This is a genomic window from Actinosynnema sp. CS-041913 (assembly GCF_050942485.1).
Taxonomy (GTDB): Bacteria; Actinomycetota; Actinomycetes; order Mycobacteriales; family Pseudonocardiaceae; genus Actinosynnema.
In genome coordinates, this window is record NZ_CP192037.1 from 9,148,986 (window position 1) to 9,263,500 (window position 114,515).

Sequence of the window (114,515 nt, forward strand, 5' to 3'; positions counted from 1 at the left end):
CACCAGGTAGGTCGCGGTGGCGACCTCGGCGTCCACGGGCGACAGGCCCGGCGTCGCCAGCAGGGCGTTGACCAGCGAGCTCTTGCCGCGGTTGGTCTCGCCCACGACGACCACCGACGCCGGGCCGCCGCGCCGCGTCTCGACGAACGACGCCGCCTGCGGGTCGATGCCCCGGACGAGCGTGATCAGCCGTTCCCGGGTCTGCCGGACGGTCTGCGGGAGGGTGCTCATCGCGTCGTGTACACGGTCACGATCGGCGCGCGCAGCGTCCGGCCGCGGTCCACGAAGCCGACCACCTCGGTCTCCGCCACCACACCGTCCAGCGACGCGTCGTCCGTCGGCGCCGTGCCGCCCGCCTCGTGCACGGACGGGTCGAACCGCTCGCCGTCCGGCCGCCACGCGGTCACCCCGATGCCGGCCAGGCCCTCTTCGAGCCGTTCGACCACGCCGGAACTGCGGGCGCGGTCCAGCGCGTACAGGCAGAGCTGCACCAGGGCGCGCCGCTCCGCCAAAGCCTGGTCCAGCAGCTCGCCGGCGATGGTCTCCACGTCCGGCTCCGACGTGTTCGACGCGAATTCCGTTCCGTCTGTCATCGCCGCCCCCGGAGTTGTTGCCAGATCAGGAAGTACGCCCGGTGCACCACGTGCGCCACCCGGCTCTGCGCGGGCGTGGCGCCGAACGACGCGAAGGAGCGCCACCAGCCCGCACGTTCCAGCGCGTAGGCGACCAGCTCCTGCGGCGGCCGGCCGCGCAGGCCGAGCTGCTCGGCCACGTCGGGCGACGTGCCGAACCGGAGCACCTCCTCGGCCAGGTCCACGGGCATCGCCACCGCGCCGGACGCCACCAGCGTCAACGCCTCCAGCAGGCGTAGCTGGTGCGCCTCGGGCTTGGCCAGCAGCACCTCGATGGCGTCGTGGACGCGCTGCCGCTCGTTCGGGTCACCGGAGGCGGCGGCCAGCGCGGTGACGGACGCGAGCGCCGCGGCGGCCTTGATGCCGTCCGCGCGGGACCGGAAGACGGCGTTCAGCTTGCCGCGCACGCCGTCCAGGCCGGACGCGTCGAGCAGCTTGCGCCGCAACGCGCCCGCCGTGATCGCCGGCTCGGCGTCCACCGCGGCGAGCGCGCGGCGGATCCCGTACAGGTCGAGCTTCTCCAGCAGCCGGGTGCGGACGCCCACCGGGACGTCGCAGTCCCAGCCGACGAACAGGTCCGCCGAGATCAGCATCGTCTCGCGGGTCGCCTCGTCCAGCTCGGCGAGCCTGCGCAGGGCGTCGGCGTCGGCCGAGGTGAAGCCGCCGGTCTCGACGGACTCGGCGACCAGGCCGATCACCGGCAGCACGTCCGCGACCCGCGGCTTGAGCGTGTGCGCCTGCCGCTCGGCGAGCAGGACCGCCGCCTGCCACGTGTCGCCGTCGGCACCCTCGACGGTCTCGGCGGCGATCGTGTCGGCCTTGTTCAGGACCGCGATCGCGTTCACCGGACCGGCTTCGCGGCTCGCGGTGGCGGCGGTGAACGCGGCCAGCGCCTGCTGGTCGTCGCCGCGCACGCCCTGCGTCACGACGTAGAGGACGGCCTCCGCGCCCGCGACCGCGTTGCGGGACACCGGGTCCAGCTCGCCGCCGAGCAGCGCTTCGGTGCGGGCGACCGACGCCGCGTCCAGCGAGCCCAGGCCGGGCGTGTCGATCACCGTCAGGTCCCGCAGCACGGCGTTGGTCAGGTAGGCCTCGACGTGCGAGACCTCCTCGATGTCGACGCCGAGGTCGGCCGGGATGCTGCCGCCCGCGTCGAACGGCAGCACCTGCTTGCGGCCGTCGGTGAACACGACCTCGATCCGGTCCACCGTGCCGTACTGGAACCGCGTCACCAGGCGCGTGCACTCGCCGACGTCCGTCGGGGCCACGCGCCGGCCGATCAAAGCGTTGACGAGGGTCGACTTGCCCGACTTGATCCGGCCCGCGACGGCCACCTGGAGCGGGGCGGAGAGCCGGCGCAGGACTTCGCCGAGGCCGGCCGCCGTGGTCGGCGACACCTGCTGCCGCAGCCCGGCGCACAGGTTCGCCACGGCGGCCGAGAGCGGGCCGGCGAGCTGCTGGGCCTGGGCTGTCACGACGGAGATCGTGCCACGCCAGGGTGTGCGGCGGTTTGCGAACGGCCGCGGAGGGGTATTCCGCGGGCCGAGAGGGAGGTCACGTCATGGAACAGGGTTATGCCGTTTTCCTGCTGCTCGGCGTGGTGCTGGTGCTGATCGACGGCCAGCTCATCTACCGGAGCGGACGGGCCTACATGAACCGGGCGTATGGCGACCCGGAGGCGGCCAGGTCCATGACCGCGCTCGCCACCGTGCTGTTCCACCTCGTGGTGCTCGGCCTGCTGGCGATCGTGTCGATCGTCTCCGTCGACACCGGTGACGCGGTCAAGAACGTGGTCGTCAAGCTCGGCATCGTGCTCCTGCTGCTGGCCCTGGTGCACGCGCTGACCATGATGATCCTCGGCCGCATCCGGGACCGCCAGCTCCAGCAGCAGCTCGCCGACGAGATGACCGAGGACCACCGGCAGTTCGAGCGGGAGCACGGCGTCCCTTCGCAGTCGCCGCGCATCGAGCCCGTGCAGCCGTCCGAGACGACCCCGCCGCAGATCAAGACGACGCGCTGAGCCGCCATCCGTCCGGAGGACTAGACCGAGGTCAGACCGTGGCGCGACGCGCGCCGGACGGACCGCTGCCTAACCTGGTCACGTGCGGCGGCTGAGCCTGTGGATGCGAGCGCACCCGGCGTTCGGGGATTCCCTGATCGCCGGGTTCCTCGCCCTGTTCGACCTGGTCGCGACGGCCGCCGCGACCGAGGTGGTGTCCGCGTCCACGATCTTCTTCGTCGGCCTGCTGCTCGTCGTGCCGGTGGTGTTCCGGCGCAAGTACCCGATGGGCAGCAGCTACACGATCCTCGCCGGCGGCATCATCCAGCTCCTCACGCACGGCGACCTGGACAGCGGCTACCCGATCCGGCCGGCGGACTTCGCGCTCGCCGTGGCGCTGTACACGATGGTGGCGTTCGTCGGGCGGCGGCGGGCCCTGCTGTACGCGATCTGGCTGGCGATCGGGACGTTCGCGTGGGCGGTGTGGCGGGTCGGGCCGTCCGTCGACGCGGTCTTCTCGGTGTTCGTCATCGCCGTGGTCTTCGGGTTTAGCTGGGCGCTGGGCGAGTTCGTCGGCGCGCGGCGGGCGTACCACTCGGAGCTGGAGCAGCGGCTGAAGCTGCTGGAGACCGAGCGGGACCAGCAGGCGCGGATCGCGGTGGGCGAGGAGCGGTCGCGGATCGCGCGGGAGCTGCACGACGTGGTCGCGCACGCCGTGTCCGTGATGGTCGTGCAGGCCGACGGGGCCGGGTACGCGATCAAGTCGAGCCCCGAGCTGGCCGAGGCCGCCATGCGGACCATCGCCGACACCGGGCGGCAGGCGCTGACCGAGCTGCGCCGGCTGCTGGGCGTGCTGCGGTCGGAGGACCAGTCGGGGACGCAGTGGGCCCCGCAGCCGGGGGCGGCCGACCTGGCGGACCTCGCGGAGAACCTGCGGGCGGCCGGGCTGCCGGTGCGCCTGGAGACCGCCGGCGACCTCGGTGCGCTGCCCGCCGGGCTGGGGCTGGGGATCTACCGGATCGTGCAGGAGGCGCTGACGAACACGTTGAAGCACGCCGGATCGGGCGCCTCGGCCGTGGTGCGGGTCGCCCAGGGGGAGGACCGGGTCGAGCTGGAGGTGTCCGACGACGGGTTCGGGACGCCGCACGACCTGGTGGCGGTGTCGGGTGGCAACGGGTTGATCGGGATGCGTGAGCGGGCGGGCGTGCTGGGCGGCAAGCTGGAGGCCGGGCCGAACCCCGGCGGCGGCTGGCGGGTCCGCGCCGTCCTCCCGCTGGTGCCGTCATAGGGTGGGAAACGTGATCCGAGTACTGCTGGTGGACGATCAGGAGCTCATGCGGATGGGCTTCCGGATGGTGCTCGGCGCCCAGGAGGACGTCGACGTGGTGGGCGAGGCCGGGGACGGTCTCGACGCCGTGCACATGGCGGCCTCGCTGCGGCCGGACGTGGTGCTGATGGACGTCCGGATGCCCGTGCTGGACGGGGTGGAGGCGACCAAGCGGATCGCCGCGGCCGGGACGGCGAAGGTGCTCGTCATGACCACCTTCGACATGGACGAGTACGCGTTGTCGGCGTTGCGCAACGGTGCTTCGGGTTTCCTGCTGAAGGACACGCCGCCGGGTGACCTGGTGTCCGCGCTGCGGGCGGTGGCGTCCGGGGACGCCGTGGTGTCGCCCTCGGTGACCAAGCGGCTGTTGAGCCGGTTCCTCGGGGAGAGCGGCGGCGAGCTGCGGGACGCCGCCGTGCTGGACGCGTTGACCGAGCGCGAGCGCGAGGTGCTGGTGCTGATCGCCAAGGGGCTGTCGAACACCGAGATCGCGCGGAAGCTGTTCCTGTCCGAGGCGACGGTGAAGACGCACGTGGGCCGCATCCTGGCGAAGCTGGAGCTGCGGGACCGGGTGCAGGCCGTGGTGCTGGCCTACGAGACCGGTCTGGTCCGGCCCGGCGACGTGTGACCGGGCCGGTTGCCGCGGCTCCCGGGCTCAGGACGGTTCGGTTGCCGCGGCTCCCGGGCTCAGGGCCGGCCGGTTGCCGCGGCTCCCGGGCTCAGGACGTGACGACGAGGCCTTCCGGCTGTGAGCCGACGGGCACGGTCCCGACCAGCTTCGCCGTCACCGCGTCCAGGATCGACATCGAGTCGGCCCCGTTGTTGGTGACGTAGACGAAGCTGTCGTCGGGGCTGGCGGCGGAACCCTCCGGGCGCTTCGGCACCTGGACGGCGGGCCCGGTCGGATCGCCGGAGGGGTCGAGGACCGAGACGGTGTCGTCGCGCGCGTTGGCCACGTACACCCGGCCGCCCGGCGTGACCGACACCCCGATCGGCGCCCGGCCGACCGGGACGGTCGCGATCGGCTTGTTGCGGCGGGCGTCGATCACGGTCACCGAGTTCGACCCGGTGTTGGCCACGTAGACCCGCTTGCCGTCCGGGCTGACGGCGATGCCGGCCGGGAAGCGGCCGACGGGGATGGTGGCGACCGGCTTCTGACCGGCGGCGTCGATGACCGTCACGGACTGCGAGCCGTTGTTGGTGACGTAGACGCGGCTGCCGTCCGGGTTCGTCGCCGGCGTGTGCGGGAACCGGCCGACCTGGATGTCGCGGACGGGTTTGTTCGTGGCGACGTCGATGACGGTGACCGAGTTCGAGCTGAAGTTCGTCACGTACGCGTGCCTCGGGGTCGCCGTGACGCCGAACGGGTGCCGCCCGACCGGCACGGTGGCCACCACGGCGAGGGGCCGGGGGTCGATCACCGAGACGGTGTCGGCCTGCTCGTTCGTGACGTACACCCGGTCACCGCCCGGCGCGGCGCCCACACCCACCGGCGTGGCGCCCACCGGAATAGTGCCGACCACCTCACCCATTCGCGTGTCGAAAACGGTCACCGAGTTGGAGCCGCTGTTCGCGACGAACACCTGAACGCGTGGCGGGTAAGGCGCCGCCGAGGCGGGCATCGACGTGAGGAGAATCGCGACCACTATCGCGATAACACCTGGACGAGCGACACCGACCCGTTCGTAGGTGCCACGGGACAATCGACTGCGAAATCTCGACCTGCCGGCGAACTCCATCATCGACTTCCCTCGATTCTCAGCGCGAGTTTCCATTACCCGCCTCGATCCCCCGGCGCGGCTGACGCGGGTGACGATTGCATGAAAAAACCCTCTGACCTGCCCGGTTGCGACTGCCCCGGTGGCGACGTGCCTTTCCGCGATCACGCCTCCACCGTTCGGCTTCCCACCCTAAGGACCGGTCAATCAATGTCGCCGAGCGAGGAAGGGGTCCATACCACGTCGGTGCGGGGAATTCGCGCGAAAGTGTTTCAGGGCCGAGTTCCGTCACGTCGCCGGCGCAGCAGCGACTACCCCTGCCAGGCGCGTTCCATGCGTGCGGGACTCGGCGGACTCAAGAATCAGGCGGAAGTGCGCGGCGGTACACCGTTGTACTGAAGGGGCTGACCGAGCGTGAGCGAAGACAATGCGGGAGAAATATGCGCTGTGGTGGTGTTCCGGCCCTGCGGAACACCACCACACCCAGCGGGACGACCGGCGGCCGTCAGCGGTACTTCGACGCGTCCACCGTCGACGGGTCCAGCCCCGGCCGCACGACCTCCTCGTACCAGCGGCCCCAGTCCGGCCGGGAACCGTCCACGTCGGTGAAGCCGTACTCCCGCATGAGGGTCCACGACGCCAGCGCCCGGCCGGTGAACCGCTCGCGCTCCGGGTCGGCGGCGAGCGCGGCCACCGCGCGGCCCACGTACCGGGGCGTCTCGGACATCGCGTAGTGCGGCGACTGCGCGATCGCGTCCCGCCAGTTCTCCTCGGTCACGCCGAAGTGGTCCAGCATCTGCTCCGACCGGAGGAACCCCGGCGTCACGGCGACCGAGGTCGTGCCGAACTTCCCGAGGTCCTGCGCCAGCACCGTGCCGAACCGCCGGATCGCGACCTTCACCGAGTCGTAGGCCAGCATCCCCGAGTACGGCGTTTCGTCGTCGCCGTCGGTCACCTCCACCAGCAGCCCGCCCGGCCGCCGGATCAGCACCGGGATCAACCGGTGCAGCGTGACCAGGTGGGCCTGGACGCTGTTGCGCCACATGGCGAGCTGCCGCTCCAGGTCCTGCTCCCAGAACGGCTTGAAGTCGGTGTCCGCCTCACCGCCCCACACGTCGTCCACCAGCACGTCGAGCTGTCCGTCCACTTCGGACTCGACGCGCGCCCGGAACGCGTCGACGTCCGCGGGCACGGTGAAGTCGCACCGCACCGGGATGCCCCGGCCGCCGGCGGCGGTGACCAGCTCGGCGGTCTCCTCGATCGTCTCGTCCCGGCCGATCGGCGACTTCCGCTCCCGCGTCGAACGACCCCCGACGAACACCGTCGCGCCCGCCGCGCCCAACTCCACCGCGATGGCGCGCCCCGCGCCCCGCGTCGCCCCCGTGACCGCGGCCACCTTGCCCCGCAACGACACTCAGTTCTCCTTCCACGCGTCCAACACCGCGTCCAAGTCCTGCGCCAGCCGGTCGGCCAGCACCCCGCGCGGCCGGACCGACCAGTCCAACGCCACCCCGTGGAGCAGCGCCATGAGCACCCGCGCCGCCCGTTCCGGTGACGGGGCCCGCGGCAGCTCCACCCGCCGGGTGAGCGCGAGCACCGTGCGCCCGGTCCGCTCGTAGAGGTCGCCGAGCAGCACGCGCAGCTCCGGGTCGATCAGGTCGACCCCGAGCTGGGCGAGGTGGTTGCCCGCCGCCACCGGGTCGGTCATGCCCTCGAACCACGCCAGCAACGCCGCCCGCAGGCCGGCCAACGGCTCGACGCCCTCGGCCGCCGCGTGCATCCGGCGTTCGACGTCGACCGTGGTCTGCCTGGTCAGCGCCTGGAGCAGACCGCTCTTCGAGCCGAACCGCTGCGCCACGGTGCCCACCGACACGCCCGCCTCGGCGGCCACGTCGGCGATGGTGAAACCCGGCCCCTTGCGGCCGATCACCACGCCGGCGGCGGTCAGCAGGCGCTCGTCGGCGATGGTCTTCGGTCTGGCCACGCAGTTATTGAACCACGATTCATTAATGTCGTCCATTAGGTTGACACCAGTGAGTTGGAGACCACGCCTCATCGCCCTGGACATCGACGGCACCATCACCCGCGTCGGGGAGGAGGAGGTGGCGCCCGCCGTGCGCGCGGCCATCCACCGCGCGGTCGACCACGGCGCGCACGTGGTGCTCTCCACCGGCCGCAGCCTCATCGGCACCCGGCCGATCGTCGACGACCTGGAGCTGCGCGGCACCACCGCGATCTGCTCCAACGGCGCGGTGTGGTGGGACACGACGACCCGCGAGGTGATCCGCAAGCTCGGCTTCGACGCCGGGCCCACCGTCGCGGCGCTGCGCGACCTGTTCCCCGGCGCGGTGTTCGCCACCGAGGTGACCGGCGTGGGCAACCTGTCGCTCGGCCGGTTCCCCGAGGGCGACCTGTGGGGCGAGGTGCGCGAGGTGTCCGCCGAGGAGCTGGCCGCCGACCCCACGTCCCGGCTGGTCATGCGGTGGCCGGCCCGGACGCCCGACGAGGTGGCGCTGCGGATGCTGGACGTCGAGCTGCCCGGCGTCACGTGGTGGGTGGACAACACCGAGCCGTGGCTGACCGTCTCACCCGCCGGTGTGACCAAGGGTTCGGCGCTGGAGGACCTGCGGCGGCTGCTCGGGGTGTCGGAAGAGGACACCCTGGCGATCGGCGACGGGCACAACGACGTCGAGATGCTCCGGTGGGCGGCGCACGGCGTCGCCATGGGCCAGGCCCCCGCGACCGTGCGGGAGGTCGCGGACGCCGTGACCGGAACCGTGCTGGAGGACGGGGCAGCCCACGAACTCGACCGCTGGTTCGCCGCCTAGCCGCCGGCCCGGCTCCTTCCCGCCGGGCCGGCGGCGCTAGCCGCAGAGGCGCGGCGGCGCGGCGGCGCGGTCGAGGTCGTATCGGGCTGCCTCACGGCCCGCCGGTGCCCGCACGACCCGTCCCCGGCGGTGAGACCCGCCGGCCGCGCGGGCACCTCGCGCTTGACCTTGAGCAGCGCTTCCTCGACATCGATCGTGGCCGCGACAGCGGCGGTCAACGCCTCGTCGGCACGAATCAGTCGGTCGACATCTTCGGTCACCGGGCACTCCTCCTCTCGGCCACCGCCGCCAAGTCGGCCAACTGCGGGTGGGTCTTCAGCCGTTTCCGCGCATTGTGCAGGTGGGAACGCGCCGTCGCCGGGGCGATCCCGATGTGGGCGGCGATCTCCACCGAAGTGAAGCCATCCATGGACAAAACCATCACCACCCGTTCCTGTGGGCTCAACTGCTCCAGGATCCCGGCCAGCCACAGCACGTCCTCGACCACGTCCGCCCGCTCGTCGGGCGCCACCCGCGACCGGCGGGCGAGCACCTCGCGGGCCGACCGTTCGACATCGCGTCGGGCGAACCGGAGGACGTGGCGACGGGCAACGAGCCGAACCCACGCTCGGGGCTGCTCGACCGAGGCCCAGTTCGCATACAGCGAGGCCATGGCCTCGCCGGCGGCGTCCTCCGCGTCCTGGGACCGGTAGCCGAGCTTGACCAGGAAGGCGATGAGCCGCGCGAAGTCCGCCCGGAAGAACTCGTCGAACCCGTCGTGCCCGGCTGTCACGTCCGCCTCCGCAACACGACGAGTCCCAACGCCACCGACAGCCCGGCGGCCACCAGCGTGACCGCGATCGACCCGGTGGCTCCGTACAGCCCGCCCACGCCGGCGACGACGGCGTTCACCACGACCACCGCCGCGCCGGCGTCCGAAGCGGGCGACCAGCGCTCCGGCGACTTCTCCTGCTCCATGCCGGTAAGTGCGCCGAGCGGAACGGAACGTGCAGTCCCGCGCGGCCTTATTCCGCGACGCCCACCTTGGCGACGATCCGGGCCTCCCGGATGCGGACCACGACCTCGCCCTCGACCCCGTTGCGCTCCGCGTACTCGTCGGCCCGCTCCGCGCCCATGTACCGACCGCCGATGCGGCCGGTCCAGTAGCGGACCTGCTCGGGATCGTCCACGATCTCCGCACGGCCGGAGATCGTGACGAAGGCGAACGGGGGCTGCTCGTCGTCCAGGCAGATCGAGATGCGGCCGTCGCGCGCGATCGACCTGCCCTTGATCGACTCCAGGTGGGTGGTGAAGACGATGGTGCTCCCGTCGAGGTCCACCCAGACGGGCGAGACGTGCGGGGAGCCGTCCTTGCGGACGACGGCGAGCTTGCCGGTTCGTGCCGGGGTGGCCGAGACGAACTCGCGCCACCAGCCCTCGGGGGCTTCGGTGTAACCCATGACGCCACCGTAGAACGACCCGTTCCCTGAGAGTCACGCGGTAACGTCCCAGGGTACGACTCAGGGTAATCACGGATTACTACAACCGAGGTAGCGAACACGATAAGACTGAAGTCGCACCGACGAGTCAACTACAGACCGATGTGGTCGACCCCTGGCACCAGGCAGAGTTCAGGCCGAAATCGGGGGATGTGCCGTCCAGGGGAGAAACCATGATCGAGGCGATCGGCCTCACCAAGCGCTACGGGAACACAGTGGCGGTGGACAACCTGTCGTTCACCATCGCGCCGGGTCGGGTCACCGGCTTCCTCGGTCCCAACGGCGCGGGCAAGTCCACCACCATGCGGATGATCCTCGGCCTCGACCGGCCGACGTCCGGGAAGGTGCTCGTCGACGGCAAGCCGTACGCGCAGCTCGACCGTCCCCTGCGGACCGTCGGCGCGCTGCTGGACGCCAAGTGGGTGCACCCGAACCGGTCCGCGAAGGCCCACCTCCAGTGGCTGGCCAAGTCCAACGGGCTGCCCGGCAGCCGCGTGGACGACGTGCTCGACCTGGTCGGCCTGACCAAGGTCGCGAAGCGCCGCGCCGGCGGCTTCTCGCTGGGCATGTCGCAGCGCCTGGGCATCGCGGGCGCGCTGCTCGGCGACCCGAAGGTGCTGCTGTTCGACGAGCCGGTGAACGGCCTGGACCCGGAGGGCATCCTCTGGATCCGCCAGTTCATGCAGGGCCTGGCCGCCGAGGGCCGCACGGTGCTGGTGTCCAGCCACCTGCTGTCCGAGATGGCGGTCACCGCCACCGACCTGGTGGTCATCGGCCGGGGCAAGCTGATCTCGCAGTCCTCCACCACCGAGTTCGTGGAGCGGTCCACCGAGAACACCGTGCGGGTGCGCAGCCCGCACGCGGACAAGCTCGGCGCGCTGCTCGTGGACAAGGGCTTCACGGTCCGCGAGGACGCCGACTCGTCGTTGAGCGTGTCGGGCGCCTCCAGTGACCAGATCGGTGACATCGCGGCGTCGAGCGGCGTGGTGCTGCACGAGCTGAGCCCCCAGCGCGGTTCGCTGGAAGAGGCCTTCATGCAGCTCACCGGTGATTCTGTCGAGTACCACGCGGCCGAGACGGGAAAGTGACATGACTCTGCTCGCTGTTGAACGGATCAAGCTCTTCACCACGCGCTCGCCGTGGTGGTGCATGGTGCTCGCCCTCGGCCTGACCGTCGGCATCACCGCGATCATCGCGGCCAACTGGAACAACTCGCCGATGCCGGTGCTCGGCGCGGTGTTCACCCACACGTTCGGCCTCTACGTGATCATGGTGATGGCCGCCCTGGCGGTGACCACGGAGTACCGCTTCGGGACCATCAAGTCCACGTTCCAGGCGGTGCCCGACCGCATCTCGCCGATGGTGGCGAAGGCGGTCGTGGTGACCGTGCTGGCCGGCCTGGTCGGCCTGGCTGCGGCGTTCGGGTCGTGGGGCATCAGCATGCTGCTGGCGGACGACACCTCGGAACTCGCCCTGAACTCCGCCAACGACTGGCGGCACGTGGCCGGCGTCGGCCTGGTCTACGCGGCGGGCGCGGTGCTGGCGCTCGGCATCGGCGCGCTGGTCCGGCAGACCGCCGGCGCGGTGTCGATCATCCTGGTGTTCGCGCTGGTGCTGGAGAGCGTCGTCGGCTTCATCCCGAACATCGGCGACGACATCCAGAAGTGGATGCCGTTCACCGTGGTCAGCAAGTTCATCTTCGGCGACCCGGACCCGAGCGCCATGCCGAACGGCGCGGGCCCGCCCACCGTCGGCGACCTGTCGCCGTGGGGCTCGTTCGGCTACTTCGCGGGGATCGCCCTGGCGATCTACATCATCTCGCTGGTGGTCGTGAAGCGCCGCGACGCCTGAGGAAGTCCGCCCGGCAGGCCGGAATCGGGGCCGGCCCGCCGGGCGACAGGGGGAGGAGGGGAGCTCGGGTCACCTTTCGGGGGGTGGCCCGAGCTCTCGTCGTTTACGTTCGGACCTGGCGGATCAGACGGGAGAAGTCATGATCGAAGCGACCGGACTCACCAAGCACTACGGCCGGACGGTAGCCGTGGACGACCTGTCGTTCACGGTGGACGCGGGCCGGGTGACGGGCTTCCTGGGCCCCAACGGCGCGGGCAAGTCCACGACCATGCGCATGATCCTCGGCCTGGACCGCCCGACCGGCGGCAAGGTGCTCATCAACGGCAAGCACTACCACGAGCTGAACCGTCCACTGAGGACGGTCGGCGCCCTGCTGGACGCGAAGTGGGTCCACCCCAACCGCTCGGCGAGGGCCCACCTCCAGTGGCTGGCGAAGTCCAACAACCTCCCGGCCAAGCGCGTGGACGAGGTGCTGGAGCTGGTGGGCCTGACCCAGGTGGCCAAACGCCGGGCAGGCGGCTTCTCGCTGGGCATGTCGCAGCGCCTGGGCATCGCCGGCACCCTGCTGGGCGACCCGCAGGTCCTGCTGTTCGACGAGCCGGTGAACGGCCTGGACCCGGAGGGCATCCTCTGGATCCGCCAGTTCATGCACCGGCTGGCCGACCAGGGGCGGACGGTCTTCGTCTCCAGCCACCTGCTCTCCGAGATGGCGCAGACGGCACAGGACCTGATCGTCATCGGCAAGGGCAGGCTGATCGCCCAGACCAGCACCGCGCAGTTCATCAAGGACGCGACCGAGGACACCGTCAAGGTGCGGTCGCCCCAGCTTGCCCGACTGCGCGACCTGCTGACGGGCCAGACAGCCCACGTCACCGACTCGGCGGCCGACAACGCCCTGGTCGTGCACGGTGTGGAGGCCGCCCGCATCGGCGAGCTGGCCGCCGCACACGGCATCACCCTCCACGAACTGAGCCCGCAGCTCGGCTCCCTGGAGGAAGCCTTCATGCAGCTAACCAAGGAGTCCGTCGAATACCACTCCCACGAGTGACGCCCACGCCGAGACGCGCTTCGACAAGATCGACGCCGCGCTACGGGGCAGGCCGCCAGAAGTCGTCGGAAGGCGGCGGCAACTCGGCTACCCGAGGCCCCCGGACCACCACCGGCCGCCGACGCCGCCCCAACAGCAGCGCAGCCACCACGACGAACACCACCACCAACAACAACCCGCCGAACGCCACCGCGAACCGACCACCCGACCCGACCGGAGGCCCGGGAACCCCGGATTCCCCTTCCGCGGCCACCGGCGGCGCCGAAGAAGCCGAAGGAATCGGGGACGGCGGAGCCGAACTGCGCGGAGGCGGGGCCAGCGGATTCCGCTCCACCGACGGCACCGAATCCCCAACGGCCCCGACCGGGTTGACGAGCCCGAACCCGGTGGCGGAATCGCGTCCCCCGCCCACCAGATCAACCGCCGTGACGATCAACCGATTGACCACGTTCCCGGCGGACATCTCCGGATACCGAGCCCGCACCAGCGCCGCCGCCCCGGAAACCAACGCGGTGGCGGCGGAAGTCCCATCCACCGAGGCGAACCCGGTATCCGAAACCGACAACGGCATAGCGGTGACGATCGACTTGGCAGGCGCGGCCAACACGGTCTCCGGCCCGACATTGGAAGAAGCCCACGGAATTCCACCGGGCTCGGTCCCGGCCACCGCGATCACCCCGCGGATGTTCGCCGGCGCCCCCACGTGCTCGACCCCGTCGTTCCCGGTCCCGGCCACCACCACGATGTCGTGGTCGAACGCGTAGTTCACCGCCCGCAGCAGGTCAGGGGTCAGCGTGGCGGCCGAGGTCAGGGACAGGTTGATCACGTCCGCCCCGTTGTCCACCGCCCAGGTGATCCCGGCCGCCACCGCCGTGGTGGTGAACTTCTCCCCGTCCGAACCCACCGAAACGGGGAGGATCCGGACACCGGGAGCCACTCCCAGCGCCCCACCGTCCACCCCGCGCCCGGCGATCAGCGCCGCCATCGCGGTGCCGTGCCCGTCGTTGTCCTCGGTGCCGTCGGTGCCCTGGGCCGACCCGAACCCGGCGCCCGGCAGCAACGCACCCACCAGGTCGGGCACGGTGTCGTCCACCCCGGAATCCACCACGGCCACCACCACGCCGTCCCCGCGCACGACGTCGTGCACCGCCCGCACCCGCAACTCGTCCAAATGCCACTGCTGCTCCGTGATCGTCTGCGCCCACGCCGTCCCGGGGCCCACCCCGAATAGCGCGATCACCAGCACGACCAGCCCCGCCCGGACCATCCCTCGAAAACCCCCTGTGGTCGAGGTCACAAATATTCCAAGCCGTACACGTTTCGACCGCCGACTGTCTGGCAATCGGAGTAAGGGCCTTGTTAAGACCGGGTGAACTCCCGCACAGCACCATGACAAGTCCGGCTGAACCAGGTCAGATGGAAAGCAACGAATCGTGAGGCGGCGACCGGTCGCACACGAATTCGGATACCACCCGTCAAGGAACCCACCGGAGGTGAACCCGTGACGGTGCTTGATCCGGACCTGAACGCCGACTCGTCGGCCACCGGGTCGAAGGAGTTGCCACGACAACGCGACCACGCCCTTCGCGTCGAACCGATGATGGCGTTGGAATGGTCGCACGCTATCGAACCCAATGGCGCGGCCGGCATCGCCACCGCGCCCGCGCAGGCCCGCCGGGCCTGGATCCACCGGGCCGACGAGCGGCAGGTGCTCGCGCTGTACCGGGCGGTGGGCGCGGAGGCCCCGGCTCCCTGGTGGCTCAGAGCCCTCGACCGCGGCCGGCTGGCCTCCCGCGCGGCCGGCTTCGCCGTCGAGGACGAGGTGTCCGACCTGCTGGCCGACCGGCCGGGCTGGGTCTTCGTGCCGTGGGCGGCCGAGGGCGAGGTCGGCTACTGGGAGTTCGTGCCGTCGGAGAGCGGCGTGTACGGCCCCGCCGAGCCGACCACCGTGCAGTTCACCGACCGGCATACCGGCTGGGTGGACCTGCTCCCCGCGCACCGGGGCCCCGGTGCGCGTCAACCCATCGAGTTCACCCCGGCCCACCTGCGCGAGCAGATCGAGGACCTGGAGAACATCGCCTGACCGACCGCTTAGGCTGTGCGCCCGTGATGACGTCCAGCCAGCGCCCGCCGCACCACCGTTCCGTCGTGAGCTACGTGCAACGCGGTGAACGGATGACCGTCGGGCAGCAGCGGGCCTGGGACCGCCACTGGGAGCGCTTGGGCCGTGAGGTCAAGGCGCTCCCGGCCGGTCCCGTCGACTTCGCAAGCTGGTTCGGGCGGGACGCCCCGGTGCTGCTGGAGATCGGTTCCGGCATGGGCGAGACGACCGCGCAGTTGGTCGCGGCGGCCCCCGAGGTCAACTACGTGGCCGTGGAGGTCTACAAGCCGGGCCTGGCGCAACTCCTGATGCGCGCGGAAGCGCTCGGAGCCACCAACCTGCGCGTCCTGCGCGGCGACGCGGTGGACCTGCTGACCGACCACGTCGAGCCGGGCACCCTGGCCGGCGTGCGGATCTTCTTCCCCGACCCGTGGCCCAAGAAGAAGCACCACAAGCGCCGCCTCGTGCAGCCGGAGTTCGTGCGCCTGCTCGCGACCCGCCTCCGCCCCGGCGGCACGCTGCACCTGGCCACCGACTGGGAGCACTACGCGGAGCAGATGCTGGAGGTCTGCTCGGCCGAGCCGCTGCTGCGCAACCGGCACGAGACGTGGGCCCCGCGCCCCGACTGGCGGCCGGTGACGAAGTTCGAGCAGCGCGCGGTCGAAGAGGACCGGATCAGCCACGACCTGGTGTTCGACCGGATCGAACTCACCTGACCGTGTCATAAAGTCACCACGCCGACCAGCCGACGCGGCGACGCAGGGTCGATTCGTCACCTGATCGAGTGGGACGTGTTGATCACCCGGTGTGCCCCGTCCGGCAGTGACGCGTCACCGCGATCCGGAACTACGGTTGCCGCCCGTGACCGCCATCGACAACGAACCGATAACGCTCGGCGCGGCGGAGGGCTTCCTCCGCATGTTCCACATCGCGCACCCCGAGGCCGGCCCGGTCGGCCCCCGCCTGACGCAGGTCCGCGACGAGATCGCGGAGACCGGCACCTACCGGCACACCACCCACGAGCTGTCGTACGGCACGCGCGTCGCGCTGCGCGACAGCGGCTGGTGCACCAGCGGCGTGCCGTGGCGGCGGCTCAAGGTCCGCGACCTGCGCGGCTTCCGCAACGCCGCCGCCGTGGCCGCCGAGTGCGTGGAGCACCTGCGGCTGGCCACGAACGGCGGCGAGATCCGCCCCCTGGTCACGGTGTTCGCGCCGGACGCCCCGGCCGCGCCCGGTCCGGTCATCTGGAACGAGCAATTGGTCCGCTACGCGGGGCACGCCGACGGCACCGGGGACCGCCGCTACCGCGAGTTCACCGAAGCCGTGCTGGGCATGGGCTGGCGACCACCCGGGACGCCGACGCCGTTCGACGTCCTGCCGCTCGTCGTGGAGACCGCCCACGAGGGGCCGAAGCTGTTCGCCATCCCGCCCGACGTGGTGCACGAGGTGTGCCTGGAGCACCCCGACCTGCCCTGGTTCGGGGCGATGGACCTGCGCTGGCACGCCGTGCCGCTGATCACCAACCTGCGGCTGTCCATCGGCGGCGTCGACTACCCGGCCGCGCCGTTCAACACCTGGTTCGTCGGCTCCGAGATCGGCGCGCGCAGCCTCGCCGACGAGAACGCCTACGGCGCGGCGCGGCCGGTCGCCGAGGCACTCGGCCTCGACACGTCCGCCGAGCGCTCACTGTGGCGCGACCGCGCCGTGGTCGAGCTGAACCGGGCCGTGCTGCACTCGTTCGACCTCGCCGGGGTCACCGTCACCGACCACCACGCCGAGTCGCTGCACCGGCTGTCCTGGCTGCGGTCCCGGCAGAAGCACGCCGGGATCCGCCCCGCGTTCCGACTCGACCCGATGGCCGCCCGCCGGGCCCGCGCCGGCGGCCCGGCCCGCTTTTCCGGCGGCCCCGCGGAAACCACCCGGCCGCATTCCCGAGGACGTCTTGCCGAACTTCTCCGACGCCCCGCGGAGAGATGATCGAATCACCGTTGCGAATCGACCAGCACACCCGCCAACGCCATCAGGACCAGCACCAACAGCCCGAGCACCGCGCCCGCCCAAGTTGCCACCACACTCAGCATCACGTTCCTCCGTTCCCCGACTGCCACTCCAGAGTCACCCCCGAAAACGTCCTCCGGCATCGGCCAGCGGGGTATTTCCGGTAGCGTTCGGGTCAGTCCTCCGGATGACGGCCCGCGCGACCCCGGACGGACGCGGCATCAACCTGGAGGACATACGGTGACGTGTCGTGGAGAGCACTCACCTCGGCTGGCGCACCCTGGCGCGCCGCCAGTGGCCACTGGCCTGCGCCCTGCTCTTCTTCATCGGCACCGAAACACTCGCCGCCGACACGTGGTGGCAACTGCCCGGCACGCTGGTGGTCGGCGCGCTGGCGGTGCTCGCCCCGCGCCGCCCGCTCGACGCGGCGCTGGCGGTCGCGACGGCCCTGCTGGGCGGTTCCGCGCTGCTGCGCCTGGCGGACGAGCCGCCGACCGTGCCGCTGATCTCGGGGATGGCGATGTCCGAGTGCTCGGCCGTGATGGCGGTCGTCGCGGTCGTGGTGCGGCAGGAGTCGGTCAAGCGGGCGCTCATCGGGATCGTGGCGCTGGTCGCGGCGGCGTCCGTGACGCAGGCCGCCCGGCCGTCGTACTGGCACCGGCACTACACGGAAATCCCCTACGACGGGCCGGGGACCTCGGAGCAGTTGATCGGCGGGACGGTGCTGCTGGTGCTGTCCGTGGGCACCGGTCTGTACTTCCGGGCCCGTGACCGGGAACGCGCGACCCTGGTGCGGTCCGAGGTCGCGGCGGCGCAGCACGCCGAGCGGATGGCGCTGGCGCGGGAGCTGCACGACGTGGTGGCGCACTACGTGACCGGGATCGTCGTGCACGCGCAGGCGGGGCAGGCCGTGCCGGCGGCGGCGCAGGAGGTGCTGCCGATCATCGCGCGGAGCGGCAACGAGGCGCTGACCGCGATGCGGCGGCTGGTGGGCACGCTGCGCGGGTCGGAAACCGACGCGCCCGCCGCCACCAGCGACCTGGCGGACGACGTGCGGCAGGTGGTCGCGCAGTCCGGGCAGCCGGTGCGGCTGAGCCTGGACCTGCCGTCCGGGGTGCCGCCGTCGTTGGCGCGGTCGGTGCTGCGGCTGGTGCAGGAATCCCTGACCAACACCCGGAAGCACGCCGAGGGGGTGTCCCTGGTGGACGTCTCGGTGGCGGTCGTGGCCGATGTGGTGCACGTCGTGATCGCCGACGACGGGCGTGCGCCGAAGACCGCCCCGGTCGGCGGGTCGGGCGGGTTCGGGCTGGTCGGGATGCGGGAACGGGTCGAGCTGCTGGGCGGCCGGTTCACCGCCGGGCGGCGGGCGTCCGGCGGCTGGGAGGTCCGGGCGGAGCTGCCGATCGCGGAGTGAGGCAGGATCGGGCGCATGTCGCCGCGCCTGGCGCAACCGCCCGTCGCCGGGTGAGGCAGGATCGGGCGCATGTCGCTGCGCCTGCACGCTCCCGTGGTCCTGCCGTGCGATCCGTCCTGCGCCGTGCTGCGGGACGCGGTGGTCGACGTCGTCGACGGTCGGGTCGCCCACGTCGGCCCGTTCGCCGACGCGCCCGCGTTCGACGGGGAGGTCCGCGAGCTGACCGGAATCCTGTTGCCCGGCTTGGTGAACGCCCACGCGCACAGCCCGATGGTGGTGCTCCGCGGCCTGGGCGGCGACCTGCCGCTGCTGCGCTGGCTGCGCGAGGCGATGTGGCCGGCCGAGGCGCGGATGAAGCCGTCGGACATCGGCGCGGGCATGCTGCTCGGCACGGTGGAGATGCTGCGCAACGGCGTGACGACGAGCGCGGAGATGTACTTCCACGGCGCGGAGCTGACCGACGCCGTGCTGAAGGCCGGGTCGCGGGTGCTGTTCGGCGCGGCGATCATGGACCTGCCGGGGATGCCGTGGCGGCCGATGACGGACGAGATCACGCGGTGGATCGACGCCGACGGCCTGCGGTTCGGGCCGCACGAGCGGATCGAGCTGTCCTACGGTCCGCACTCCGCCTACCTGCTGACGCCGGACGCGTTGGCGCAGGTCGCGGGCGAGGCGCGGGACCGCGGGGCGCTGGTGCAGATCCACGTCGCCGAAGCGCCCGACGAGGACGGGGCGCAGCGGGCGTCGCACGGTTCGGTGCCGCGGCTGCTGGAGCAGGCCGGGGTGCTCGGTGGGCGGGTGCTGTCGGCGCACTCCGTGCACTTGTCGGCGGAGGACATCGCCATCTACGCCGAGCACCGGGTCGGGGTCGCGCACTGCCCCGGGTCGAACACCAAGCTGGCGTCCGGGATCGCGCCGCTGCGCGGGTACCTGGACGCCGGGGTGCCGGTCGGGCTGGGCACCGACGGGCCGGCGTCCAACGACGACCTGGACCTGTTCGAGGAGGCCCGGTTGGCGGCGTTGCTGGCGCGGGTGACGTCGATGGACGCGACGGCGATGCGGGCGGCGGACGCGCTTTTGCTGGCCACGCGCGGTGGTGCGGAGGCGTTGGGGCGGGACGACCTGGGCGCGCTGGAGGTCGGGCGCTGGGGCGACGTCGTGCACGTGGACGTCGACGACCCGGCTTTCGCCACCGGGTTGGACGCGCCGGACGAGCAGGTGCTGGCGAACCTCGTGTGGGCGTCCGGCACGCGTCGGGTCAAGGACGTGTGGGTGGCCGGGGAGCAGGTCGTGGCGGACGGCGAGACCACCCGCGTGGACCGGCGTGAGGCCCAGGCGGGGGTCGCGGCGGTGTCCCGGCGGTTGCGTTGACGGACACGCGGGTGAGTTGACGGACGCGCGGGTGCGTTTAGCGGGCGCGCGGGCGGACGACGATCTCGGTGACGTGGGCGTCCTCGTCGGCCTGGACGGCGGCGAGGACGGCCTTGGCGACCGAGTCGGCGGTGAGGTACTGGTCCGGCTGGTAGTCGCCGTTCTCCTGGGTGCGGACGCCGCGCTGCATGTCGGTGTCCACCCGGCCGGGGTGGATCGAGGTGACGCGGACCGGCTCCTCGGCGCGCAGGACGTCGGCGTAGGCGCGGAGGGCGAACTTGCTCGCGGCGTAGACGCCCCAGTCGGGGTTCGCGCGCAGCCCGGCGCCGGAGTTGATCAGGACCACGTGGCCGTCGGCCGCGCGGAGCAGGGGCAGCGTGAGGCGGGTCAGCTCGGCGACCGCGATCACGTTGATGTCCAGGGTGCGTCGCCAGGTGTCGGCGGTGGCTTCGGCCAGCGGACCGAGTTCGGCGATGCCCGCGCTGTGGACGAGGACGTCCAGGCGGTCGAGCTTCGCGGTGGCCTCTCGCAGGGCTTCGGCGTCGGTCAGCTCCACCGGCCAGGGCGTTGAGCCGGGGATCTTCGCGGCTTCCGTGAGGGCTTCGGTGTTCCGGCCGCCCAGCAGGAGGTCGTGGGTGGGTGCGAGCTTGCGGGCGATGGCCAGGCCGATGCCTCGGGACGCGCCGGTGATCAGTGCAACGGGTCGATCGGTCATGGGGTGGACCTTAGGGAGCACGACCGGTGCTCGCCGCTCCGGCACGGTCCGCCACGTGATCAACGTGCTCGCGCGAGCGGGGGTACCCCTGACGTGCCGGCCCTCGATACACCGCGAGCGGAGGTACCCCGACGTGTATGCCCTCGACCCACCGCAAGCGGGGGTACCCCTGACGTGAGGGCCCCCGATACACAGCCAACCACGGGGGTACGACAGAAGAGCCGGACAGGTCTTGGCCTGCCCGGCTCTTCGGGTGCCTTCAGCGGCCGGTGCTCGGCGTGGTCAGCCGCAGATGCGGCCCTTGTCCTTCTTCCACGCCACGACCACCGACGGCCGGGGCTGGGTGGCGCCGCCGTCCGGCCAGTGGGAGAGCGGGTTGTTCGCCGACGCGCCGTCGATCTCGCCGGGGTGCTGGACCGAGACCAGGACGAAGTCGTCCTCCACGACCGGGCCGCAGGTCTCGGCGCCCTTCGGCACCGTCAGGAACTGCTTGACCCGACCTCGGTACCGGCCCTCGACCGGCACGGCGAAGAGGCCGTCGTTGGACTTGAGGGCGTTGCCGTCGGTCGAGATCCACAGGTTGCCGTGGGAGTCGAAGGCCACGTTGTCCGGGCACGAGATCGGCGACACCTGGGTCTTGTCGTAGCCGCCGAAGTACGTGTCGGGGGACGTCGGGTCGCCGCAGACCAGCAGCAGCTTCCACGAGAACGTCAACGCGGTGTTGTCGCCGCGGCGCTCCTCCAGCTCCAGCACGTGGCCGTGCCGGTTGTTCACCCGCGGGTTGGGTTCGGTCGGGCCTTCCTTGCCGGCCTTGCCGCGGTCCGTGTTGTTCGTCAGGGCCGCGTAGACACGGCGGTTGCGCGGGTTCGGCTCGACGTCCTCCGGGCGGTCCATCTTGGTCGCCCCGACCTTGTCCGCCGCCTGGCGGGTGAAGATGTAGACCTCTTCCGCCGTAAAACCGTCCACAAAGGACTTGTCGCCCGCCGCCAGCGGGATCCACTGGCCGGCGCCGTCGAACTCGCCGTCGGCCGGGAGCTTGCCGGTGCCGTCGATCTCCGCCGCGGGGCTGTCGCCGGTGAACTTCGCGACGTACAGCGTGCCGCGGTCGAGCAGCTTCTTGTTGTGCTCGCGGGCGTAGCGGCTGTTGCCCGGCTTGTACCGCTCGTCCGAGACGAACTTGTACATGTAGTCGAACCGCTCGTCGTCACCCATGTACGCGACGACCCGGCCGTCGCGGGCGATGATGACGTTCGCGCCCTCGTGCTTGAAGCGGCCCAGCGCCGTGTGCTTGACCGGCGTCGACTTCGGGTCCAGCGGGTCGATCTCGACGACCCAGCCGAAGCGGTTGACCTCGTTGGGCTCCTGCGCCACGTCGAAGCGCTTGTCGAACCGCTCCCACTTGCGGGTGGACGCCGCGCCGCCCAGGCCGTAGCGCGCGAGCCGCGCCTTCTGCACCGGGTCGGTGACGCTGCCCGCGTTGGCGAAGTACTGGTTGAAATTCTCCTCGCCGGACAGGATCGTGCCCCACGGGGTCACGCCGCCCGCGCAGTTGTTCAGCGTTCCCAACACCTTCGTGCCGGTCGGGTCGGCCGACGTCTTCAGGTGCTTCGAGCCGGCCGCCGGCCCGGTCACCTTGAACTCCGTGGTGGCGGTGATCCGGCGGTTGTAGTGGCGGTCCACCTTCGGCACCAGCTTGCCGCTGCGGTGCTCGCGCTCCACCAGCACCACGGACAGGCCGTGCGCGGCCCACGCGATCTCGGTCTGCTCGCGGGTCGGGTTGGCGGCGTCCCAGTCCTTGAACAGGAACTCCTCGGTCGTGTACTCGTGGTTGCTCACCATGAGCCAGCGGTTCCAGTGGTTCAGCGGAACCAGACCGCAGAAGTCGTTGTTGTAGCCGAACTGCCTCGCCTGCGCGGCGGGCGTCTGCCGGTCGAAGTCGAACGCGGGCGCGCCGGGCAGCACCGGGTCGCCCCAGCGGATCACGACGGCCGACTCGTAGCCCTCGGGCGTGACGATCCGGTCCTCGGTGTTCGGCGCGACGGCGGTGAAGTTGAGGCCGTCGCGGCGGCGGCCACCGCCCAGGTCGCGGTCGGCCTCCACGGCCTCCGCGGCCTCCGGCGCGGCGGCGGCCGTGCCCGCACCGACGAGCCCGACGCCCGCGCCCGCGACGGCGAGCACCGCGCCCGCCTTGAGCAGGCCGCGCCGGCGCACGACCTCGCCCACGACGTCGCCGAAGTAGGCGTTGTCGGACGTGTTGGGAGCCTCGTGCGCGCAGGCGTCGCCGCAGCGGTACTTGCAGGTGATCGCCGACCGCCCAAGGGGGTGGTTGGGCAACAGGGGCAGCAGACGCCGGCCCCGATCGGTGGATGAGGACACGCGGACCTCCGAGATCGCTCAGTGGGAACTGGGCGACCGTAGGTCGGCAACGCCTCTTCCAGCGGACGTCAAGGTGAACGACAGGCGAACACCTCGCCCCTTCGCCGACCGGAACCGGCTGGTCACGGCACGTGTCAGCACACGTCTCAGCGCGATGTCGACGCACGTCTCAGCGCACGTCTCAGCGCACGGCGTCAGCGCACGTCTCAGCGCACGGCGTCAGCCGCCGACGAACCCGTCGCGCCACACCGCCACGACGGACGGCCTGGGCTGGGCGTCGCCGCCGTCCGGCCAGTGCGACGCGGGGCGGTCCGCACTGGCCCCGTCCACCTCGCCCGGGTGCTGCACGCAGACCGTGACGAACCGCTCCCCGATCACCGGCCCGCACGTCTCCGCGCCCCGCGGCACGGTGAGGAAGAGCTTGAGGTGACCGCGTTCCGGCCCGTGCACGGGCACCGCGTACAGGCCGTCGTTGCAGCCGTTCAGCGCGCCCGCCGAGTCGGTGGAGAGCCACAGGTTGCCGTGCCGGTCGAACGCCACGTTGTCCGGGCTGGAGATCGGCGAGACCCGCGACTTGTCGTAGCCCGCGAAGTAGGTGCTCGGGTCCTCCGGGTCGCCGCACACCAGCAGCAGGCTCCAGGTGAACGCCGTCGCGAGCGCGTCGCCGCCGCGTTCGGTGAGCTCCAGCACCTGGCCGTGCTTGTTGGCCACGCGCGGGTTCGGCTCGGTGGCGCCTTCCTTGCCGGGCTTGCCCCGCTCGACGTTGTTGCTCAGCGCGCAGTACACCGTGCCGGTGTGCGGGTGGGTCTGGATGTCCTCCGGACGGTCCATCCTGGTCGCGCCCACCTTGTCGGCGGCCAGGCGTGTGAACACGTAGACCTCTTCGGCGGTCATGCCGTCGACGAACGAGCGGTGGCCCCGCGCGAGCGGGATCCACTCGCCACGCCCGTCGAACTCCTTGTCGCGCGGCAGTTTCCCGGTGCCGTCGATCTCCTCGGGCGCGCTGTCGCCGGTGAACCGGGCGACGTGGAGCGTGCCGTCGTCCAGCAGCGTCATGTTGTGCCGGCGGGCGGATTTGCTGTTGCCGCGACGGACTCTGCCGGTGGAGACGAACTTGTAGATGTACTCGAAGCGCTCGTCGTCACCGGAGTACGCGACCACGCGGCCGTCGCGCGCGATGCGGACGTTGGCGCACTCGTGCTTGAAGCGGCCCAGCGCGGTGTGCTTGACCGGCGTGGCGTCCGGGTCGTGCGGGTCCAGCTCGACCACCCAGCCGAACCTGTTGGCCTCGTTGGGTTCCCGGGCGAGGTCGAAGCGCTGGTCGAACCGCTCCCACTTGCGCGTGGTGGCGCCGGGGGTGATGCCGTAGCGGGCGTGGCGCGGGTCCGTGCCCGCGTTGGCGAAGTACTGGTTGAAGTTCTCCTCGCCGGACAGGATCGTGCCCCACGGCGTGACGCCGCCCGCGCAGTTGTTCAGCGTGCCGAGAACCCTCGTGCCGGTCGGGTCGGCGCTGGTCCTGAGGAACTGCGAGCCGGCGGCCGGGCCGCGCACCTCGAACGGCGTGGTGGCCGTGACGCGGCGGTTGTAGTGGGAGAACTTCGGCTTGAGGCGGCCGTTCTCCTGCTGCACGAGGACGACGGACAGGCCGTGCGCGGCCCACGCGATCTCGACCTGCTCGCGCGTGGGGTGGTCCCGGTCGTAGCCGCGGAACATGAAGCTCTCGCTGGTGTACTCGTGGTTGGTGACCAGGAGGTTGGTGCGCCCCAACGAATCCAGCGGCAGCAGCGCGGCGAAGTCGCAGTTGAACCCGAACTGGCGGGCCTGCGCGGCGGGCGTCTGGTGGTCGAAGTCGAACCCGGGTGCGTCAGGGAACAACGGGTCGCCCCAGCGGATCACGATCGCCTGCCGGTAGCCGTCCGGGACGACCACGGCGTCCTCGGTGTTCAGGCGGACCGGCGTGAAGTCGAGGCCACGCGCCTTCCCGTGCCCGGCAGTGCTCGCTTCGGCGGCGGCTGTACCCGCGGCGGGGGACGCGGCGGCGGCCGGCGGTGCGGATTGGGCCGCCGCGCCGAGGGCGACGACGACGCCGGCCCTGATCGCCGTGCGGCGGGTGAGCAGGTCGCCGAAGTACGGGTTGGCCGACGTGTTCGGCGCATCGTGGAAGCACGCGTCGCCGCAGCGGTATTCGCACGTCACGGCGGCACGGCCGGGCGAGTGGTCGGCCAGTAGGGGAAGGTGTCGCACGTCCGCGCCTCCTACGGTCAGTTCGGCTCAACTGACCGTAGGCCGGCGTTCACTCGTTGTTAACCCATTACTTCTTCACCGACGACCACGTCCTGAGCGGTGATCGGCCGTTCGCGGGTCCGCCCGACCGCCAGCAGCCCGGCGGCCAGCACGCAGCAGACCGCGGCGACCACGAACGGCTGGGCGAGGTGGCTGACGAACGTCGCCGCGAGCGCTCCGCCGAGCCAGCGCAGGAAGTTGTAGCCGGCGCTCGCGACCGGCCGCGGCGCGGGGCTGACGCTCATCGCCGTGCCGGTGAACAAGGTGTTCAGCAGCCCGCTCACCACGCCGCTGACGACCACCGCGACCACCAGCAGCGGCTTGTTCGGGACCGCCATGACCAGCATCAACACCGCGAACGCGAGGACGGCGACGATGGTCGTGCGGCGTTCGCCCCAGCGGCCGGCCAGCTTCGGCGCGAGCCACACGCTGGACACCGCGACGCCGACGCCCCAGCCGAAGAAGATCAGTCCGATCGCCACCGCGTCCCACTCCAGCACGAACGGCGACCAGGCCAGGACCGTGAAGAAGGCGGCGGTGTAGAGGGCGGAGCCGACGGCGGTGCGCAGCAGGCCGGGATGCCGGAGGGCCTTGAGCGGGTCGAGCAGGCGGATCGAGTGCTGCGGCTTGTCGTTGGCGAGGAAGACCGAGCACAGCACGACGGCGACGGCCATCAGCACCGCCGTGCCGATGAACGGTCCGCGCCAGGAGAAGCTGCCCAGCAGCGCGCCGAGCAGCGGACCGACCGAGAGACCGAGGCCGAGGGCGGCTTCGTAGAGCAGGATCGCCTTGCCCTGCCCGCCGGAGGCCGCGCCGACGATGACGCTGAGGGCGGTGGCGATGAAGAACGCGTTGCCCAGGCCCCAGACGGCGCGCAGGCCGACGAGCTGGGTGATGTCCGACGCGAGCGAGCAGAGGGCGGTCGCGACGACGATCAAAGCCAGACCGGCGACCAGCGTGCGCTTCGCGCCGTACTTCGCGCCGGCCGCGCCGGTGAAGAGCATGGCGACGACCTGGACGCCGAGGTAGGAGGAGAACAGCAGGGTGACTTGCGATGGCGTGGCGTGCAGGCCTTCCGCGATCGACAGCAGGATCGGGTCGACGAGCCCGATGCCCATGAACGCGATCACCGCGGCGAACGCCGTGACCCACACCTGACGGGGTTGGTCGAGGAAATTCACTTAGCTACCCTAACAGAAATCAGTTAGGGTAGCTAAGTAAATTGGCTCGCACGTGGTGTGCCCGGGTCGTGCGCACGTCGATCAGGGGATGCCGATGCACCGCACTTCCTCGTTCATCGGAGCCCCACCGGCGTAGTCACTCCGCTGGCCCGGCTGCAACGTGAAGCTCGGCCTCGCGCAGCCGTTCCGGGCCTTCCACCGGTAGAAGGTGACGACCTTGGACGTCCGGTTCTGCACCGAGTGCGCAACGATGTCCAGGTGATGTTTGCCGGACTGGTTCTGGTGGATCTTCACCGGCGTACCGCCACCCTTCTTCTGCGGGAACGCGCAGACGTAGGCAGCCGGACACTCCTTGTAGTCCCGCTCCGTCGGCGCCGATATCTCGACGGGCGACGCGGGGTCGTTCTGCGCGTGAGCGGCGGGTGCGAGCAGGGCGGCGGCCAGCGCCGCGATCGGCACGACGAGTGCCAGGCGGAGAGTGGTGAAGGCCATCAGGGGAATCCCTTCCGAGCGGAGGAACGAGTCCCGGGGCCGATCGAACCCCGGCAACCGCTGTGTCTACCGCCGCCTGGAGAACCTCGCTGACCAGTGCGAATACCGATCATCACGGGACGCAGCGGCCCGTGACGACCACCGCCACCCACACCGACACCACCACCGCTGTGAGTGGTACCGACACCGCGCTTGTGGGGGACGGATTCGGTGGCGCCGGGCCACCGTCCGGGCAGCGACAGCGGCACACCCCCCGTCCGGGTGGAACGCCCGGCCTCGCCCCGTCGATCACCGGACTCCGGGGACCGGCCGTTCGGATCTCGCCCCGGGTGAGCAGCGCGACCTAGCCTCGCGGGCATGGAGCAGCGGGTTGCGGTGGTGAGCGGGGCGGCTCAGGGGATCGGGTCGCGGATTTCCGAGGTGTTGCGGGAGGCCGGGTACTCCGTGGTCGGGTTCGACCTGAGGGAGACACCCGGCGGTGTGGTCGGGGATGTGTCGTCCGAGGCGGACGTCGCGCGGTTGGCGGCGGGGCTCGAACGGGTGGACGTGGTGGTCAACAACGCGGGGATCGCGGGTATCCGGGCGTTCGAGGACACCTCGGTCGAGCAGTGGCAGCGGATGCTCGCCGTCAACCTCACCGGGCCGTTCCTGCTGACCAGGGCGTTGGGCAGGCTCATGCTGGCGCAGGGGTCCGGGGCCGTGGTGAACATCGCGTCCGTCGCCGGCCTGCGCGGTGTCGCCGACCGGGCCGCCTACAACGCCACCAAGCACGGGCTGATCGGCCTGACCCGCACGCTCGCCGTCGAGTGGGGCGGGCGGGGTGTGCGGGTCAACGCCGTCTGCCCCGGGTGGGTGAAGACGGAGATGGACGTCGAGTCGCAGGCCGGCGGGCACTACGGCGACGCCGACATCACCGATCACGTGCCGGTCGGGCGGTTCGCGTACCCGGACGACATCGCGCAGGCCGTCGCGTTCCTCGCGGACCCGGCGAGGAGCGGCTTCATCAACGGTGTCGCGCTGCCCGTGGACGGCGGGTGGACCGCCGACGGCTCTTGGCAGTCCCTCCGCCTGTCCAAGCGTTAGCGCACGCACATGGCAAACCCCCTTGGCCGCCGGGCCAGGGCCCCGCGGGCAAGGGGGTGATCACCCGATGGTGGTCAGCGGTCCACGTCGCCGCGGATGAACGCCTCCACGGCCTCGTGCGCCGCCGAGTCCGAGTACTGCACCGGCGGGGACTTCATGAAGTACGACGACGCCGACAGGATCGGCCCGCCGATGCCCCGGTCCAGCGCGATCTTCGCCGCGCGCACCGCGTCGATGATGATCCCCGCCGAGTTCGGCGAGTCCCACACCTCCAGCTTGTACTCCAGGTTCAGCGGCACGTCGCCGAACGCCCGGCCCTCCAGCCGCACGTACGCCCACTTGCGGTCGTCCAGCCAGGCCACGTAGTCCGACGGGCCGATGTGCACGTTCCGCTTGCCCAGCTCCCGGTCCACCTGCGAGGTGACCGCCTGCGTCTTGGAGACCTTCTTGGACTCCAGGCGCTCCAGCTCCTTCATGTTCAGGAAGTCCATGTTGCCGCCCACGTTGAGCTGCATGGTGCGGTCGAGCTGGACGCCCCGGTCCTCGAACAGCTTGGCCAGCACGCGGTGCGTGATGGTCGCGCCGACCTGGGACTTGATGTCGTCCCCGACGATCGGGACGCCGGCCTCCTCGAACTTGCGCGCCCACTCCGGGTCGGACGCGATGAACACCGGCAGCGCGTTGACGAACGCCACCCGCGCGTCGATCGCGGCCTGCGCGTAGTGGCGGTCCGCCTCCTCCGAGCCCACCGGGAGGTACGAGACGAGCACGTCGACCTCGGCGTCGCGCAGCGCCTGCGCCACGTCCACCGGCTGCTCGTCGGACTCCTCGATGGTCTCCCGGTAGAACCGGCCCAGGCCGTCCAGCGTGTGGCCGCGCTGCACGGTGACGCCCAGCGGCGGCACGTCGGCGATCTTGATCGTGTTGTTCTCGCTGGCCACGATCGCCTCGGACAGGTCGACGCCGACCTTCTTGGCGTCCACGTCGAACGCGGCCACGAACTCCACGTCACGCACGTGGTAGTCGCCGAACTCGACGTGCATCAGACCGGGCACCCGGGTCTTCGGGTCGGCGTCGCGGTAGTAGTGGACGCCTTGCACCAGCGACGCCGCGCAGTTGCCGACCCCGACAATGGCCACTCGAACGGTGCGGCGGTTGTCGCCCATGCCGAGTCCTCCTTCTTGTTTCCGTCAGTGCCCAGTGGGCTATTCGTCCCGTTCGCGCTGTTCCGCCTGCTCGTGCGCGATCAGCTCGTTGAGCCACCGCACCTCGCGCTCGGTGCTGTCCAACCCCATGCGGTGCAGCTCGCGCGTGTAGCGGTCGATCCGCTCGCTCGCGCTCGATAACGTCGTCCGCAGCCCTTCCCGCCGCTCCTCGACCCGCCGGCGCCGCCCTTCGAGGATCCGCATCCTGATCTCGGCGGGCGTGCGGGAGAAGAACGCCAGGTGGACGCCGAACGAGTCGTCGTCCCACGTCTGGGGGCCCGCGTTGGCCAGCAGGTCGGCGAACCGCTCCTTGCCCTCCGCGGTCAGCCGGTAGACCTTGCGCGCCCGGCGGCCCCAGGACCGGACCTCCTCCGGCGCCTCCTCGACGATCCAGCCCTCGCGTTGCAACCGGCGCAGCGTGGGGTACAGGGTGCCGTAGGAGAACGCGCGGAACGCGCCCAACAGCTCGTGCAACCGCTTGCGCAGCTCGTAGCCGTGCATCGGCGCCTCGTGCAGCAGGCCGAGGATCGCGAACTCCAGCATTGCGACACCTCCTCGCACGGGCACGCCGATGGGTGTGCTCAGTATATCGGTGCGATACATCCGCCCACGACTTGAGATGTGGCGTGCCGCACAAGGTCACACCGTGATCACGACCACTGCCCTGAACGGCCCAACGTAGGGGTCGGGCCGCCACGTACTCTGGTCCCGTGCTGACCCAACGGCAGGTGGTGGACTACGCGCTACAGCGCCGCGCGCTGCTGGCGGAGGTCTACGCGGGCCGGGTGGGCACCATGGAGGTCTGCGACGCCAGCCCGTACCTGCTGCGAGCTGCGAAGTTCCACGGCCGGCCGAGCGACGTCACGTGCCCGGTGTGCCGCAAGGAACCCCTGACCCTGGTGTCCTGGGTCTACGGCGACGAGCTCAAGCACGCGGCCGGCTCCGCGCGCACCGTCGAGGAGCTCACCCGCATGGCGAACCTTTTCGAGGAGTTCACCGTGTATGTGGTGGAAGTTTGCCGCACCTGTAGTTGGAACCACCTGGTGCAGTCATACGTCCTGGGAACACGTGGCCTGAACTCTCGGAAGCCGCGGAGGAGGACCGCGGCGGAGTGAACGTTCTCCGACCACGGGCGCCGCTCACCCCCGAGCGGCGGCGTACGACCACCGAACCGCGTGCGACGGCACGCCGGTCTGGGAGGCTTTTTCGTGAACGACCAGCATGACGACAGGCACCGTGGCGCGGAGCCGCAGTGGCCGACCGGGGAAGACCCGGACGGCGGCGCGCACACCCGTGGAGCCGGGGATCGGCCGGAGCGTCCGAACACCCCACCCGGTGGATTCGCGCGTCCCCAGGGCGCCCCGCGCCACGGCACGCCCTCCGGCGGCATCCCGCGCGCCGCACGCCCCGGTGGCCCCGGTGGCCCCGGTCACGGTGCCCCGAACCAGGGCGGTCCCGGTCCGGGGCAAGGCGGTCCGGCCCAGGGCGGCCGGCCACCGGGCACCCCGCCGGGCGGCATCCCGCAGGGCACCCCGCCCGGTGGGATCTCCCACGGCACCCCACCGGGCGGCATCCCACAGGGCACTCCGCCGGGTGGGATCTCCCAAGGCACTCCACCGGGCGGCGTCCCGCAGGGCGGTCGACGCCGCCTGCCCGAGCCGGGTGGTCCCGGTGCTCAGGGCGGCAGGCCCGGCGGCCCAGGAGTGCCCGGCCCAGGAGTGCCCAGCCCAGGCGGCCCGAACGCGGGCGGCCCAGGCGTGCCCGGCGCGGCCAACGCCGACCCCAACGCCACGCGGCAGGTTCCCAGGGGCGCGGCACGGCCCAACACGCCTCCCGGCGGCATCCGCCGGCCCGGACCCAACGGCCCCGGCGCGCCCGGCCGACCCCCGGCGGGCGGTCCCGGCGGCCCCCGACGGCCCGGCGAAGAGCCGACCGACCTCCTCCCCCCGGTGCACCAGACCGTGGCCCGCGAGCCCGAACTCCTCACGCACCGCGAGGACGACATCGCGATCGAGCCGTTCTACGAGGACGAGTACGAAGACGACGACGAACCCACCCCGGAGGAGGCCAAGGCCTTGCGCCGGAAGAAGATCTGGCGCCGGGTGCGCCGCGTGTCCTACGTCGGCCTGTTCCTGATGATCCTCGGGCCGATCGTCGCGTTCGCCATCGCCTACCAGCTCGTGGACGTCCCGAACCCGGAGCAGGTGGCCTTCGAGCAGAACAAGGCCGTCACCATCCTGTACGCCGACGAATCGGTGATGACCAAGATCGCCCCGTCCGGCGCGAACCGGACCCTCGTCAAGTACGAGGACCTGCCCGACCACCTGAAGAAGGCCGTGTTCGCGGTCGAGGACCCGACGTTCGAGACGAACCCGGGCTTCGACTTCACGGCCATCGCGCGCGCGGTCTGGTACCAGGTGACCGACCGGAACAGCGGTGGCTCGGGCCTCACCCAGCAGTACGTGAAGCAGGCCAGCCAGCAGGACCAGAACACGCTGAGCCGGAAGTTCACCGAGCTGGTCAAGTCGTACAAGATGTCCGAGCAGCAGGACAAGGACGACATCCTCACCGCCTACCTGAACACCATCTACCTGGGTCGTTCGGCGTACGGCGTGAAGGAGGCCGCGAAGGTCTACTTCAACAAGGACAACCTGAACGACCTGACGCCGGCCGAGTCCGCCCTCATCGCGGGCATGATCCAGAGCCCAAGCCTGTCCGAGGACGCCGAGTACGTCTCGTTCCGCTGGAACCACGCGATGGACCAGATGCTCCGGTTCGGCTGGATCACCCAGGAATACCGGGACTCGCAGCCGCAGCCGCAGCTCCGGCCGGCGGCCGAGGCCCTGCAGAACGGCCTGGAGGGCACGCGGCTGCTGATCCAGAACCAGATCATCGCCGAGATGGCCGAGGACATGGACTGGACCATGGAGCAGGCCCACCAGTCCGGCGTCACGATCCACACCACCATCGACCCGAAGATGCAGCTCGCCGCGGAGCAAGCGGTCAGCGAGGTGATGGAGGGCCAGACCGAGGGCCTCCAGCAGTCGCTGACCGCGATCGACCCGAACTCGGGCGCCGTGCGGGCGTACCACGCGGGGCTGGACGGCAACGGCATCGACTACGCGCGCGGCACCGTCCAGGAGGCCGGGTCGTCGTTCAAGCCGTTCGACCTGGTGGCCGCGCTGCACCGGGGCAAGGGCCTCGGCTCGACCTACGACGGCGTCTCGCCGAAGACCTTCCCCGGTGGTCCCGGCCCGCAGGACGACGTGGTCATCCGCAACGCGACCGCCAGCAACTGCGGCAAGGAATGCTCGTTGCGCAAGGCCATGGAGTTGTCGCTGAACACGGTGTTCTACGACCTGGTCGCCAACGAGATCGGCCCGCAGGCGGTGGCCGACGCGGCGTTCGAGGCGGGCATCCCGAGGTCGGTGAAGGTCGAAGGCAAGGAGAAGCAGCTCCTGGTCGGCGAGAACGGCGGCGCGCCCGGCACCGGTATCGCCATCGGCGGTGGCGAGGCGCAGGTGCGGCCGTTCGACATGGCCTCGGCCTACGCGACGTTCGCGGCGCGCGGCGTCTACCACAAGCCGTTCTTCATCTCGAAGATCACCGACGCCGACGGCCAGACGATCAAGCAGCACGTGGACGAGTCGCGCAGCGCGTTCGACAGCGACCCGCAGAAGAGCCAGGACATCGCGGACAACGTGACGGAGTCGCTGAAGCCCGTCATCTCGTTCTCGAAGCTCGACTGCGCGGGCAAGCGGGAGTGCGCGGGCAAGACCGGCACGCACGAGCTGCCCGGCTCGACCGACCAGAACTCGAAGGCGTGGATGGTCGGCTACACGCCGTCGCTCGCGACGTCGGTCTGGATGGGCCGCAACCGGGGTGACGAGCCGCTGGTGAACGCCAAGGGCAAGGCGATCTTCGGCTCCGGCCTGCCGGGCGAGATCTGGAAGAAGTTCATGGACAAGGCCCTGGAGGGAACGCCGCAGGAGAAGTTCCCGAAGGCCAGGCCGATGGGCGAGTACGAGGACCGCAAGGTGACGCCCACGGGCACCACCACGACCACGCCCAAGGACGACGACAACAACAAGACGACGACCTCGACCAGGCCGACGACGACTCGCGACGACCCGACGACGACCACCACGACCCGCACGACGCCGTGCGTCGGCCTGCGGTGCCCGACGACGACCACGTCCGAGCCGGAGCCGAATCCGAACCCCGACCCGATCGGGGGCGGCGGCGGCAGTCCACCGACCAGGTAGGTCAGGTCGGCTCTTTCCTTCGGCGAGGCGTGCTCCGGCACGCCTCGCCGCTTTGTCGGCACCCCGGATCCGGCACCGACCTGCGGAAAGCCGCTGCCGTCCCGGAATCGTGCCGAGCCGGACGGGACTTCTTCACCACCGCTGTGGACCTCTGCCCGTAGCATCCGGCACGTGGCCAGCCCTTCGCAGCACACAACGGCGAACGCCGACGACACCGATTCGCTCAGCCCCGAAGAGCGCGTGCGCCCCACGTGGACCGAGCCGTTGGCCCGAGCGGCGGCCAAGCCGTTCGGCGGCCCGGTCGGCAGGCACGCCTCGGTCGGCAGGCAGTGGTTCTGGACGCCGTTGCGAGTGGTGCTGCTGCTGGCCGTGGTGACGCTGGCGTTCGCCTGGCTGCAGAAGTCGCCGTGCGTGCAGCAGTACGTCGACAGCAACGGTGTCGTGCAGCTCGACTGGCGGGGCAGCAAGCAGTTCACCGCCATGTGCTACTCGGACACCGTGCCGCTGTACACGGCGGAGCGCCTGGACAAGCCCGAGACGTTCCCCTACCGGACGTCCTGGATCGACGACGAGGGCAAGGCGACCGCGCACGTCCGCTACATGGAGTACCCGGTGCTGACCGGCATGTTCCAGTGGCTGAACGCGCGGATGGCGCAGGGCTGGACGCGGATCGCGGAGACCGGCTGGCTGCCGAACCCGATGACCGTGATCGTGTACTTCAACATCACCGCGCTGTGGCTGGCGCTGGCGTGGCTGGTGACCACGTGGGCGGTGCTGCGGCTGGCCCGGCGGCGGCCGTGGGACGCCGCGATGGTGGCCGTGTCGCCGTTGGTCGTGGTGCACGCGTTCACGAACTTCGACACGCTGGCGACGGCGTTCGCGACGGCGGGCATGTTGGCGTGGGCGCGGAAGAAACCCGTGCTGGCCGGTGTGCTGCTCGGGCTGGGCGGCGCGGCGAAGCTGTACCCGCTGTTCCTGCTCGGGCCGCTGCTGCTGTTGTGCTGGCGGTCGGACCGGATGCGCGCCGGGCTGACGACGCTGGGCGCGACGCTGGCGACCTGGGTGGTGGTGAACGCGCCGATCGCCTACCTGTACCCGGCGGGGTGGCGGGAGTTCTTCCGGCTCAACACCGAGCGCGGGGTGGACCCGGACTCGCTGTACAACGTGCTGGCGCAGTGGACCGACTGGCGCGGCTTCGACCCCGGCCTCGTGCAGGGGCAGGCGCCCGAGGTGCTGAACACGGTGAGCGCGGTGTTGTTCCTGGTGTGCTGCGCGGCGATCGGGCTGGTGGCGCTGTCCGCCCCGACCAGGCCGCGGCTGGCGCAGCTCGGGTTCCTGGTGGTGGCGGCGTTCCTGCTGACGAACAAGGTGTGGAGCCCGCAGTACTCGCTGTGGCTGGTGCCGCTGGCCGTGCTGGCGCTGCCGCGCTGGCGGCTGCTGCTGGCGTGGATGGCGGTGGACGCGCTGGTCTGGGTGCCCCGGATGTACTTCTACCTGGGCACCGAGAACAAGGGCCTGCCGATCGACTGGTTCCTCGGCGCGGTGCTGCTGCGGGACGTCGCGGTGGTCGTGCTGTGCGTGTTCATCGTGCGGGAGATCTACCGGCCGTCGCTGGACCTGGTGCGGCGGTCGGGCGACGACGACCCGTGCGGCGGGTTCCTGGACGGCGCGCCGGACCGGCGGGTGCTGCGGCTGGGTCGACGCGCGGAGCCGGTCGGGTCGGTCTGACCCGGCTGCGGTGACCCGGCTGCGGTCATCCCGGCTGCGGTCATCCCGGCTTGCGGGCCAGCAGGTAGGCCTGGGGTGTCTTCTCGTTCGGCGGCTCCGGCGCGCGGACCAGCGTGGCGTGCGGTTCGAAACCGGCTTCGACTAGCTGTGCGGTGACCCGCTCCGGCGGCAGGCGGTAACCGGTCAGGGTGATCCGGTGCCCGTAGCCCTCGGTGTGGTCGCGGCGCTCGTCACCCGTCTGGAACGCCAGCAGCAGGCGTCCGCCGGGCGCGAGGACGCGGTGGAACTCGGCGAACACGGCAGGCTGGAGGTCCGGCGGGATGTGGATCACCGAGTACCACGCCACCACGCCGCCCAGCCCGCCGTCGGGCAGCTCAAGGCCGGTCATCGAGCCCACCTCGAACCGCAGGTCCGGGTGCCGGTCGCGGGCGACGGCGACCATCTCGGGGGACAGGTCGACGCCGAACACGGCCAGGCCGAGGGCCGCGAGGTGGGCGGTGATCCGGCCGGGGCCGCAGCCGATGTCGGCGACCTCGCCCTCGGCCAGTTCCGCGAACGCCGCGAGCACCACCCGGTCCATGGTGTTGCCGGCGAGGTCGTCCCTCAGCAGCGCCTCGTAGTCGGCCGCCACCGTGTCGTAGGCGGTCCGGGTCGTGGTCAGGAACGACGGCTCGGTCACCGCTTCGCCTTCTCGTCCGACGTGACGGGGAGGAACCGGTCCAGCGGCCGGTCCCGGAACGCGACCTGGGCTCTCAGGAACACGAAGAACAGCGCCACGAGCAGCGCCGCGCGCCCCCACACCCCGATCACCACGGCCTGCGCGGAGAGGCCGTCGTAGATGCCGGACGGCTGCCCGAACTCGATCGCGTAGTACCAGCGGAAGATCCCGACGCCCATCGCGATGTCCGCCGCGAAGTACGCGAACACCCACCCCAGCGGGATGCGCAGCAGCACGAACATCGGCACCAGCCACAGCGTGTACTGCGGCGAGTGCACCTTGTGCAGCAGCAGGAACCCGCACAGCATGGCCGCCGACACCGGCACCCACGGGTAGACGCCTTCCCGCCGGCACCGCCGCCAGCCGAGCCAGCAGGCCAGCGCGAACGACCCGAGGATGCCCACCGGCGACAGGACGCCCACCACGGCCTGCATCGACTCGTCCGGCATGAACGGCCGCATCGACCAGAACCAGATCGAGTTGGTGGTGATGTCCACCCGCCGCAACTGCTGGAACGTGAACGACGCCTGCCAGCCCGCGAACCCGAGCACCGCGAACGGCAGGTTGACCAGCACCACCGTCACGGCCGACGCCAGGGCGACCTTCACCGCGCCCGGCCAGTCGTACTTGCCCCCCGCCAGGCCCTCGCGCCCGCCGGTCAGCACGTACAGGCACAGCGGCAGCACGAACGCCGCCGGGTAGATCTTGAACGCGAACCCGAGGCCCAGCAGCACGGCCGCGACCACGGCCCGGTCGACCAGCGGTCTCGGCGTGCGCCCCCAACCCCGGTGCACGACGTACACCGCCGCCACCGAGCAGAACGCCACCGGCAGGTCCCAGTTGTGGAACGCGTAGAGCACCATCGGCGGCCCGATCGCCCACAGCAGCGCCCGCCACCCGCTGAGCTTCCCCAGCAGCCACGCCGTGGCCAGCCCGAACGGGGCCATCAGCAGCGCAGAGAACAGCAGGAACGCCGCGTCGGTGTGCGCGAAGACCGCCCCGGCCCAGATCAGCAGGCCGGTCAGCACCGGGTACTCGACCGTGCCGCCGGTCAGCACGCCCTTGCTGTCGATGCCGCCGTCGACGTACGGGAACACGTGCCGGTCGATGTCCCGGCCGATCCACAGGTGCTGGATGTCCGAGTAGCAGACCTCGGACTTGTTGCGCTTCTCGTAGTCCGGCGCGCTGCGGCCCCACTGGTCGAACGTCGGCCCCGTGCAGCGGTCCTTGTTCGCGAACCCGAGCAGCAGCGTCAGCCCGCACAGGAGGATCAGCGCGGCCAGCGCGAACCGGCCGAACCGCCGCGGCCGTCGCCCCACCACCCGTGCGGGCAAGGCCGCCACCTCCCGCGTGCGGCTCATCGACCCAGGTGCTCGCGGAGGAACGCGATGTCCTCCGCCTGCCCTTCGTCCGGTGTCTCGACCAGCGCCGGCGCGCCCGCCGCGGCGACCACCGCGACGAGCTGCTCCGGGTCGATCGTGCCCGACGCGATGTTGGCGTGCCGGTCGCGGCCGGAGCCGAACTCGTCCCGCGAGCTGTTCAGGTGCACCAGGTCGATGCGCCCGGTGATCGCCTTCACCCGGTCGACGATGCCGACCAGGTCCTCACCCGAGGCGAACGCGTGGCAGGTGTCCAGGCAGAACCCGGCGCCGAACTCGCCGACCGCGTCCCACAGCTTGCCGAGCATGTCGAACGTGCGGGCCATGGCGTTGTCGCCGCCCGCGGTGTTCTCGATCAGGATCGGGACCGCGAAGCCGCCTTCCTTCGCCTGCCGCTCGAACATCTTGCGCCAGTTCGCGATGCCGTCGGCCGCGTCCTCGCCCTTGGCGACGTGGCCGCCGTGCACGATCAGGCCCTTCGCGCCGACCCCGGCCGCGCCCTCGGCGTGCTGGAGGACCATCTTGCGGGACGGGATGCGGATCCGGTTGTTCAGCGACGCCACGTTCGCCAGGTACGGCGCGTGGATGAAGACGTCCAGGTCGGAGGCCAGCAGCCGGTCGGTCTGCGGGTGCGGCTTGGGCGCCTTCCACCCCTGGGGGTCGGCGAGGAAGAACTGGACGACCTCGGCCCCGCGAGCGGCTGCGGCGCCCAAGGGGTCATCGTCCCGGACGTGGGCTCCGATGCGCATGGAAGTGGAGAGTAGTCGGGTACTACGACAAAGACGGCCGGGACCGGTGGCGCGGGAATTGTGAAAAGAAGACATGACTCACGTCACCACTAGGCCTTACGCTCGTTACTTGTAAGTAGGAAACGGTGCGGAGGCAGGCCAGGGAGGCCAGACATGCGGACCCGACTCACCCGGCTGGCGGGCGCGGTAGCCGTGGTGTTCGCGGTCGGCGCGGTGGGCGCGATCGGAGCCGGCCCGGCCTCCGCCGCCGAACCCGTGGTGGTCGGCGACTGCGCCACCACCGTGCAGGGCGCTCCCGGCACCCCGGTGTCGCTGAGCCCCGCGGCCGTCGTGCAGCCGGTGGTCGACCTGATCCGGGCCGTGCCGCTGCTCGGGCCGCCGCTCGCCGAACCGTTCCGGGCGACGTTCAACGCCCTGCCGCCCATCCCGATCGGCGCGATCCCGACCGGGAGCGGCGTCATCACGGGCGGCGACATCGCGCACAAGGTCGTCGCGGAGCTGGACAAGATCCCGTTGCTGGGCCCGATCATCACCACGTTGACGCACAGCGTGCAGGCCACCCTGACCAAGCTCTGCGGCGTGACGGTGACCGGCGTGAACACGGCCGTCGCGCCCGTGCAGGACGGTTCGAAGGCGGTCGCGGACGCGTCCCAGCAGGCCACCGGCCAACTGCCGGGCCTGCCCGGCGGCAAGCCGACCCCGAACCCCGGCACCCCGCCGACCACCGGTCAGCCCGGTGGCACGCCCGGCACCGCTCAGCCGGGGAACGGCCAGTCGGGCTTCACACCGGTCGGCGGCGTCGGCGCGCTGGACCTCCCGCTCTACGGCTCGAACCCGTTCAGCGGCAACTTCGGCCGCGTGCCGCTGTTCAGCTACGGCTCCCTGCCGTTCGCGATGCCCGGCCAGTTCTCCCCGTCGCCGGGTGTGCGGTACGGCGGCAACGTCCCGGGCTACCGGCCCGGCTACGGAATGCCCGGCGCGGACACCGACGGCGTGCAGACCGCGGGCCACGCCCAAGCCCTGCCCGGCACCGGCCGGATGGGCGGCGGCGTGGCGGTGCCCGTGCTGCTGGCCGTGCTCGCGCTGTCCTGCGTGACGGGAGCCCTGGTCCGCACCTGGGTCCTGCGCCGCGCACTCGCCTAGCTTCCGGCTTCCCGCCTGGCCGCGCCCGGTCCCGCCTAGCCGCTCCCGCCTGGCGCCTGACTCCTCCCGCCTGACGCCACCGCCCCCGACTGACGAGCGTGACCAGCCGGAAGAGGCCCCGGTGCGCGGCGCTCGCCCGGTCCGCTGCTACCCTCTCCGGGTTGCTGACGCGACGACCCTCCTGCCACGGAAAGTCCGTGGCCGTTGAGCCCACAGGAGGTGAGTGGTCTTCATGCGTCATTACGAAGTGATGGTCATCCTGGACCCCAGTCTCGACGAGCGCACCATCGCGCCCTCGCTCGACACGTTCCTCAACGTCATCCGCACCACGGGCGGCAACGTCGAGAAGGTCGAGGTGTGGGGCAAGCGCCGGTTGAGCTTCGAGATCAACAAGAACACCGAGGGCATCTACGCGGTGCTCGACCTGACCTCGACCCCGGACGCGGTGAAGGAGCTGGACCGCCAGCTCGGGCTGCAGGAGACGGTGCTCCGGACCAAGGTGCTGCGTCGCGAGCCCGCCAAGGCCGCCAAGCCCGCGGCCGCCAAGGCTTAGGAGCCTCCCGACATGGCCGGCGAGACGACGATCACGGTGGTCGGCAACCTGACCGCCGATCCCGAACTGCGCTTCACCCAGTCCGGCGCCGCGGTGGCGAGCTTCACGGTCGCCTCCACGCCCCGGACCTTCGACCGCCAGAGCGGCGAGTGGAAGGACGGGGAAGCGCTCTTCCTGCGGTGCAACGTGTGGCGGCAGGTCGCGGAGAACGTGGCCGAGTCCCTCACCCGCGGTTCGCGAGTGCTCGTGAGCGGGCGGCTGCGCCAGCGTTCCTTCGAGACGAAGGAAGGCGAGAAGCGCACCGTCATCGAGCTTGAGGTCGACGAGATCGGCCCCTCGCTGCGGTACGCGACCGCGAAGGTCAACAAGGTGAGCCGTGGAGACGGCGGCGGCGGCTTCGGCGCCGGCAACCAGTCTCGCGGCGGCGGTGGCGGCGCGCCGGCCGACGACCCGTGGGGCTCCGCGCCCCCGGCGGGTTCCGGCGGCGGCTTCTCCGACGAGCCCCCCTTCTAGACCGCACCCCATACTTCACCGCGTTATCCCAGGAGTGACCCCACATGGCCAAGCCGCCTGTGCGCAAGCCCAAGAAGAAGGTCTGCGCGTTCTGCAAGGACCGCAACGCCAACATGATCGACTACAAGGACACCACCCTGCTCCGGAAGTACATCTCGGACCGGGGCAAGATCCGTGCCCGCCGGGTGACCGGCAACTGCAGCCAGCACCAGCGCGACGTCGCCGTCGCGGTCAAGAACGCCCGCGAGATGGCGCTGCTGCCCTACACCTCGACCGCTCGCTGAGAAAGGGGAGACACCGTGAAGCTCATCCTCACCGCTGACGTCAGCGGCCTCGGTGGCCCCGGCGACATCGTCGAGGTCAAGGACGGCTACGGCCGCAACTACCTGCTGCCCCGCGGCCTGGCGATCCTCGCCACCAAGGGCGCGGCCAAGCAGGTCGAGGTCATCCGCCGCGCGCAGGAGACCCGCCGGGTCCGCGACCTGGACCACGCCAAGGAGATCAAGGCCTCGCTGGAGGGCCTGGGCTCCGTGACGCTCAAGGCGAAGGCCGCCGTCGGCTCGAAGAAGCTGTTCGGCTCGGTCACCTCGTCCGACGTCGTGTCCGCCGTGCGCAGCGCGGGCGGCCCGACGCTGGACAAGCGCGCGGTCGAGATCGGCGGCCACATCAAGACCCTCGGCAAGCACACCGTCTCGGTGCGCCTGCACCCCGAGGTCACCGTGTCGCTGGCCGTCGAGGTCGCCGCCGCGGTCTGAGCCACACCCGCGATTCGACGCCGAGAGCGCCGTCCGGCCGGATACTCCGGTCGGGCGGCGCTTTCGCACTTCCGGCTGTGGACAACCCGGTGTGACGGGTCGGCCGCGACACGCCGTGCGAGCGGTCACACGCGACACGCCGAGGGTGTGACGAAGGACTTTTCCACACAGTTATCCACAGGGCTTGAGCTGCGGAAACTTCTGTCATGGCCCAAGTTGTACCCAGGTTGTCCACAGCTTTCCAGGGTGCTGTGGCCAACCGGCGGGAACCATCCCCAGGCTGTCCACCGGTCTATCCCCAGGCGTGTTTGCCTGCGCCATCCGGGGGGCTCTAGCGTCCGCGAGGTAGCTGAGTGTGCCGCACGGAATTGTCGTACCCGCGAGGTAGAACTTGGGGCCACGAGCAGATTGGGGTGAGTTCGCGTTGGCGCTGGTGGACGACCGGGGCATGGCCGAGCCCGGTTTCGAACGGCAGCCGCCACAGGACCTGGCGGCGGAGCAGTCCGTGCTCGGCGGCATGCTGCTGAGCAAGGACGCCATCGCCGACGTCGTCGAAGTCCTGGCCCCCAACGACTTCTACCGCCCCGCGCACCAGGCCGTGTACGACTGCGTCCTCGACCTGTACGGGCGGGGCGAGCCGGCCGACCCGATCACCGTGTCGGCGGAGCTCGAACGCCGCGGCGAGCTGCTCCGCGTCGGCGGCGCGCCGTACCTGCACACCCTGATCGCGACCGTGCCGACCGCCGCCAACGCCTCCTACTACGCCGAGATCGTGGCGGAGAAGGCCGTGCTGCGGCGCCTGGTGGAGGCGGGCACGAGGATCGTGCAGCTCGGCTACAACGGCGCGGAGGGCGCCGACGTGGACGAGGTGGTGGACCGGGCGCAGGCCGCGATCTACGAGGTCACCGAGCGGCGCACGACGGAGGACTACGTCGTGCTGGAGGAGCTGCTCCAGCCGACCATGGACGAGATCGACGCGATCGCGTCCCGGGGCGGCTCGTCCCTGGGCATCCCGACGGGCTTCGCCGACCTGGACGAGCTGACCAACGGCCTGCACCCCGGCCAGATGATCATCGTGGCCGCCCGGCCGGGTGTCGGCAAGTCCACGCTGGGCCTGGACTTCGCGCGGTCGTGCTCGGTGAAGCACGGTCTGACCAGCGCGATCTTCTCCCTGGAGATGAGCCGCACCGAGATCGTCATGCGCATGCTGTCCGCCGAGGCGAGGATCCGCCTGGGCGACATGCGCGGCGGCCGGATGAGCGACGACGACTGGACCAGGCTGGCCAGGCGGATGAGCGAGATCAGCGAGGCGCCGCTGTTCGTCGACGACTCGCCCAACCTGACCATGATGGAGATCAGGGCGAAGGCGAGGCGCCTCAAGCAGCGCCACGACCTGCGGCTGGTGGTGGTCGACTACCTCCAGCTCATGTCGTCGGGCAAGCGCAGCGAGTCCCGCCAGCAGGAGGTCTCGGAGTTCTCCCGGAACCTGAAGCTCATCGCGAAGGAACTGGAAGTCCCGGTCATCGCGATCAGCCAGCTCAACCGCGGCCCGGAACAGCGGACCGACAAGCGCCCGCAGCTCTCCGACCTCCGTGAGTCCGGCTCCCTGGAACAGGACGCCGACATGGTGATCCTGATCAACCGCCCGGACGCGTGGGAACGCGACGACCCGAGGGCCGGCGAGGCGGACCTGATCATCGCCAAGCACCGCGCCGGCCCCACCGCGACCATCACGGTGGCGCACCAACTGCACTACAGCCGCTTCGCCGACCTCGCCCAGGGCTGAGCCGCCGCCGGCGTAGGGTCAAATTTCCTGTTTCATTTTCTCGTCAACCACTTCATCTCAACGTGCTCAACGGTGGCTCCGCGCCAAGGAACTGAGCGCGTCGAGCGTGGACTGGTGCGGCTGGTCGATGACGGCCTTCGACTCGTCGACCAGGCCGGTCAGGCGGGCCACCTCGGCGTCGGTCAGGTTCTCCGCGACCTCGGCCGCGGCGATGTTGGCGCGTAGGTGATCGGGGTTGCTCGTGCCGGGGATGACGACCACGGCGGGGGAACGGCGCAGCAGCCAGGCCAGCGCGACCTGCGCCGGCGTCGCACCGAGGCGCTGCGCGGGGCCGGTCAGCTCGTCGTAACCGGTGAGCCGTCCGGAGGCCAGCGGGTAGTAGGGGACGAACATGATGCCCTGCGCCTCGCAGTCGGCGAGGACCTGGACACCGCTGCGGTCGAGCAGGTTGAAACGGTTCTGCACGGCCGCGATCGGCGTCATCTCCTGTGCGCGGGCCAGCACCTGTGGCGACGCGCCGGACAGCCCGATGCGGCGGATGAACCCCTGGTCGCGCAGCTCGACGAGTACGCCGAGCGAGTCCTCCAGCGGCACGTCGGTGGGCGGTGCCGGACCGTCGCCGCCGAGCCGCAGGTACGTCAGCTCGCTCACCTGCGTACCCAGGTCGGCCAGCGCCTCGTGGACCTGCCGGCGGACCGTGTCCGGGTGGTCGGCGATGATCCACGACCCGTCCGGACCGCGCCCGGCGCCGACCTTGTTGCCGACGATCACCCCCTCCGGGAACGGTCGCAGCGCCTCTCCGATCAGCCGGTTCACCGTACGCGGCCCATACGCGTTCGCGGTGTCGAAGAAGGTGACTCCCAGCTCCACCGCCAGGCGCAGCACCCGCCGCGCCGACTCGGGATCCTCCGGCGGCCCCCACACGTTCGGCCCGGCGAGCTGCATGGCGCCGTATCCAACCCGATTCACTGGTTCTCCCTCGATGTATCACTGCTACGCCTATCCGCGTAGCACTGCCTGTCTCAGTGATACCGCAAGTGCCGTAGCATTGCAACGGTGGACGACGCGAAGACCCGTACCCGGCGGCATATCCTTGAGGTGGCGGCCGGCATCCTGGAACGGGAGGGCGCCCAGGCTGTCTCCACCCGCTCGGTAGCCGCAGCGGCCGGTATCCGCGCCGCTTCCCTCTACCAGCTCTTCGGCGACAAGGACGGACTCCTCGCGGCCCTGGCCATCCACGCCTTCGAGCGCTACCTGGCCGAGAAACACACTCTGGTGCCCACCGACGACCCGGTCGGCGACATGCGCCGCGGCTGGGACATCCACGTCGACTTCGGCCTGCGCCACCCCGCCTTCTACCTGCTGATGTTCGGCGCCGATCGCCCCGGCCGCCGCCCACCCGCCGCCGACGAGGCCCACGACCTCCTGCTCAAGTTCCTCGACCGCGCCGCCGCAGCCGGCCGCCTCCGGGTTCCGCCCGCCCTCGCCGCCCGCCTGTGCCTGGCCGCCGTCACCGGCGTCACCCTCTCGCTGATCAGCGCCCCCGCCCAGGACCGCGACCCGGAGATCTCCGCGAGAATGCGCGACACCCTCATCGGCTCCCTCACCACCGACCCACCCCCGCCCTCGCCGGAGGGCCCCGGCCTCGCGTCCCGGGCCCTCGCCCTCGATGCCGCCCTCACCGCCGTGGACCGGGACGCCCTCCCGATGCGCCCGACGGAGACCGCCCTGCTGCGCGACTGGCTCCACCAGCTCGCCCGCTGACCCGGACAGGCAGCCGGCTTTCGACATGCGCGATCGCGTCCCGGCCGGACGCGTGGGAGCACGACGACCCGAGGGCCGGCGATCGGGTGTCCCGAGGCGTGCCTAGACCACGCAGAACTCATTGCCCTCCGGGTCCTGGAGGACGACGCCGTAGTACTCCATGTCGGGCTCGTCCATGATCCGCAGCACGGTGGCCCCGGCCTCGGTCAGCCGTTCCACCTTGCTCGTGACCCGCTGCGTGCGGGTCGCCAACGGGACCTCCCGTCCACCGCCCACCTTCAGGTCGAGGTGGACGCGGTTCTTCGCGACCTTGGGCTCCGGGACCTGCTGGAACCAGATCCGCGGGCCTTGACCCGCCGGGTCGACGATCGACTCCGGGGTCTCCCCGGCGCCGACGGGCAGCTCCTCCTCGGGCACCCCGGTCCCCGCCCAGTAGTCGCGCCACGTGGCGTGCCCGCCCGGCGGAGGCTCGGGCACGTACCCCAGCGCGTCGGTCCAGAAGGCCACCAGCCGCTGCGGGTCGGCGCAGTCGATCGTGAGCTGCAACGTCATCTCCACACCCGCAGCCTCCCAGACAGGTACGACAATCCCGTGCCGAGGAACCAGGCGAGTGGGACCGCCAGGCGATCGTTCAGGGCATCCGCGCCCAGAAGTCGAGGCAGTGGTCGGTCCGGTAGTCCGTGCCGCCGATCCGGTCGGGCGCCAGGGACTGGACGTGGCCGGCACCGAAGTCGGGCCAGGCCGGCAGGTCGGCGTGGGCGGGATCGCCGTGGGTGGCGAAGGCCGCCCAGTACCGGCGCATCCGGTCGGCGAGTTCGCGTTGTGCCGCCGACAGGGACGGGCCGCCGGGGAAGTCGAACAGGTACACCAGTTCGCTGGAGTGCTGCGCGCCGGTCGGGAAGCCCGGGAGCGGCACGAGCGGTGGGGCGTCCTGGTCGGCGAACTCGTAGAACCACGTTCTGGTGTGTGCGGCGAGGGCTCGGCCCAGGTCCCAGGCCGGTCGCGCCCAGGCCCGGTCCGTGCAGACCTGCGCCCAGGCGAGGCTCGGTGTCGGGAAGTGGTCGAGCGGGTAGCGCGTGGCGACCTCGTCCGCCGCGTCACCGAACGCCTCGGCCAGCAGGCGCGGGTAGCTCTCGGCGGTGACCGGGTGGCCGGCGACGTCCGCGAAGAGACCGACGAAGAACCGCGCCTCGTCCCGGGTGGCGCCCAGCACCAGCGGTACCCGGTGGAAGCGTCCGGCGGGCAGCGCCTCCGCGGGCGATTCGGGCAGGGTGGGTCCGCCGAAGGCCGGCCGGATGAAGGCGGCCGACGACTGGAGCAGGTCCTCCACCGGAACCCGCCGGAGCTGCGCGAGCGCCGACCCGGGGTCGCTGCCCGGCGTGATCCAGCCGTGCTCGGCGGCGGTGGCGGCGCCGAGCCGTTCCAGCTCGGCGGCCGGCGACCACATCGGTGGGAGCGTCGGGACGCCGGGGATGAAGGTGTGCGCCGGCGTCGGGCCCATGACCCCGAACGCGCTCTGCAGGACCGCGCGGTGGAACAGGCCAGCCGAGGTGGGCGACACCAGGTGCGCCGCGATCGTCAGTGCCCCGTAGGACTCCCCGACCAGGGTCACGTTCGCCGGGTCGCCGCCGAAGCGCGTGATCTCCCGCTGGACCCAGCGCAGTGCGGCCTGCTGGTCCAGCAGGCCGAAGGTCCCCCCGTCGGGGAGACCCGGGTAGCCGAAGCACCCGAGCACGCCGAGCCGGAAGTTCGGCGCCACGACCACGACGTCGCCGGTGACGGCGAGCCGCCGGGGATCGGAGGTGGCAGCGGTGCCGTTCGTCCCGCCGCCGCCGTGCAGCCAGACCACCACCGGACGCCCTGCGCGGGCCGCCGCCGGCACGGTGACGTCCAGCGTCAGGCAGTCCTCGTCGACGGAGGTGACGTCGGCGAACGACTGGGCCACCTGCGGCGCGGGGTTGCCCGGCTCGGTCGCGTCCCGGACTCCGGACCAGGGCGCGACCGGCGCGGGCGACCGCCAGCGCCGGTCTCCGACCGGGGGCGCGGCGTAGGGGATGCCGCGGAACGAGAGGTGTCCGTCGAACCGGAGGCCGCGGACGGCGCCGGTGCTCAGCCGCACGGTCACGTGGTCGGTCATCGCCTTCGCTCCCCGGCCGACCCTCTTGGCAATACGATCATATGGCTACGGTAGCCGTACGGCCTCAGTGTTGTCGCGGAGCTTTCGCGGGCGTCACAGCGAGGGATCGCGATGCCCGGTGAACACCGCGGCGACGGCCCGGCGGAGCACGTCCCGTGCCGGGAAAGCGTCCGCGCCCGAGAGCGCGAGCTGATCGGCCAGACCCTGTGCGGTCGCGAGGATCATGCGGGCGGCGGGCCCGGCGTCGACACCGGGGTCGACCTCACCGCGCTCCACGCCGCTCTCGACCACCATCGCGACGTACCCGAGGAGGTCTCGACCCGCCCGCCGCGCGACCTCGGCCAGACCGGGGTGATGCAGCGCCTGGGCCTGGAGACCTTGCCGGACGCGGTACTCGACGTCCCGCTCCGGGTCGAGCGGCAGCAGTTCGACCAGGCTGTCGAGCAGCACCTCCTCGATCGGGAGGCGGGCGGCCTCGCCGTTGCGGACCCGGACCCGCACCCGCTCGCTCAGCCGGCTCACGGCGTCGTCGTAGGCGAAGCGGAGCAGCGCGTCCTTGCCGGGGAAGTAGTGCTGGATCAGCCCGACCGACACGCCGGCCCCGGCCGCCACCCGCGAGAACGACACGCCGGCGAACCCCTCCGCGGCGAGCAGCCGCTGGAACGCCCGCGCGATCTGGGCACGACGCTGATCATGATCGGCAACCCGTGGCACCTCAGTACCATATACGCGTACCGCTACCGCAGCTCAGGAGAAGTCGTAGCCGGCGAAGTCGGTGACCGGGACGTAGCCGATGCGCTGGTAGAGGGCGTTGCTGGTGGGGTTGGCGGGGTCCGCGAACAGCACCACGTCCGTCGCGCCCGCGGCCAGCGCGGCCCGGCTCACCTCGACCGTGACGGCACCCGCGTAGCCGCGTCCCCGCAGGTGGGCCGGGGTGTAGACAGGGTCCACCCGGACCATGCCGGCGACCACCGACGTCGAGCCCGCCATCGAGACGGGCGTGCCGTCCGGGGTCTCCCAGAACGTGTACCGCTTGTCGGCGTAGCGCGAGGCGGCCCAGGAGGCGGCGTCCATGGAGGGCGCCTCTCCGACGGCGGCGACGAACTCGCTGCACCAGCGGATGACCTGCTCGCGGTCCCGCGCGTCCTCCACGCGAACCCGGCCCGTCGGGACCGGCTCCGGCGGGGTGAGCGTGCCGAGACGATAGAGACGGACCCGCAGCCGGTGTTCCCGCGCCGCGCCGGTGTGCCGCCGCCACGCCTCGGCGAAAGCGGTGGCGGTGTCGTGGTCCGCGGTGACGCCGGCGAGGGGGTGGCCGAGGTCGGCCAGGTGGGCGGCGAGGGTGTCGGCCTGCTCGGGGGAGAGGCGGGTGGGGTTCAGGCGGCGGGTCGGCCGCCGGTAGAAGATGGCGTGGACCTCGCCCCTGCACTCCAGCAGGCCGAACACGGTGGCTTCGGCGTCCGTCCGGCGGGTGCGCAGTTTCTCGACCACCGTCAACGGCATGGTGTGCAGGGCTGGACGTGAGCGCAGGAAGTCCCCGGCCCGGCTGAGGAAGTCGTCGACGTCTTCGGTGATGTGCCAGCCGTCCGCGCGCATGCTTCATGATCCATGATCTGGCAGCACCCGGCGCGGCCGAGCGAGGTGGGCGGGCCGTCCTGACAGCGCCTAACCTGCGGAGTCCCGGCGCGACAGCGCCGCCGCGTGGGAGGCAAGGCCGTCGGCCATCTCCTGCGTGACGCGCTGCATGACGCCCTTCATCAGCTTGCCCATCCCCCAACGGGCGGAACAGGTGCCGTGCCAGTGGATGACCGTGCCGCCGTCCGAGGTGGGCGTGAGGTCGACCCGCAGCCGGGTGAGGAACCGGTGGGGCGTCTCACCGGTCGCCGCCCGGAAGACGCGGATGAAGTGGTACACGCTCAAGTGCACTTCGGCGGCGATGTCGGCCGGCGCCAACGGCTCCGCCAGCCGGTCCCGCATGACCGCGATGCCCGCGCGGACCGCCGCGTGCTCGGGCCCCGGCAGGCGTTCGCCCCGGCCCCGGGTCGGCAGGTGCGTCGCGAGGAACGCCGCGGCGGACTCCGCGTAGAGATCGTCCGCGTCGCCGGCCTCCGGCAGTGCGCGGACGAGCTGTTCGACCACCGGATCACCCACCGCGGCCGACAGCGCTTCGAAGTCCGGCTCCGCCCCGCCCAGTCGAGCGCGGTCCGGTCGACGGTCTGGCCGGGTGGTTCGGTGTGAGCGGTGTGAACGTCCGCAAAATGGCGCATACGATCACGGGATGCCACCCGACGCGGCGCGGCGCAGCGACCGTTCGAGGCGGGCCATTCTCGCCGCCGCTCTGGAGCTGGTCGAGGCGCTGGGCTACGCGAAGCTGACCATCGAGGCCGTCGCCGCGCGGGCGGGGGTGGGGAAGCAGACGATCTACCGGTGGTGGCCTTCCAAGGGGCCGCTGTTGTTCGACGCGTTCGTCGAGCTGGGCGGGTCGGGGCGGGTGATCCGGCCGTGGGGCGAGTTGGGGGACGACCTGCGGGCGGAGTTGCGGGACGCCATCGACGAGTTGGCCGAGCGGCGGTTCGACCAGGTCTGCCGGTTGTTGGTGCACGAGGCGCGGACGGATCTCGTCACGTTGTTGTTGACGCCTCGGCGGGTGGTCCTGGAGCAGCGGCTGGCGGCTGCTCAGCGGGCCGGGGAGATCCGGGGGGACGTCGACGTGCCGGCTGCGGCGGAGCTGTTGTTAGGTCCCGTGTACCAGCGGTGGTTGCTGCGTACGGGGCCGTTGACCGGGACGTTCTCCGACACGGTCGTCGATCTCACGCTCCGGGCGCTGCGGGGGTGAGCTTGATCGGTAAGGTCTGCCGATCATGGGGTATGCCGTGGTCGACGTCGAGACGACCGGGTTCGCGGCGGGGCGGTCCGACCGGGTGGTCGAGATCGCCGTGGTGCAGTTGGACGACCTCGGCCGGCAGACCGGTGAGTGGTGCACGCTGCTGAACCCCGGTCGGGATCTCGGGCCGCAGCACGTGCACCGGATCAGCGCGGCCGACGTGTGGGACGCGCCCACGTTCGCCCAGGCGGCCGGTGCGTTGGCGCGGCAGTTCGCCGGGCGGGTGCTGGTCGCGCACAACCTCGCCTTCGACGCCCGGTTCCTCGCCGCCGAGTTCCGGCGCCTGGGGGTCGACCTCGCGCTGGACGGGCTGTGCACGATGCGTCTCGCGGCGCGGTTCCTGCCCGGCGCCAAGCGGTCGTTGCAGGCTTGCTGTGACGCTGCGGGGATCGTGCTGGACGACGCGCACTCCGCCTTGCACGACGCGCGCGCCACCGGGCGGCTGTCCGCGCACTACCTGCGGCACGGCACGGTGGACGGGCCCGCCGTCCCGTGGCCGCGGCTGCCCGGCGACGACGTCGGCGAGGTGCGGCGGGGGCACGCGGTGGTGCGGGCGCGGACCGAGCAGGTCCCGTTGCGGCGGGGTGACCTGGTCGTGTTCACCGGGCAGATGACCGAGCCGCGCGACGTGTGGATCTCCCGCGCGCACGCCGCCGGTCTGGTCAGCCAGGGGTACGTGACCCGGTCTACGCGGGTGCTGGTGGCCGCCGACACGTTCACGCTGTCGGGCAAGGCGCGGCGGGCTCGGGCGTACCGGGTGCCGATCGTGTCCGAAGAGGACTTCGGGGCGATGGTCGGGGCGTTACAGCGGTGACCAAAGATCACCGGACCGGGTGGTGTCGGGCCTATTGAAAAGGCCGATACCTGCGGGGAGGCTTTTCACGGACAGGCCTGCACCCGGCGGAGGGCTCGAGTCCTATGAGTACCGTGCAGACAACGACTTCCCGTGCGGTGTGGGACGAACTCGTCTCCGAACTCCCCGTCGGGATGCTGCTCCAGGACGAGACCGGCACGGTGCTCGCGGGCAACCGGCTCGCCGCCACGCTGATGGACGTGCCCTCGTCGGCGTTGCCCGGTCTGCGGCAGCCGCAGGCTTGGGACGCTTCCGGCGCGCCGCTGCCGTCGTGCGCGGAACTGGCGTCGCAGGTGCTGCGGACCGGGTCGTCGCTGACCATTCCGATGGTCCTGCCGCACGCGCAGGTGTGGGCCGAGTACCACCCGCTCGAACTGCGGGGGCAGGTGCTGGTGGTGCTGCGGCCGGTGCAGTCGGACGTGCCGCACAGCGCTCGCCTGCTGGACGGGCTGACCGGGCTGCCGGGGCGGGCGCTGCTGCTGGACCGGCTCGACCAGGCGTTGATCCGGGCTCGGACGCACGGGACGTTGGCGTCTTTGGTGCTGGTGGACGTGCACCGGTTGGCGGCGGTGAACCGGAAGCACGGGTTCGAGCGGGGGGATGAGCTGCTGGCTGTGATCGCGGGGCGGTTGCGGGAGGGGCTGCGGGACGATTACACGGTGGCCCGGTATGGCGGGGACGAGTTCGCCGTGGTGGCCGAGCACCCGAACGGGAGTGGCGAGGCGGTGGCGGCTCGGGTGCGGGAGTTGGCCGGGCGGGCGGTGCGGATCGGCGGGGCGCGGGTGCAGCCCGGGGTGCGGGTGTGCTGGGTGACCAGTGACGGCGATGCGCCGGTGCACTCGGTGCTCGCTCATGTGGAGGAACGGCTGCGGCCCTGAGATCGAGCCGCGCTGATCTGAGTCGCACTGACCGAGTCGCACTGACCGAGTCGCACTGAACTGAGCCGCACTGGTCTGGGCCGCGCTGACCGAGCCGCAGTGACCGAGCTGCACTGAACTGAGCAGCCCCCGACTTCCATTCTTCCAGGTGGGTACGACAGAAAGCCTCGGGTTGGCGGCCGGGCTTGGGGTGAATGGACCGTTCAACAGAAGTTCGCTGGATGGGAGGGGCCGGAACAGGGCTGAGCCCCTGGCACGGGTGCCAGGGGCTCAGCGCGGAAGGGTGTTGCGGTTGTGGGTGTTGCGGTCAGATGCGCGGCATGACGGTGGTGTCTTCCAGGGCTCCGAAGACCGTCCGGGCGTCCAGGCCGGCCAGGGCCGGGGCGTAGGTGCGCTCGGTTTCGGGCTTCAGGGGCGCCGCGAGGCTGTTCAGCGGGTCGATCTTCAGGCCGCTCAGCGAGGTTTCGGGCAGGGTCGGGACGGCCGTGCGCGGCTGCGCGATGCCCGGCACCGGCAGCACGAACGGCAGGGCCACGGGGACCGCGGCGGGCGCCGAGGGGAGTTCGACCGGCGTCGAGGTCAGGTCGACCGGCGTCGAGGCCAGGTCGATCGGCGTCGAGGGGACCGCGACCGGAGCCGTCGGCAGGCTGCGCTGCTGCGCCTTCGGCAGTGGCAGCATGCTCTCGACGGCCGCGAGGCGGCCCAGGCCTCCGTCGAGCAGCGGCAGGGTGCCGCCGAACGAGCGTTCGCCGCCGGCGGCCGGCAGACCGGTGTCGGCCAAGCCCGGCGCCTTGACGTCGACCAGGCTCGGCAGGCCGGCTTCGGTCAGGCGCGACAGCGCGGTCAGGAGCGGCATCTCGGTGGCCTGCGACAGGGCCGCCAGGCCCTTCGGGTCGGTGACGGTCGTCAGGCTGTTGCCCAGGGCCGGGTTTCCGAGGTTGGGCAGGGCCGGCAGCTCGGCCCCGTCCGTGACGGTCGGCAGCTTGCCGGCCGTGGCGGCCTCTTCCAGCTTCGACGCCTTCCCCAGCTTGGACGCCTTCTCCAGCTTGGACGTCTCGTCGAACTTGGCCGACCTGGGCTTCGCGCCCTGGCCTAGCTGGCCCAGCACGTCCGGCTGCGGCGTCGCCAGGGTGCCGAACTGCGCCGAAACGGGCGAGGGCACCTGCTCCAAGGGCAGCCCACCCAAGGGCAGCCCACCCAAAGGTGCCTGGTCCAAAGGCAGCCCACCCAAGGGTGCCTGGCCCAAAGGTGCCTGACCCAAAGGTGCCTGGCTCAGGGGTGCCTGGCCCAGGGGTGCCTGGCCCAAAGGCGCCTGGCCCAAAGGCGCCTGGTTCAGGTCGAGGAGCTGCCGGTAGCCGTTCAGGTCGGACAGCTTCGGCAGGACGGACGTGTCCGCCAGGTCGCCCGTGTCGAGCAGGCGCATCGGGTCGAGCAGGCGGGTCGAGTCGAGTAGTTGCGCCGAGTCGGACAGGTGCCGTGAGGTGCCGAGGTCGGACAGCCGGTCCAGGCTGCCGAACCAGAACAGGCGGTCCAGGCTGGTCAGCGTCGGCACGTCGGTGATGCCCATCAGGCTGTCCACGCCGACCGGCAGGTCGATGCCGTTCGGCACGCCGGTGGGTGCGCCCAGGAAGGCGGCATCGTCCTCGCCGGTGCGCTGGGTGCTCCGGTCCGTCACCTTGGAGGTCGCGGTGCCGAGCACCTCGACCGGCACGTTGTGCACGACCGGCCGGGTTTCGACGGGTAGCGCCTCGTCGTGCGCGCTGGCCGCGCCGCGACCGCTGGTGTCGGTGTCGCCGTCCGCCTCGGTCAGGCTGGTGGTGTCGGCCGCCGCGTCGGCCAGGCCTCCCACGGTCGCCGCGTGGCCGAAAACGCCCGGCTTGGCGTTCGCGGGCACCGCGAGCAGGTTGCCGGACAGCGACGAGTCGAACGCCTTCGTGGCGTGGTCGCCGCCGGCGATCACGGTGGAGTCGTCGGTCACCTTCGACGTGCCGTTGCCGGCGACGGTGGCCGTGTCGGCGAACACCTGCAGCGCGGTGGCGGGCTGGGCGGTGAGGCCGTTGCCGGACACCGAGCCCCGGTCGCCCGAGGTGAGCACGTGGCCGCCGGAGAACGAGCTGAAGTCGTTGTCCGCCTCGCTCTCCACGTTGCTGACCGCGCCGACCGCGCCGCCGAACACCTGTGGGGACGAGGCTTCGGGCAGCGAGACGACGTTGCCCGCGACCGCGCCCTCGTCACCGGTCGACACGGCGGAGCCGCCCGAGCGGGAGTCGAGTTCGTTCGTCACGTCGGACGAGCCGTTGCCGACGCCCACCACGGTGTCGCCGAAGACCTGCGCCGGGTTCGACGTCGGGATCTCGACGATGTTGCCGGACATCGAGCCGTGCTTGCCGGTCGCCTGGGACGGTCCGCCGGTGACGACCGTGGTGTCGCTGTCGGACTTCGCGTTCGGGTTCGCGACCAGGCCGGCCGCGTCGCCGAACGCCTGCGCGCCGATCGCGGTGGGCGTGGTGACCACGTTGCTGGACACCGTGCCGTTGTCGTCACGGGTGTCGGTCGAGGCGCTGGAGCGGACCGACTTGTGCTCGCGGGCGGTGCCGGAGGCGTTGCCCACCGCGCCCACGCCGTTGCCGAAGCCCTCCAGCGGCACGCCGAGCGGGGTCTCGCCGACGTTGCCGGACAGGGTCGAGTCGTTGCCGCCGGTGCCGGTGTGGCCGCCCGCGCTGGACTCGACGTCGTTGGCGCAGACGGCGTGCGCGATGCCGCCGGCCGTCGCGCCGTTGCCGCACAGGTCGATCGCCGCCGCCGGGGGCGCGTCCGCCGCGTTGCCGGACAGCACCGAGCGGTCGCCGTTGGTCAGCGTCTCGCCGCCGGCCGACGACGTGGTGCCGGTCGCGCGGTTGGCGGAGGTGTTGCCGACGCCCGACAGCGCGTTGCCGCCGCCGGACACCGGGAGGCTCACCGGCACGTCCCCGAGGTTGCCGGACACCGTGGAGTCGTTGCCGCTGGTGTCGGTGACGCCGCCGGCCCTCGCCTGGTTCCGGGTCGTGCTGGTGGCGTCGGCGTTGCCCACGCCGGCCGCGACGTTGTCGTCCACCGAGACGGGGCCGGCCAACTGCGGCTCGGTCACGTTGCCCGCGAGGGTGCCGTTCTCGCCGCTGGTGTCGATCCACCGGAGCGCGCCGTTGCGGGCGACCTTCTGGTCGCCGGCGGTGGCGGTGGAGGTGTTCGCGGCCTGCGTGTCGGCGTTGCCGACGGCGGTGACGCCGTTGCCGTTGACGGTGACGAGCGAGGCGACCGGTGCGCCCACGACGTTGCCGGTGCCCGTGCCCCGGTCGCCGTTGGTGGTGAGCGCGCCGCCCGAGGTGGCGGTGCTGTCGGCGGTGGACGTGCTGGTGGCCATGCCACCCGCCGCGACCGCGTTGTTCGTCACCTGTGCGGGCAGGGACTCCTGCGCGGTGGTGATGTTGCCGGACAGCGAGCTGTCCGGACCGGAGGTCGTGATGTCCCCGCCGGCGGTGGCGTCCTGCTTGGTGGTGGACCGGGAGTTCGCGTTGCTGCCGACCGCGACGGCGTTGCCGCTGACCGCCACGGGGTTCGTGCCGTGCGCGGCGACGACGTTGCCCGCGAACGGTTCGGTCGAGCCGTCGGTGCGGATGTCGCCGCTGCTCGTCGCGGACTGCTCGCAGGCGCTGGTGGCGTCGGCGGGGCCGCCGGCGGCGATGGCGTTGCCGCACACCTGGACCGGCGCGACGACGGCGCCGTCGACCACGTTGCCGCGGGTGACGCCACTGGTGGTGTCGACCGCGTCCGCGCCGCCCTCGGCGCTGCGGACCAGCGGGTTGGCCGGGGCGAGCGCGCGGACGCCCCCGGTGTCGACGTCGCGCTTGATCTCCGGCAGGTCGTGGTTGCCGACCGGAGTGCCCAGGTTGTTCTGGTCGACCTCGATGGGCAGTTGCACCTGCGCGTCCATCGGCGGCGGCGGAGCGTCGGGGCTCACGTTCTCCTGGGCTGAAGCGATGCCCGTACCGAGCATCAGCAGACCACCCGTGACAAGTGCGGATTGGATACCGCGCTTGGCCCAGGTTTGCATGGGTTCTCCTTCTTGGGTGTCCCTGGCGGGAGGTGAAGGGTGGTCGGACGCGAACACGCGTCAGGCAGACGACCACCCGGATCGGGGGGTGGTGGCGCGGCTTCTCGACCGGTTTCAGGTACGCGGAGCACGCGTCGGTCGATTACCGGGACGGCTGGACAGCCGCCGCGGACCGCACTCCGGGATCAGTCAGGGGTGATGCCGGGCTGCTTGCCGGGCATCACGGTGTTCCGCTCGGTGGCGGGCAGCAGCGCCCGAGCCGTGGCGGAGTCGACGCCTTCGGCGAACACGCCCGTGAACGGGCCGCTGTTGCCGCCGGCGGAACCGGCGCCGTCGCCACCGCACGCGCAGTGCGCGGGCACCCCGGACGGAGGTGCGAACGGGGCGAGCGGGCCGGCCGGGGCTCCCGGCTGGGAGCCGTGTGGTTCGTCGGACGACACGCGGAGCGGCTGCGCCGACGCGTGCGCCCAGGTCTCGCTGAGCTTGCCGAACGCGCCCCGCACCACCGGGGTGCCGACGGAAACCGGCACGGCGGTGGCGGTGGGTGCGGGCTCGGTGCGCTGGACCGCCACCGAGCGCCCGGTGGGGGCGTCGGCGCGGGCCGGCAGGTTCGAGCGCTGCTCGAACCAGGCGCCCATCTCGCCGACCGCGCCGCGGATGCCTTCCGCGACCTGGCCGAGCTGGGGCGGCGCCGCGTCGCCCGCCCGGTGGGCGTGCAACGTGGCGTCGAGGAGGTGCACGGTCTCCCGGACCGGCGCGACGGTCTCCCGGACGGGCTCGCGGACGGACGGGCGGTCCGCCACGACCTGCGTGACGGCCGCGACCGCGTCCTCGTGGGCGACCACCTCGGCGGTGGCCGGGGCCGTGGCCAGCGCCCACGCGGCGGCAGTGCCAGCCAGCGCGCCGCCGGCGACCAGCAGGGCACGGGTGAGCAGCCGCTTGACGCGGCTCACCCCCGCACCCGCTCGCTGGTCGGCCGACGACGACACTGGTACCTCCGCTGGAACGCTCAGTGGTGTGTCGGCACAAGTCGATCGAAGGTGATCAAGCCGACGCCGTCGAGCGTGCCGCAGGAGCCGCCGCGGCGCACGCGTTCGCCGCCCGGTTCGCCGGATCGTGTGATCAACACTCCGTGTTGTCGACTTTAACGCTGAGTAGCGACCGCAGGTCAGACCCGCTTCAGCACCCGGGCCGCGCCCGCCGCCGCCGTCGACGCAAGGATCCAGCCGACCGCGATCAGTGAGCTGGAGATCCACTGCGAGGACCCGCTGAACCGCCACTTGCCGTCCTGGCCCAGGTCCACGATCGGGATCAGCAGGTCCATCGACAGCAGCCACGGGTTCCACGACGGCGACTCGTCGTCGTTCAGCTTGGGCATCTCGTGCCCGAGGAACCACAGCGCCCCGGCCAGCCAGAACGCCGTCAGCCACGCGATCGCCAGCCACGGCCGGTAGCCGTAGCCGACCGTCCAGCGCTGGAGGAAGCCCCACACCCGGCCCGCGCGACCCAGCTCCGAGTACCGGCGGTGCTGCTTCTCCAGTTGGACCTGCTGCGCCAGTTCCTCCTCGCCGCCGGTCCGGTAGACGTTCGCGAGCTGCTCGTAAGGACCGGGCGCGAAGTCCGGCTGCACCTCGCGCAGCCAACGCAACCTCGTGTGCACGTCCACGTGCGGCGTGGACGCGATCGAGCCGAACGTGAAGTCCTCCACGTCCACGCCACCGGAAGCCGCCCACAACCCCGGACCGTCCAACACGGCCGTCGCACTCACCCGCCGCAGCACCACGCGACCCACCGGCACGGCGTCCTCCGACAGGCGCAGCACGAGTTGCCGGACGGTCAGCCCGTAGGCGTTCAGCGCGATGTCGCTGCCCGCACCGCCCAGCCGCGCCCCGGTGAACGTGGCCATCTTGCCCACCTCGGCCAGCCGTATCCGCACGCCGCCGACCGCGGTGAAACCGTGGCTGCACAACAGGTCCTTGCCGATCGTGGCGACCCGCGCGTCCAGCGACGGCTTGACGCTCCCGTCCGGTCGGCGGCGCGGCATCAGCAGGGTCGCGCCGGAGCAGTCCAGGGTCGACCCGATCTCGGCGTTCTGGAGTCGCAGCGAGCCCTTGGCGTGCAGGTCCCGGAGGAACAACGTGCCGCCCACCCGCAGCCGGTCGGCGAACAGGACGTCGATGCCGGGACCGTGGAGCTGCACACCGGAGAGGCTCGCGCTACCCCTTACATACGCGTCCACCAACCGCACCTGCCCATAGGCGCGCAACGCGGACTCACGGGCGCCGTCGCCCCGAAACCCGCCGTTGACCGCACCGCGCGCTTCGAGGTCGCCGCGCACCTGGATGCCGTCGGCGTGCAACGCGACGGGGATGTGGTCCACGACCTCACGGGCCTCCAACTCCTCCACGACGTCCTGCTGGCCGATGACCGCACCGGACAGCCGCAGGTAGCCGCCGATCTCCGCGTTCGGCAGCCGCACCGTGCCGCTGGACGTGAAGCCGTCGTCCAGCTCGACGTTGCCCTCGACCCGGATGCGGTCGGCGACCAGCGCCGCGGCCTCGTCCGCGGTGCCGCGCGGGATCACCAGGACCGGGCGTTCGACCACGCTCGCGCGCAGCCGTGCGCCGGAGAACAGCACGTTGCCGCCGACCCGCGCGCCGTCGAGCAGGATGCGGCCCTCCGCGGTGAACCGGCCGCCTTCGGCGTCGCAGAACAGGTTGCCCGCGATGGTCACGCCGGACGCGTCCAGCGCGCTCTGTCCCGGGTTGACCAGCCGCGCGCCACCCAGGTGCACCGAGCCGCCGACGTTCGCGCCCCGCAGCCGCACCTCGCCGCCCGCGCGCAGCGCGATGGCCTGGAGCGAGCCCGACAGCCGGATGCGCGCGGCGAGCAGCGCGTGGTCGCCCTTGCTCCGCAGCACCGCACCCGCCAGCCGCAACGTGCCGTCGACCGTCGCGTCGGTCAGGTCCACCACGCCGTCGCTGGTGAATCCCGCCTCCAGCACCAGGTCGCTGCCGACGCGGAGGTTGCGGGCCCACAGCCCGGGGACCTTGCAGCCCCGCATCCGCAGGCCGACCAGGCGGGCCATCCGCAGGTCCGGCGGCTGCTCGAAGGTGCAGTCCTGGAAGTCCACGACGTGCTCGACTCGAACGCCTTCCAGCGCGAACAGGCCCAGCACGTGCGCGCCGACCAGTCTCAGCGCCGCGCCCGGGACGGGTTCGGCGAGCAGCGCCGACAGGACCTCGCCGCGCACCGTGCGGTCGCGTTTGGACGCCTTGGGGTCGAACCGGACCCGCCGGCCGGCGGCGTAAGCGGTCCGGAGCGTCTCCTCGGCGTCGGTCACGGACCGATCCGATCATCCCGGCGACGTGGTTGACCAGGATTCGGCGGTTTCGGGTGATCGAGGAGACGCGGATCCGGGCAGTCGAGGAGGCGGGAAACCGCAACTCGCCGTGCGGTCGGCTACTTGTCCGGCCTGCGGCGGCGGCCGGCGGCTACGGTGATCGTGTGACGGGGAGTGAGAAGGAGATCAGCGCGCGGGTGCCGCGGCTGTTGCGGGTCAGCGCGGCGTTGAGCTGGCGGTTCGTCGCCGTGGTCGCCGCGCTCTATGTCGTGGGCATGGTGGTCGGGTACCTGACCACCATCGTGATCCCGGCCGGGATCGCGCTGCTGCTGGCGGCGCTGCTGGCGCCGGCGGTGGCCCAGTTGGTCCAGGTGGGGGTGCCGCGCGGGCTGGCGACCGGGTTGGTGCTGGTCGGCGGCATCGCGGTGGTGGGCGGCGTGCTCACGTTCGTCATCACCGAGTTCTCCAACGGCCTGCCGGAGCTGCAGAAGCAGGTCAACGCGAGCCTGGACACGATCCGGGGCTGGCTGCGGGACGGGCCGCTGCACCTGAGCGACCTCCAGCTCCAGCAGTACCTGGACCGGGTGCTCCAGACCGTCAAGGAGAACCAGGCCGAGATCACGTCGGGCGCGCTGACCACGGCGGCGACCGTGGGCGAGCTGCTGACCGGGCTGCTCCTGGCGCTGTTCACGCTGATCTTCTTCCTGCACGACGGCGACGGGATCTGGCGGTTCCTGATCCGGGCGGTGCCCGCGGACGTGCGGGACCGGGCGGACGTGGCCGGGCGGCGCGGCTTCGCGTCGCTGGTGTCCTACGTGCGGGCCACGGCGCTGGTGGCCGTGGTGGACGCGGTCGGTGTGGGCATCGGGCTGTGGATCGTCGGTGTGCCGCTGATCGTGCCGCTGTCCGCGCTGGTGTTCCTGGGCGCGTTCATCCCGATCATCGGCGCGGTGATCACGGGTGCGGTGGCGGTGCTGGTGGCGCTGGTGGCCGAGGGGCCGGTGGCGGCGCTGATCGTGCTGGCGGTGCTGATCGGCGTCATGCAGTTGGAGAGCCACGTGCTCCAGCCGCTCCTGCTGGGCCGCGCGGTGAAGCTGCACCCGCTGGCCGTGGTGCTGGCGATCACCGCCGGGTTGGTGGTGGGCGGTATCTCGGGAGCCCTGCTGTCCGTGCCGCTGTTGGCGGTGCTGAACTCGGGCATCCGGTCACTGCTGTCGGATTCCGACAAGGCCGTCGAGCCGCGGGAGGTGGAGGTCTACGAACCGCAGGAGACCGGGCCGCCGGACACGGGTGGGGCGCGGGTCGAGGACATCGACGGCGAGACCGGGGCGGGAGACGGCGGGCCGAAGGGCGGCGCGAACAGCTAGCCGAGGTTCGGCCGGCCTGCCACGCTCGGCGAGGTGGTGCGGCCGGCTCCCAGCCGAATCCGACTCGCAGCCGAATCCGACTCCCAGGCGAATCTAATTCCAAGGCGAATCCGGCTCGCAGGCGAATCCGCGCAGGCGGCCGGCTAGGCCATCTCCACCAGGTTGCGGCCGTAGCCCTTCGCCGCGAGCAGGGCGGCGTCGGCGGCGACCAGCAGGTCCGGCAGCTCGTAGCCGAACCGCTGGGTCGTCGCCACGCCGATGCTCACGGTCAGCCCGGTGAGCAGGTGTTCGCGGCCGTCGGTGCCGACGGTCGTCACGGCCAGGTCGGCCACCGCGTGCCGCACGCGTTGCGCCACGGACCGCGCGATCGCGGGCTCGGCGTCGGGCAGCAGCACCACGAACTCCTCGCCGCCGAACCGGCCCACCAGGTCGCCGCGCCGGACCGTGCCGGACAGCAGCACGGCGATCGCGCTCAGCGCCGCGTCGCCGGCGAGGTGGCCGATCCGGTCGTTCACCCGCTTGAAGTGGTCCAGGTCGAGCAGCATCACGGCCATCGGCCGGCTGCGCGACCGCGCCTTGGCCAGCTCGTACCTCGCCCGCCCGTCCCAGTGCACGGCGTTCGCCAGGCCGGTCTTCGCGTCCCGTTGCGCGGACCGCCGCCACTGCGGCAACTGCGCGGCGCGTTCCAGCAACGCCATCGGCGCGGCGGCCATCAGCGCGTGCACGGGGGTCGCCAGGGCGACGAAACCCATCAGGCCGCCGATGCTCACCGCGACGATGCCGAGCACCGCGTCGATCGGCTCGCCGACGACCTCCTCGGCCGGCGCGCGCGGACTGCGCAGCTTCAGGCCCACGGCGACCAGGACCGCCCGCACGAGCAGCAGCGCCGCCGCGCCCAGCACCATCCCACCGAGACCGGGCGCGGGGTCCGCCCAGCCGATCAGGTACCGGGTGGCGAACACCGACAACGCCGTGGCGGACAGCGTGAACACCCAGCGGTGGGACTCGGGGCGTTGGGCCAGCACGCCGTGCAGCGCCGGACCGAACAGCAGCAGCACCAGCAGGTTGCACGGCAGCGCGATCAGGCCCGCCGTCAGGTAGCACAGGTGCGCGGCCCACGGGTTGCGTTCCGACTCGCCCATCCGGTGGCTGTAGATGGAGCTGCCGATGATCACCGCGCCCGCCGTGCCCGCGATCGCGCCGAACCGGGCGAGTTCGCCCGAGTCCGGCTGCCGCGAGGAGACGATTACGTACACAACCACCGCGAGGGCAAGGGCGTCGACGAGCAGCCAGTAGGCCAGGGCGGACCGCCTCAGCGTCCACAGTGGCCAATCCCGCACGCTCAGCCCACCCCCCGGTGTCGTAGGAGTCGAATGGCGCGGTGTCCCCCGAAAGTCACACCCAGTAATGCTGGCCAGCCTTCCATACAAGTCGGTGACGGAACAGACGGCCACCTGGGGGTTAGCCACACCACTCCGACACGGCAAGATTGGGGGTGAAGGGAGCACACCGTGCACACAAAGCCGGCTCAGGCGGGTCCATCGGTGACCGAAGACCCGGTCGCGCACCTCTGGCGGGGAACGGTAGCGCTACGCATCGTGACGTTCCTGTTCGCTTTGGGCAATGCGATCGTGCACCACAGCACCTTTGAACGGCCATGGCTCGCGTGGGCCGTGATCGGGGCGATGGCGCTGTGGTCAGTGTTCACCATCCAGGCGTACAGCCGGGAGAACGGCCGCCGACCGTGGGTCGTGTCCGCGGACCTGGCGGTCGCGTGCGGGTTGATGTCCCTGTCGCCGTTGATCATGACGGACACCCAGTTCCTCTACAACGTCCCCCTGATCACGACCATCTGGGCGTGCGGTCCGGCGGTGGCGGCGGGCGCGCTCGGCGGCCAGCTCGCGGGCGCGCTGTCCGGGCTGGTGGTGGGCCTGAGCACGTACCTGAACCGGGGCGCGCTGAGCGTCGACCTGGTGCGGGACGTGGTGCTGCTCGCGGGCGCGGGGCTGGTCGTCGGCATGGCGTCCAGCACGGCACGCCGGTCGGCGGTGCGGCTGGCGCAGGCGTTGCGCACCGAAGCGGCCACTGCGGAACGCGAGCGTCTCGCACGGTCCATTCACGACGGTGTGCTCCAGGTGCTGGCCCGGGTGCGCAAGCGCGGCCTGGAACTCGGCGGTGAGGCTGCGGAACTCGCGGAACTGGCCGGTGAGCAGGAGGTCGCGCTGCGGTCGCTGGTCGCCGCCGCGCCGACCGAGTCGACAATGGACGGTGACGCGGACCTGCGCCCGGCGCTGCAACTGCTGGCGACGCCGCGCGTGCAGGTGTCCACACCGGCCACCCAGGTGATGCTGCCGGCGGCGACGGCGTTCGAGCTGACCGCCGTGGTGCGCGAGGCGCTGTCCAATGTGGACAAGCACGCCGGCGGCGCCAAGGCCTGGGTGCTGCTGGAGGACCTGGGCGAAGAGGTCGTGCTCAGCGTCCGCGACGACGGGCCCGGCATTCCGGAGGGGCGGCTGGCGTCGGCCGAGGCGGAGGGGCGCATGGGTGTCGCGCAGTCCATCAGGGGCCGGGTCGAGGCGTTGCGTGGGACGCTGGAGCTGCAGACCGGCCCGGGGGAGGGCACGGAGTGGGAGGTGCGGGTCTACCGATGAGCGTTTCCGTGATGGTGGTCGACGACCACCCGCTGTGGCGTGACGGCGTCGCGCGCGACCTCGCCGAGCGCGGGTTCGAGGTGGTGGCCACGGCGGGCGACGCGGCGTCGGCGGTGCGCATCGCCCGTGCCGTGCGGCCCGACGTGGTGCTGATGGACCTCAACCTGGGCGGCCCGTCCGGGGTGGAGGCGACCACGCTGATCACCGGATCGCTGAGCGCCACGCGGGTCCTGGTGCTGTCCGCGAGCGGTGAGCACGACGACGTGCTGGAGGCCGTGAAGGCGGGCGCGTCGGGTTACCTGGTGAAGTCGGCGTCGGCCGAGGAGCTGGTGGAGGCGGTCAACCGGACGGCGGCGGGGGACGCGGTGTTCACGGCGGGTCTGGCGGGCCTGGTGCTCGGCGAGTACCGGCGGATGGCCGCGACCCCTGACGAGGACAAGCCGCAGCTCACCGAGCGGGAGACCGAGGTGCTGCGGCTCGTGGCGAAGGGCCTGACGGCCCGGCAGATCGCGAACCGCCTGGTGATCTCGCACCGGACGGTGGAGAACCACGTGCAGTCCACCCTGCGGAAGCTGCAACTGCACAACCGTGTCGAGCTGGCGCGCTACGCCATCGAGCACGGCCTGGACGTAGAACCGGAGGGGACATGACGGATCCGAGGGAATGGCGGGTGTCCGACGCGGAGCGGGAGCACGTGGTCGGGGTGCTCCAGAAGGCCATCGGGCGCGGGCTCATCACGCTGGACGAGTTCACCGAGCGCGCCGACACGGCGCTGGCGGCCCGGACCCGGGCGCAGCTCAACTCCGTGCTGCTGGACCTGTCCGGGGTCGTGCACACCGAGCAGCACGTCGAGCAGCACGCCGCGGCCGATCCGGTGGAGCTGCGGGCGACCTTCTCGTCGGTCCGCCGCAAGGGCACGTGGGTGGTGCCGCGGACCCTCGTCGTGCGCAACCGGATGGGGTCGACGGACCTCGACTTCCGCGAGGCGACCATCCCGCACGCCGTGGTGGACATCGAGCTGGACATCGCGGCGGGGTCGGTGAAGCTCGTGCTGCCCGACGGGGCGACGGTGAACACGGACGCGGTGCAGCTCTCGGCGGGGTCGCTCAGCGACAAGGTGGGCGGCGGTCCCGGCCGGCCGCACTTCGTGCTGCGGGGCAACGTCACGGCGGGCTCGCTGGAGATCAAGCGGAAGAAGAACTGGCTCCGGCACGCCTGAGCCGGGCGCGAGAACCCCGCGGGGGTAGACCTCGACAGCGACGGGGTGGCGTGGCCACCCCGTCCCGGCCCGTCAGCTCGCCGCCGCCGCTCGCAGCGCGGTGAGCGCTTCCTGGCTCGCGGCGATCATCTTGGTCAGCGCCCCTTCGGCGAAGTTCAGCTCCACGTTCCCGCCGGGGAACGTGAACTTCGCACCCTCGGGACCGATCTCGTGGTCGATCCGCACTTCCTGGTCGAAGTCGACCGCCATCCACATGGTCGGCCTTGATGCGAACACGGCGCATCCTCCTTGGCTGTGGTTGATCAAAAGGTATCGGGAAGTTTCTCGTTTGATTACGGTAGACCAATGGAATTCAGTCAGTAAGCTGTCGGGAAACTTGTAACCGATCGAGTGAATACCGCCGCGGCGCTCGGAGGGCAGGATGTATCCCGCATCCCGCGCACCCCTTCGGAGGACCACCGCATGACGTCACCAGTCGCGACGACCTACCGCGTCGTGCTCGGCATCTTCCTGCGCAGCCTCCGGGAACGCGCCGGCCTGACACCGACCGAGGTCGCCCGGCGGTTCGGCTGGTACGGCGTCGCCAAGGTGAGCAAGGTCGAGGCCGGGACGGTCCGGCTGTCCGAGGACGAGTTGGCGACGCTGCTCGCGATGTACGAGGTCACCGGACCGGAGGCCGACAAGCTGAACGAGTTCGGCGGGATGGCCCGCGTCCGCACCGGAGCCGGCCGGACGCCCGCGTGGGGCGACACCTACAAGGTGCTGGAAGCGCACGCGTCCGAGATCAAGCTGTATTACGAAACCGTGCTGCCCGGAACGGTCCAGACCGAGGACTACGCGCAGGCCCTGCTGTCGATGTCGCTGACGACCCCGCCGGCCGACGTGGCGCGTGCGGCCCGCGAACGCGCGACGCGTCAAGAACTGCTGACGTCCGACAACCCGCCCGACTGCTGGCTCGTCGTCGCGGAACCGGCGCTGCTGCGTCCGGTCGGTGGCAAGCAGGTGTTCCGCGCCCAACTCGAACGGCTCCGTGAGCTGATCGAACTGCCGCACGTGACGTTCCAGTTGCTGCCTTTGGACAAGGAAGAGCACCACGCTCTCGGGACGCCGTTCACCCTCGTCCGGCTTGCCGTCCCGGCCTTGTCGATCGTGTACCTGGAGGGGCTGACCGACGCGGACTATCTTGATCATCCGAAGGACACCGACGTGTATACGCTGGCGTTCGACCGGCTTCGGGTGACCGCCCTGGACGACAGGGCGTCAGCCAAGAGGCTCGATCGACGTATCAGTGAACTCAAGTAGCGAAGGGGGCGCTCGGGATGTCTGCCCCGAACCTGTCCGCCGCACGCTGGCGCAAGGCCAGCTACACGGAGGGCAACAACAACTGCGTCGAGGTGGCCCACGTTCCCGGCGTGGTCGCCTTGCGCGACTCGAAGAACCGCTCCGGCCCCGTCCTGGCAGTCCCGCCGGCGAAGTTCGCGGACCTGGTGGGCAGCCTCAAAGCAGGACGCTTCGACCGCTAGTCGGGCAGGCGGGAGGGGACGCCCCTCCCGCCTGTCGTGCGTGACACCGACGCGCCGCCCAGGATCAGGGGATGCGTTGTCTCGTCACCGGTGCGACCGGGTACCTCGGTGGGCGGCTCGTGCCGCGACTGCTGGCAGCGGGCCACCAGGTCCGCTGCCTGGTGCGTGATCCGGCCAAGCTGCGGGACGTGCCCTGGGCCGACCGGGTCGACATCGTCCGCGGGGACGTGTTGGACGAGTCGTCGCTCCGCCCCGCCGTGGCCGGTGTCGATGTCGTGCACTACCTCGTCCACTCGTTGAACACGGCGGACTTCGCCGACGCCGATCGGAAGGGCGCCGAGAACGCCGCCCGTGCCGCCGAAGAGGCCCGGGTCGGGCGGATCGTGTACCTGGGTGGGCTGCACCCGCCGGGGGGTGCGTTGTCGCCGCACCTGGCTTCGCGCAAGGAGGTCGGGGACGTCTTCCTCGCCTCCGGCGTGCCGGCGGTCGTCTTCCAGGCCGCCGTGATCATCGGGTCGGGGTCGGCGAGTTTCGAGATGCTCCGCTACCTCACCGAACGGCTGCCGGTCATGGTCACGCCCCGGTGGGTGCGCAACCGGGTCCAGCCGATCGCCGTGCGGGACGTGCTGCGGTACCTGGTGGAGGCCGTCGGGCTGCCGGTCGGGATCAACCGGGCGTTCGACATCGGCGGACCGGACGTGCTGACCTACCAGGACATGATGCTGCGGTACGCGGAGGTCGCCGGGCTCCGGCCGCGCCGGGTCGTCGGGGTGCCGCTGCTGACCCCGAAGCTGTCGTCACATTGGGTGAACCTGGTGACGCCGGTGCCCCGGTCGATCGCCGCGCCGCTGATCGAGTCCCTGGTGCACGAGGTGGTGTGCCGGGAGGACGACGTCCGCCGGCTGCTGCCCGGTCCCACCACCGGGTACGACCAGGCGGTGGGGCTCGCGCTGGCCAGGGTGCGGGACGCGGACGTGGAGACGCGGTGGTCCGGGGCCTCGGTGCCGGGCGCGCCGAGCGACCCGCTGCCCACGGACCCGGACTGGTCGGGTGGGTCGTCCTACGTGGACGACCGCGAGCGGCACACCGAAGCCTCCCCCGAACGGCTGTGGGCCGTGGTGGAGGGCATCGGCGGCGAGCACGGCTGGTACTCGTTCCCCCTCGCCTGGGCGGTGCGCGGGTGGCTGGACCGGCTGGTCGGCGGGGTCGGGCTGCGCCGGGGGCGGCGGGATCCGCGCCGGCTGCACGTGGGCGAGGCGCTGGACTGGTGGCGGGTCGAGGAGATCGAGCGGGGACGGCTGCTCAGGCTGCGGGCGGAGATGCGGGTGCCGGGGCTCGCGTGGCTGGAACTCCGGGTGGCGGACGGTCGGGACGGCGGGTCCACTTACCGGCAGCGCGCGGTCTTCGTGCCGCGCGGACTCGCCGGGCACCTCTACTGGTGGCTGGTGTGGCCGTTCCACGGGCTGGTGTTCGGCGGGATGGTCCGCAACATCGCCAGTGAAGCTGAGCTGACAAGCAAGTTCAGAAAGTCCTGATGGACTGCACAAGCGCGACGGGAGCACACTGCCGGCATGAAGGCACTGGTCAAGGCGTCCGCCGGGCCGGGACTGTCGCTGACCGACGTCCCCGACCCGACGCCCGGCCCCACCGACGTGGTCGTCCGGGTGCTGCGCACCGGGATCTGCGGCACCGACCTGCACATCGACTCGTGGGACGAGTGGGCCGCGCACAACATCCACGCGCCGCTCGTGCTGGGCCACGAGTTCGTCGGCGAGGTGGTCGAGACCGGGCCTTCGGTGAGCGGTGTCGCGGTCGGCGACCTGGTCAGCGGCGAAGGGCACCTGGTGTGCGGCACGTGCCGCAACTGCAAGGCCGGCCGCCGCCACCTGTGTGCGCACACCCGCGGCCTCGGGGTGCACAGCGACGGCGCGTTCGCCGAGTACGTCGTGCTGCCCGAGCAGAACGCCTGGGTGCACCGGGCGTCCGTGGACCTGGACGTGGCGGCGATCTTCGACCCGTTCGGCAACGCCGTGCACACCGCCCTGTCCTTCCCGGTCATCGGCGAGGACGTGCTGATCACCGGCGCGGGCCCGATCGGCATCATGGCCGCCGCCGTCGCCAAGCACGCGGGCGCGCGCAACGTCGTCATCACCGACGTCAGCGACCACCGGCTGGACATCGCGCGGAAGGTCGGCGTCGACGCCGCCCTGAACGTCTCCCGGCAGACCATCGCCGAGGCGCAGGGCGAACTCGGCATGTCCGAGGGCTTCGACGTGGGCATGGAGATGTCCGGCAAGCCCCAGGCCCTCCAGGACATGATCGGCAACATGGCGCACGGCGGCCGGATCGCCATGCTGGGCCTGCCCGCCGAGGAGTTCCCGGTCGACTGGAGCAGCGTCGTGCTGAAGATGCTGCACATCAAGGGCATCTACGGCCGCGAGATGTTCGAGACCTGGTACTCGATGTCCGTGCTGCTCCAGCGCGGCCTCGACCTCACCCCGGTGATCACGCACCGGTTCGACTACACGGCTTACGACGAGGCCTTCGCCACCGCGCGCGAGGGCAAGTGCGGCAAGGTCATCCTCGACTGGACGGGAGCTCACTGACATGTTCGGCGCGATGCGCGACGACCTGCGTACCGGCTTGGACGAGATCCGCGCGGCGGGGCTGTACAAGGCGGAACGGGTGATCGGCACCCCGCAGAACCCGTCCGTCCGGGTGGGCGACGGCGACGAGGTGCTGAACTTCTGCGCCAACAACTACCTCGGCCTGGCCGACCACCCGAAGCTGGTCGAAGCGGCCCACCGGGCGCTGGACCGCTGGGGCTTCGGCATGGCGTCGGTCCGGTTCATCTGCGGCACGCAGGAGCCGCACAAGGAGCTGGAAAAGCGCCTCTCCGAGTTCCTGGGCACCGAGGACACGATCCTCTACAGCTCGTGCTTCGACGCCAACGGCGGCCTGTTCGAGACGCTGCTCGGCGCGGACGACGCGATCATCTCCGACGAGCTGAACCACGCCTCGATCATCGACGGCGTGCGGCTGTCGAAGGCCCGCCGGTACCGGTACAAGAACCGCGACATCGACGACCTGGAACGCCAACTCAAGGACTCGTCCGACGCCCGGTACCGCCTGATCGCGACCGACGGCGTGTTCTCCATGGACGGCTACCTCGCCCCGCTGGACGACATCTGCGACCTGGCCGAGCGCTACGACGCGCTGGTCATGGTGGACGACTCGCACGCGGTCGGCTTCACCGGCCCGACCGGGCGCGGCACGCCCGAGCTGTTCGGCGTGCAGGACCGGGTGGACATCGTCACCGGCACGCTCGGCAAGGCGCTGGGCGGCGCGAGCGGCGGCTACACGTCCGGGCGGGCGGAGATCGTGGAGATGCTGCGGCAGCGATCGCGGCCGTACCTGTTCTCGAACTCGCTCGCGCCGTCCATCACGGCCGCCGCGATCGCCGCGCTGGACCTGCTCAGCTCGTCCGGCGAGCTGCTCACCCGGCTGCGGGAGAACACGGCGCTGTTCCGGCGGCGGATGACCGACGAGGGCTTCGACCTGCTGCCCGGCGAGCACCCGATCATCCCGGTGATGATCGGGGACGCGGCGGAGGCGTCCCGGATGGCGGACCTGCTGCTGGCGCAGGGCATCTACGTCATCGGCTTCTCGTACCCGGTGGTGCCGCACGGCAAGGCGCGCATCCGGACCCAGCTCTCGGCCGCGCACTCGACGGACGACGTGAACCGGGCGGTGGACGCGTTCATCGCCGCACGCGCAATCATGCGGAAACCGGACTAACCCGTTAGAGCGAATCGGGTAACGCCGGCGCGGGGTGCGCCTACCTCCTTGGTGAGAAGGGGAGGTAGGCATGACCCAGGGCAACCAGCAGTGGTCGCACGTGGAAGGCGACCACAACCGGGTCTTCCAGGCGGAACGCGATGTGCGCGTCCGGCACGTGGGCGACAAGCACCGGACCAACAAGTTCAGCTTCAAGGGTCTGGGCCTCGCCGTGCTGGGCGTGGCGCTGTTCGGCGGCGGCGGGGCGGTGGTCTACAACTCCGTCACGGCGGACACCGCGAAGGGCGGCGCGAGCGTCGCCGAGGCCGTCGGCACGTGGGAGCTGAAGCCGTCCGGCAGCGTCGGGGACACGCCGTCGCTGCTGACCGTGGGCGCGGACGGCGCGTTCGACCTGAGGATCACGATCGAGTGGAACTTCCCGAACATGGGCGGGGGTGACTTCCCCGCCAACCAGCCGCCCTCGATGACCCTCAACTGCGCGGGCGCCGCGTCGGAGAACGGCGACCACCTGCTGTTCAACACCACGGCCGGGCCGTGCGGCGCGATGGAGGCGAAGGTCCACCAGCAGCGGATCGACCTGACCTTCGATTCCGGCCAGGGCCAGGGTCGGCAGACGATGTCGCTGACCAGACAATAGGCGGGTGATCGATCCCCGACGGCTGCGCGTGCTGCGGGCCCTGGCCGACCACGGCACCGTGACGGCGGCGGCGCAGGCGCTGCACCTGACGCCGTCGGCGGTGTCGCAGCAGTTGGCGGCGCTGGAGTCCGAGGTCGGCCAGGAGCTGCTGCGCCGACGGGGCCGCCGGGTGTCGCTGACCTCCGCCGGTGAGCTGCTGGTGCGCCACGCGAACGCGGTGGCGGCCGAGCTGGAACGCGCCCAGGCCACCCTGGCGGGCCTGGCGTCGGGCACCGCGGGCCGGGTCGAGGTGGGCAGCTTCGCGTCGGCGATCACGCAGGTCGTCGCGCCCGCGATCGCCGCGCTGCGGACGTCCGCGCCGGGGGTGACCGTGCGGGTGCGGGACGTGGAGGGGCACGCGAGCGTGCCGCTGCTGCTGGACGGCGAGATCGACCTGGCGATCACCGAGGAGTACCGGCCCCGCCGCGACGACGGCAGGCTGACCCGCTTCCCGCTCTACACCGAGCCGTTCGACGTGGTGCTGCCGCCGCACCACCCGCTGGCCGGCGAGCCGTCGGCGGACCTCCGCGCGCTGGCCGAGGACGACTGGGTGGCCACCCCGCCCGGCAACCCGGTGCGGGACGTGGTCGAACTGGCCTGCGGCGAAGCCGGCTTCGCCCCGCGCATCACCCAGACGTCCAACGACTTCCGGGCGATCGGGGCGCTGGTGCACGCCGGCGCGGGCGTCGCCCTCGTGCCGAGGAACGCGCTGCGCGGCATCCCGGTACGCGGCACGGCTCCCTTGCGACGGGTGTTCGCGGCAGTGCGGAAGGGCAGCGAGGACCACCCGCTGACCCGGCTGCTGTGCGAAACCCTGACCGCCGCCGCCCAGCCCCAGCCGTGAAACGCGGGTTGGTGTCCTGAGTCGGAAATTCGTTGCCGAGATCGCGGATCAGGTCCTCGACGCCCTCGCCGCGTACTGCATACGACTCAACGACTCAGGACACTAGGCTGCCTCGATCAGCAGCTCGACCAGCTCGGCGGGCATGGTGATCATGCAGTCGTGGCCGGTGGGCAGTTCCCGCACCCGTTCGCCGACTGGGACGGGGCGTCGGGTGATGCCCGCCGGCCGGTCCGCGACGCAGTGGATGTGCGTACGCGGGATCGTGCCCGCGGCCGGGTTGTCCAGCCGGACCGGCTCCAGCAGGCACCGCACCGGCTGGTCCGACAGCATCGGGCGCAACCAGGCGATGTCCTCGGGATCGGTGACCCCGAACAGGCCGAGCGGTGGTGGCTGCTCCGGCATCGGCGGCACCCGCCAGCCGTCTACGGCGAGGTCGACTAGCTGCTTGGTGACGGGAAGGACGTCGACCGCGGTTTCGCCGTCCTCGGGAACCATCGCGTCGAGGAACACCAGGTGCGCGATCCGTTCCGGGGCCCGGTGGGCGACCCCTGAGATGACCATTCCGGCGTAGCTGTGCCCGACGAGCACGACGTTGTCGAGACGCTCGTCGTCGAGCAGGCCGGCGACGTCGTCGATGTGGGTGCCGAGCCCGACCGCGGGGCTCAGCAGGTGTGCCTTGTCGCCGTAACCGGTCAGCGACGGCGCGAGCACCCGGTGCCCGGCCGATGCCAGCAGCGGAACCACCCGGTCCCAGCTCCGCCCGCTGTGCCAGGCGCCGTGGACCAGCAGAAATGTGGCCATGGTCGAGTGGTTCCCCCTTGTGCCTCGGTACCCTTCGGTAACCGATCACATCGTGATCCACACGGCGCGCGCCGGGCAATACGGCACTTTCCGGTGCCCCGGTTCTCAGGAGGTAACCATGCAGGACCCGTGCCGAGCCCGCGAAGTCCTCGGGATCGTCGGGGACAAGTGGGCGCTGCTGATCGTGCGCATGCTCAAGGACGGCCCGCGGCGCTTCACCGAGCTCAAGCGGTCCATCGACGGGATCAGCCAGCGCATGCTCACGGTGACGTTGCGCGACCTTGAGCGCGACGGGGTCCTGACGCGCACGGTCCGCAACGTCATGCCGCCGCACGTCAGCTACGAGCTGACCACGATGGGCCGGACGTTGTGCGAGGCCACCGCGCCGCTGCTCGAATGGAGCATCACGCACCTGCCCCACATCGACGCCGCCCGCGCGGCGTACGACGACCGCCAGTAGCGCTGTGCTTTTCGCCGGCGGAGTGACGACTCAGGACACTAGTGCGGCGCGCGGGCGGCGAGCTTGGCGGCGGCCGGGTCCGCCGCGCCGACCGCACCCCGTGCCGCGAGCTGGCACAGGTCGAAACTGGTACTCGCGAGCTTCGCCCCGACCCCGGCCAACGCCGTGTGGTTCATGGACAGGCTGGTCACGCCCAGCCCGGTGAGCACGCAGGCGAGCAACGGATCGGCCGCCGCCTCACCACACACCCCGACCGGCTTGCCCAGTTCGGTGCCGGCCTCGCAGACCAGCTTGACCAGCCGCAACAAAGCGGGCTGCCACGGGTCGTTCAACGCGGCCACCGCGCCGACCTGCCGATCAGCCGCGAACACGTACTGGGCGAGGTCGTTGGTGCCGATGGACACGAAGTCGACAACGCTCAAGATCTCCCGCGCCACCAGCGCGGCAGCAGGAATCTCGATCATCACCCCGGCCCGCTCGACACCGGCCTTGCGGGCCCGTTCGACGAACCACTCCGCCTCGGCGGCGGTCGCGACCATGGGTGCCATCACGGACACGTCGGCGCCGCTGTCCTGCGCGGCGAGCGCGATCGCCTCCAACTGCCGGTCCAACACCTCCGGCCGGTCGAAGGCCACCCGAAGCCCACGCACACCCAGGGCCGGGTTCGGCTCGGCGTCCGGTTCGAGGAAGGCAAGAGGCTTGTCGGCCCCCGCGTCCAACGTGCGCACGACAACGGGCTTACCCGCGAACGGCGCTAGCACAGCGCCATAAGCGGCCCGCTGCTCGTCCACGCTCGGCTCCTGAGTGGACGAGAGGAAGCAGAACTCGGTCCGGAACAGCCCGACCCCTTCCGCGCCACCGGCAGCGGCGGCGACGGCGTCGGCAGGCGAGCCAACGTTGCCGAGGACCTTCACCCGATGGCCGTCACGAAGCACGCCGACCCCGTTCCACGAGGCCTTACCCGCCAGGTGGGCCGCGAGGACAGCGCCATCGGACACCTCGACCACCCCGGTGTCCCCGTCCACGAGGAGCGCGTCGGCATCCAGCGCGAGCACACCCCGACAAGCCACGACCGCCGGAATACCCAGCGAACGAGCCAGGATCGCGGTGTGCGAGGTAGGGCCGCCTTCTTCGGTGACCAGCGCCAACACCTTGGCGGGATCAAGCCCGGCGGTATCGGCCGGCGCCAGGTCACGAGCCACGAGAACACTGGGAGAGGCCAGCTCGGGCACCCCAGGAGCAGCCACCCCGAGCAACTCGGCGACCACCCGATCCCGAACGTCCCGAACGTCCCGCGCCCGCTCGGCCATGTACCCGCCGGCGGCCTCAAGAGCGGTGATGAACCCGTCAGCAGCCTGGTAGACGGCCCGCGCGGCAGGCAACGACTCGGCGGAGACGAGCTTCTCGGCCTGCGACAACAACGCGGGATCGGCAGCCATGGCGGCAGTGGTCTCCAAGACGGCCTTGGCATCGCCCACAGCCTCCGCCGCACGCGCGAAGAGCCGCTCGGCCACCACGGCAGCGGCCGGCCGGATACGAGCAGCCTCCTGACCGGGATCAGCAGGCGCGGGGCCGGCAGCAGGCTCCCCCAACGCCTCGGCAACCCGGACCACCGGCCCGGAAGCCCGGCCGGAACTGACCCCGACACCACTCAGCCGCGCGCTAGACATGGTCTAGACCATACCCTCCGGGTAGACGTGACGTGAACAGCCAACGCCACTACCCACCAGTCCGCCACCGCACGCGGCCCGAAGCGGCGGCGCGCGCAGTCTCTTCGTCAAGAGCCGACGATCACAACACCTCACCAGGCAGCGGATACGAAGGCTGAGCCCCGGGCCGGGTAACCGAAGTAGCCGCCACCCGAGCCGCAAACCCAGCGGCCGAAACCAGCGACTCCCCACGATCCAATCCAGCCACCAACGCACCGGCAAAGGCATCACCGGCCCCGGTGGTGTCCACCGGCGTAACCGAGGGAGCAGACACCGACGACACCCCGGAAGGCGTAACCACCACCGCCCCCCGAGAACCCAACGTCACCACCGCAGACCGAGGCCCGAGATCCAACAACCCGGCAAACGACCCAGCCGACCCGAGCAAGGCCCGAGCCTCGTGCTCATTGACGATCAACGGATCCAACAACCCCAACACCGATGCGGGAACTCCCACAACCGGGGACAAATTGAGCACCGGACGAACCCCACGAGAAGCCGCAACAGCCAAGGCATGCGCCACAGTCCCCAACGGAACCTCCAGCGAACACGCCAAAACCGTCACACCATCCCACTCCACACCATCCACATCAGACACGGAAACGTCCGAATTGGCCCCAGGAGCCACCACGATCGAGTTCTCCCCATCAGGTGTAACCGTGATGTAGGCCAACCCGGTAGGCCGCGCCGAGGTACGCACGAACGAGGTACGCACCCCGGCAGCAGCCAACGACTCCAACAGCAACGCCCCGTACTGGTCCGGGCCCACAGCCCCCACCAACCCGACCGAGCAACCCAGCCGCCCGGCGGCAACAGCCGTGTTGGCCCCCTTGCCACCAGGCATCACCGCGGTGTCACCGCCCAACACCGTCTCCCCGCCACCGGGCCGACGGGGCACAGCGACGACGAGGTCCGCGTTGGCCGAGCCCAGCACCAGTACCGTCACTTCTTGAACTCTGCCAGGTTCTGCTTGGTCACGACCTTCACCTCGACGTCCACGACCGCCTGGACGGTCTCCCCCCGCGCCGCCTTCACCGCCTGCTCCACAGCCATCCGCCCCAACACCTCAGGCTGCTGCGCAACGGTCGCGGTCATCGTGCCGTCCTCGATGGCCTGCAACCCGTCGGGCGTGCCGTCGAACCCGACCACGTGCACCTCCCGCCCAGCCCGGTCACCAAGGGCCTTGATCGCGCCCAACGCCATCTCGTCGTTGTCCGCGAACACACCCTTGATGCCGGGGTTGGCCTGCACCAGGTTCGTCATGACATCCAGCCCGCGAGCCCGGTTGAAGTCCGCCGGCTGGCTCGCGACGACCTCGATGCCCCCGGAGTTCAGCCCCTGCTCGAACCCGCGCCCGCGGTCCCGGGACGCCGACGCGCCGGGAATCCCCTGGAGGTGGACGACTTCGCCGCTCACCGCACGGCCGAGTTCGATCGCGGCCAGCGTGCCGCCCTGCACGTTGTCCGAGGCGACCTCGGACGCGACCTTGCCCTCGTCCACCGAGCGGTCCACCGCGACCAGCGGGATGGCCGCGTTCTCGGCGGCCTTCGCCGCGGGCGTGGCCTGCTTGGAGTCGACCGGGTTGAGGACGATCGCCTTGACGCCCTGCGTGGTGAACGTCTGGACCTGGTTGACCTGGTTGGTCGCGTCGTTCTGCGCGTCCACGACGGTGAGCTTGACGCCCAGCTCGGCGGCGGCCTTCTCGGCGCCCGCCTTCAGCGCCACGAAGTACGGGTTGTCCAGGGTCGAGATCGCCAGCCCGACGGTGATGTCGTCACCACCGCCGGCCGACGTCCCCGAACCGCACGCCGTCAGCGCCAGAGCGAGGGCGGACAGCGCGGCGACACCGCGGAACTTCATCAGACTGTTTCCTTTCATCGGGTACGGCGGCTCATCGGGTTCGGCGGCTCATCGGGTACGGCGGCGGAGGGTGTCGAGCAGCACGGCCAGCGCGATGACCGCGCCGATCACGACCTGCTGCCAGAACGGGGACACCTGCAGTTGGTTGAGGCCGTTGCGGAGGACGGCCAGGACGAGCGCGCCGACCAGCGTGCCGGTGGCGCGGCCGACCCCGCCGGACAGCGACGCGCCGCCGATGACGACGGCCGCGATCGCGTCCAGCTCGTAGCCGACGGCGGCCTGCGGGCCCGCGGACGACAGGCGTCCGGCGAGCAGCATCCCGGCGACGGCGGCGAACAGGCCGGACAGGGCGTAGACGACGAGCTTCTGCCGCCGGGTGTCGATGCCGGACAGCCGCGCGGCCTCCTCGTTGCCGCCGATGGCGTACATCGCGCGGCCGGAGTAGGTGCGGGACAGCACGAAGCCCGTGACGCCGAAGAACACCAGCAGCACCAGCAGCGGCACCGGCAGGTACGGCGTGAGGTTCGAGCCCAGGAAGCCGACGACGTCCGGCGTGGTGACCGGGCTGCCCTGCGACACCACGAGGGTCAGCCCGCGCGCGACGCTGAGCATGGCCAGGGTCGCGATGAACGCGGGCAGCCTGCCGTAGGCCACGAGCGCCCCGTTGACCAGGCCCGCGACCACGCCGGTGGCCAGGCCCAGCAGCAGCGCGAGCGGTCCGGGCAGCCCGGCCTCGGCGGACGACCACGCGCCGACCATCGCGGACAGCGCGGCCACGCTGCCCACCGACAGGTCGATGCCGCCGGACACGATGACGAACGTCGAGCCGAACGCCAGCACCGCCACGACGGCCGCCTGCACGCCGACGTTCAGCAGGTTCTGGGTGCTCAGGAACGTCGGCGCCAGCACGGACAGCGCGACGACCAGCACCAGCAGGCCGGCGAGCGCGCCGTTCTCCGCCAGCGCCTTGCGCGCGAACACCTGACGACCGCCCACTGCGCTGCTCATGCCGGGAACTCCTGTACCGCCAACGCCATCACCTTGTCCTGGGTCGTGCCGGCGGGCAGCTCGCCCGCGACCCGGCCGTGCGCCATCACGACGATCCGGTCGCTCATCCCGATCACCTCGGGCAGGTCGGACGACACCAGCAGCACGGCGCGGCCGGCCGCGGTCATCCGGTTGACCAGCTCGTAGATCTCCACCTTCGCGCCGACGTCGACGCCGCGCGTCGGCTCGTCCAGCACCAGCACCTTCGGGTCGGCCAGCAGCCACTTCCCGATGACGACCTTCTGCTGGTTGCCGCCGGACAGCTCGCGCACCTCCTGGTCGAGCCCGGAGGTCTTGACCCGCAACGCCTCCGCCATCCCGCCGGCCCGCGCCCGCTGCCCCTTGCGGTCGACCAGCCCGCCCCGCGCCGTCGAGCGCAGCGTGACCAGGCCGAGGTTGTCGCCGACCGTCGAGGTCAGCACCAGGCCCTGGCCCTTGCGGTCCTCCGGCACCAGTCCCAGCCCGGCTCGCAGCGCGGCCCGCACGTCGTGCTTCGGCAGCGGCTCGCCGGCGACCGCGACCCGTCCGGAGTCGTAGCGGTCCACGCCGAACGCCGCCCGCACGACCTCCGTGCGCCCGGCTCCGACCAGCCCCGCGACCCCGACGACCTCGCCCGCGCGCACGTGGAACGACACGTCGTGGAAGACACCGTCCCGGGTGAGCCCGTCGACTTCGAGCAGCACCTCGCCGGGGTCCTGGCGGCGGCGCGGGTACTGCTCGGCGATCGTCCGCCCGACCATCAGCTCGATCATCCGCTCGACGCTCGCGCCCCGGGGCAGGACACCGACGCTGCGCCCGTCCCGCAGCACCGTGACGCGGTCGGCGATCCGCCGGATCTCGTCCAGGTGGTGCGTGATGAACACCAGGCCGACGCCCTGGTCCCGCAGTTCCGCCATGATCGCCAGCAGCCGGTCGGTCTCCGTGTCGGTGAGCACGGCGGTGGGCTCGTCCAGCACCAGCACCTGCGCGTCCAGGTCGAGGGCACGGGCGATCTCGATCATCTGCTGCTGCGCGATGCCGAGGTCGCGCGCCGCCGTGTCCGGGTCTACCGCCAGCCCGACGCGTTCCAGCAGCCGGCGGGCGTCCTGTCGCATTCGCGCTTTGTCGACAATCCCGAACCGCCGGGGCGGGCGGCCGAGGAACAGGTTCTCCGCCACCGACAGCCGGGGGACCAGCGTGAGTTCCTGGTGGATCACCGCCAGCTTGGCGCCGGGGGACAGCTCGACCGCGCCCCGGTCCGGCGCGTGGACCCCGGCCAGCACCTTGACCAGCGTGGACTTGCCCGCGCCGTTCTCGCCGAGCAGGACGTGCACCTCACCGGGGCGGACGTCGAAGTCCACGCCGTCGAGCGCCTTGACGCCGGTGAAGCTCTTGGTGATGTCCCGGGCGCTAAGCAGCACCGGTCGCCTCCCCGCAGGAACCACGCGGCACCAGGCGCGCGGTGAGCTGGACGTCGGCCGGCTGCACGCCCGCGATCAGCCGGAGCAGGCTCCGCGCGGCCTCCCGGCCCATCTCGACGGTGGGCTGGGCGATCACCGTGATCGGCGGGTCGAGCAGCGGGAACCACGGCTGGTCGTCGTAGACCGCGAGACCCACGTCGTCGGGCACCTTCAGCTTGCGGCGGCGCAGTTCTTCGAGCGCGCCGAGCCCCATCAGGTTGTCCATCGCGACCAGCGCGGTGGGGCGGTCGGCCCGGGAGACGAGTTCGGCGGCGGCCCGTGCGCCGCTCTCCCGCCGGAAGTCGCCGTGCACCACGACGAGGTCCAGCCCGCCTCGGGCGAACTGCTCCAGACGCTCGCGCCCGGTGCTGGTGTCGGCCGGGCCCGCGATCACGCCCACCTTGCGGTGACCTGCGGCGCGGAGGGTTTCCGCCAGCTCGGCAAGCGCTTGCGCGCCGTCCGCGCGGACCACCGGGCAGGTCGCGCCCCGGACCGTGCGGTCGAGCAGCACGAGCGGGACGCCGTTGGCCTCGACCTCGGCGACCCAGGTCGGGTCGTCGGTCGCGGGGCAGACCAGGAGGCCGTCGACGCGGCGGTCCAGCAGGTTGCGGACGTAGGTGGCCTGCTGGTCGGCGCTCTCGTCGGCGTTGGCGACGATCACGCAGTAGCCGTGCGCGCGGGCTTCCTCCTCCACGGCGCGGGCGATCTCGGCGAAGAACGGGTTGACCAGGTCGCTGATCACCAGGCCGAGGGTCGTGGTGGCGGTGGTGCGCAGGGAGCGGGCCAGGGCGTTGGGGCGGTAGCCGAGTTCGTCGACGGCGGCGAGGACGCGGGTGCGGGTCTCCGGGGTGGGCGCGGCATGGCCGTTGAGGACACGGGAGACGGTCGCCGTCGAGACCCCGGCATGTTGCGCCACGTCTTTGATCGTAGTCACGCTGCGCACCTCCTCGGTCACGTGGTATCGATTACAGGCGCTAGTTAATCGGTTACACGCGGGAGGCTGTCAAGTTGCTCGATTCAGCGCCGTGACCTGTTCGGTACGGGCATTGAGTAGAGGTACGGATCCGGATACAGCGGTCTGGCGCGAGGCTGGTCACATGACTGGACAGGACCCGCTGATACGGCTGGCAGACGAACTCGGCCACCTCGGCCGCCGCCTGGAAGCGGTGGGCTTGGAGCTGAAGAACGTCGGCACCCTCACGGCGGTGCGGCCCGGTGCTCCCGAGACGGCCGAGCCGGCAGCCGCGAAACCCGAGACCGCCGAACCGGCAGCCGCGGAACCCGAAGCCGCCGAGCCCGAAGCCGCCGAGCCCGAGGCCGCGGAACCCGAAGCCGCCGAGCCCGAAGCCGCGACCAGTCAGCCCGCTCAACCCGCCACACCTGCCTATCAGCCGCACCTGCCCAACGCCGCGTGGCAAGGCTGGGCCGCACCGCCCCCCTTGAACCCACCGCCCTTCAACGCACCACCCCTGAACGCACCACCCCTGAACGCACCACCGCCGCACGCACCGCCGCACGCACCGCCACCCACCCCTTGGGCCACCAACCGCCCGGTCCCGCCACCACCCTCGCTCTTCGACCGCCTGAGCCAACCCGGCGCGGGCAGCAAGCTGCTGGCCTGGGTCGGCGGCGCGGTCACGTTGCTGGGCGTCGTCCTCCTCCTGATCCTGGCCGTCCAGCGCGGCTACCTTGGCCCGCTGCCGCGCGTGATCGGCGGCGCGGCGCTGGGCGCGGCGCTGATCGGCATCGCCCTGCGCCTGCACCGCAGCGAGACCTCCCGCACCGGCGCGTTCGCCGTCGCCGCGACCGGCTTCGCCGTGCTCTACCTGGACGTGGTCGCCGCGACCTCGATCTACTCCTACCTGCCGGAAGGCGGCGGACTGGCCGCCGGGCTCGCGGTGGCCGCAGCCGGGCTGCTCCTCGCGATGCGGTGGGACTCGGCCGCGTTCGCGGTCGGCGTCGTGGGCGCGTGCGCGGTGTGCGCGCCGATCCTGACCGAGGGTTTCACGCCGTTGCTGGTGGCGTTCCTGCTGGTGCTGAAGATGGCCGCGAGCCCGGTCCACCTCAAGCGCGACTGGCCCTCGCTGGCCGTCACGGCCGGTGTGCCGCCGCTGCTCGCCACGATCGCCACCATCGGCCGGACCGACGACCCGCGCGTGCTGTCCGCTGTCGCGCTGGTGGCCGCCGTGATCGGCGTGGCGGCGGCCGTGCTGACCGTCCGGATCCGGCCCGGTGACGTCACGGCGCTCGGCCTCGCGGTCGGGTCGCCGATGCCCGCCCTGCTCACGACCGTCGTGCTGGACAAGCACTGGGCCGCCGGCCTGGCCGGGGTCATCGCGGTGATCATGCTGGCGCTGTGGGCGGTCGGTCGGCGGAGCCTGCCCGTGCCCTTCACGGCCGGTGTCGGGTGCGTCGGGGTGTTCGCGCTGTTCATCAGCACCGCGGTCATCCTCGAAGGCAGCACCCGGGCCGCGGTCGTGCTGGCCGAAGCGCTCGTGCTGGCCTTCCTGGGCAAGCGGATCGGGTCGCGCGGCGCGCTGCTGGGCTCCGCGGTGTTCGGCGGGTTCGGGCTCGTCATGACGATCAAGGACGCCGTGCCGCCCGCGCTGCTGCTGGAGGAGCCGTGGCGGCTGGTCGGCAACGGCGACCTGGTGGCCGGGCTGCTGACCGCGCTCGTCCTCGGCCTGCTCGCCATCGCCCTGCCGTGGGCGGCCGTGCGGCTCGACGTCCTCGGCCGGCACCCGCTGCCGTGGATCGGGATCGGGCTGGTCGTGCTCTACGCGGCGGCCGGGGTGGTGCTGTGCGGCGCGCTGCTGGTGTCGCAGAGCGTGACCGGATTCGTGTTCGGCCACTCGATCGTGACGGTGTCGTGGACGATCGCCGCCCTCGTGCTGCTGGTCAGGGGCATCGACGTCCGGTCACTCCGCGTGGCCGGATTGGTGCTGGTCGGGGCGGCGGTGGCGAAACTGCTGCTGTTCGACCTGTCCGCATTGGACGGGATCGCCCGTGTTCTGGCGTTCATCGGAGCAGGGCTGGTCCTCCTTACGGCGGGCACGCGTTACGCCAAGTTGGTGGCAACCCGACGAATTTCGGCTAATTCGTAGCTCTCGGGATCCAAAACGGCCCACCTTGCGTCAACCTGGTGGTAGTTCTACGTCGTCGGGGCACGACCACCGGTGCAGCGCACCGGCAGGGGTCCGGCGTCGGTCGTTTCGCCCCCCGAGCGACCGGCGCCGGGCACACCACGGCGCGCTGCCGCCCGCTCCGCCGTCGCGGGCGGCAGTCCTCACCCGGTCCGGCGAAGAAAGCACTCGACGGTAGGACGAAGCTGGATCGTCCCCACCGGGAAATGCTCCTATGCGCGCATGTCCCCACGACGAGCGGCCCTCGCCATCGCGGCGCTCCTCGTCTGCTCGGCGATCAGCACCCAGGTCCCCGCCCGGACCGTGGTCACCGCCGCCGGCACGGAGGCGACCCGGGCCTACGTGGTCGCCCGCGGCGGGCAGGTCCAGGTGCTCGACACCTCCGACGGCACCGTCCTCGCCCAGGACGACACCGGCGCGGCGACCACCGGCGTGGCCGTCGCGCCGCACGGCGAGCGGGTCTACGTGGTCAACGGGTGGTCCGGCGTGGTCACGGCGGTCGACCCCGGCACGGGTGTGGTGGGCCGCGTGGCGATCGGCACCCGGCTCGCGCAGGCCGTGCTCCGGCCGGACGGGAAGCGCCTGTACGTCACGGGCAGCGGCAACGCGATGGTTGCGGTGATCGAACCGGAGGCGTTCAAGCTGATCGCGGCGATCCGGGTGGGCAACCAGCCGCAGGGCATCGCGGTCACGCCGGACGGCCGGGAACTCTACGTCGCCAACGCCCAGGACGGCACCGTGAGCGTGCTGGACACCGACACCGCCTCGGTGATCACCACGGTCCAGGTCGGCGGACTGCCGCAGCAGGTGGCGGTGAGCCAGGACGGCCGCGAGGTCTACGTCAGCTCGCTGCGCCTGGCGGACCAGGCCGGCACGGTCACCATGATCGACGCCGCGAGCCGCCAGGTCCGCTGGTCCGCCGACGTCGGCGTGGGCGCGGGCAGCCTCGCCGTCACCTCGGACGGGCGGCACGTCTACGTGGCGCTGGACCGGTCCGTCGCGAAGCTCGACACCGCCACCCGCACCAAGCGCAGGCTCCGGATCGAGGCGAAGGGCCTGGCCATCGCGCCCGGCGACCGGCGGGTCTTCCTCGCCACCGGCGGGACGGCCGTGGTCCTGGACAGCGCGGACCACACCGTGCTGAACACGTTCCAGCTCAGCGGCCTGAACGGCGCCGGCCGCGGCTTCGACGCCACGGCCGTCGCGTTCGAGCAAGCCGCCCGCTAGCGGCACGCATGTCCTCCGCCGACCGCCGACCCGGACGACCGGACGCGCCCCGGTCCTCCACCGACCGCCGATCCGCCTGCCTAGACCCGGGCGGGGACCTTCTCCTCCTCCACCGGCGCCTCCTCGTGGATCGCCATGCGCTCCTGGATCCGCCGCAGCGGCCCCGGCGCCCACCACGCCGCGTTGCCCATCAGCTTCAGCACCGCCGGCACCAGCAGCATCCGGACCACGGTCGCGTCCAGGGCCAGCGCCAGGATCATGCCGACCCCGACGAACCGCATCATGGTGATCTGCGAGAACGCGAACGCGCCGGTCACCACGATCAGCAGCAGCGCCGCCGCGGTGATCACGCGCCCGGTCTTCGCCAGGCCCGCCGTCACCGCCTCCTCGGTCGACGCGCCGCGCCCGCGCGCCTCCACCATCCGGGACAGCAGGAAGACCTCGTAGTCCGTGGACAGCCCGAACACCATGGCCGCCATCAGCACCACGATCCCGGACTCCAGCGGCGCGGGCGTCACGTTGAGCAGCGACGCGCCGTGCCCCTCCTGGAACACCCACACCAGCACGCCGAACGTGGCCGACAGCGACAGCGCGCTGACCACGACCGCCTTGATCGGCAGCAGGATCGAGCCGAACGCCAGGAACATCAGCACGAACGTCGCACCCACCAGCAGCAGCACCATCCACGGCAGCTTGTCGCGGATCGCGTCGAGGCTGTCCGACACCATCGCCGTGCTGCCGCCGACCAGCACCTCCGCCGAATCCGGCGCGGCCAGCGCCCGGACGTCCTTCAGCGCCTGCTTGGACTCGTCGCCGAGCTGGTCGTGCTCCAGGCCCGCGTTGAGCAGCCACACGCCGTTCTTCGGCTCGGCGGTGATCCGCGCCTCGCCGACGCCCGGCACGGCCCCGACCTCGGTCGCGAACGCCTGCACGGCGGCGGGCGACGGGTCGCCGGTGACCACGATCTTGAACCCGCCGGACGCGAGCCCGGCGAAGTCCTCGTTGATGGTCTCGGTCGCGACCCGCACCGAGTTGCCCTCGGGCAGCACCTTCTCCGTGACCTCGCCGAACTTCACGCCCAGGAACGGCGCGCCGAGTGCGAGCAGCACGCCCACGATCGGCAGCGCGAACAGCACCGGCCGCTTCATCACCCGGCCGGCCAGCTTCCGCCAGCCCTGGTCCGACGCCACCTTGCCCTTGCGCCACGGCACGGCGAGCTTGTCGACGCGGTGCCCGAGGATGCCGAGCAGCGCGGGCAGCAGGGTCAGCGACACCAGCGCCGCGATCGCGACCGCCGACATGCCGCCGTAGCTGAGGGACTTCAGGAACCCGTGCGGGAACAGCAGGAGCCCGGACAGCGCGATCACCAGCAGGGTCGCCGAGAACATCACGGTGCGGCCGGCGGACATGACGGTCCGCCGCACGGCGTCCGGGGTGCTGCGGCCGGCGGCGAGTTCCTCGCGGAACCGGCCGACCATGAACAGCCCGTAGTCGATCGCCATGCCGAGGCCGAGCAGGCTGGCCACGTTGACGGCGAACGAGTTCACCTCCGTGCCGAGCGAGATCGCGTGCAGCACGCCGAGCGAGCCCATGATCGCGAGGCCGCCCACCAGGACCGGCAGGGACGCCGCGACCAGGCCGCCGAAGATGATCACCAGCAGCACCAGCACGATCGGCAGCGACACCGCCTCGGCCTTGGTCAGGTCGGACGCCGAGATGTCGTTGATCGCCTTCTGGGTCGGCACCAGCCCGCCGACCTGCGCGGTCACGCCGTCGACCTGGAGCCGGTCGGCGATCTGCTCGTACTGCTTGACGTGCGAGTTGGAGTCGGCGCCGCGCAGCGTGATCGCGACCAGCGACTTGCCGGCCTCCGGCGACGGCAGCGGCGGCTGCACCTGGAGCACCGCGTCGGCGGGCAGGTCGGCGAGCCGGGTGGAGATCGCCTGGAGCCGGGCGGGGTCGACCGTGTCGTACACGACCACCACGTCGCCGCCCTGGCGGCCGAACGCGTCCTGCGCGACCTGGTTCGCCCGCGCCGACTCGCTGGACGGCGCGTCGTAGCCGCCTTGGCTGAGCTTGTCGAACACGCCGAGGCCCCACACGCCGCCGGCCACCGCCAGCACCACCGTCGCGATCAACACCACCCATCGGCGGCGGTACGCCAGCGATCCCCAGTTCGCGAACACGCGTCCTCCCAGGTCGATGCGTTACGGTTGGGTGATTGGCGTCAACTCTGTAAACACCGTTCACTGAAGTCTGCGCCGACCGTACGCCCCGGTGAATACCGTTTACAACCCGATGGGGTGACATATGACCCAGGCCACCCGTCGAGAGCGGCTACGCGCCGAGACGGAGCGTGACATCCGTCGACAGGCGCGTGCCCTGCTCGTGGCGCACGGCCGGGACGCCGTAACGCTCCGTGCCATCGCCCGCGAACTCGGGATCACCGCCCCGGCGCTCTACCGGTACTACGACTCGCGCGAGGACCTGCTGCACCAGCTCGCCGACGACATCTGCACCGACCTCGCCGTCGAACTGGACGCCGACCTGGCGCGCATCCCGCCCGAGGACGTGACCGCGCAGGTCTACGCGGTGTGCCGGGGCTTCCGGCAGTGGGCGCTCGCGCACCCGCAGGAGTTCGCGCTGGTGTTCGCGTCCACCGAGACCACGCTCGGCGCGTGCGGGCCGGACGACCGGCACCAGGTGGGCGACCAGTTCGGGAGGGTGTTCCTGGAGGTCGCCGGGCGGCTCATCGCGAGCCACTCGGTGGCCGGCTCGACGCCGCCGGACGTCCCGGAGAGCCTGCACGCCGACCTGGAGGTGTTCCAGCGCGTCCTGGTCGACACGGTGAACGACCGGGGCGTCCCGGCGGACACCGACCTGCTGCCGCTGAGCGCGGTCTACCACATCACGCAGTCCTGGGTCCGGCTCTACGGGCACGTGGCCCTGGAGGTCTTCGGCCGCTTCCCGTTCGCGATGTCCAACCCGGAGCCGATGTTCGACTCGATGCTCGCGGAGATCCTCGGCGGGATGGGCTTCACCGACCGATAGCGCCTTGATGGCCGCCCTCCGGCGGAGGGCGGCCACTTTCCCGCTACAGCACCACGTTCACCAACCGGCCCGGCACGACGATGACCTTGCGCGGCACGCCGCCGCCCAGCAGCTCGGCCACCTTCTCGTCACCCAGTGCCGCCGCCTCGACCTCGTCCCGCGTCGCCGACGCGGACACCACGACGCGGGCCTTCACCTTGCCGTTGACCTGGATCGGGTACTCGACCGTGTCCTCCACCAGGTACTTCTCGTCGGCCCGCGGGAACGGGCCGTGCGCCAGCGACTCGGCGTTGCCCAGCTTCGACCACAGCTCCTCCGCCACGTGCGGGCACAGCGGGGCCAGCAGCAGCACCAGCGGCTCGGCCAGCACGCGGGGCGCGCCGCCGGTGTAGTGCTTGGTGACGAAGTTGTTCAGCTCGATCAGCTTCGCGCCCGCCGTGTTGTAGCGCAGGTTGCGGTAGTCGTCGTGCACGCCGGCGATCGTCTTGTGCAGCAGCCGCAGCGCGTCCTCGGACGGCTGCTCGTCGGTCACCCGCAGCGCGCCGGTCTCCTCGTCGACCAGGTTGCGCCACAGGCGTTGCAGGAACCGCTGCGCGCCGACGACGTCCTTCGTCGCCCACGGGCGCGACACGTCCATCGGGCCCATCGACATCTCGTACAGGCGGAACGTGTCCGCGCCGTACCGGTCGCACATGTCGTCCGGCGTGACGACGTTCTTCAGGCTCTTGCCCATCTTGCCGTACTCGCGCCGGACCTCCTGGCCCTCGAAGAAGAACCTGCCGTCGCGCTCCTCCACGTGCTCGGCGGGCACGTACGTGCCGCGCGCGTCGCGGTACGCGTACGCCTCGATGTAGCCCTGGTTGAACAGCCGCCGGTACGGCTCGTCGGAGGACACGTGGCCCAGGTCGAACAGCACCTTCTGCCAGAACCGCGCGTACAGCAGGTGCAGCACCGCGTGCTCGACGCCGCCGATGTACAGGTCGACGCCGCCGGGGTCGTTCGCGCCGTGCTCCTCGACGCGCGGGCCCAGCCAGTAGCGCTCGTTCTCGGCGTTGACGAACCGCTCGGTCTCCGTCGGGTCCACGTACCGGAGCTGGTACCAGCACGAGCCCGCCCAGTTGGGCATGGTGTTGGTCTCGCGGCGGTACTTCTTGCGGCCGTCGCCCAGGTCCAGCTCGACCTCGACCCAGTCGGCGGCGCGGGACAGCGGCGGGGACGGCTCGGAGTTCGCGTCCTCCGGGTCGAAGGTGCGCGGCGAGTAGTCGTCCACGTCGGGCAGCTCGATCGGCAGCATCGACTCCGGCACGGCGACCGGCGTGCCGTCCTCGTCGTACACGACGGGGAACGGCTCGCCCCAGTACCGCTGGCGGGAGAACAGCCAGTCGCGCAGCTTGAACTGCACGGTGCCCTCGCCGCGGCCGTGCTCCTCCAGCCACTCGATGATCGCCTTCTTGGCCTCGTCGACGTCCAGGCCGTCCAAGAAGCTCGAATTGATCGCCGGGCCGACGCCGGTGTACGCCTCGCCCTCGAAGCCCTCGGCGGGCTGCACGGTGCGGACGATCGGCAGGCCGAACGCCGTCGCGAAGTCCCAGTCCCGCTGGTCCTGGCCGGGCACCGCCATGATCGCGCCGGTGCCGTAGCCCATCAGCACGTAGTCGGCGACGTAGACCGGGATCTCCTTGCCGTTCACCGGGTTCACCGCGTGCGCCCCGGTGAAGACGCCGGTCTTCTCCTTGTTCTCCTGGCGGTCCAGCTCGGACTTGCGGGACACCTCGCGGCGGTACGCGGCGATCGCGTCGGCGTGCTCGGGCGTGGCGATCACGTCCACCAGCGGGTGTTCCGGCGCCAGCACCATGTACGTCGCGCCGAACAGCGTGTCCGGGCGGGTGGTGAAGACCTCGATATCCTGCGGGACACCCGCACCCGCATCCTGCGGGACACCCACCACGGCGAACTTCACCCGCGCGCCGTGCGACCGGCCGATCCAGTTGCGCTGCATCGACTTGACCTTCTCCGGCCAGTCCAGCCGGTCCAGGTCGTCGATCAGGCGGTCGGAGTAGGCGGTGATCCGCATCATCCACTGGCGCAGCGACCGGCGGAACACCGGGAAGTTGCCGCGTTCGCTGCGGCCGTCGGCGGTGACCTCCTCGTTCGCCAGCACGGTGCCCAGGCCGGGGCACCAGTTCACCGGGGCCTCGGACAGGTAGGCCAGGCGGTACCCGCCCAGCACCTGCTGCCGCTCGGCGCGGGTCAGCTCACCCCAGGCGCGGCCGTCCGGGGTGCCGCGCACGCCCTGCGCGAACTCGGCCTCCAGCTCGGCGATCGGCCGCGCCCGGCCGGCGTCCTCGTCGTACCAGGAGTTGAAGATCTGCAGGAAGATCCACTGGGTCCACTTGTAGTAGCCGGGGTCGATGGTGGAGATCCGGCGGCGCTCGTCGTGGCCCAGGCCCACCCGGCGGATCTGCCGCAGGTAGGTCCGGATGTTCTCCTCGGTGGTCGTCCGGGGGTGCTGGCCGGTCTGCACGGCGTACTGCTCGGCGGGCAGGCCGAACGCGTCGAAGCCCATGGTGTGCAGCACGTTGCGGCCGGTCATCCGGTGGTACCGGGCGTACACGTCGGTGCCGATGAAGCCCAGCGGGTGGCCGACGTGCAGCCCGGAGCCCGACGGGTAGGGGAACATGTCCTGCACGAACAGCTTGTCCGCGGGCACGTCGCCCTTGAGCGGACCGACCGGGTTGGGCGCGTGGAACGTGCCGCGCTCCTCCCACTCCCGCTGCCACCGCTGCTCGATCTCGCCCGCCAGCTCGGCGGTGTAGCGGAAGGCGGGCGTCTCAGCCGCCGCGTCGGTGCTCATCTCGCGATTTCCCTTCGGTTGCCGGCCCCTGACATGACGAAACCCCCCAGCCCGTGGATGGGCATGAGGGGTTGCCGCGCCGACCCTGCTTCGCGGGTCCGCGCGGCTAGCTAAGGAGCAGGCGGGCCGTGCTCATGACGTCAACGGTATCAGCGGAGCGCAAGCACGATGAACTGGGTGACCTGGCTCGCGCTGAAGTTGTCGTCGGAGACCAGCACCAGCGTGCGGTGCGCACCCCAGGCCATGCCCTCGACGTTGTCCACCTTGCTCAGCGGGAAGTCGGCCAGGTCGGCGAGCAGCCGCTTGCGCATCGGCTCGGCGCCGGCGAGGGACCGGTCCTTGACGTTCGTCGCGCCGCGGGTGGTGGCTTCGAAGAGGCGGACCTTGTTGCCCACGTCGGGGACGAAGGAGCGTTCGAGGACGAGGAAGCGGCCGTGGCCGTCCGGGAGGATCGCGGTGACGCCCGTGCTGCCGCCCGGCGCGAACACCGGTTCCTGCTGGTAGGCGTACTGGGCGAGGACCCGGTCCGGGGTCTGCGCGGTGATCCGGGAGACCGCGCCGCGGGTGTGGTCGGCGGGCGGGCCGTCCTGGAGGAGCGGGCCTTCGACGGCGGTGACGGCCTTGCCGTGGACGAGCGCCAGGCCTTCGAAGGCCTCGTTGCGGCGGGTGCCGGAGTCGGGGCGCGTCTTCAGGTTGTCGGCGAGTTCGTACTCGCGGACGAACTCGCCCGTGCGCGTGGCCTCCCGGACCGACGGGTCTACCAGGGACGTGCCGCGGTCGCCTTCCTGGCTCCAGACGTACCGGCCGGTGCGCGGGTCGACGCGGATGTCCTCCGGGTCGACGGTGTTCGGCGGGTACTGGGCGCCGGTCCGGTCGCGCAGGGCGTGGACGGCGGTGAACGTCGGGACGCCCCGGGCGGAGATCCGGGCCGTGTAGAAGCGGGCGGCGGCGCGGTCGTCGCTGATCAGGACGTACTCGCCGGTCCACGGGTCGCGGTCGAGGCCGGACAGCCCTCCGACCTTCGTGCCCTCGAAGGTCGTGCCCTGGGGGAGGACGTGCTCGGCCACGAACCGCACCTCCGTACCGGTGTCGGCCTGTGCCGGTGTAGGCGCGAGGGCCAGGAGCAGGGCGGGGACGAGCGCGAACCTCAGCATGGGGACCAGCACAGCAGATCCGGGTGACGGAGTGGTGGCTTCGGGGTGACCTCCCGGGGCGGTGGCTCCGGGGTGACGCGCCCCCGGGCGGTGGCTCCGAGGGACGCGCCGGGTCAGCGCCTGGGTGCGAACAACGAGTCCACGTCCAGCTTCACCGACACGCCGCCGACCACCCCGACCTCCACCGGCTCACCCGGCCGGGCCACCGCGACCTCGGTGTACACGTTCCGGTTCAGGGTGCTGCACCGGATCACCGGCACGCTGCCCTTCGGCGTCTCGACCAGCCAGTACGCCGGGACGCCCACCGCCGCGTAGGCGGCGGGCTTCTCCAGCCGGTCGATCGAGGCGGTCGGCGGGGACAGCACCTCGACCACCAGGTGGACGGCATCGGACGAGATGCTGGTGGCGTCCTGCGGGTCGCACACGACCACGTCCGGGATGTAGCCGAGTTGACCGACGCGGACGCCGATCGCGCCGATGGCCTCCAGCCCGATCGGCTCCACCGCCGCGTCGAGCAGGCGGCACAGGCGGCCGGCGACCCGCTGGTGCGGGACGGCGGGCGCCGCGTCCACCCGGAACCGGCCGTTGACGAGTTCGACCCGACGCCCTTCCCGCGGGTCGAGGGCTTCCCAGTCGGCCAAGGTGTAGCCGTCGTAACGATGTGGCGTGCCGCTCATGTTCATCACCCCGGACCTCTAGATCGACCGGCGGCGGCGGCTCCTTGAGTGCGGCGCGGAGGACGTCACCCGACTCGGGCGTCAGCGGAACCCGTCAGCGGACCGCCAGGGCGATGAACCGGGTGAACTCCTCGGCCGCGAAGTTGTCGTCGCTGACCAGCACGAGGGTGCGTTCGCCGGTCGGCAGGCGCGGGCCCCAGGTGAGGCCTTCCACGTTGTCGATCGCGGGGAGCGGGAAGTCGTGGAGGTCCGCGACGAGGCGCTTGCGGACCGGTTCGAGGTCCACGCCCCCGGTGGACGCCAGGTCCTTGACGTCGGTGGAGCCGCGCAGGTCGATCTCGTAGACGCGCACCTTGTAGTCCGCGCCGGGCACCCAGGACCGTTCCAGGGTCAGGTAGCGGCCGGGGCGCAGCGGGTCGGCGAGGATCGCGGGCACGCCGGTGTCCGGGCCCCACGGGCCGGGTTCGGGGGCCGCGAACAGGGGTTCCAGCGGGTAGACGTGCTGCGACAGGACGTGGCCGAAGCGGGTCTGCACGGTGATGCGGGCCTGGGAGCCGTGGTCGACCGTGGACTCCTCGCCGTCCTGGAGGAGGGGGCCTTCGACGATGCTGGTGAGCAGGAGGCCGGCGGCGTCGAACGTGATGGCTTCCAGCGCCCGGTTGCCGCGCGGGCCGGAGTCGGCGGCGAACGCGTAGTTGGCGGGGAGCGGCAGGGTGGACTTGTACGCGCCGTCACGGGTGGCGCGCTGGATGGACGGCTGGATCTGCGGGTCGGTCGGCCGCCACGGGCGGTTGCCCTCCTGGCTCCACCAGTAGTCGCCGGTCAGCGGGTCCACCCGGATGTCCTCCGGGTCGACGGCCTGCGGCGAGGGGAGGGGCGGGTAGGTGCTGCCGTCCGGTTGGCGGAGGGTGTCCGTGCCGGTGATCGCGACGTCGTGCACGCCGGACGCGTCGACGGTGAGCCGGGCTTGGTAGACCCGGGCCGGGTCGAGGGACGAGCGGTCGTCGCTGATCAGGACGTAGTCGCCGGTCCTGGGATCGCGGTCGATGCCGGACAGGCCGCCGACAGTGGTGTCCTCGAACTGGAACTTGTGCGGGATGGTCGTCTGGCCGAGGTACCGCGCACTGGCGGCGTTGTCGCCCGGTGCGGCGGCTGTCCCCGGTGCGGCGCTCGCCAGTGGTGCGGCGGTGGCCGGTAATGCGGTGACGATGGTGGCGGCGACCACGGCGACGGCGACGACGGCGGCCGGGCAAGATCGAAATCTCATTGTCCCGAGCCTGCCGGTGCCGCGAGTGGGGCGGAAGCGCTCGTTCGGGTGACCACTTTCGGCCCACCTGGTTCGCCCCTGGCCGACGGCCGCGCTTACCCTCGACGGTGTGAACATCGTGCTGCTCGTGGTGCTGGGGCTGGTCGGCGTCGCGTTCGGGGCCGTCGGCTTCCTGGGGATGCGCGGCCGGCTGCACCGCAACCGGTTCTTCGGGGTGCGGACCAAGGCCACGCTGCGTGACGACGACACGTTCGCGCTCGCCAACCGCATCGCCGGTGTGCCGACCATGGTCGCCGGCGGGATCGCGCTGGTGACGGCGGCGGCGGTGGCGCTGAACCCGGCCACCGCGCTGGTCGTCGGGCTGGTCGGGCTGGTGGGCTCGCTGGTGATCGCGTCCGCCGGCGGGGTGCTGGGCCACCGCGCGGCCGAGGCCATGCCCGAGCCGGAATCCGCCGGCTGCGGCGGGTGCGCCTGCGCCGGGGCGTGCGGCGTGCTCCAGCGCGCCTGAGCCGGAGTTGCCGACCCGCCGCGGACGTTCCGGGCGCTGGTTCCGGGCGCTGGTTCCGGGCGTCAGTTCCGGCGCACGTCGAGCGGGAACGTGGCCAGCAGCGCGGTGGGCATGCCCTGCCGTCGCAGCACCCGGCCCCACAGGTCGGTGTTCGGCGGGCTGAGGACGTCGTCGGGCAGGCCGGGCACCACGATCCAGTCGCCGCGGTCGATCTCGCCGGCGAGCTGGTCCACGCCCCACCCCGAGTAGCCCGCGAACACCCGCAGGCCCCGGACCTTGGGCATCAGGCTGTCCGGGTCGGAGTCCAGGTCGATCAGCGCGACCGGGCCGTGGACGTTCACCACGCCGTCGATCGACCGGTGGTCCTCGCCCGTCCGCAGCGCGGCCAGGCACAACGCGGTCTTCTGCTCCACCGGGCCGCCGATGTAGACGGCCTGGGGCCGGCTCGCGTGCGGGCCCCAGGCGGGCAGGACGTCGTGCACGGCGACCTCGCTGGGGCGGTTCAACACCACGCCGAGGGTGCCCTCGCCCCGGTGGTCGATGACGTAGACCACCGTGCGGCGGAAGTTCGGGTCGACCAGGCTCGGTGCGGCGACCAGCAGGGAACCCGGTTCGACTTCGGCATCAGCACGCACGCGGACCATGATCCCAGACGACGCACGTCACACCGGGAGCGGAACATCCGGGTTACCGTGTCCGTTGTACGAACCGTCAGGCGCCATCGAGTCCCCCGGGCCCAACATAAACTGCCTTCGCGGAATACCGTCCGGCTGGAGCCGCGTAGCGCAACCCGCCGAGAGGCGACCGGGCGTCTGACCCCGGAGGCCGGACCCCACGCGGGTCCGGCCTTCGCGGTGAAAAGGCATAGGCTCCACGGGTGACCAGTGCCGGGACGACCACGGCAAAGCACCACCTGGGTGTCCGGAAGCTCCTCGCCGGCGCGGAGTTCCGCAGGCTGTTCGCCACCCGGCTGGCGGCCCAGTGGGGCGACGGGTTGTTCCAGGCGGGTCTGGCCGGCGCGGTGCTGTTCAACCCGGAGCGGCACGCCGACCCGCTGGCCGTCGCCGCCGGGTTCGCGGTGCTGCTGCTGCCGTACTCGGTGGTCGGGCCGTTCGCGGGCGCGCTGCTCGACCGGTGGGACCGCCGCCGGGTCCTGGTCGTGGCGAACCTCACCCGCGCGGTGTTCATCCTGCTCACCGCCTCCGCCGTCGGGCTCGGCCTGGACGGCGTCCCGCTCTACACGGCCGCGCTGTTCGTCACCGGGGTGAGCCGGTTCGTCGGCTCGGGTCTGTCCGCGTCCCTGCCGCACGTCGTCGGGGAGAACCACCTGGTCGAGGCGAACGCCTTCGTCACCACGCTCGGCGCGCTCACCGCCGTGCTCGGCGCGGCCTGCGCGGTGGGGCTGCGGCAACTGTTCGGCGCGGGTGACGGAGGTTCGGCGTGGACCACGGCGGTCGCGGTCGTGGGGTCGCTGGTCGCCGCGTTCCTGGCGTCCCGGTTCGCGAAGGGCACCCTCGGCCCGGACGCGGTGGACGAGCCGAGCCGGACGATCACCGCCGTGGCGATGGGCCTGCTGGACGGCGGACGGGCCGCGTGGCGGACCCCGAGCGTGGCCGCCGCGCTGCTGGCGCTGCTCGCGCACCGGGCCGCGTTCGGCGTGTCGCTGCTGCTCACGCTGCTGCTGATGCGCAACGCGTTCACCGACGTCGGCCCGTTGAAGGCGGGCATGGCCGGTCTCGGCGAGGTCGCCGTCGCGGGCGGCGCGGGCATCCTGGTCGCGGGCCTGGTCACGGACCGGATCGTGGACGTGCTCGGCCGCAAGGGCACCGTGTGCGGGGCGCTCGGCCTGGCCGCCGCGACCCAGCTCGGCCTCGGGCTGCCCATGCTGCTGCCGACGATCCTGGCCGCGTCGTTCTTCCTCACGTTCGCGGGACAGGTCGTCAAGCTGTGCGTGGACGCGGCCGTGCAGAGCGACATCCGCGACGAGGTCCGCGGGCGGGTGTTCGCCCTGTACGACACGCTGTTCAACGCCACGCAGGTAGCCGCCGTGGCAGCCGCCGCGGCCGTGGTCCCCCTGGACGGCCGGTCACCCGGCCTGATCGTGGCCGCGACGGTCGCCTACCTACTAGGAATCAGCGGCTACCTGCTGCTATCGCGGCGAGGTCGCGTCGGCAGGTCGTGACTCATTTCGCGGCGATCACGCCCTTCGATCGCCGCGAAATCAGGTGCGACCTGCCGACTTCCCGGCGACCTCGCCCGACCCGGCGGAGCCGGGTCAATCAGACACAGCGCCCGGCACGGGTAGTCGGATCAGCCCCGTCTCGTGGGCGAACACAACCGCCGCCATCCGGTCCCGAAGGTTCAGCGTCCGCAATATCTCGCCCACCACCACCCCCACTTGCCGCTGGCTCACGGCCAGCACGCGCGCGATCTCATGATCCGCCAACCCCCTCGCCAAGCACCGCAGCACGGCCCGCTGGTGGTCGCTCAACGCGGCCAGGCCCTGCACCTGGGCGTCCCCTTCGGCAGACAGTCCCCAAGCGTTCATCCGATACCACCCCCATGTGCGTCCGACGCACACAGTCATGGTCTCGCAACTGCCTGTCACTTGGCTAACGGAAAGCGGGTGATACCGCCGTCACGCCGGCGGTGCGATGCCCTCCGACCGCGCCCACGCGAGCAGCTCGGCCACCGCCTCGTCGTGCTCCAGCGGCCCCCGGTCCAGGCGCAGCTCCTTCAGGAACTGCCACGCCCGGCCCACCTGGGGACCGGGCGGCAGGCCGAGCAGCCGCATGATCTCGTTGCCGTCCAGGTCCGGCCGCACGCGGCGCAGGTCCTCCTCGGCGGCGATCCGCGCGATCCGGCGCTCCAGCTCGTCGTACGTGCGCTGCAACGCGTTGGCCTTGCGCCGGTTCCGGGTCGTGCAGTCGGCCCGCACGAGCTTGTGCAGACGCGGCAGCAGGTGGCCGGCGTCGGTCACGTACCGGCGCACCGCCGAGTCGGTCCACTCGCCCGTGCCGTACCCGTGGAACCGCAGGTGGAGGTACACGAGCTGGGCGACGTCCTCGACGATCTCCTTCGAGTACCGCAACGCCCGCAAGCGCTTGCGGACCATCTTCGCGCCGACCACCTCGTGGTGGTGGAACGACACCCCGCCGCCCTCCTCGAACCGCCGGGTGTCCGGCTTGCCGATGTCGTGCAGCAGCGCGGCGATCCGGAGCACCAGGTCCGGTCCGTCCTCCTCCAGGTCGATCGCCTGGTCCAGCACCACCAGCGAGTGGTGGAACACGTCCTTGTGCTGGTGGTGCTCGTCGATCTCCAGCTTCATCGCGGGCAGCTCGGGCAGCACGACGTCCGCCAGCCCGGTGGACACCATCAGCTCGACGCCCGCGCGCGGGTGCGCGCCGGTGAGCAGCTTGGACAGCTCGGCCTGCACCCGCTCGGGGGTGATCCGGGCCAGCTCGCCCGCCATCGCGGTCATCGCCTCGACCACGCGCGGCGCGGGCCGGAAGCCGAGCTGGGACACGAACCGGGTGGCGCGCAGCATCCGCAGCGGGTCGTCGGAGAACGACTCCTGCGGCGTCGCGGGCGTGTCCAGCACCTGCGCGGCGAGTGCCGCCCGCCCGCCGGTCGGGTCCACCAGCACCCGGTCCAGCAGGTCGAACGCCATCGCGTTGACGGTGAAGTCGCGCCGCACGAGGTCGCCCTCGATGGTGTCGCCGAAGGTCACCTCGGGCTTGCGGGTCACGCCGTCGTAGGCGTCCGCGCGGAACGTGGTGATCTCCACCGGCTGACCGCGCCTGGTCGCGCCGACCGTGCCGAACGCGATGCCGGTGTCCCAGACCGCGTCCGCCCAACCGGCCAGCAGCCGCTGCACGGCGGGCGGGCGGGCGTCGGTGGTGAAGTCGAGGTCGCCGGAGAGCCGCCCCAGCAGCGCGTCGCGCACGCTGCCGCCGACCAGGTACAGCCGGTGGCCCGCGGCGGCGAACCGCTCGGCCAGCTCGTCGGCCACGGGGAAGGCGCTCAGCAGCTCCACCACGTCGGTGGGCACGTTCGGTCCGGACACGAGGAGCCAGCCTACTGGCCGGCCGCGGCCGAGCGGCCCGACATCGAATTGATCACCAGTGGCAACCGGGCAGCCACGCCCCGTAACCGCTGGTCGGCACTACCATCAGGACATGCCCCACTCGTCCGGTCGCTCCGGCGGTCCCAAGCCGAGGCGCCGGCACCGGCGCCGCGGTCGCCGCCTGAAGACCGTGGACGAGACCTCGGCGGGCGGACTGGTGCTGGACGCGCGCCGGCGGGCCGCCGCGATCATCGGCCGGCTGGACCGGCGTGGCAGGCTGCTCTGGTCACTGCCCAAGGGTCACATCGAGGCCGGCGAGACCGCGGAACAGACCGCGGTGCGCGAGGTCGCCGAGGAGACCGGTATCCATAGCAGGGTGCTCCGGCCCCTCGGCTCGATCGACTACTGGTTCGTGGCCGAGGACCGGCGGGTGCACAAGACCGTCCACCACTTCCTCCTCGAAGCGCTGGGCGGCGAGCTCTCCGATGAAGACGTGGAGGTCACCGAGGTGGCGTGGGTGCCCCTTGGCGAACTGGACGAACGGCTCGCCTACGCGGACGAGCGGCGCCTGGTGCGCCGTGCCGTCGAACTGCTCGCCGAAACCGACCCGGCCGGGCTCGACCTGGCCGACGCCAACGTGGACGGAGCGGAGTAGGCGTGAAACGGCTGCTGTCCGCGCTCGCGGCGGCTGGGATCCTGCTCACCGGCACACCAGCCGTGGCGACGCCCGCCGACGGCGGGCGGATCCCGGTCAGGCCGGCGCCCGCGACGCAGGTGTGGGCGACCCGCCCGGTGTCCAGCCAGCCCGGCAACACCGCCCAGCAGCTCCTGCGGCTGGACATCGAGGAGCTGTCGCCGAGGGTGGTCACCGCCGGCGCGGAGTCCGTCACCGTCACCGGCAAGATCGTCAACGTCGGCGACCGCGACATCTACGACATCGAACTCCGGCTGGAGCGCGGCAAGGCGCTGACCGACGAGGAGGACGTCCGCCAGGCGCTGCGCGAGCCGACCGGCGCGGAGGACGTGCAGCCCTGGTTCACCCGCGTCGCCGACGACCTGCGGATGGGGCAGAGCAAGCCGTTCAGCCTCACCGTGCCGCTGAACGGGCCGGGCACCACGTCGCTGCGCATCGACCAGCCGGGCGTCTACCCCGTGCTGGCCAACATCAACGGCCGCCCGGACTACGGCGACCGCGCCCGGCTGGCCGCGCTGAGCACCCTGCTGCCGGTGCTCGCGGCGCCCGGCGGCGCGGTGACGGGCACGCCCGCGAACCCGGCCAGAATCACCCTGCTGTGGCCGCTGGCGGACCGTCCCCGGATGGTGTCCGGCGGGCTGGAGCCGGTGCTCGCCGACGACGAGCTGGCGGGCTCGCTGGCGTTGGGTGGCCGGCTGTACGGCCTGCTCAAGGCCTACGAGTCGGCCCTGGACGGTCCGCTGGGCCCCGCCGTGTGCCTGGCCGTGGACCCCGACCTGCTGCGCACCGTGCAGGCGATGAGCAAGGGCTACCAGGTGCGCGGCCAGGGCGCGGGCAAGGGCCGCAACGAGGCCGCGCTGTGGCTGGCGCAGTTGCGGCTGCTGGCCGGCGGCCGGTGCGTGATGGCGCTGCCCGACGCGGGCGCCGACCTGGTCGCGCTGTCCCGTGCCCGGCTCACCGACCTGTCGGCGCTCGCGGGCAAGGGCGGCGACGTGGTCCGCGAGGTGCTGGAGGTGCAGGCGCTGCCCGGCCTGGCGTGGCCGGAGGACGGCGTGGTCGACCAGCAGACGCTGGCCGACCTCGGCGCGCAGGGCGTCAAGTCGCTGGTGCTCGACCAGTCCTCCGTCGCGGGCACCCCCGGCGCCGGCCCGGTGCGCCTGGACGCGGGCCAGGGCAAGGCGGTCACGGCGGTGCGGATCGACGGCATGGTGTCCGACGCGCTGCGCGGCGCGGCCGTGGCCCGGCCGGTCGCGGGCATCACCACGCCCACCGAGACCCGGCCGGTGTCCGTGCAGAACGCGCTCGCCGCGCTCGCCTACCGCGTCGCGTTCCAGGGCAACGGCCAGAACGTGGTGCTCAGCCCGCCGCGCCGCTGGAACGCGCCCACCGGCGAGGTCAACACGTTCCTCCAGGTCACGAAATCGCTGGTGCAAGCCGGGTTCGCCACGCCGGTCGGGCTCCAGCCCCTGGTCGAAGGTCCCGTGCCGGAGCAGGCCGCGGCGTTGAGCTACCCGGTCGAGTCGGGCGCGCAGGAGGTGCCGCCCGCCGTGACGGCCGACGTCGCCGGGTCGTGGGTGGAACTCCAGGAGCTGCTCGGCGCGATGAGCCAGCCGGACGCGGCGTCCACCCAGCCCGGGAACCTGGTCGCGCCGCTGCGGCTGAGCCTGCTGCGGTCCGTGTCCGGCGCGTGGCGCGGCAACGAGGAGGGCGCGCGCATCGCGCTGGACACCGCCCGCGAGCAGATCGCCGCGGTGCGCGGGCAGGTCACGGTGACCGAGCCGAACAGCGCGATCCTGCTCGCGTCCGGCGACAGCCCCATCCCGGTGACCATCCGCAACCGGCTCGACGTGCGGATCACCGTGCGGGTCGTGGTCGAGGACACCCCCGGCATCCTGGCCCAGCAGCTCCAGGACCAGGTGCTGCCCGCGCGCGGCGACCGGCAGGTCACCGTGCCGGTGGAGGTGCTGCGGTCCGGGCGGTTCCCGGTGTACATCCGGCTGACCACGCCGGACGGCGTCGAGCTGGGCGAACGGGCCCGGCTGGAGGTGTCGTCCTCGGCGTACGGGACCATCACCCTCGTCATCACCGTCCTCGCCGGCGCCCTGCTGGTGCTGCTGTCCGCCCGGCGCATCTACCGGCGGGCGCGCGCTTCGCGGGACGCCGCGGCGGCGGTGCCGAACGACGCGTCAGGCGTCACACCGGAGAAGTCGAGCACGAGTTGAGCGGAACACCCACGGTGGTCGAGCAGCCCCAACCCCCGTCGGTGGCACGGGCCTCCGGCTCGATGGCCATCGCCACGATCGTCAGCCGCGCGTCCGGCCTGCTGTCCAAACTGCTGCTGATCATGATCATCGGCTCGGGCATGCTGAACGACTCGTACCAGGTCGCCACCACGCTGCCGACCATGATCAACGAGCTGCTCCTGGGCGGCGTGCTGACCTCGGTGGCGATCCCGCTGCTGGTGCGCGCCGAGAAGGAGGACGCGGACGGCGGCGAGTCCTACGCGCAGTGGCTGATCACCATGGCCGCCGTCCTGCTCGGCCTCGGGACGCTGATCGCGATCGCCTGCGCCCCGCTGCTGACCGCGCTGTTCACCGGCAGCGCCGACAAGGCGAACCCGGCCCTGGTCACCGCGTTCGCGTACCTGGTGCTGCCGGGCATCGTGTTCTACGGCCTGTCCGCGCTGCTGGGCGCGATCCTCAACACCCGGCACGTCTTCGGCCTGCCCACCTGGGCGCCCGTGCTGAACAACGTCGTGGTGATCGCGACGCTGGTCGTGTACTGGCTGCTGCCGGGGGACATCTCGCTCGACCCGGTGCGGATGGGCGAGCCGAAGCTGCTGGTGCTGGGCCTCGGCACGATGCTGGGCGTGGCGGTGCAGGCGGCCGTGCTGATCCCGGCGATGCGGCGCACGGGCTTCCGGTTCCGCTGGCGGTGGGGCTGGGACCACCGGCTGGGCGAGTTCGGCGGGCTGGCGTTCTGGGTGCTGCTGTACGTGGGGCTCGGGTTCGTCAGCATGATGGTCCTGACGCGGGTCGCGCTGAACGACGAGGGCGCGCTGGTCGCGTACAACTACCAGTGGCTCGTCGCGCAGGTGCCTTACGGCGTGCTCGGCGTGTCGCTGCTGACCGCGTTGATGCCGCGGATGTCCCGCTCCGCGGCGGCCGGCGACATCGGGGCGCTGGTGGGCGACCTGTCGTTCGGCAACCGGATGTCGGCGATCCTGCTGATGCCGTTCAGCGCGCTGATGACCGTGGCCGGCCTGCCGATCGGGCTGGCGATCTTCTCGCACGGCGAGTCGGGTCTGGCCGGCGGCGAGCGGATGGGCATGGCGCTCGCGCTGTCGGCGTTCGGGCTGGTGCCTTACGCGATCACATTGCTGCAACTACGGATTTTCTACGCGCTCAAGGACGCGCGGACGCCGACGATCATCCAGGGGATCATCGTCGTGGTGCGGATCGCGCTGCTGTACGGGTTCCTGGAGTTCGCGCCGCGCGAGAAGCTGGCCGTCGGCGTGTCGATCGCGATGTCGCTGAGCTTCGTCGTCGGGTGCCTGGTCGGCCAACTGTGGCTGCGCATCCGGTTGGGACGGCTGCGCACCGGGTACACGGCGTGGACGATCTGCCTCACCGTGGTGGCCTCGGCCATCGGCTTCGCGGTGGCGACCGGCGCGGCGTGGCTCGCCGTCCGGCTGCTGGGAACCGAGGGCCCGGTCGCGACGGCGTGGGTGGAGCTGGTGGTGCTCACGATGGTGGGGCTGCCACTGAGTTTCGCGCTGTTGGCCGTGTTCCGCGTACCCGAGGTGAGGCCCGTGATGGACAAGATCAGCCGACTGGTGCGGCGGCGATGACGGCGCTCGTGAAGCCGATTCCCGTACCCTCGGGCGCGTGAGCAGCGGTCCGATCCAGAACACCTCGCTGGTGCCCGGCGGGGTGATCGGCGACGGCCGCTACCGGCTGCTGGCCCCGTCCGGCATTGATCAGCGGTGCGACGCGCACCTGTGGCGGGCGCGGGACGGACAGCTCAACCGCGACGTGGCCCTGACGGTCCTGGTCGGCAACCCGACCGACCAGGCGGCGCTGTCGAGGGCGAAGCGCACCGCCGAGCGCGCGATGCACGCGGCCAGCTTCACCCACCCCGGCGTGGCCCGGGTGATCGACGTGCTGACGCCGGGCGCGGGAATCCGGTACGACGAGGGCATCCTGGGCATGGTCGTGGCCGAGTGGACCCAGGGCACGGACCTGATGGACCTGGTGGCCGAGGGCCCGCTGCCGGCGGGCGCGGCGACCAGGCTCCTGGAGCCGCTGGGCGCGGCCATCGAGGGCGCCCACCACGCGGGCCTGGTGCTCGGGGCCGACCACCCGCAGCGCATCCGCGTCACGTCGGACGGCAGGCTGCGGCTGGCGTTCCCCGGCCCGCGGCCGGACGCGATCGCCCGCGACGACGTCAAGGGCCTGGGCGCGATCCTCTACCTGCTGCTGACCGGCCGGTGGGCGCTGCCCGGCGGCCCGGAAGGCGTGCCGGTGGCGCCGACCGGTCCGGACGGGGCCGTGGTCGCGCCGAGCGTGCTGCACCCGTACGTGCCGCACGAGCTGTCGTCGGTGGCGGTGCGGTCGCTGGAGGACACGAGCGTCGGCGGCATCCGGACGTCCGCGGCGATCCTCCAGGTGCTGGACCAGATCGCCGAGTCCGAGGCGCAGACGGCGATGATCAAGCCGGTGCCGGAGTCCTCGGACGACGGCGCGGTGTGGACCACCCAGCGGCCGGAGCGGGGCAGGGACCACAAGCGCAAGCTGATGATCAGCGTGGGCGTGCTGGCGTTCGCGACGCTGGCCGTCATCGTGTGGCTGGGCGTGCAGATCGTGAGCTTCTTCAGCGACGAGCCGGCCGGCACCGGCGGTCCGACGGTGGTGATCGGCCAGTCCAACCAGCCGGGCTCCGGCCAGCCCGCGCCACCCGCGCCGACCCCGGCCGGGCCGGTGCAGCCCGCGTCGGTGGGCGTGTACGACGTGACGAACCAGCCGGACAACGCGAACCGGGCGACCCGGGCGGTGGACAACAACCCGACGACGGTCTGGCAGACGGAGAACTACTTCCAGCCGTTCCCGTCGCTGAAGCCGGGCATCGGCCTGATGGCGTCCTTCGCCGAGCCGGTGAAGCTCGCGTCGGTCACCGTGACGTCGCCCAGCGAGGGCACCGTGGTGGAGATCCGGGTGGCCGCGGCCGAGGGCGCGCCGCTGGAGGAGACCAAGGTCATCGCCACCGCGACCCTGTCGGCCGGCCAGACCCAGCTCCAGCTCAACGACCACGACGCGACCCAGCACGTCCTCGTATGGGTGACGAAGCTGGCGGGCAGCGGGCGGAACAACAAGTCCGAAATAGCGGAACTGGTCTACACGCGGGCCCAGTGACCTGGAGAGCGGCCCTGAACGGGTGATCGGAGTGCCCTTGGTGGGTGCCGATACCCTCTCTGCGTGACCGCCGCAGCCAGCTCGGACGCAGACCTCATCGCGGCGCACGCCGCCGGAGACCCGCACGCGTTCTCGGAGTTGGTGAAACGGCACCGGGATCGGATGTGGGCGGTGGCGTTGCGCACGTTGCGCGACCCCGAAGAGGCGGCGGACGCGCTCCAGGAGGCGTTCATCTCCGCGTTCCGGGCCGCAGCCGGCTTCCGCTCCGAGTCGCAGGTCACCACGTGGCTGCACCGAATAGTCGTGAACGCCTGCCTGGACCGGATGCGCAGGCGGCAGACCCGGCCGACCGTCCCGCTGCCGGAGGCCGGTCCCGGCGAGCCGGTCGCACCGCGGGACGCGATGGCGGAGCGGGAGACGCGGCTGGTCGTCCAGGAGGCGCTGGCCGAGCTGCCGGAGGAGCAGCGCGCCCCGATCGTGCTGGTCGACGTGGAGGGATACTCGGTCGCGGAGACGGCCCAGCTCCTGGGTATCGCGGAGGGCACGGTCAAGTCGCGGTGTGCCCGCGGGCGCGCGAAGCTGGCCAAAGTTCTGGGCCACCTCCGGAACCAGAGTGCAGAAGCGAACGTCCCAGTCACCGATGTGCAGGTGCAACAGGGACGTCAGTTGGAGGAACGATGACCGGCAATGTGCGGCGCTCCGGGCCGCCGTGGTCCGTCGACCTGCTGGCCGATCTGCACGCCGGTGTCCTGGACCCGCGGCAGGAAGCCGAGCTGCGGGCGGTCGTCGCGGACGACGCCGAGGCGCAGGAGGTCCTGGCCGCGCTGGACGCCACGCTGGAGGACCTGCGCGGGCTGCCGCCGATCCCGATGCCGCGGGCGGTCGCCGACCGGATCGACGCCGCGCTCGCCGAGGAGGCCCGGCCCACCGCCCCGGTGGTCGACCTCGCCGCCCGGCGGCGCAGGAAGCAGCTCGGCTGGGGCGCCGGCCTGCTCGCCGCGGCGGCCGTGGCGGTCGGCGTGGTGGTCGTGTCGACGCAAGGCAGCACCACTTCGTCGCCCGGTGACCAGCAGGCGCAGCCGCAGACCACGAACACGCCGGTCACGCAGCGGCTCGCGGTCAAGGGCAACGACTTCGGGCCGGTCTTCGGCGACGTGCTCAAGGCGCAGAACTACGGCCCCCTGGAGAACCAGGACAAGCTGGCGGGCTGTCTGAAGGGCGGGGACATCGTCGGCGCGAAGCCGCTCGGCGTCAGCCCGATCACCCTGGACGGCCGGGACGCCGTGATGGCGATCCTGCCCGGTGGCAAGCCGGGCGCGTTCCAGATCGTGGTGCTCGACCCCGAGACGTGTGGGCCGGACAACCCCAACGGGGTACTCGCCAAGAGCGATATCACCCCCGAGTAGTCCACCTCACCCGATCGACGCGGAATCTCCGCACCCTACGATCCGTTGAAGGCAGTGCAGGCCAGTGCCTGCCACGCGACTAACGGAGGTCGAGGGTGTCGGACGTTCGGAACCTGATCGTCGTGGGATCGGGGCCCGCCGGGTACACCGCGGCGGTCTACGCGGCCCGCGCGCAGCTCGAACCGCTGGTGTTCGAGGGCTCGCAGTACGGCGGGGCGCTGATGACCACGACCGAAGTCGAGAACTACCCCGGCTTCCGCGACGGCATCATGGGCCCCGACCTCATGGAGCAGATGCGCGAGCAGGCCAAGCGGTTCGGCGCGGACCTGCGCGCGGAGGACGTGGAGAAGCTGGAGCTGGCGGGCGACGTCAAGTACGTCCACGCCAACGGCACCCGCTACGCCGCGAAGGCCGTCGTCCTCGCCATGGGCGCGGCGGCCCGCTACCTGCACGTGCCCGGTGAGCAGGAGCTGCTCGGCCGGGGCGTGTCGGCCTGCGCGACCTGCGACGGCTTCTTCTTCCGCGACCAGGACATCGCGGTGGTCGGCGGCGGCGACTCGGCGATGGAGGAGGCGACCTTCCTCACCAAGTTCGCCCGGTCGGTGACGATCATCCACCGCCGCGAGGAGTTCCGCTCCTCCCGGATCATGCTGGACCGCGCCCGCGCCAACGAGAAGATCAAGTGGCTGCTCAACGCCGAGGTCACCGAGGTGGTCGGCGAGGGCACCGTGTCCGGCGTGAAGACGCGGGACACCCGCACGGGTGAGATCACCGAGCACCCGTTCACCGGCTTCTTCGTCGCCATCGGCCACGACCCGCGCAGCGAGCTGGTGCGCGGCCAGGTCGACGTCGACGAGGCCGGCTACGTCCAGGTGCAGGGGCAGACCACCTACACGAACGTGGCCGGCGTGTTCGCCGCCGGCGACCTGGTGGACCACACGTACCGGCAGGCGATCACCGCCGCCGGCTCGGGCTGCGCCGCCGCGATCGACGCGGAGCGCTGGCTCGCCGAGCACGGCACCGCGGCGGCGGCGGTCACCGCCGAGCACGTCGGCGGCGGTTACGCCGAGCCCGCCGTCACCACCAGCTAAACCCTTCTGAAAGAGGAGACAACATGGCAGGCGCCACCGTGCCGGTGACCAGCGACACGTTCACCGAGAGCGTGTTGCAGAGCGAGAAGCCGGTGCTGGTCGACTTCTGGGCGACCTGGTGCGGCCCGTGCAAGATGGTCGCGCCGGTGCTGGAGGAGATCGCGGCCGAGCACGCCGAGAAGATCACCGTCGCGAAGCTGGACATCGACGCCAACCCGTCGATCGCCCGCGACTACCAGATCATGTCGGTGCCCACCATGATCCTGTTCAAGGGCGGCCAGCCGGTGAAGCAGATCGTGGGCGCGAAGCCGAAGGCCGCGCTGCTCAACGACCTGTCCGAGGTCCTCTCCTGAGTGCAACCGACCACGTGACCCGTCCGTCTTCCGAAGATGGACGGGTCACGCTTTTGTGGGCGGGTAACCACTGCCTGTAGCCCTGCGTGGGCCATCCATGCGAGCAAGGCACAATAGGGCGTCAGTTCAGCGTCGACACAGGTCGGCGCCTTAGCGAACGAGGGGTACATGCCGCTTCTCCGCCGCGGGGATTTCGGTCCGGACGTAGCCGAGGTCAGGGCCACCCTGACCAGGCTCGGTCTGCTGTCCGATCCACAGCCGTCACAGGTGTTCGACCTGCCGGTCGAGCACGCGGTGCGCGCGTTCCAACAGCAGCGGGGTCTCATCACCGACGGCATCGTCGGCCCGGCCACCTACCGCGCCCTGCGCGACGCGACCTTCCGGCTGGGCGACCGCCCGCTGGCCTACCTGATGTCCCAGCCGGTCACCGGCGACGACGTGTCCGCGCTCCAGGAACGCCTGCTGGAACTCGGCTACGACGCGGGCCGGGCGAACGGCGAGTTCGGCCACCAGACGGAACAGGCGCTGCGCAGCTTCCAGCGGGACTACGGCCTCATCGTGGACGGCATGTGCGGCCCCGACACGGTGCGGGCGCTGCGCCAGCTCCAGCCGAAGGTCCGCGGCGGCCGGCCGGTGTTCCTGCGCGAGCAGGAGCGGGTCCGCAAGGCCGGCCCGAGGCTGTCCGGCAAGCGCATCATCATCGACCCGGGCCACGGCGGCGCCGACCGGGGCGTCGTGGTGGACGGGGTGTCCGAGGCCGACGTCATGCTCGACCTGGCCCGCCTCCTAGAGGGCAAGATGGCCGCGACCGGCATGGAGGCCCTGCTCACCAGGGGCCCCCGGCACTGCCCGGACGAGGGCGAGCGCGCCAAGTTCGCCAACGAGGCGGGCGCGGACCTGATCCTGTCCCTGCACGCCGACGCCAACCCGTCACCGCTGGCGTCGGGCGTGGCGACCTTCCACTTCGGCACCGGCAACGGCACGTCGTCCACGGTAGGAGAGGCGCTGGCGGGCTTCATCCAGCGCGAGATCGTCGCCCGCACCGGCCTGCTGGACTGCCGGACGCACCCCAAGACCTGGGACATGCTCCGGATGACCCGCTGCACGGCGGTCCGCGTGGAGGTCGGCTACCTGACCAATGATGGAGACCGGGCGAGGCTGGCGAACCCGTCGTTCCGGGACGTGGTGGCCGAGGGCATCCTGGTGGCGGTGAAACGCCTGTACCTGCTCGGCAAGGACGACCAGCCGACCGGGACGTTCACCCTGGACGACCTCGTGCGCCACGAGGTGACCACCGGGCAAGTCCGCTGACCAAGTGAGCCCTTGGGGTGGATTCCACCCCTGATCAGGGCTTGTCGGCCGGTGGAGCCACTAGCGTCGACCGCCGTGAAACCCGAACGCCTCACCACCGTCCGCAGTCGTGAGCTGGGTGCGGAACTCCGCGAGGCCCGCACCCGGATCAACCTCAACGCCGACAAGCTGTCCAAGTCGCTGGGCTGGTCGGCCAGCAAGGTAAGCAGGCTGGAGCACGGCCAGCGCGGAGCCAGCGACTTCGACCTGGGAGCCCTGCTCGGCCGCCTGGAGATAGACCCGGCCAGCCGCGCCCGCATCCGCCGCCTGATCCACGAACAGGACCTCGGGCACTTCCTGCGCTCCCACGACGGGAGGCTGGCGGACAACCTGACCTGCCTGATCATCCACGAGCGGGCCGCGCTCACCATGTGCAAGTACGAGCCGATGATCGTCCCGGGCCTGCTCCAGACGGAGGACTACGCCCGAACGGTGATCACTCAGAACGGTGTCGACTCCGCCGAAGAACTCGCCTTCATGCTGAAAGGCCGGATGGACCGCCAATCGGTGCTGGCCGGGCCGGACTCGCCGACCGCCGAGTTCTTCATCCACGAGACGAGCCTGGCAGGCAGGATCGGCTCCAACCGGATCATGCAGGACCAGATGATGCGGCTGTCCTTCATGTGCAACTGGGCACGCGTCCAGCCCCGGCTGATCCCGGCGTCGGCGGGCGGTCACCCGGCACTGTCCCACTCGTTCAACCTGATGACCTTCAAGCCGTCGGTGGGGCCGGTCGCGTACAGCGAGACGGACGTCGCGACCGTGTTCATCGAAGCCCCCGCCGCCATCAAGGCCTACGAGCGCAAGCGCGAGGTACTCGCAAGCCTCGCGCTCGATGCGGAACAATCGCGGTCGGCGTTCGCCCGCTGGGCGGACTTCTACGACCGTCGAGAGGACTGCGATGCCCGAGGCCCTGACGTGGCGTAAGAGCAGCTACAGCGGCGGCGGCAACACGGACTGCGTCGAGATCGCCCAAGCCGGGCGGGCGGTGGCGGTCCGGGACTCCAAGAACCCCACCGGTCCGGTGATTGCTTTCCCCCTGGGCAAGTGGCAGGCGTTCCTCCACCGACACCAGCCGTAGGGAGCGCCACAGCAAGGCGACTGGGCGGACGATGCGCCGTGCCACCTGCGCCGTCCGGGCTTCCCCGTCAGCGACAAGGGGTGGAGTGTGATTCGCGCGCTCAGCGCGGTAGCCGTAGGCGGACGACCGTCGAGAGGACTGCGATGCCCAAGGCCCTGACATGGCGTAAGAGCAGCTACAGCGGCGAGGGCGGCAGCAACTGCGTCAAGGTCGCGCAGGCCGGGCAGGCGGTGGCAGTCCGAGACTCCAAGAACCCCACCGGACCAGTGATCGCTTTCCCAGTGGGCAAGTGGCAGGCGTTCGTCACGGCTCACCGCGCCTGAGCTGTCGACAACGGCCGATTCTCGTCCATACCTGACGAAAACCAGGCTCTGACCGCCCCCGGACGACCGAGAGGGACCACCGTGCTGATCCGGTTCGAGGTGGCGAACTTCCGCTCGATCCTGGACCCGGTCGAACTCTCGATGGTCGCCGTCGACCGCGACCGCCCCGAGGCTCGGCCCGTGCCCAACCTGAACGAGAGCCTGCTGTCCGTGGCGGCCATCTACGGCCCCAACGCCTCCGGCAAGTCGAACGTCCTCGCCGCCCTGAACTGGCTCACGGCTGCCGTCGAGCACTCGCTGCGACTCTGGGACGAACGGATTCCCACCGAGCCCTCTGCCTTCGCGAGCGGTTCTGACCTCCTGACGGAGTTCACGGTGGAATCGGTCATCTCAGATGTCCGCTACGAGTACGTGGTGGAACTCGATCAGCAGCGCGTGCACTATGAAGGATTGTTCCACTACCCGGAGAAGAAACGTCGACGGATATTCGAGCGTGACGGCGAAGACCTCAAGCTCCAGCGCGGTCTGGGCAACGTGTCGGGCACGCGGGAACTGTTGACCCCGCGAACACTCGCACTCTCCATCGCTCAGCGCTTCGATGAACCTTTGATCTCCGATTTCTATCGTGATCTTGCCCTGACACAGGCATTCGGACTGATGCGGCGCGGGCGCACGGCTGCGCACCGGCCGACCTGCGAATGGTTCGACGATCCGGAGGACCGCAGCCGGTCAACGGCGATGCTGCGCATGGCCGATCTGGGGATCGATGACGTGATGATCGAGAGCGAGCACTCCCGGATTCGCCTCGTACACCGCACCGCGAATGATGAACGGGTGCCGTTCGGACTGGATGACGAGTCCGCCGGCACCCAGACGTGGTACCACCTCATCGGACCCGTCCTGACGGCCCTCCGACATGGCTCGCTTCTGCTGTTCGACGAGCTTGACGCGAGTCTGCACCCGACACTGTCGGCGCAACTGATCCGCCTCTTCCAGGACCCGGTGACGAACCCCCAAGGCGCGCAACTGATCTTCACCTCGCACGACACCAGCCTGCTGAACCACCTGAACCGGGACGAAGTCTGGCTCACCGAGAAGACCGAGAAAGGCACGACCCGGCTCGGCGCGTTGGCGGAGTTCGCGGGAGAACGTGTGCGAAAGTCACAGAACCTCGAAAACGCCTACCTGCACGGCAGATTCGGCGCGCTGCCGGATGTGAACCGCACCGAAGTGCTCCGAACGCTCCGGCTGATCGGCTGACGATGGCTCGGAGCAGGGTCACCCGCGTCGAAGGATCCACCACTCGGCCGGAACGCAAGACCAGCGCCGTGTACTGGAAAGGAGTCGCGTTCGAACCCGACTACCTCAACGACTCAAGCGGTTGCGCGAGGTTCGCGGCAACGCCGCGATCACTATCGAGATCGACCTGGAGCAGTGGGTGCCGCTCATCCTCGTAAAGCTCACTATCGCACACGCCACCAACAAAGAGGTCGATGAGTGCTGGTGCGTGATCGACGTCGAACGGTCCCGCACCACCCTGACCTCCAGCAAGCCATCCGTTTGGCGAAGGGCTCGCCCGGCGCGGCAACCCGTAGCCCTACGACCGTCGAGAGGACCGCGATGACCAAGGCCCTGACGTGGCGCAAGAGCAGCTACAGCGGCGGCGCGAACACCGACTGCGTCGAGATCGCCCAGGCCGGCCAGGCGGTGGCGGTCCGCGACTCGAAGAACCCCACCGGTCCGGTGATTGCTTTCCCCCTGGGCAAGTGGCAGGCGTTCCTGGCCGCCATCGAGCCGCGCTAAGCCAGCACGACCCACAGGTACAGCGCCACCAGCAGCCCGCACAGCACGGTGTGCGTGATCGGATGCCGCACCAGCAAAGCCACGAACTCCCGCAGGAACGCACTCGGCAGGAAGTACCAGGCCGTCCGCGACCCGATGACCTCCAGCCTCATCCGCATCCGCCGGGCGAGCACGGCGGTTCGGAACACGTGGAAGTTGTTGGTCACCGCCACGGTCCGGCCGCTGTGCCCGCGCGCGTCCAGCAGAGCCCGGCTGTACCGCAGGTTCTCCTCGGTGCTGGTCGCCCGGTCCTCCACCACGATCGCGGCCGGAGGCACGTCGCGGCCGATCAGGTACCGGCGCATCGCCACCGCCTCCGAAACGTCCTCATCAGCCCCCTGACCACCGGAAACGACCACCAGCGGCGAGTGCCCCGCGGCCACCTCGCGGCGGAACACGGTGACGGCGCGGTCCAGGCGGCCGGCCAGCAGGGGTGGCACGCGGGAGCCGTTGAGGCCTGCTCCGAGGACGATCACGGCGTCGAAGCCCGTGCGGCGGCCGGTCTTGCCGTAGATGATCGAGTACAGCAGCAGGCTGACGAACAGGAACGCCACGTACGCCGAGACGATCACCAGCGACCCGACCACGGCGTGCACCCACGTCCGGTCATCGATCAAGGCGAACCCGAACACGACCACCAGACTGATGATCGCCAGGCCGGTGAGCAGCGACAACAGGTTCGCCAGGCCCCACCCCTCGCGCCGGAGCATGACCACGCCGTTGACGATCAGCGCCACCGGCAGCACCAGCCCCGCCCCCAACGCCCCCAGCAGGAACGCCGACCGGATGACGTCGTCCAGCCACGCCGGCAGGTCGTCCCGCGACACCACCCAGAGCAGCGCGAACACCAGCGTCAGGCCCAGCCAGACCGCATTGGCCATCCGACGCCGGTCGCGACGCACGCCCAGCCCGAACAACACAGCCGACACCACGGCGATGATCGCGAACAGCACGACGCCAACGTAATCGGCGCACCGGCCGGCCGCCCAGCCCTCAGCGCTCCGGCATCTCCCACGGGGGCAACGGCAGCACCTGCCCGGTCTCCAGCAGCGTCTTCAGGTTGGACAGCACGGCCGCCCAGCCCGACGCCGCCTGCGCCCGCTCGGCCCCGTCGGCCAGGCCCTCGTGGGTCACGGTGAGCCGCACAGTCTCGCCGTACGGCTGGATGAGGAACGTGACGGTGGACGACACCGCCACGTCCGCCGGGTCCTTCCACGTCGTCACCAGGCGGTGCGGCGGATCGCTCTCCAGCACCTCGCCCACCACGTCGTCGATGCCCGACCCGTCCGCCCGGCGGTGGGCCCACGACGAACCCACCTGCCAGTCCGACACGTTGTGGTGCCCCCAGTAGGCGGCCGTCAGGTCGGCATCGGTCAGCGCCTCCCAGACCTTCTCGGGGGTGCTGTTGATGTAGGTCACGTACACGAACTCTGGCTTCATCGCGGCCTCCGCCTGTCGTTTGATCGCGCTCAACGCCCGCAGCCGGGGTTGGTCGAACCGCCCGATCCACCGTTCCTGGATCTCGTGCAGCGGCACCGGGTTGAGGTAGTGCAGCTTCTCCCTGCCCCGGCGGACGGTGGTGATCAGGTTCGCGGCCTCCAGCACGCCCAGGTGCTGCGTCGCGGACTGCCGGGTCATGCCCACCCGGGCGCACAGCTCGCCGAGCGTCTGGCCGTTCTCCTCGCGGAGCCGGTCCAGCAGGTAGCGCCGGGTCTCGTCCGCGAGGGCCTTGAACACCTTGTCCACACCCACAGTAATGCAGTCAAATACCTGCATGTCAACTCACGCCAAAGAAACCGCAGGTCAGAGCGAGAAATCAGACGGGACGGAAGCTCGGTTCGGCCGTCGACACGGTCACCGAGTCGAGCAGGCGCTCCAACGCCGCCTCGACGTCTTCCTTCCACGAGGACGCGCTGCGCAGCTCCAGCCGCAGCCGGGGCCAGCGGGGGTGTGGCCGCACGGTCTTGAAGCCCACCTGCAGCAGGAAGTCGGCCGGCGTCACGCACGACCGCTCGGCCTCGTCCGGCCGGTTGTCCCCGAACGCCTCGATGGCCTTCACGCCGCGCCGGGTCAGGTCCTTCGCCACGGTCTGCACCAGCACGCGCCCGAGCCCGCCGCCGCGGAACTCCGGCAGCACCTCCAGGCCCGTCATCAGCACCGCGTCGGGGCTGGCGGGGGAGGTGGGGAAGGCGAGCGACCTCGGCACGGCCGCCGGCGGCGCGTAGAACACGGAACCGGCCGGGATGCCGTCGCAGTAGATGATCCGGCCGCACGAGCCCCATTCGAGCAGGACGCTGGACACCCAGGCTTCCTTCTCGAACTCGGTGTCCCCGAACTCCTCGGCCTGGTCCTTCAGGTGCGGCGCCAGCTCCCAGAACACGCACGTCCGGCTGTGCTTGGAGAGGTGCTCCAGGTTGTCCAGAGTGACGCCCACAACGCGTCGCGACACCCCGACCTCCCAACCCCCGAATGCGACCCCTACGAAGGATAGGCGGAGGTGGCCCCCGTCTGGAAGGCGAATGCCCCGAACGGGACGGCGGTTACACTCAGCCGGGAACGAACCCGCCGGTAACCCGTACGAACACACCCGCCGGTAACCGCTACTACGTCGGAGTTCCCCGTGAATGTGCCCGGACAGCCCGCCAAGCAAGGGCCCAGGAGTCTCGATCCCCACCTGCGCCGGTACGCGGCGCGCACGGCGGGGATGACGGCATCGGAGATCCGGGCGCTGTTCGCGGTGGCAAGCCGACCCGAGGTGGTGTCCCTGGCGGGAGGGATGCCCCACCTGGCGGCGCTCCCCCTGGAGTCCCTGTCGACCGAGATCGGCGACCTGATCGCGCACGACGGCCTCGTGGCGTTGCAGTACGGCTCGGCGCACGGCGTGCCCGAGCTGCGCGAGCAGATCTGCGACGTGATGGCGCTGGAGGGCATCCACGCCCATCCGGATGACGTCGTCGTCACCGTGGGTTCCCAGATGGGCCTGGACATGGTGACCAGGATCTTCTGTGATCCCGGTGACGTCGTGCTGGCCGAGGGTCCGTCGTACGTGGGCGCGCTGGGGTCGTTCTCGGCGTACCAGGCGCAGGTCGTGCACGTCGTCATGGACGCCGACGGCCTGGTGCCCGAGGCGCTGAAGGAAGCCATCCTCGCGGTCGAACGCGCAGGTCAGCGGGTCAAGTTCCTCTACACGATCCCGAACTTCCACAACCCGGCCGGCGTCACGCTGGCCGTGCGGCGGCGGGCCGAGGTGCTCGATATCTGCCGTGCGCACGGCATCCTGGTCGTGGAGGACAACCCGTACGGGCTGCTGGGCTTCGACGGCGTGACGTACCCGGCGCTGCGGTCCACCGACCCGGACAACGTGGTCTACCTGGGCTCGTTCTCCAAGACGTTCGCCGCGGGCCTGCGCGTGGGCTGGGTGCTCGCGCCGCACGCCGTGCGGGAGAAGCTGGTGCTGGCCGCCGAGTCCGCCACGCTGTGCCCGCCGACGCTGAACCAGCTAATCGTGTCCCGCTACCTGTCGACGCACGACTGGAAGGGCCAGGTCAAGACCTACCGCGAGGCCTACCGGGAACGCCGGGACGCGGCGATCTCGGCGCTGGAGCAGCACATGCCGGCTGGTTCCACGTGGAACAAGCCGAACGGCGGGTTCTACGTCTGGCTGACCGTGCCCGAGGGCATCGACACCAAGGCCATGCTGCCGCGTGCCATCACGCAGCGCGTGGCGTACGCGTCCGGCACCGGGTTCTACGCGGACGGGTTGGGCAGCAGGCAACTGCGCATCTCGTACTGCTACCCGACGCCGGAGCGCATCCGGGAAGGCGTGCGCCGCCTGGCGGACGTCATCAAGGACGAGTTGGAGCTGCACGAGACGTTCGGGCCCACGGCCGCGCGATCGCTCCCCGGTCTGCAGACGCCGTCACCCGACACCGCCTGACGGCCCGCAGCCCCGTCGCCCCACACCGCCTGATCAGGAGAAGAGAAGTTGTCTGACCGCTGGGTCGCAGTGCTGTCCGGTGGTCTGTCGCACGAGCGGGAGGTGAGCCTGCGATCCGGTCGCCGGCTCTCCGCCGCGCTGCGTTCGGCGGGCCTGGTCGTGGAGGAGTGGGACGCCGACGCCCAACTCCTGACCAAGCTGCGCGAGCACCGGCCCGATGCCGTCGTGGTGGCGCTGCACGGGGGCGAGGGCGAGAACGGGTCGGTGCAGACGATCCTGGAACTCGTCGGGGTGCCGTTCGTCGGCACGGACTCGCGTGCGTGCCGCCGGGCGTGGGACAAGCCGACCGCCAAGGCCGAGCTGACGCGCGCCGGCCTGACGACGCCGGAGTGGACCGTGCTGCCGCGCGCGACGTTCCGCGAACTCGGCGCGCAGCCGGTGCTGGACGCGATGGTGGACAAGCTCGGCCTGCCGCTGATGCTCAAGCCGGACCAGGGCGGGTCCGCGCTCGGCGCCCAGGTGGTCCGGGACTCGGCGGACCTGCCGGCCGCGATGGTCGGCTGCCTGGCGTACGGGAACACCGTGCTGGCGGAGCGGTACGTCGAAGGCGTCGAGGTGGCCGTGACGGTGGTCGACGGCCCGGACGGGCCCTACGCCCTGCCGCCGGTCGAGATCGTGCCGGAGAACGACATCTACGACTACAACGCGCGGTACACCGCCGGGCTGACCGACTTCCACGCGCCGGCACGGCTGGACGCGAACGCGGCGCGGGCGGTCGGGGAGTTGGCGATCTCGGCGCACCGGCTGTTGGGTCTGCGGGACGTGTCGCGGACGGACGCGATCGTCGCGGCCGACGGCACGGTGCACTTCCTCGAAGTGAACGTGTCGCCGGGACTCACCGAGACCTCGCTGCTGCCGATGGCGGTCGAGGCGGCCGGACAGTCGTTGGGGGAGATCTACTCGGGGCTCATCGAGCGCGCTGTTTCACGTTGAACATTGCTTAGGACTCAACTACGGCCCGCATCCGTTCGGATGCGGGCCGTATTCA

109 protein-coding genes (1 of these 109 only partly in view) are annotated in these 114,515 nt (G+C 71.4%); 59 read left to right on the top strand and 50 right to left on the bottom strand.

Translation table 11 applies throughout. The features are described 5' to 3' along the window. The 3 genes in view from ACQPZF_RS41560 to ACQPZF_RS41570 are tightly spaced (each overlapping or abutting the next) and all read right to left on the bottom strand, a layout consistent with a single transcriptional unit that may run on beyond the window. Window positions 1–231, bottom strand: the 5' portion of a protein-coding gene (locus tag ACQPZF_RS41560) for a dynamin family protein (protein WP_433266699.1). Its footprint begins 1,587 nt before the window's first position; 231 of the gene's 1,818 nt are visible here — the first part of the coding sequence; it begins with the start codon at window positions 229–231; its stop codon lies off the left edge, out of view. After that, window positions 228–617: a nucleotide exchange factor GrpE gene (gene grpE / locus ACQPZF_RS41565; RefSeq protein WP_433274960.1), complete on the bottom strand. Its 390-nt coding sequence runs from the start codon at window positions 615–617 to the stop codon at window positions 228–230. The genes ACQPZF_RS41560 and grpE overlap by 4 nt, the downstream gene beginning before the upstream one ends. Beyond that, complete coding sequence (locus ACQPZF_RS41570; protein ID WP_433266701.1) at window positions 590–2,107, bottom strand: dynamin family protein; 1,518 nt, start codon at window positions 2,105–2,107, stop codon at window positions 590–592. Before ACQPZF_RS41570 ends, grpE begins: the two co-directional genes overlap by 28 nt. Before the next feature lie 86 nt (window positions 2,108–2,193). Between ACQPZF_RS41570 and ACQPZF_RS41575 the strand changes: the two genes are divergently transcribed. The 3 genes from ACQPZF_RS41575 (at window position 2,194) to ACQPZF_RS41585 (ending at window position 4,586) form a co-directional block, all read left to right on the top strand. Next, window positions 2,194–2,652, top strand: a complete 459-nt coding sequence (locus ACQPZF_RS41575; RefSeq protein WP_433266703.1) for a hypothetical protein — start codon at window positions 2,194–2,196, stop codon at window positions 2,650–2,652. 82 nt (window positions 2,653–2,734) lie between these two features. Continuing rightward, a complete protein-coding gene (locus tag ACQPZF_RS41580; RefSeq protein ID WP_433266705.1) occupies window positions 2,735–3,919 on the top strand; it encodes a sensor histidine kinase in 1,185 nt (394 codons plus the stop codon). A gap of 10 nt (window positions 3,920–3,929) precedes the next feature. Next, window positions 3,930–4,586, top strand: coding sequence for a response regulator (locus ACQPZF_RS41585; RefSeq protein ID WP_433266707.1), 657 nt, complete (start codon window positions 3,930–3,932; stop codon window positions 4,584–4,586). A 91-nt stretch (window positions 4,587–4,677) separates the two neighbouring features. On the opposite strand, the gene ACQPZF_RS41590 is transcribed toward ACQPZF_RS41585, so the two are convergent. The 3 genes from ACQPZF_RS41590 to ACQPZF_RS41600 form a co-directional block, all read right to left on the bottom strand. After that, window positions 4,678–5,700 (bottom strand): beta-propeller fold lactonase family protein, encoded by a 1,023-nt coding sequence (locus ACQPZF_RS41590; protein ID WP_433266709.1) that lies wholly within the window; start codon window positions 5,698–5,700, stop codon window positions 4,678–4,680. Window positions 5,701–6,181: 481 nt separating this feature from the next. Next, entirely contained in the window at window positions 6,182–7,090 is a 909-nt protein-coding gene (locus tag ACQPZF_RS41595) for an SDR family oxidoreductase (protein WP_433266711.1), read from the bottom strand. Then, a complete protein-coding gene (locus tag ACQPZF_RS41600; RefSeq protein WP_433266713.1) occupies window positions 7,091–7,660 on the bottom strand; it encodes a TetR/AcrR family transcriptional regulator in 570 nt (189 codons plus the stop codon). A gap of 49 nt (window positions 7,661–7,709) precedes the next feature. Here ACQPZF_RS41600 and ACQPZF_RS41605 point away from each other — a divergent pair, with 49 nt between their 5' ends. Next, window positions 7,710–8,504 (top strand): HAD family hydrolase, encoded by a 795-nt coding sequence (locus tag ACQPZF_RS41605; protein WP_433266715.1) that lies wholly within the window; start codon window positions 7,710–7,712, stop codon window positions 8,502–8,504. Here ACQPZF_RS41605 and ACQPZF_RS41610 read toward each other — a convergent pair. The 4 genes from ACQPZF_RS41610 to ACQPZF_RS41625 are packed head-to-tail and all read right to left on the bottom strand — an operon-like array spanning window position 8,501 to window position 9,943. Further along, window positions 8,501–8,764 carry a hypothetical protein gene (locus ACQPZF_RS41610; protein WP_433266716.1) on the bottom strand — a complete coding sequence of 88 codons (264 nt, stop codon included), beginning with the start codon at window positions 8,762–8,764 and terminating at the stop codon, window positions 8,501–8,503. The genes ACQPZF_RS41605 and ACQPZF_RS41610 overlap by 4 nt on opposite strands. Beyond that, window positions 8,761–9,276, bottom strand: a complete 516-nt coding sequence (locus tag ACQPZF_RS41615; RefSeq protein WP_433266718.1) for an RNA polymerase sigma factor — start codon at window positions 9,274–9,276, stop codon at window positions 8,761–8,763. The genes ACQPZF_RS41610 and ACQPZF_RS41615 overlap by 4 nt, the downstream gene beginning before the upstream one ends. Further along, on the bottom strand, window positions 9,273–9,461 hold the full coding sequence (locus ACQPZF_RS41620) for a hypothetical protein (protein ID WP_433266720.1): 189 nt from the start codon (window positions 9,459–9,461) through the stop codon (window positions 9,273–9,275). The genes ACQPZF_RS41615 and ACQPZF_RS41620 overlap by 4 nt, the downstream gene beginning before the upstream one ends. 47 nt (window positions 9,462–9,508) lie before the next feature. After that, window positions 9,509–9,943, bottom strand: coding sequence for a PPOX class F420-dependent oxidoreductase (locus ACQPZF_RS41625; protein ID WP_433266722.1), 435 nt, complete (start codon window positions 9,941–9,943; stop codon window positions 9,509–9,511). A gap of 212 nt (window positions 9,944–10,155) precedes the next feature. On the opposite strand from ACQPZF_RS41625, the gene ACQPZF_RS41630 reads away from it, so the two are divergent. The 3 genes from ACQPZF_RS41630 (at window position 10,156) to ACQPZF_RS41640 (ending at window position 12,881) form a co-directional block, all read left to right on the top strand. Then, the gene (locus ACQPZF_RS41630; protein WP_433266724.1) at window positions 10,156–11,070 is read left to right on the top strand and encodes an ABC transporter ATP-binding protein; all 915 of its coding nucleotides are present in this window, start codon (window positions 10,156–10,158) and stop codon (window positions 11,068–11,070) included. 1 nt (window position 11,071) lies between these two features. Then, window positions 11,072–11,833: a hypothetical protein gene (locus ACQPZF_RS41635; protein ID WP_433266726.1), complete on the top strand. Its 762-nt coding sequence runs from the start codon at window positions 11,072–11,074 to the stop codon at window positions 11,831–11,833. Window positions 11,834–11,972: 139 nt separating this feature from the next. Beyond that, complete coding sequence (locus tag ACQPZF_RS41640; RefSeq protein ID WP_433266727.1) at window positions 11,973–12,881, top strand: ABC transporter ATP-binding protein; 909 nt, start codon at window positions 11,973–11,975, stop codon at window positions 12,879–12,881. Between the two features lie 40 nt (window positions 12,882–12,921). Here the strand turns inward: ACQPZF_RS41640 and ACQPZF_RS41645 are convergent, their stop codons facing one another. Continuing rightward, window positions 12,922–14,148, bottom strand: a complete 1,227-nt coding sequence (locus ACQPZF_RS41645) for a S8 family serine peptidase (protein ID WP_433266729.1) — start codon at window positions 14,146–14,148, stop codon at window positions 12,922–12,924. A 234-nt stretch (window positions 14,149–14,382) separates the two neighbouring features. Here ACQPZF_RS41645 and ACQPZF_RS41650 point away from each other — a divergent pair, with 234 nt between their 5' ends. From ACQPZF_RS41650 to ACQPZF_RS41670, 5 genes are all read left to right on the top strand, one after another. Next, a complete protein-coding gene (locus tag ACQPZF_RS41650) occupies window positions 14,383–14,964 on the top strand; it encodes a hypothetical protein (protein WP_433266730.1) in 582 nt (193 codons plus the stop codon). Between the two features lie 26 nt (window positions 14,965–14,990). After that, window positions 14,991–15,698, top strand: coding sequence for a tRNA (guanosine(46)-N7)-methyltransferase TrmB (gene trmB, locus ACQPZF_RS41655; protein WP_433274962.1), 708 nt, complete (start codon window positions 14,991–14,993; stop codon window positions 15,696–15,698). 145 nt (window positions 15,699–15,843) lie between these two features. Further along, window positions 15,844–16,959, top strand: coding sequence for a nitric oxide synthase oxygenase (locus ACQPZF_RS41660; protein ID WP_433266732.1), 1,116 nt, complete (start codon window positions 15,844–15,846; stop codon window positions 16,957–16,959). A 271-nt stretch (window positions 16,960–17,230) separates the two neighbouring features. After that, window positions 17,231–18,394: a sensor histidine kinase gene (locus ACQPZF_RS41665; protein ID WP_433266734.1), complete on the top strand. Its 1,164-nt coding sequence runs from the start codon at window positions 17,231–17,233 to the stop codon at window positions 18,392–18,394. A gap of 69 nt (window positions 18,395–18,463) precedes the next feature. Then, window positions 18,464–19,765 carry an amidohydrolase family protein gene (locus ACQPZF_RS41670; protein ID WP_433266736.1) on the top strand — a complete coding sequence of 434 codons (1,302 nt, stop codon included), beginning with the start codon at window positions 18,464–18,466 and terminating at the stop codon, window positions 19,763–19,765. Window positions 19,766–19,802: 37 nt separating this feature from the next. Here the strand turns inward: ACQPZF_RS41670 and ACQPZF_RS41675 are convergent, their stop codons facing one another. The 5 genes from ACQPZF_RS41675 to ACQPZF_RS41695 form a co-directional block, all read right to left on the bottom strand. Beyond that, window positions 19,803–20,480: an SDR family oxidoreductase gene (locus tag ACQPZF_RS41675; RefSeq protein WP_433266738.1), complete on the bottom strand. Its 678-nt coding sequence runs from the start codon at window positions 20,478–20,480 to the stop codon at window positions 19,803–19,805. Between the two features lie 282 nt (window positions 20,481–20,762). Then, entirely contained in the window at window positions 20,763–22,856 is a 2,094-nt protein-coding gene (locus tag ACQPZF_RS41680) for a PhoX family protein (RefSeq protein WP_433266740.1), read from the bottom strand. A 219-nt stretch (window positions 22,857–23,075) separates the two neighbouring features. Next, complete coding sequence (locus tag ACQPZF_RS41685) at window positions 23,076–25,100, bottom strand: PhoX family protein (RefSeq protein ID WP_433266742.1); 2,025 nt, start codon at window positions 25,098–25,100, stop codon at window positions 23,076–23,078. 59 nt (window positions 25,101–25,159) lie between these two features. Then, window positions 25,160–26,320 (bottom strand): MFS transporter, encoded by a 1,161-nt coding sequence (locus ACQPZF_RS41690; protein ID WP_433266744.1) that lies wholly within the window; start codon window positions 26,318–26,320, stop codon window positions 25,160–25,162. An 81-nt stretch (window positions 26,321–26,401) separates the two neighbouring features. Then, entirely contained in the window at window positions 26,402–26,812 is a 411-nt protein-coding gene (locus ACQPZF_RS41695; protein WP_433266746.1) for a peptidase inhibitor family I36 protein, read from the bottom strand. 357 nt (window positions 26,813–27,169) lie between these two features. On the opposite strand from ACQPZF_RS41695, the gene ACQPZF_RS41700 reads away from it, so the two are divergent. Then, window positions 27,170–27,895 carry an SDR family NAD(P)-dependent oxidoreductase gene (locus tag ACQPZF_RS41700; RefSeq protein WP_433266748.1) on the top strand — a complete coding sequence of 242 codons (726 nt, stop codon included), beginning with the start codon at window positions 27,170–27,172 and terminating at the stop codon, window positions 27,893–27,895. 74 nt (window positions 27,896–27,969) lie between these two features. On the opposite strand, the gene ACQPZF_RS41705 is transcribed toward ACQPZF_RS41700, so the two are convergent. Both ACQPZF_RS41705 and ACQPZF_RS41710 read right to left on the bottom strand, forming a co-directional pair. Continuing rightward, window positions 27,970–29,061 (bottom strand): inositol-3-phosphate synthase, encoded by a 1,092-nt coding sequence (locus ACQPZF_RS41705; protein WP_433266750.1) that lies wholly within the window; start codon window positions 29,059–29,061, stop codon window positions 27,970–27,972. 39 nt (window positions 29,062–29,100) lie between these two features. Beyond that, complete coding sequence (locus ACQPZF_RS41710; protein ID WP_433266752.1) at window positions 29,101–29,643, bottom strand: PadR family transcriptional regulator; 543 nt, start codon at window positions 29,641–29,643, stop codon at window positions 29,101–29,103. 167 nt (window positions 29,644–29,810) lie between these two features. Between ACQPZF_RS41710 and ACQPZF_RS41715 the strand changes: the two genes are divergently transcribed. From ACQPZF_RS41715 to ACQPZF_RS41725, 3 genes are all read left to right on the top strand, one after another. Next, window positions 29,811–30,215, top strand: coding sequence for a DUF5318 domain-containing protein (locus ACQPZF_RS41715; protein ID WP_433266753.1), 405 nt, complete (start codon window positions 29,811–29,813; stop codon window positions 30,213–30,215). Window positions 30,216–30,308: 93 nt separating this feature from the next. Continuing rightward, the gene (locus ACQPZF_RS41720) at window positions 30,309–33,365 is read left to right on the top strand and encodes a transglycosylase domain-containing protein (RefSeq protein WP_433266755.1); all 3,057 of its coding nucleotides are present in this window, start codon (window positions 30,309–30,311) and stop codon (window positions 33,363–33,365) included. A 171-nt stretch (window positions 33,366–33,536) separates the two neighbouring features. Continuing rightward, window positions 33,537–35,093 carry a glycosyltransferase family 87 protein gene (locus ACQPZF_RS41725; protein ID WP_433266757.1) on the top strand — a complete coding sequence of 519 codons (1,557 nt, stop codon included), beginning with the start codon at window positions 33,537–33,539 and terminating at the stop codon, window positions 35,091–35,093. Between the two features lie 40 nt (window positions 35,094–35,133). On the opposite strand, the gene ACQPZF_RS41730 is transcribed toward ACQPZF_RS41725, so the two are convergent. From ACQPZF_RS41730 to ACQPZF_RS41740, 3 genes are read right to left on the bottom strand one after another with little or no spacing between them, the layout of a single operon-like run. Further along, a complete protein-coding gene (locus tag ACQPZF_RS41730) occupies window positions 35,134–35,772 on the bottom strand; it encodes a class I SAM-dependent DNA methyltransferase (RefSeq protein ID WP_433266759.1) in 639 nt (212 codons plus the stop codon). After that, a complete protein-coding gene (locus tag ACQPZF_RS41735; RefSeq protein WP_433266761.1) occupies window positions 35,769–37,172 on the bottom strand; it encodes a glycosyltransferase family 87 protein in 1,404 nt (467 codons plus the stop codon). The genes ACQPZF_RS41730 and ACQPZF_RS41735 overlap by 4 nt, the downstream gene beginning before the upstream one ends. Further along, window positions 37,169–37,939: a deoxyribonuclease IV gene (locus ACQPZF_RS41740; RefSeq protein WP_433266763.1), complete on the bottom strand. Its 771-nt coding sequence runs from the start codon at window positions 37,937–37,939 to the stop codon at window positions 37,169–37,171. The genes ACQPZF_RS41735 and ACQPZF_RS41740 overlap by 4 nt, the downstream gene beginning before the upstream one ends. A gap of 153 nt (window positions 37,940–38,092) precedes the next feature. On the opposite strand from ACQPZF_RS41740, the gene ACQPZF_RS41745 reads away from it, so the two are divergent. The 6 genes from ACQPZF_RS41745 to dnaB all read left to right on the top strand — a co-directional run bounded on the left by ACQPZF_RS41745 (window position 38,093) and on the right by dnaB (window position 42,689). After that, window positions 38,093–39,082 (top strand): hypothetical protein, encoded by a 990-nt coding sequence (locus ACQPZF_RS41745; RefSeq protein ID WP_433266765.1) that lies wholly within the window; start codon window positions 38,093–38,095, stop codon window positions 39,080–39,082. Between the two features lie 232 nt (window positions 39,083–39,314). Further along, entirely contained in the window at window positions 39,315–39,635 is a 321-nt protein-coding gene (gene rpsF, locus ACQPZF_RS41750; RefSeq protein ID WP_433266767.1) for a 30S ribosomal protein S6, read from the top strand. A 12-nt stretch (window positions 39,636–39,647) separates the two neighbouring features. Beyond that, window positions 39,648–40,148 carry a single-stranded DNA-binding protein gene (locus ACQPZF_RS41755; protein ID WP_433266769.1) on the top strand — a complete coding sequence of 167 codons (501 nt, stop codon included), beginning with the start codon at window positions 39,648–39,650 and terminating at the stop codon, window positions 40,146–40,148. A gap of 44 nt (window positions 40,149–40,192) precedes the next feature. Beyond that, window positions 40,193–40,432, top strand: a complete 240-nt coding sequence (gene rpsR, locus ACQPZF_RS41760; RefSeq protein ID WP_344034493.1) for a 30S ribosomal protein S18 — start codon at window positions 40,193–40,195, stop codon at window positions 40,430–40,432. Window positions 40,433–40,447: 15 nt separating this feature from the next. Continuing rightward, complete coding sequence (gene rplI / locus ACQPZF_RS41765; protein ID WP_433266771.1) at window positions 40,448–40,903, top strand: 50S ribosomal protein L9; 456 nt, start codon at window positions 40,448–40,450, stop codon at window positions 40,901–40,903. 424 nt (window positions 40,904–41,327) lie between these two features. Then, the gene (dnaB, locus tag ACQPZF_RS41770) at window positions 41,328–42,689 is read left to right on the top strand and encodes a replicative DNA helicase (RefSeq protein ID WP_372443301.1); all 1,362 of its coding nucleotides are present in this window, start codon (window positions 41,328–41,330) and stop codon (window positions 42,687–42,689) included. 66 nt (window positions 42,690–42,755) lie between these two features. On the opposite strand, the gene ACQPZF_RS41775 is transcribed toward dnaB, so the two are convergent. Then, a complete protein-coding gene (locus ACQPZF_RS41775; RefSeq protein ID WP_433266773.1) occupies window positions 42,756–43,658 on the bottom strand; it encodes an aldo/keto reductase in 903 nt (300 codons plus the stop codon). Window positions 43,659–43,745: 87 nt separating this feature from the next. On the opposite strand from ACQPZF_RS41775, the gene ACQPZF_RS41780 reads away from it, so the two are divergent. Then, window positions 43,746–44,453, top strand: a complete 708-nt coding sequence (locus tag ACQPZF_RS41780; RefSeq protein WP_433266775.1) for a TetR/AcrR family transcriptional regulator — start codon at window positions 43,746–43,748, stop codon at window positions 44,451–44,453. Window positions 44,454–44,555: 102 nt separating this feature from the next. On the opposite strand, the gene ACQPZF_RS41785 is transcribed toward ACQPZF_RS41780, so the two are convergent. The 5 genes from ACQPZF_RS41785 to ACQPZF_RS41805 form a co-directional block, all read right to left on the bottom strand. Beyond that, on the bottom strand, window positions 44,556–45,005 hold the full coding sequence (locus ACQPZF_RS41785; protein WP_433266777.1) for a VOC family protein: 450 nt from the start codon (window positions 45,003–45,005) through the stop codon (window positions 44,556–44,558). A gap of 79 nt (window positions 45,006–45,084) precedes the next feature. Beyond that, on the bottom strand, window positions 45,085–46,590 hold the full coding sequence (locus tag ACQPZF_RS41790) for a carboxylesterase/lipase family protein (RefSeq protein WP_433266779.1): 1,506 nt from the start codon (window positions 46,588–46,590) through the stop codon (window positions 45,085–45,087). 93 nt (window positions 46,591–46,683) lie between these two features. Then, window positions 46,684–47,304 (bottom strand): TetR/AcrR family transcriptional regulator, encoded by a 621-nt coding sequence (locus ACQPZF_RS41795; protein ID WP_433266781.1) that lies wholly within the window; start codon window positions 47,302–47,304, stop codon window positions 46,684–46,686. A gap of 33 nt (window positions 47,305–47,337) precedes the next feature. Next, window positions 47,338–48,186, bottom strand: coding sequence for a GNAT family N-acetyltransferase (locus ACQPZF_RS41800; RefSeq protein ID WP_433266783.1), 849 nt, complete (start codon window positions 48,184–48,186; stop codon window positions 47,338–47,340). A 69-nt stretch (window positions 48,187–48,255) separates the two neighbouring features. Then, a complete protein-coding gene (locus ACQPZF_RS41805; RefSeq protein ID WP_433266785.1) occupies window positions 48,256–48,729 on the bottom strand; it encodes an AraC family transcriptional regulator in 474 nt (157 codons plus the stop codon). 139 nt (window positions 48,730–48,868) lie between these two features. On the opposite strand from ACQPZF_RS41805, the gene ACQPZF_RS41810 reads away from it, so the two are divergent. The 3 genes from ACQPZF_RS41810 to ACQPZF_RS41820 all read left to right on the top strand — a co-directional run bounded on the left by ACQPZF_RS41810 (window position 48,869) and on the right by ACQPZF_RS41820 (window position 51,205). Then, entirely contained in the window at window positions 48,869–49,426 is a 558-nt protein-coding gene (locus tag ACQPZF_RS41810) for a TetR/AcrR family transcriptional regulator (RefSeq protein ID WP_433266787.1), read from the top strand. Window positions 49,427–49,451: 25 nt separating this feature from the next. After that, window positions 49,452–50,288, top strand: a complete 837-nt coding sequence (locus tag ACQPZF_RS41815; protein WP_433266789.1) for an exonuclease domain-containing protein — start codon at window positions 49,452–49,454, stop codon at window positions 50,286–50,288. Between the two features lie 104 nt (window positions 50,289–50,392). Then, window positions 50,393–51,205 (top strand): GGDEF domain-containing protein, encoded by an 813-nt coding sequence (locus tag ACQPZF_RS41820; protein ID WP_433266791.1) that lies wholly within the window; start codon window positions 50,393–50,395, stop codon window positions 51,203–51,205. A gap of 307 nt (window positions 51,206–51,512) precedes the next feature. Here the strand turns inward: ACQPZF_RS41820 and ACQPZF_RS41825 are convergent, their stop codons facing one another. The 3 genes from ACQPZF_RS41825 to ACQPZF_RS41835 form a co-directional block, all read right to left on the bottom strand. After that, window positions 51,513–55,295 carry a hypothetical protein gene (locus ACQPZF_RS41825; RefSeq protein ID WP_433266793.1) on the bottom strand — a complete coding sequence of 1,261 codons (3,783 nt, stop codon included), beginning with the start codon at window positions 55,293–55,295 and terminating at the stop codon, window positions 51,513–51,515. 185 nt (window positions 55,296–55,480) lie between these two features. Then, window positions 55,481–56,248 carry a hypothetical protein gene (locus ACQPZF_RS41830; protein ID WP_433266795.1) on the bottom strand — a complete coding sequence of 256 codons (768 nt, stop codon included), beginning with the start codon at window positions 56,246–56,248 and terminating at the stop codon, window positions 55,481–55,483. A 215-nt stretch (window positions 56,249–56,463) separates the two neighbouring features. Next, entirely contained in the window at window positions 56,464–58,638 is a 2,175-nt protein-coding gene (locus ACQPZF_RS41835; protein ID WP_433266796.1) for a hypothetical protein, read from the bottom strand. Window positions 58,639–58,802: 164 nt separating this feature from the next. On the opposite strand from ACQPZF_RS41835, the gene ACQPZF_RS41840 reads away from it, so the two are divergent. Beyond that, entirely contained in the window at window positions 58,803–60,005 is a 1,203-nt protein-coding gene (locus ACQPZF_RS41840; protein ID WP_433266798.1) for an AI-2E family transporter, read from the top strand. A 143-nt stretch (window positions 60,006–60,148) separates the two neighbouring features. Here ACQPZF_RS41840 and ACQPZF_RS41845 read toward each other — a convergent pair whose 3' ends face one another. After that, a complete protein-coding gene (locus ACQPZF_RS41845; RefSeq protein WP_433266800.1) occupies window positions 60,149–61,345 on the bottom strand; it encodes a GGDEF domain-containing protein in 1,197 nt (398 codons plus the stop codon). Between the two features lie 171 nt (window positions 61,346–61,516). Here ACQPZF_RS41845 and macS point away from each other — a divergent pair, with 171 nt between their 5' ends. The 3 genes from macS to ACQPZF_RS41860 are packed head-to-tail and all read left to right on the top strand — an operon-like array spanning window position 61,517 to window position 63,875. Beyond that, a complete protein-coding gene (gene macS / locus ACQPZF_RS41850) occupies window positions 61,517–62,656 on the top strand; it encodes a MacS family sensor histidine kinase (protein ID WP_433266802.1) in 1,140 nt (379 codons plus the stop codon). Next, window positions 62,653–63,306: a response regulator gene (locus ACQPZF_RS41855; protein WP_433266804.1), complete on the top strand. Its 654-nt coding sequence runs from the start codon at window positions 62,653–62,655 to the stop codon at window positions 63,304–63,306. The genes macS and ACQPZF_RS41855 overlap by 4 nt, the downstream gene beginning before the upstream one ends. Further along, window positions 63,303–63,875, top strand: coding sequence for a DUF1707 SHOCT-like domain-containing protein (locus ACQPZF_RS41860; protein ID WP_433266806.1), 573 nt, complete (start codon window positions 63,303–63,305; stop codon window positions 63,873–63,875). Before ACQPZF_RS41855 ends, ACQPZF_RS41860 begins: the two co-directional genes overlap by 4 nt. Window positions 63,876–63,947: 72 nt before the next feature. Here the strand turns inward: ACQPZF_RS41860 and ACQPZF_RS41865 are convergent, their stop codons facing one another. Then, window positions 63,948–64,151, bottom strand: coding sequence for a hypothetical protein (locus ACQPZF_RS41865; RefSeq protein ID WP_433266807.1), 204 nt, complete (start codon window positions 64,149–64,151; stop codon window positions 63,948–63,950). A 186-nt stretch (window positions 64,152–64,337) separates the two neighbouring features. Between ACQPZF_RS41865 and ACQPZF_RS41870 the strand changes: the two genes are divergently transcribed. The 7 genes from ACQPZF_RS41870 to ACQPZF_RS41900 all read left to right on the top strand — a co-directional run bounded on the left by ACQPZF_RS41870 (window position 64,338) and on the right by ACQPZF_RS41900 (window position 70,716). Further along, the gene (locus ACQPZF_RS41870; RefSeq protein WP_433266809.1) at window positions 64,338–65,177 is read left to right on the top strand and encodes a helix-turn-helix domain-containing protein; all 840 of its coding nucleotides are present in this window, start codon (window positions 64,338–64,340) and stop codon (window positions 65,175–65,177) included. A gap of 17 nt (window positions 65,178–65,194) precedes the next feature. Beyond that, window positions 65,195–65,398, top strand: a complete 204-nt coding sequence (locus ACQPZF_RS41875; RefSeq protein WP_433266811.1) for a DUF397 domain-containing protein — start codon at window positions 65,195–65,197, stop codon at window positions 65,396–65,398. Window positions 65,399–65,469: 71 nt separating this feature from the next. Continuing rightward, the gene (locus ACQPZF_RS41880) at window positions 65,470–66,933 is read left to right on the top strand and encodes an SDR family oxidoreductase (protein WP_433266813.1); all 1,464 of its coding nucleotides are present in this window, start codon (window positions 65,470–65,472) and stop codon (window positions 66,931–66,933) included. 36 nt (window positions 66,934–66,969) lie between these two features. After that, window positions 66,970–68,004 (top strand): L-threonine 3-dehydrogenase, encoded by a 1,035-nt coding sequence (gene tdh, locus ACQPZF_RS41885; protein WP_433266815.1) that lies wholly within the window; start codon window positions 66,970–66,972, stop codon window positions 68,002–68,004. A 1-nt stretch (window position 68,005) separates the two neighbouring features. Further along, window positions 68,006–69,196, top strand: a complete 1,191-nt coding sequence (locus tag ACQPZF_RS41890) for a glycine C-acetyltransferase (RefSeq protein WP_433266817.1) — start codon at window positions 68,006–68,008, stop codon at window positions 69,194–69,196. A gap of 70 nt (window positions 69,197–69,266) precedes the next feature. After that, window positions 69,267–69,833, top strand: coding sequence for a hypothetical protein (locus ACQPZF_RS41895; protein WP_433266819.1), 567 nt, complete (start codon window positions 69,267–69,269; stop codon window positions 69,831–69,833). Between the two features lie 4 nt (window positions 69,834–69,837). Then, entirely contained in the window at window positions 69,838–70,716 is an 879-nt protein-coding gene (locus ACQPZF_RS41900) for a LysR family transcriptional regulator (RefSeq protein WP_433266820.1), read from the top strand. A gap of 102 nt (window positions 70,717–70,818) precedes the next feature. Here the strand turns inward: ACQPZF_RS41900 and ACQPZF_RS41905 are convergent, their stop codons facing one another. After that, a complete protein-coding gene (locus tag ACQPZF_RS41905) occupies window positions 70,819–71,517 on the bottom strand; it encodes an alpha/beta hydrolase (protein ID WP_433266822.1) in 699 nt (232 codons plus the stop codon). A 118-nt stretch (window positions 71,518–71,635) separates the two neighbouring features. Between ACQPZF_RS41905 and ACQPZF_RS41910 the strand changes: the two genes are divergently transcribed. After that, window positions 71,636–71,977 carry a winged helix-turn-helix transcriptional regulator gene (locus tag ACQPZF_RS41910; RefSeq protein ID WP_433266824.1) on the top strand — a complete coding sequence of 114 codons (342 nt, stop codon included), beginning with the start codon at window positions 71,636–71,638 and terminating at the stop codon, window positions 71,975–71,977. A gap of 38 nt (window positions 71,978–72,015) precedes the next feature. On the opposite strand, the gene ptsP is transcribed toward ACQPZF_RS41910, so the two are convergent. The 6 genes from ptsP to ACQPZF_RS41940 all read right to left on the bottom strand — a co-directional run bounded on the left by ptsP (window position 72,016) and on the right by ACQPZF_RS41940 (window position 78,966). Then, window positions 72,016–73,647 (bottom strand): phosphoenolpyruvate--protein phosphotransferase, encoded by a 1,632-nt coding sequence (gene ptsP, locus ACQPZF_RS41915; protein ID WP_433266826.1) that lies wholly within the window; start codon window positions 73,645–73,647, stop codon window positions 72,016–72,018. A gap of 121 nt (window positions 73,648–73,768) precedes the next feature. Beyond that, window positions 73,769–74,632, bottom strand: a complete 864-nt coding sequence (locus ACQPZF_RS41920) for a ribokinase (protein WP_433266828.1) — start codon at window positions 74,630–74,632, stop codon at window positions 73,769–73,771. Further along, window positions 74,629–75,546: a substrate-binding domain-containing protein gene (locus ACQPZF_RS41925; protein WP_433266830.1), complete on the bottom strand. Its 918-nt coding sequence runs from the start codon at window positions 75,544–75,546 to the stop codon at window positions 74,629–74,631. Before ACQPZF_RS41925 ends, ACQPZF_RS41920 begins: the two co-directional genes overlap by 4 nt. A gap of 48 nt (window positions 75,547–75,594) precedes the next feature. Next, entirely contained in the window at window positions 75,595–76,554 is a 960-nt protein-coding gene (locus ACQPZF_RS41930; RefSeq protein WP_433266831.1) for an ABC transporter permease, read from the bottom strand. After that, entirely contained in the window at window positions 76,551–77,993 is a 1,443-nt protein-coding gene (locus ACQPZF_RS41935; RefSeq protein WP_433266832.1) for a sugar ABC transporter ATP-binding protein, read from the bottom strand. Before ACQPZF_RS41935 ends, ACQPZF_RS41930 begins: the two co-directional genes overlap by 4 nt. Next, window positions 77,983–78,966: a LacI family DNA-binding transcriptional regulator gene (locus ACQPZF_RS41940; RefSeq protein WP_433266834.1), complete on the bottom strand. Its 984-nt coding sequence runs from the start codon at window positions 78,964–78,966 to the stop codon at window positions 77,983–77,985. The genes ACQPZF_RS41935 and ACQPZF_RS41940 overlap by 11 nt, the downstream gene beginning before the upstream one ends. 163 nt (window positions 78,967–79,129) lie before the next feature. Between ACQPZF_RS41940 and ACQPZF_RS41945 the strand changes: the two genes are divergently transcribed. Both ACQPZF_RS41945 and ACQPZF_RS41950 read left to right on the top strand, forming a co-directional pair. Beyond that, window positions 79,130–81,136, top strand: a complete 2,007-nt coding sequence (locus ACQPZF_RS41945) for a DUF2339 domain-containing protein (RefSeq protein ID WP_433266836.1) — start codon at window positions 79,130–79,132, stop codon at window positions 81,134–81,136. Between the two features lie 261 nt (window positions 81,137–81,397). Next, window positions 81,398–82,402, top strand: a complete 1,005-nt coding sequence (locus ACQPZF_RS41950; RefSeq protein ID WP_433266838.1) for a PQQ-binding-like beta-propeller repeat protein — start codon at window positions 81,398–81,400, stop codon at window positions 82,400–82,402. 80 nt (window positions 82,403–82,482) lie between these two features. Here ACQPZF_RS41950 and ACQPZF_RS41955 read toward each other — a convergent pair whose 3' ends face one another. Further along, window positions 82,483–84,588: an MMPL family transporter gene (locus tag ACQPZF_RS41955; RefSeq protein WP_433266840.1), complete on the bottom strand. Its 2,106-nt coding sequence runs from the start codon at window positions 84,586–84,588 to the stop codon at window positions 82,483–82,485. 124 nt (window positions 84,589–84,712) lie between these two features. Here ACQPZF_RS41955 and ACQPZF_RS41960 point away from each other — a divergent pair, with 124 nt between their 5' ends. After that, window positions 84,713–85,453 (top strand): TetR/AcrR family transcriptional regulator, encoded by a 741-nt coding sequence (locus ACQPZF_RS41960; RefSeq protein ID WP_433266841.1) that lies wholly within the window; start codon window positions 84,713–84,715, stop codon window positions 85,451–85,453. Between the two features lie 43 nt (window positions 85,454–85,496). Here ACQPZF_RS41960 and leuS read toward each other — a convergent pair whose 3' ends face one another. The 4 genes from leuS to ACQPZF_RS41980 form a co-directional block, all read right to left on the bottom strand. Continuing rightward, window positions 85,497–88,307 (bottom strand): leucine--tRNA ligase, encoded by a 2,811-nt coding sequence (gene leuS, locus ACQPZF_RS41965; protein WP_433266843.1) that lies wholly within the window; start codon window positions 88,305–88,307, stop codon window positions 85,497–85,499. A gap of 149 nt (window positions 88,308–88,456) precedes the next feature. Further along, window positions 88,457–89,461, bottom strand: a complete 1,005-nt coding sequence (locus ACQPZF_RS41970) for an esterase-like activity of phytase family protein (RefSeq protein WP_433266845.1) — start codon at window positions 89,459–89,461, stop codon at window positions 88,457–88,459. 113 nt (window positions 89,462–89,574) lie between these two features. Continuing rightward, complete coding sequence (locus tag ACQPZF_RS41975) at window positions 89,575–90,138, bottom strand: Uma2 family endonuclease (protein ID WP_433266847.1); 564 nt, start codon at window positions 90,136–90,138, stop codon at window positions 89,575–89,577. 94 nt (window positions 90,139–90,232) lie between these two features. Then, window positions 90,233–91,405: an esterase-like activity of phytase family protein gene (locus ACQPZF_RS41980; RefSeq protein WP_433266849.1), complete on the bottom strand. Its 1,173-nt coding sequence runs from the start codon at window positions 91,403–91,405 to the stop codon at window positions 90,233–90,235. Between the two features lie 109 nt (window positions 91,406–91,514). Here ACQPZF_RS41980 and ACQPZF_RS41985 point away from each other — a divergent pair, with 109 nt between their 5' ends. Further along, entirely contained in the window at window positions 91,515–91,913 is a 399-nt protein-coding gene (locus ACQPZF_RS41985) for an SdpI family protein (protein WP_433266851.1), read from the top strand. 62 nt (window positions 91,914–91,975) lie between these two features. On the opposite strand, the gene ACQPZF_RS41990 is transcribed toward ACQPZF_RS41985, so the two are convergent. Continuing rightward, complete coding sequence (locus tag ACQPZF_RS41990) at window positions 91,976–92,557, bottom strand: YqgE/AlgH family protein (RefSeq protein WP_433266853.1); 582 nt, start codon at window positions 92,555–92,557, stop codon at window positions 91,976–91,978. Between the two features lie 233 nt (window positions 92,558–92,790). On the opposite strand from ACQPZF_RS41990, the gene ACQPZF_RS41995 reads away from it, so the two are divergent. After that, window positions 92,791–94,095: an MFS transporter gene (locus ACQPZF_RS41995; protein ID WP_433266855.1), complete on the top strand. Its 1,305-nt coding sequence runs from the start codon at window positions 92,791–92,793 to the stop codon at window positions 94,093–94,095. A gap of 93 nt (window positions 94,096–94,188) precedes the next feature. Here the strand turns inward: ACQPZF_RS41995 and ACQPZF_RS42000 are convergent, their stop codons facing one another. Beyond that, a complete protein-coding gene (locus tag ACQPZF_RS42000; protein ID WP_433266857.1) occupies window positions 94,189–94,461 on the bottom strand; it encodes a response regulator transcription factor in 273 nt (90 codons plus the stop codon). 90 nt (window positions 94,462–94,551) lie between these two features. Further along, window positions 94,552–95,979, bottom strand: a complete 1,428-nt coding sequence (locus ACQPZF_RS42005) for a CCA tRNA nucleotidyltransferase (protein WP_433266859.1) — start codon at window positions 95,977–95,979, stop codon at window positions 94,552–94,554. Between the two features lie 112 nt (window positions 95,980–96,091). Between ACQPZF_RS42005 and ACQPZF_RS42010 the strand changes: the two genes are divergently transcribed. From ACQPZF_RS42010 to ACQPZF_RS42075, 14 genes are all read left to right on the top strand, one after another. Next, entirely contained in the window at window positions 96,092–96,634 is a 543-nt protein-coding gene (locus ACQPZF_RS42010) for an NUDIX hydrolase (protein ID WP_433266861.1), read from the top strand. A 2-nt stretch (window positions 96,635–96,636) separates the two neighbouring features. Then, window positions 96,637–98,895, top strand: a complete 2,259-nt coding sequence (locus tag ACQPZF_RS42015; RefSeq protein WP_433266862.1) for a DUF6049 family protein — start codon at window positions 96,637–96,639, stop codon at window positions 98,893–98,895. Continuing rightward, window positions 98,892–100,523: a murein biosynthesis integral membrane protein MurJ gene (murJ, locus tag ACQPZF_RS42020; protein WP_433266863.1), complete on the top strand. Its 1,632-nt coding sequence runs from the start codon at window positions 98,892–98,894 to the stop codon at window positions 100,521–100,523. The genes ACQPZF_RS42015 and murJ overlap by 4 nt, the downstream gene beginning before the upstream one ends. Window positions 100,524–100,560: 37 nt before the next feature. After that, on the top strand, window positions 100,561–102,084 hold the full coding sequence (locus ACQPZF_RS42025) for a protein kinase family protein (protein WP_433266865.1): 1,524 nt from the start codon (window positions 100,561–100,563) through the stop codon (window positions 102,082–102,084). Between the two features lie 63 nt (window positions 102,085–102,147). After that, the gene (sigM, locus tag ACQPZF_RS42030; RefSeq protein ID WP_433266867.1) at window positions 102,148–102,765 is read left to right on the top strand and encodes an RNA polymerase sigma factor SigM; all 618 of its coding nucleotides are present in this window, start codon (window positions 102,148–102,150) and stop codon (window positions 102,763–102,765) included. Continuing rightward, entirely contained in the window at window positions 102,762–103,490 is a 729-nt protein-coding gene (locus ACQPZF_RS42035) for a hypothetical protein (protein ID WP_433266869.1), read from the top strand. The genes sigM and ACQPZF_RS42035 overlap by 4 nt, the downstream gene beginning before the upstream one ends. 95 nt (window positions 103,491–103,585) lie before the next feature. Then, a complete protein-coding gene (trxB, locus tag ACQPZF_RS42040) occupies window positions 103,586–104,581 on the top strand; it encodes a thioredoxin-disulfide reductase (protein ID WP_433266872.1) in 996 nt (331 codons plus the stop codon). 23 nt (window positions 104,582–104,604) lie between these two features. After that, the gene (gene trxA / locus ACQPZF_RS42045; protein WP_433266875.1) at window positions 104,605–104,934 is read left to right on the top strand and encodes a thioredoxin; all 330 of its coding nucleotides are present in this window, start codon (window positions 104,605–104,607) and stop codon (window positions 104,932–104,934) included. Window positions 104,935–105,102: 168 nt separating this feature from the next. Further along, on the top strand, window positions 105,103–106,245 hold the full coding sequence (locus ACQPZF_RS42050; RefSeq protein WP_433266877.1) for an N-acetylmuramoyl-L-alanine amidase: 1,143 nt from the start codon (window positions 105,103–105,105) through the stop codon (window positions 106,243–106,245). Between the two features lie 75 nt (window positions 106,246–106,320). Next, the gene (locus ACQPZF_RS42055; RefSeq protein ID WP_433266879.1) at window positions 106,321–107,211 is read left to right on the top strand and encodes a helix-turn-helix domain-containing protein; all 891 of its coding nucleotides are present in this window, start codon (window positions 106,321–106,323) and stop codon (window positions 107,209–107,211) included. Next, window positions 107,186–107,365 carry a DUF397 domain-containing protein gene (locus ACQPZF_RS42060; protein ID WP_433266881.1) on the top strand — a complete coding sequence of 60 codons (180 nt, stop codon included), beginning with the start codon at window positions 107,186–107,188 and terminating at the stop codon, window positions 107,363–107,365. Before ACQPZF_RS42055 ends, ACQPZF_RS42060 begins: the two co-directional genes overlap by 26 nt. Window positions 107,366–107,508: 143 nt before the next feature. Beyond that, window positions 107,509–107,688: a DUF397 domain-containing protein gene (locus tag ACQPZF_RS42065; protein ID WP_433266883.1), complete on the top strand. Its 180-nt coding sequence runs from the start codon at window positions 107,509–107,511 to the stop codon at window positions 107,686–107,688. An 81-nt stretch (window positions 107,689–107,769) separates the two neighbouring features. After that, window positions 107,770–108,948, top strand: coding sequence for an AAA family ATPase (locus tag ACQPZF_RS42070; protein ID WP_433266885.1), 1,179 nt, complete (start codon window positions 107,770–107,772; stop codon window positions 108,946–108,948). A gap of 360 nt (window positions 108,949–109,308) precedes the next feature. Beyond that, entirely contained in the window at window positions 109,309–109,491 is a 183-nt protein-coding gene (locus ACQPZF_RS42075; RefSeq protein ID WP_433266887.1) for a DUF397 domain-containing protein, read from the top strand. Here the strand turns inward: ACQPZF_RS42075 and ACQPZF_RS42080 are convergent. The 3 genes from ACQPZF_RS42080 to ACQPZF_RS42090 all read right to left on the bottom strand — a co-directional run bounded on the left by ACQPZF_RS42080 (window position 109,488) and on the right by ACQPZF_RS42090 (window position 111,979). Further along, on the bottom strand, window positions 109,488–110,483 hold the full coding sequence (locus tag ACQPZF_RS42080) for a YdcF family protein (protein WP_433266888.1): 996 nt from the start codon (window positions 110,481–110,483) through the stop codon (window positions 109,488–109,490). The two genes, ACQPZF_RS42075 and ACQPZF_RS42080, sit on opposite strands and share 4 nt — an antisense overlap. 40 nt (window positions 110,484–110,523) lie before the next feature. Continuing rightward, window positions 110,524–111,276 carry an ArsR/SmtB family transcription factor gene (locus ACQPZF_RS42085; protein ID WP_433266890.1) on the bottom strand — a complete coding sequence of 251 codons (753 nt, stop codon included), beginning with the start codon at window positions 111,274–111,276 and terminating at the stop codon, window positions 110,524–110,526. 70 nt (window positions 111,277–111,346) lie between these two features. Beyond that, window positions 111,347–111,979: a GNAT family N-acetyltransferase gene (locus ACQPZF_RS42090; RefSeq protein ID WP_433266892.1), complete on the bottom strand. Its 633-nt coding sequence runs from the start codon at window positions 111,977–111,979 to the stop codon at window positions 111,347–111,349. A 171-nt stretch (window positions 111,980–112,150) separates the two neighbouring features. Here ACQPZF_RS42090 and ACQPZF_RS42095 point away from each other — a divergent pair, with 171 nt between their 5' ends. Beyond that, entirely contained in the window at window positions 112,151–113,467 is a 1,317-nt protein-coding gene (locus ACQPZF_RS42095) for a PLP-dependent aminotransferase family protein (protein WP_433266894.1), read from the top strand. A 48-nt stretch (window positions 113,468–113,515) separates the two neighbouring features. Continuing rightward, window positions 113,516–114,460: a D-alanine--D-alanine ligase family protein gene (locus ACQPZF_RS42100; protein ID WP_433266897.1), complete on the top strand. Its 945-nt coding sequence runs from the start codon at window positions 113,516–113,518 to the stop codon at window positions 114,458–114,460. The last annotated feature ends 55 nt before the right edge of the window (window positions 114,461–114,515 follow it).

Bases quoted from the DNA above. Each gene is read 5' to 3' on its own strand.
- ACQPZF_RS41575 (WP_433266703.1), top strand. From the start codon at position 2,194: ATGGAACAGGGTTATGCCGTTTTCCTGCTGCTCGGCGTGGTGCTGGTG.
- ACQPZF_RS41590 (WP_433266709.1), bottom strand. From the start codon at position 5,700: ATGATGGAGTTCGCCGGCAGGTCGAGATTTCGCAGTCGATTGTCCCGT.
- ACQPZF_RS41620 (WP_433266720.1), bottom strand. From the start codon at position 9,461: ATGGAGCAGGAGAAGTCGCCGGAGCGCTGGTCGCCCGCTTCGGACGCC.
- ACQPZF_RS41625 (WP_433266722.1), bottom strand. From the start codon at position 9,943: ATGGGTTACACCGAAGCCCCCGAGGGCTGGTGGCGCGAGTTCGTCTCG.
- ACQPZF_RS41630 (WP_433266724.1), top strand. From the start codon at position 10,156: ATGATCGAGGCGATCGGCCTCACCAAGCGCTACGGGAACACAGTGGCG.
- ACQPZF_RS41635 (WP_433266726.1), top strand. From the start codon at position 11,072: ATGACTCTGCTCGCTGTTGAACGGATCAAGCTCTTCACCACGCGCTCG.
- ACQPZF_RS41640 (WP_433266727.1), top strand. From the start codon at position 11,973: ATGATCGAAGCGACCGGACTCACCAAGCACTACGGCCGGACGGTAGCC.
- ACQPZF_RS41645 (WP_433266729.1), bottom strand. From the start codon at position 14,148: ATGGTCCGGGCGGGGCTGGTCGTGCTGGTGATCGCGCTATTCGGGGTG.
- trmB (WP_433274962.1), top strand. From the start codon at position 14,991: ATGACGTCCAGCCAGCGCCCGCCGCACCACCGTTCCGTCGTGAGCTAC.
- ACQPZF_RS41670 (WP_433266736.1), top strand. From the start codon at position 18,464: ATGTCGCTGCGCCTGCACGCTCCCGTGGTCCTGCCGTGCGATCCGTCC.
- ACQPZF_RS41675 (WP_433266738.1), bottom strand. From the start codon at position 20,480: ATGACCGATCGACCCGTTGCACTGATCACCGGCGCGTCCCGAGGCATC.
- ACQPZF_RS41695 (WP_433266746.1), bottom strand. From the start codon at position 26,812: ATGGCCTTCACCACTCTCCGCCTGGCACTCGTCGTGCCGATCGCGGCG.
- ACQPZF_RS41700 (WP_433266748.1), top strand. From the start codon at position 27,170: ATGGAGCAGCGGGTTGCGGTGGTGAGCGGGGCGGCTCAGGGGATCGGG.
- ACQPZF_RS41705 (WP_433266750.1), bottom strand. From the start codon at position 29,061: ATGGGCGACAACCGCCGCACCGTTCGAGTGGCCATTGTCGGGGTCGGC.
- ACQPZF_RS41710 (WP_433266752.1), bottom strand. From the start codon at position 29,643: ATGCTGGAGTTCGCGATCCTCGGCCTGCTGCACGAGGCGCCGATGCAC.
- ACQPZF_RS41735 (WP_433266761.1), bottom strand. From the start codon at position 37,172: ATGAGCCGCACGCGGGAGGTGGCGGCCTTGCCCGCACGGGTGGTGGGG.
- ACQPZF_RS41740 (WP_433266763.1), bottom strand. From the start codon at position 37,939: ATGCGCATCGGAGCCCACGTCCGGGACGATGACCCCTTGGGCGCCGCA.
- ACQPZF_RS41745 (WP_433266765.1), top strand. From the start codon at position 38,093: ATGCGGACCCGACTCACCCGGCTGGCGGGCGCGGTAGCCGTGGTGTTC.
- rpsF (WP_433266767.1), top strand. From the start codon at position 39,315: ATGCGTCATTACGAAGTGATGGTCATCCTGGACCCCAGTCTCGACGAG.
- ACQPZF_RS41755 (WP_433266769.1), top strand. From the start codon at position 39,648: ATGGCCGGCGAGACGACGATCACGGTGGTCGGCAACCTGACCGCCGAT.
- rpsR (WP_344034493.1), top strand. From the start codon at position 40,193: ATGGCCAAGCCGCCTGTGCGCAAGCCCAAGAAGAAGGTCTGCGCGTTC.
- ACQPZF_RS41785 (WP_433266777.1), bottom strand. From the start codon at position 45,005: ATGACGTTGCAGCTCACGATCGACTGCGCCGACCCGCAGCGGCTGGTG.
- ACQPZF_RS41790 (WP_433266779.1), bottom strand. From the start codon at position 46,590: ATGACCGACCACGTGACCGTGCGGCTGAGCACCGGCGCCGTCCGCGGC.
- ACQPZF_RS41800 (WP_433266783.1), bottom strand. From the start codon at position 48,186: ATGCGCGCGGACGGCTGGCACATCACCGAAGACGTCGACGACTTCCTC.
- ACQPZF_RS41810 (WP_433266787.1), top strand. From the start codon at position 48,869: ATGCCACCCGACGCGGCGCGGCGCAGCGACCGTTCGAGGCGGGCCATT.
- ACQPZF_RS41815 (WP_433266789.1), top strand. From the start codon at position 49,452: ATGGGGTATGCCGTGGTCGACGTCGAGACGACCGGGTTCGCGGCGGGG.
- ACQPZF_RS41820 (WP_433266791.1), top strand. From the start codon at position 50,393: ATGAGTACCGTGCAGACAACGACTTCCCGTGCGGTGTGGGACGAACTC.
- ACQPZF_RS41825 (WP_433266793.1), bottom strand. From the start codon at position 55,295: ATGCAAACCTGGGCCAAGCGCGGTATCCAATCCGCACTTGTCACGGGT.
- ACQPZF_RS41855 (WP_433266804.1), top strand. From the start codon at position 62,653: ATGAGCGTTTCCGTGATGGTGGTCGACGACCACCCGCTGTGGCGTGAC.
- ACQPZF_RS41860 (WP_433266806.1), top strand. From the start codon at position 63,303: ATGACGGATCCGAGGGAATGGCGGGTGTCCGACGCGGAGCGGGAGCAC.
- ACQPZF_RS41870 (WP_433266809.1), top strand. From the start codon at position 64,338: ATGACGTCACCAGTCGCGACGACCTACCGCGTCGTGCTCGGCATCTTC.
- ACQPZF_RS41875 (WP_433266811.1), top strand. From the start codon at position 65,195: ATGTCTGCCCCGAACCTGTCCGCCGCACGCTGGCGCAAGGCCAGCTAC.
- ACQPZF_RS41880 (WP_433266813.1), top strand. From the start codon at position 65,470: ATGCGTTGTCTCGTCACCGGTGCGACCGGGTACCTCGGTGGGCGGCTC.
- tdh (WP_433266815.1), top strand. From the start codon at position 66,970: ATGAAGGCACTGGTCAAGGCGTCCGCCGGGCCGGGACTGTCGCTGACC.
- ACQPZF_RS41890 (WP_433266817.1), top strand. From the start codon at position 68,006: ATGTTCGGCGCGATGCGCGACGACCTGCGTACCGGCTTGGACGAGATC.
- ACQPZF_RS41895 (WP_433266819.1), top strand. From the start codon at position 69,267: ATGACCCAGGGCAACCAGCAGTGGTCGCACGTGGAAGGCGACCACAAC.
- ACQPZF_RS41905 (WP_433266822.1), bottom strand. From the start codon at position 71,517: ATGGCCACATTTCTGCTGGTCCACGGCGCCTGGCACAGCGGGCGGAGC.
- ACQPZF_RS41910 (WP_433266824.1), top strand. From the start codon at position 71,636: ATGCAGGACCCGTGCCGAGCCCGCGAAGTCCTCGGGATCGTCGGGGAC.
- ptsP (WP_433266826.1), bottom strand. From the start codon at position 73,647: ATGTCTAGCGCGCGGCTGAGTGGTGTCGGGGTCAGTTCCGGCCGGGCT.
- ACQPZF_RS41925 (WP_433266830.1), bottom strand. From the start codon at position 75,546: ATGAAGTTCCGCGGTGTCGCCGCGCTGTCCGCCCTCGCTCTGGCGCTG.
- ACQPZF_RS41930 (WP_433266831.1), bottom strand. From the start codon at position 76,554: ATGAGCAGCGCAGTGGGCGGTCGTCAGGTGTTCGCGCGCAAGGCGCTG.
- ACQPZF_RS41945 (WP_433266836.1), top strand. From the start codon at position 79,130: ATGACTGGACAGGACCCGCTGATACGGCTGGCAGACGAACTCGGCCAC.
- ACQPZF_RS41950 (WP_433266838.1), top strand. From the start codon at position 81,398: ATGTCCCCACGACGAGCGGCCCTCGCCATCGCGGCGCTCCTCGTCTGC.
- ACQPZF_RS41960 (WP_433266841.1), top strand. From the start codon at position 84,713: ATGACCCAGGCCACCCGTCGAGAGCGGCTACGCGCCGAGACGGAGCGT.
- leuS (WP_433266843.1), bottom strand. From the start codon at position 88,307: ATGAGCACCGACGCGGCGGCTGAGACGCCCGCCTTCCGCTACACCGCC.
- ACQPZF_RS41970 (WP_433266845.1), bottom strand. From the start codon at position 89,461: ATGCTGAGGTTCGCGCTCGTCCCCGCCCTGCTCCTGGCCCTCGCGCCT.
- ACQPZF_RS41975 (WP_433266847.1), bottom strand. From the start codon at position 90,138: ATGAGCGGCACGCCACATCGTTACGACGGCTACACCTTGGCCGACTGG.
- ACQPZF_RS41980 (WP_433266849.1), bottom strand. From the start codon at position 91,405: ATGAGATTTCGATCTTGCCCGGCCGCCGTCGTCGCCGTCGCCGTGGTC.
- ACQPZF_RS41990 (WP_433266853.1), bottom strand. From the start codon at position 92,557: ATGGTCCGCGTGCGTGCTGATGCCGAAGTCGAACCGGGTTCCCTGCTG.
- ACQPZF_RS42000 (WP_433266857.1), bottom strand. From the start codon at position 94,461: ATGAACGCTTGGGGACTGTCTGCCGAAGGGGACGCCCAGGTGCAGGGC.
- ACQPZF_RS42010 (WP_433266861.1), top strand. From the start codon at position 96,092: ATGCCCCACTCGTCCGGTCGCTCCGGCGGTCCCAAGCCGAGGCGCCGG.
- ACQPZF_RS42035 (WP_433266869.1), top strand. From the start codon at position 102,762: ATGACCGGCAATGTGCGGCGCTCCGGGCCGCCGTGGTCCGTCGACCTG.
- trxA (WP_433266875.1), top strand. From the start codon at position 104,605: ATGGCAGGCGCCACCGTGCCGGTGACCAGCGACACGTTCACCGAGAGC.
- ACQPZF_RS42050 (WP_433266877.1), top strand. From the start codon at position 105,103: ATGCCGCTTCTCCGCCGCGGGGATTTCGGTCCGGACGTAGCCGAGGTC.
- ACQPZF_RS42060 (WP_433266881.1), top strand. From the start codon at position 107,186: ATGCCCGAGGCCCTGACGTGGCGTAAGAGCAGCTACAGCGGCGGCGGC.
- ACQPZF_RS42065 (WP_433266883.1), top strand. From the start codon at position 107,509: ATGCCCAAGGCCCTGACATGGCGTAAGAGCAGCTACAGCGGCGAGGGC.
- ACQPZF_RS42075 (WP_433266887.1), top strand. From the start codon at position 109,309: ATGACCAAGGCCCTGACGTGGCGCAAGAGCAGCTACAGCGGCGGCGCG.